93 protein-coding genes (1 of these 93 only partly in view) are annotated in these 115,343 nt (G+C 45.0%); 32 read left to right on the top strand and 61 right to left on the bottom strand.

Going from position 1 to position 115,343, the window contains the following annotated elements; all coding sequences use genetic code 11:
- The first annotated feature begins 29 nt into the window (after positions 1–29).
- The 8 genes from ST37_RS15330 (at position 30) to cydC (ending at position 9,238) form a co-directional block, all read left to right on the top strand.
- On the top strand, positions 30–452 hold the full coding sequence (locus ST37_RS15330; protein WP_084887917.1) for a hypothetical protein: 423 nt from the start codon (positions 30–32) through the stop codon (positions 450–452).
- Between the two features lie 113 nt (positions 453–565).
- The gene (locus ST37_RS15325) at positions 566–1,669 is read left to right on the top strand and encodes a phosphoribosylaminoimidazolesuccinocarboxamide synthase (RefSeq protein ID WP_084887915.1); all 1,104 of its coding nucleotides are present in this window, start codon (positions 566–568) and stop codon (positions 1,667–1,669) included.
- Positions 1,670–1,824: 155 nt separating this feature from the next.
- The gene (locus ST37_RS15320) at positions 1,825–3,516 is read left to right on the top strand and encodes an NAD-dependent malic enzyme (protein ID WP_084887913.1); all 1,692 of its coding nucleotides are present in this window, start codon (positions 1,825–1,827) and stop codon (positions 3,514–3,516) included.
- An 11-nt stretch (positions 3,517–3,527) separates the two neighbouring features.
- Positions 3,528–3,848 carry a DUF3392 domain-containing protein gene (locus tag ST37_RS15315; protein ID WP_084887911.1) on the top strand — a complete coding sequence of 107 codons (321 nt, stop codon included), beginning with the start codon at positions 3,528–3,530 and terminating at the stop codon, positions 3,846–3,848.
- 67 nt (positions 3,849–3,915) lie between these two features.
- A complete protein-coding gene (locus ST37_RS15310; protein ID WP_242426335.1) occupies positions 3,916–4,581 on the top strand; it encodes an ElyC/SanA/YdcF family protein in 666 nt (221 codons plus the stop codon).
- Positions 4,582–4,682: 101 nt separating this feature from the next.
- Positions 4,683–5,636: a thioredoxin-disulfide reductase gene (gene trxB / locus ST37_RS15305; RefSeq protein ID WP_084887907.1), complete on the top strand. Its 954-nt coding sequence runs from the start codon at positions 4,683–4,685 to the stop codon at positions 5,634–5,636.
- Between the two features lie 97 nt (positions 5,637–5,733).
- The gene (gene cydD, locus ST37_RS15300; protein ID WP_084887905.1) at positions 5,734–7,518 is read left to right on the top strand and encodes a cysteine/glutathione ABC transporter permease/ATP-binding protein CydD; all 1,785 of its coding nucleotides are present in this window, start codon (positions 5,734–5,736) and stop codon (positions 7,516–7,518) included.
- Entirely contained in the window at positions 7,511–9,238 is a 1,728-nt protein-coding gene (cydC, locus tag ST37_RS15295) for a cysteine/glutathione ABC transporter ATP-binding protein/permease CydC (RefSeq protein WP_084887903.1), read from the top strand. Before cydD ends, cydC begins: the two co-directional genes overlap by 8 nt.
- 64 nt (positions 9,239–9,302) lie before the next feature.
- On the opposite strand, the gene ST37_RS15290 is transcribed toward cydC, so the two are convergent.
- The 4 genes from ST37_RS15290 to ST37_RS15275 form a co-directional block, all read right to left on the bottom strand.
- The gene (locus tag ST37_RS15290; RefSeq protein ID WP_084887901.1) at positions 9,303–9,788 is read right to left on the bottom strand and encodes an outer membrane beta-barrel protein; all 486 of its coding nucleotides are present in this window, start codon (positions 9,786–9,788) and stop codon (positions 9,303–9,305) included.
- A gap of 153 nt (positions 9,789–9,941) precedes the next feature.
- Positions 9,942–13,862 carry an ATP-dependent RNA helicase HrpA gene (hrpA, locus tag ST37_RS15285; RefSeq protein WP_242426334.1) on the bottom strand — a complete coding sequence of 1,307 codons (3,921 nt, stop codon included), beginning with the start codon at positions 13,860–13,862 and terminating at the stop codon, positions 9,942–9,944.
- Positions 13,863–13,945: 83 nt separating this feature from the next.
- Positions 13,946–15,298, bottom strand: coding sequence for a MipA/OmpV family protein (locus ST37_RS15280; protein ID WP_242426311.1), 1,353 nt, complete (start codon positions 15,296–15,298; stop codon positions 13,946–13,948).
- Positions 15,299–15,463: 165 nt separating this feature from the next.
- On the bottom strand, positions 15,464–16,204 hold the full coding sequence (locus tag ST37_RS15275; protein ID WP_084887895.1) for a sulfite exporter TauE/SafE family protein: 741 nt from the start codon (positions 16,202–16,204) through the stop codon (positions 15,464–15,466).
- A gap of 79 nt (positions 16,205–16,283) precedes the next feature.
- Between ST37_RS15275 and ST37_RS15270 the strand changes: the two genes are divergently transcribed.
- A complete protein-coding gene (locus tag ST37_RS15270) occupies positions 16,284–16,724 on the top strand; it encodes a TerB family tellurite resistance protein (RefSeq protein WP_084887893.1) in 441 nt (146 codons plus the stop codon).
- A 16-nt stretch (positions 16,725–16,740) separates the two neighbouring features.
- Here ST37_RS15270 and ST37_RS15265 read toward each other — a convergent pair whose 3' ends face one another.
- Entirely contained in the window at positions 16,741–17,271 is a 531-nt protein-coding gene (locus ST37_RS15265) for a 3'-5' exonuclease (RefSeq protein ID WP_084887892.1), read from the bottom strand.
- Positions 17,272–17,509: 238 nt separating this feature from the next.
- Here ST37_RS15265 and ST37_RS15260 point away from each other — a divergent pair, with 238 nt between their 5' ends.
- From ST37_RS15260 to msrB, 4 genes are all read left to right on the top strand, one after another.
- Positions 17,510–18,142 carry a DUF2760 domain-containing protein gene (locus ST37_RS15260; RefSeq protein WP_084887890.1) on the top strand — a complete coding sequence of 211 codons (633 nt, stop codon included), beginning with the start codon at positions 17,510–17,512 and terminating at the stop codon, positions 18,140–18,142.
- A 1-nt stretch (position 18,143) separates the two neighbouring features.
- Positions 18,144–20,021, top strand: a complete 1,878-nt coding sequence (locus ST37_RS15255; protein WP_084887888.1) for an Hsp70 family protein — start codon at positions 18,144–18,146, stop codon at positions 20,019–20,021.
- A gap of 67 nt (positions 20,022–20,088) precedes the next feature.
- Positions 20,089–22,833: a hsp70 family protein gene (locus tag ST37_RS15250; protein WP_084887886.1), complete on the top strand. Its 2,745-nt coding sequence runs from the start codon at positions 20,089–20,091 to the stop codon at positions 22,831–22,833.
- 129 nt (positions 22,834–22,962) lie between these two features.
- Complete coding sequence (gene msrB / locus ST37_RS15245; RefSeq protein WP_084887884.1) at positions 22,963–24,084, top strand: peptide-methionine (R)-S-oxide reductase MsrB; 1,122 nt, start codon at positions 22,963–22,965, stop codon at positions 24,082–24,084.
- A gap of 127 nt (positions 24,085–24,211) precedes the next feature.
- On the opposite strand, the gene ST37_RS15240 is transcribed toward msrB, so the two are convergent.
- From ST37_RS15240 to ST37_RS15205, 8 genes are all read right to left on the bottom strand, one after another.
- A complete protein-coding gene (locus ST37_RS15240; RefSeq protein ID WP_084887882.1) occupies positions 24,212–24,685 on the bottom strand; it encodes a DUF2947 domain-containing protein in 474 nt (157 codons plus the stop codon).
- Positions 24,686–24,702: 17 nt separating this feature from the next.
- A complete protein-coding gene (locus ST37_RS15235) occupies positions 24,703–25,293 on the bottom strand; it encodes an HD domain-containing protein (protein ID WP_084887880.1) in 591 nt (196 codons plus the stop codon).
- Positions 25,293–25,856, bottom strand: a complete 564-nt coding sequence (rimJ, locus tag ST37_RS15230; RefSeq protein ID WP_084887878.1) for a ribosomal protein S5-alanine N-acetyltransferase — start codon at positions 25,854–25,856, stop codon at positions 25,293–25,295. Before rimJ ends, ST37_RS15235 begins: the two co-directional genes overlap by 1 nt.
- A complete protein-coding gene (gene tyrR / locus ST37_RS15225) occupies positions 25,846–27,396 on the bottom strand; it encodes a transcriptional regulator TyrR (RefSeq protein WP_084887876.1) in 1,551 nt (516 codons plus the stop codon). Before tyrR ends, rimJ begins: the two co-directional genes overlap by 11 nt.
- A 74-nt stretch (positions 27,397–27,470) precedes the next feature.
- Positions 27,471–28,544, bottom strand: a complete 1,074-nt coding sequence (locus tag ST37_RS15220) for a TIGR01620 family protein (RefSeq protein ID WP_084887874.1) — start codon at positions 28,542–28,544, stop codon at positions 27,471–27,473.
- A complete protein-coding gene (locus ST37_RS15215) occupies positions 28,538–29,917 on the bottom strand; it encodes a YcjX family protein (RefSeq protein ID WP_084887872.1) in 1,380 nt (459 codons plus the stop codon). Before ST37_RS15215 ends, ST37_RS15220 begins: the two co-directional genes overlap by 7 nt.
- 84 nt (positions 29,918–30,001) lie before the next feature.
- Complete coding sequence (locus tag ST37_RS15210; protein ID WP_084887870.1) at positions 30,002–30,187, bottom strand: hypothetical protein; 186 nt, start codon at positions 30,185–30,187, stop codon at positions 30,002–30,004.
- Between the two features lie 89 nt (positions 30,188–30,276).
- A complete protein-coding gene (locus ST37_RS15205) occupies positions 30,277–31,788 on the bottom strand; it encodes a fumarate hydratase (RefSeq protein WP_084887868.1) in 1,512 nt (503 codons plus the stop codon).
- Positions 31,789–31,911: 123 nt separating this feature from the next.
- On the opposite strand from ST37_RS15205, the gene pabB reads away from it, so the two are divergent.
- Positions 31,912–33,309, top strand: a complete 1,398-nt coding sequence (gene pabB, locus ST37_RS15200; RefSeq protein ID WP_084887866.1) for an aminodeoxychorismate synthase component I — start codon at positions 31,912–31,914, stop codon at positions 33,307–33,309.
- 234 nt (positions 33,310–33,543) lie between these two features.
- Here pabB and sugE read toward each other — a convergent pair whose 3' ends face one another.
- Together sugE and ST37_RS15190 are read right to left on the bottom strand one after the other, a co-directional pair.
- Positions 33,544–33,861, bottom strand: coding sequence for a quaternary ammonium compound efflux SMR transporter SugE (gene sugE / locus ST37_RS15195; protein ID WP_084887864.1), 318 nt, complete (start codon positions 33,859–33,861; stop codon positions 33,544–33,546).
- A gap of 79 nt (positions 33,862–33,940) precedes the next feature.
- Complete coding sequence (locus ST37_RS15190; protein ID WP_084887862.1) at positions 33,941–34,687, bottom strand: phosphatase; 747 nt, start codon at positions 34,685–34,687, stop codon at positions 33,941–33,943.
- Positions 34,688–34,982: 295 nt separating this feature from the next.
- Between ST37_RS15190 and recQ the strand changes: the two genes are divergently transcribed.
- From recQ to ST37_RS15170, 4 genes are all read left to right on the top strand, one after another.
- Positions 34,983–37,109, top strand: coding sequence for a DNA helicase RecQ (gene recQ, locus ST37_RS15185; RefSeq protein ID WP_242426310.1), 2,127 nt, complete (start codon positions 34,983–34,985; stop codon positions 37,107–37,109).
- A 98-nt stretch (positions 37,110–37,207) separates the two neighbouring features.
- Entirely contained in the window at positions 37,208–37,798 is a 591-nt protein-coding gene (locus ST37_RS15180; RefSeq protein ID WP_084887858.1) for a CoA pyrophosphatase, read from the top strand.
- Positions 37,799–38,006: 208 nt separating this feature from the next.
- Entirely contained in the window at positions 38,007–39,407 is a 1,401-nt protein-coding gene (asnS, locus tag ST37_RS15175; protein ID WP_084887856.1) for an asparagine--tRNA ligase, read from the top strand.
- Positions 39,408–39,599: 192 nt separating this feature from the next.
- Entirely contained in the window at positions 39,600–40,790 is a 1,191-nt protein-coding gene (locus ST37_RS15170) for an amino acid aminotransferase (protein WP_084887854.1), read from the top strand.
- 87 nt (positions 40,791–40,877) lie between these two features.
- On the opposite strand, the gene ST37_RS15165 is transcribed toward ST37_RS15170, so the two are convergent.
- From ST37_RS15165 to nrfB, 17 genes are all read right to left on the bottom strand, one after another.
- The gene (locus ST37_RS15165) at positions 40,878–41,522 is read right to left on the bottom strand and encodes a hypothetical protein (RefSeq protein ID WP_084887853.1); all 645 of its coding nucleotides are present in this window, start codon (positions 41,520–41,522) and stop codon (positions 40,878–40,880) included.
- A 99-nt stretch (positions 41,523–41,621) separates the two neighbouring features.
- Entirely contained in the window at positions 41,622–42,257 is a 636-nt protein-coding gene (locus ST37_RS15160; protein WP_084887851.1) for a response regulator transcription factor, read from the bottom strand.
- Positions 42,258–42,266: 9 nt separating this feature from the next.
- Complete coding sequence (locus tag ST37_RS15155) at positions 42,267–43,616, bottom strand: cache domain-containing protein (RefSeq protein ID WP_084887849.1); 1,350 nt, start codon at positions 43,614–43,616, stop codon at positions 42,267–42,269.
- 103 nt (positions 43,617–43,719) lie between these two features.
- On the bottom strand, positions 43,720–45,003 hold the full coding sequence (locus tag ST37_RS15150) for a TRAP transporter large permease subunit (protein WP_084887847.1): 1,284 nt from the start codon (positions 45,001–45,003) through the stop codon (positions 43,720–43,722).
- A 17-nt stretch (positions 45,004–45,020) separates the two neighbouring features.
- Positions 45,021–45,542 carry a TRAP transporter small permease subunit gene (locus ST37_RS15145; protein WP_084887844.1) on the bottom strand — a complete coding sequence of 174 codons (522 nt, stop codon included), beginning with the start codon at positions 45,540–45,542 and terminating at the stop codon, positions 45,021–45,023.
- A 54-nt stretch (positions 45,543–45,596) separates the two neighbouring features.
- A complete protein-coding gene (locus ST37_RS15140; protein WP_084887842.1) occupies positions 45,597–46,676 on the bottom strand; it encodes a TRAP transporter substrate-binding protein in 1,080 nt (359 codons plus the stop codon).
- Positions 46,677–47,050: 374 nt separating this feature from the next.
- A complete protein-coding gene (locus ST37_RS15135; RefSeq protein ID WP_084887840.1) occupies positions 47,051–47,422 on the bottom strand; it encodes a MarR family transcriptional regulator in 372 nt (123 codons plus the stop codon).
- Between the two features lie 133 nt (positions 47,423–47,555).
- Positions 47,556–48,209: an MBL fold metallo-hydrolase gene (locus ST37_RS15130; protein ID WP_084887838.1), complete on the bottom strand. Its 654-nt coding sequence runs from the start codon at positions 48,207–48,209 to the stop codon at positions 47,556–47,558.
- A gap of 65 nt (positions 48,210–48,274) precedes the next feature.
- On the bottom strand, positions 48,275–49,831 hold the full coding sequence (locus ST37_RS15125; RefSeq protein ID WP_172401010.1) for a L,D-transpeptidase family protein: 1,557 nt from the start codon (positions 49,829–49,831) through the stop codon (positions 48,275–48,277).
- A 93-nt stretch (positions 49,832–49,924) separates the two neighbouring features.
- Positions 49,925–50,527 (bottom strand): GTP cyclohydrolase II, encoded by a 603-nt coding sequence (gene ribA, locus ST37_RS15120; protein WP_084887834.1) that lies wholly within the window; start codon positions 50,525–50,527, stop codon positions 49,925–49,927.
- A 170-nt stretch (positions 50,528–50,697) separates the two neighbouring features.
- Positions 50,698–50,862, bottom strand: coding sequence for a hypothetical protein (locus tag ST37_RS20035; protein ID WP_172401009.1), 165 nt, complete (start codon positions 50,860–50,862; stop codon positions 50,698–50,700).
- A 71-nt stretch (positions 50,863–50,933) separates the two neighbouring features.
- Positions 50,934–51,395 (bottom strand): heme lyase NrfEFG subunit NrfF, encoded by a 462-nt coding sequence (gene nrfF / locus ST37_RS15115; protein WP_084887833.1) that lies wholly within the window; start codon positions 51,393–51,395, stop codon positions 50,934–50,936.
- 7 nt (positions 51,396–51,402) lie between these two features.
- The gene (locus ST37_RS15110) at positions 51,403–51,927 is read right to left on the bottom strand and encodes a DsbE family thiol:disulfide interchange protein (RefSeq protein ID WP_084887831.1); all 525 of its coding nucleotides are present in this window, start codon (positions 51,925–51,927) and stop codon (positions 51,403–51,405) included.
- Positions 51,924–53,810: a heme lyase NrfEFG subunit NrfE gene (gene nrfE, locus ST37_RS15105; RefSeq protein WP_084887829.1), complete on the bottom strand. Its 1,887-nt coding sequence runs from the start codon at positions 53,808–53,810 to the stop codon at positions 51,924–51,926. The genes ST37_RS15110 and nrfE overlap by 4 nt, the downstream gene beginning before the upstream one ends.
- A gap of 126 nt (positions 53,811–53,936) precedes the next feature.
- Positions 53,937–54,893 carry a cytochrome c nitrite reductase subunit NrfD gene (gene nrfD / locus ST37_RS15100; protein WP_084887827.1) on the bottom strand — a complete coding sequence of 319 codons (957 nt, stop codon included), beginning with the start codon at positions 54,891–54,893 and terminating at the stop codon, positions 53,937–53,939.
- Position 54,894: 1 nt separating this feature from the next.
- Positions 54,895–55,578: a cytochrome c nitrite reductase Fe-S protein gene (gene nrfC, locus ST37_RS15095; protein ID WP_084887825.1), complete on the bottom strand. Its 684-nt coding sequence runs from the start codon at positions 55,576–55,578 to the stop codon at positions 54,895–54,897.
- A 3-nt stretch (positions 55,579–55,581) separates the two neighbouring features.
- Positions 55,582–56,172 (bottom strand): cytochrome c nitrite reductase pentaheme subunit, encoded by a 591-nt coding sequence (gene nrfB / locus ST37_RS15090; RefSeq protein WP_084887823.1) that lies wholly within the window; start codon positions 56,170–56,172, stop codon positions 55,582–55,584.
- A 468-nt stretch (positions 56,173–56,640) separates the two neighbouring features.
- On the opposite strand from nrfB, the gene nrfA reads away from it, so the two are divergent.
- A complete protein-coding gene (nrfA, locus tag ST37_RS15085; protein ID WP_084887821.1) occupies positions 56,641–58,062 on the top strand; it encodes an ammonia-forming nitrite reductase cytochrome c552 subunit in 1,422 nt (473 codons plus the stop codon).
- 84 nt (positions 58,063–58,146) lie between these two features.
- Here nrfA and ST37_RS15080 read toward each other — a convergent pair whose 3' ends face one another.
- Both ST37_RS15080 and gyrA read right to left on the bottom strand, forming a co-directional pair.
- Positions 58,147–58,704 (bottom strand): hypothetical protein, encoded by a 558-nt coding sequence (locus ST37_RS15080; protein ID WP_084887819.1) that lies wholly within the window; start codon positions 58,702–58,704, stop codon positions 58,147–58,149.
- Between the two features lie 118 nt (positions 58,705–58,822).
- Entirely contained in the window at positions 58,823–61,462 is a 2,640-nt protein-coding gene (gene gyrA / locus ST37_RS15075) for a DNA topoisomerase (ATP-hydrolyzing) subunit A (RefSeq protein ID WP_084887816.1), read from the bottom strand.
- Positions 61,463–61,749: 287 nt separating this feature from the next.
- Here gyrA and ubiG point away from each other — a divergent pair, with 287 nt between their 5' ends.
- The 5 genes from ubiG to ST37_RS15050 all read left to right on the top strand — a co-directional run bounded on the left by ubiG (position 61,750) and on the right by ST37_RS15050 (position 67,658).
- Positions 61,750–62,454, top strand: coding sequence for a bifunctional 2-polyprenyl-6-hydroxyphenol methylase/3-demethylubiquinol 3-O-methyltransferase UbiG (ubiG, locus tag ST37_RS15070; protein ID WP_084887814.1), 705 nt, complete (start codon positions 61,750–61,752; stop codon positions 62,452–62,454).
- Between the two features lie 475 nt (positions 62,455–62,929).
- On the top strand, positions 62,930–65,218 hold the full coding sequence (gene nrdA, locus ST37_RS15065) for a class 1a ribonucleoside-diphosphate reductase subunit alpha (protein ID WP_084887812.1): 2,289 nt from the start codon (positions 62,930–62,932) through the stop codon (positions 65,216–65,218).
- A gap of 62 nt (positions 65,219–65,280) precedes the next feature.
- On the top strand, positions 65,281–66,414 hold the full coding sequence (gene nrdB, locus ST37_RS15060; RefSeq protein ID WP_084887810.1) for a class Ia ribonucleoside-diphosphate reductase subunit beta: 1,134 nt from the start codon (positions 65,281–65,283) through the stop codon (positions 66,412–66,414).
- Positions 66,414–66,698, top strand: coding sequence for a 2Fe-2S iron-sulfur cluster-binding protein (locus ST37_RS15055; RefSeq protein ID WP_084887808.1), 285 nt, complete (start codon positions 66,414–66,416; stop codon positions 66,696–66,698). The genes nrdB and ST37_RS15055 overlap by 1 nt, the downstream gene beginning before the upstream one ends.
- An 81-nt stretch (positions 66,699–66,779) precedes the next feature.
- The gene (locus ST37_RS15050) at positions 66,780–67,658 is read left to right on the top strand and encodes a DUF3943 domain-containing protein (RefSeq protein ID WP_084887806.1); all 879 of its coding nucleotides are present in this window, start codon (positions 66,780–66,782) and stop codon (positions 67,656–67,658) included.
- 71 nt (positions 67,659–67,729) lie between these two features.
- Here the strand turns inward: ST37_RS15050 and ST37_RS15045 are convergent, their stop codons facing one another.
- The 6 genes from ST37_RS15045 to ST37_RS15020 form a co-directional block, all read right to left on the bottom strand.
- A complete protein-coding gene (locus ST37_RS15045; protein ID WP_084887803.1) occupies positions 67,730–70,021 on the bottom strand; it encodes an acyl-CoA dehydrogenase in 2,292 nt (763 codons plus the stop codon).
- Between the two features lie 41 nt (positions 70,022–70,062).
- On the bottom strand, positions 70,063–70,689 hold the full coding sequence (locus ST37_RS15040; RefSeq protein ID WP_143698210.1) for a TetR/AcrR family transcriptional regulator: 627 nt from the start codon (positions 70,687–70,689) through the stop codon (positions 70,063–70,065).
- A gap of 378 nt (positions 70,690–71,067) precedes the next feature.
- Complete coding sequence (gene nhaA / locus ST37_RS15035; protein WP_084887801.1) at positions 71,068–72,243, bottom strand: Na+/H+ antiporter NhaA; 1,176 nt, start codon at positions 72,241–72,243, stop codon at positions 71,068–71,070.
- 174 nt (positions 72,244–72,417) lie between these two features.
- A complete protein-coding gene (locus tag ST37_RS15030) occupies positions 72,418–73,536 on the bottom strand; it encodes a lipocalin-like domain-containing protein (RefSeq protein WP_084887800.1) in 1,119 nt (372 codons plus the stop codon).
- The gene (locus ST37_RS15025) at positions 73,536–75,989 is read right to left on the bottom strand and encodes an ABC transporter permease (RefSeq protein ID WP_084887798.1); all 2,454 of its coding nucleotides are present in this window, start codon (positions 75,987–75,989) and stop codon (positions 73,536–73,538) included. The genes ST37_RS15030 and ST37_RS15025 overlap by 1 nt, the downstream gene beginning before the upstream one ends.
- Positions 75,970–76,641 carry an ABC transporter ATP-binding protein gene (locus ST37_RS15020; protein WP_084887796.1) on the bottom strand — a complete coding sequence of 224 codons (672 nt, stop codon included), beginning with the start codon at positions 76,639–76,641 and terminating at the stop codon, positions 75,970–75,972. Before ST37_RS15020 ends, ST37_RS15025 begins: the two co-directional genes overlap by 20 nt.
- A gap of 228 nt (positions 76,642–76,869) precedes the next feature.
- Between ST37_RS15020 and ST37_RS15015 the strand changes: the two genes are divergently transcribed.
- Positions 76,870–78,330, top strand: coding sequence for a DUF2867 domain-containing protein (locus tag ST37_RS15015; RefSeq protein ID WP_084887794.1), 1,461 nt, complete (start codon positions 76,870–76,872; stop codon positions 78,328–78,330).
- Positions 78,331–78,338: 8 nt separating this feature from the next.
- Here the strand turns inward: ST37_RS15015 and ST37_RS15010 are convergent, their stop codons facing one another.
- Genes ST37_RS15010 through rsuA form a run of 3 tightly spaced genes read right to left on the bottom strand, consistent with a single transcriptional unit; the run spans position 78,339 to position 80,916 of the window.
- Positions 78,339–79,016 carry a DUF2913 family protein gene (locus ST37_RS15010; RefSeq protein WP_084887792.1) on the bottom strand — a complete coding sequence of 226 codons (678 nt, stop codon included), beginning with the start codon at positions 79,014–79,016 and terminating at the stop codon, positions 78,339–78,341.
- Positions 79,016–80,206 carry a Bcr/CflA family multidrug efflux MFS transporter gene (locus ST37_RS15005; protein WP_084887789.1) on the bottom strand — a complete coding sequence of 397 codons (1,191 nt, stop codon included), beginning with the start codon at positions 80,204–80,206 and terminating at the stop codon, positions 79,016–79,018. Before ST37_RS15005 ends, ST37_RS15010 begins: the two co-directional genes overlap by 1 nt.
- Complete coding sequence (rsuA, locus tag ST37_RS15000) at positions 80,203–80,916, bottom strand: 16S rRNA pseudouridine(516) synthase RsuA (protein WP_084887787.1); 714 nt, start codon at positions 80,914–80,916, stop codon at positions 80,203–80,205. Before rsuA ends, ST37_RS15005 begins: the two co-directional genes overlap by 4 nt.
- A 151-nt stretch (positions 80,917–81,067) precedes the next feature.
- Between rsuA and ST37_RS14995 the strand changes: the two genes are divergently transcribed.
- Positions 81,068–82,804 carry a DEAD/DEAH box helicase gene (locus tag ST37_RS14995; protein WP_084887785.1) on the top strand — a complete coding sequence of 579 codons (1,737 nt, stop codon included), beginning with the start codon at positions 81,068–81,070 and terminating at the stop codon, positions 82,802–82,804.
- Between the two features lie 202 nt (positions 82,805–83,006).
- Complete coding sequence (gene rplY, locus ST37_RS14990; protein ID WP_084887783.1) at positions 83,007–83,285, top strand: 50S ribosomal protein L25; 279 nt, start codon at positions 83,007–83,009, stop codon at positions 83,283–83,285.
- A gap of 228 nt (positions 83,286–83,513) precedes the next feature.
- Here rplY and ST37_RS14985 read toward each other — a convergent pair whose 3' ends face one another.
- The 3 genes from ST37_RS14985 to ST37_RS14975 are packed head-to-tail and all read right to left on the bottom strand — an operon-like array spanning position 83,514 to position 88,690.
- Positions 83,514–86,561, bottom strand: coding sequence for an efflux RND transporter permease subunit (locus ST37_RS14985; protein ID WP_084887781.1), 3,048 nt, complete (start codon positions 86,559–86,561; stop codon positions 83,514–83,516).
- Complete coding sequence (locus tag ST37_RS14980; RefSeq protein ID WP_172401008.1) at positions 86,561–87,613, bottom strand: efflux RND transporter periplasmic adaptor subunit; 1,053 nt, start codon at positions 87,611–87,613, stop codon at positions 86,561–86,563. Before ST37_RS14980 ends, ST37_RS14985 begins: the two co-directional genes overlap by 1 nt.
- 21 nt (positions 87,614–87,634) lie before the next feature.
- Positions 87,635–88,690 (bottom strand): efflux RND transporter periplasmic adaptor subunit, encoded by a 1,056-nt coding sequence (locus ST37_RS14975; protein ID WP_143698209.1) that lies wholly within the window; start codon positions 88,688–88,690, stop codon positions 87,635–87,637.
- A 134-nt stretch (positions 88,691–88,824) separates the two neighbouring features.
- Between ST37_RS14975 and ST37_RS14970 the strand changes: the two genes are divergently transcribed.
- Positions 88,825–89,589: a TetR/AcrR family transcriptional regulator gene (locus ST37_RS14970; RefSeq protein ID WP_084887775.1), complete on the top strand. Its 765-nt coding sequence runs from the start codon at positions 88,825–88,827 to the stop codon at positions 89,587–89,589.
- 64 nt (positions 89,590–89,653) lie between these two features.
- On the opposite strand, the gene ST37_RS14965 is transcribed toward ST37_RS14970, so the two are convergent.
- Positions 89,654–89,905, bottom strand: a complete 252-nt coding sequence (locus tag ST37_RS14965; protein WP_084887773.1) for a DUF1289 domain-containing protein — start codon at positions 89,903–89,905, stop codon at positions 89,654–89,656.
- Between the two features lie 163 nt (positions 89,906–90,068).
- On the opposite strand from ST37_RS14965, the gene ST37_RS14960 reads away from it, so the two are divergent.
- The gene (locus tag ST37_RS14960) at positions 90,069–90,542 is read left to right on the top strand and encodes an META domain-containing protein (RefSeq protein ID WP_084887771.1); all 474 of its coding nucleotides are present in this window, start codon (positions 90,069–90,071) and stop codon (positions 90,540–90,542) included.
- A gap of 46 nt (positions 90,543–90,588) precedes the next feature.
- Here the strand turns inward: ST37_RS14960 and metE are convergent, their stop codons facing one another.
- Positions 90,589–92,892 carry a 5-methyltetrahydropteroyltriglutamate--homocysteine S-methyltransferase gene (gene metE, locus ST37_RS14955; RefSeq protein WP_084887769.1) on the bottom strand — a complete coding sequence of 768 codons (2,304 nt, stop codon included), beginning with the start codon at positions 92,890–92,892 and terminating at the stop codon, positions 90,589–90,591.
- A gap of 245 nt (positions 92,893–93,137) precedes the next feature.
- Here metE and ST37_RS14950 point away from each other — a divergent pair, with 245 nt between their 5' ends.
- On the top strand, positions 93,138–94,052 hold the full coding sequence (locus ST37_RS14950; RefSeq protein ID WP_084887767.1) for a LysR substrate-binding domain-containing protein: 915 nt from the start codon (positions 93,138–93,140) through the stop codon (positions 94,050–94,052).
- Positions 94,053–94,098: 46 nt separating this feature from the next.
- Here ST37_RS14950 and ST37_RS14945 read toward each other — a convergent pair whose 3' ends face one another.
- Together ST37_RS14945 and ST37_RS14940 are read right to left on the bottom strand one after the other, a co-directional pair.
- On the bottom strand, positions 94,099–94,296 hold the full coding sequence (locus tag ST37_RS14945) for a DUF4250 domain-containing protein (protein WP_084887765.1): 198 nt from the start codon (positions 94,294–94,296) through the stop codon (positions 94,099–94,101).
- Between the two features lie 85 nt (positions 94,297–94,381).
- Complete coding sequence (locus ST37_RS14940) at positions 94,382–95,095, bottom strand: hypothetical protein (protein WP_084887763.1); 714 nt, start codon at positions 95,093–95,095, stop codon at positions 94,382–94,384.
- A 715-nt stretch (positions 95,096–95,810) separates the two neighbouring features.
- Between ST37_RS14940 and ST37_RS14925 the strand changes: the two genes are divergently transcribed.
- Both ST37_RS14925 and ST37_RS14920 read left to right on the top strand, forming a co-directional pair.
- Positions 95,811–98,066 (top strand): YgiQ family radical SAM protein, encoded by a 2,256-nt coding sequence (locus ST37_RS14925; protein ID WP_084887757.1) that lies wholly within the window; start codon positions 95,811–95,813, stop codon positions 98,064–98,066.
- 138 nt (positions 98,067–98,204) lie between these two features.
- Positions 98,205–100,781, top strand: a complete 2,577-nt coding sequence (locus ST37_RS14920; RefSeq protein ID WP_084887755.1) for an HD domain-containing phosphohydrolase — start codon at positions 98,205–98,207, stop codon at positions 100,779–100,781.
- Here the strand turns inward: ST37_RS14920 and ST37_RS14915 are convergent.
- The 11 genes from ST37_RS14915 to ST37_RS14865 all read right to left on the bottom strand — a co-directional run.
- Positions 100,778–100,981, bottom strand: coding sequence for a hypothetical protein (locus ST37_RS14915; RefSeq protein ID WP_084887753.1), 204 nt, complete (start codon positions 100,979–100,981; stop codon positions 100,778–100,780). The two genes, ST37_RS14920 and ST37_RS14915, sit on opposite strands and share 4 nt — an antisense overlap.
- 137 nt (positions 100,982–101,118) lie before the next feature.
- On the bottom strand, positions 101,119–102,324 hold the full coding sequence (gene lhgO / locus ST37_RS14910; RefSeq protein WP_084887751.1) for an L-2-hydroxyglutarate oxidase: 1,206 nt from the start codon (positions 102,322–102,324) through the stop codon (positions 101,119–101,121).
- A 39-nt stretch (positions 102,325–102,363) separates the two neighbouring features.
- Entirely contained in the window at positions 102,364–103,377 is a 1,014-nt protein-coding gene (locus ST37_RS14905) for a substrate-binding domain-containing protein (RefSeq protein WP_084887750.1), read from the bottom strand.
- A 204-nt stretch (positions 103,378–103,581) separates the two neighbouring features.
- The gene (locus tag ST37_RS14900) at positions 103,582–106,659 is read right to left on the bottom strand and encodes a GH116 family glycosyl hydrolase (RefSeq protein ID WP_084887748.1); all 3,078 of its coding nucleotides are present in this window, start codon (positions 106,657–106,659) and stop codon (positions 103,582–103,584) included.
- Positions 106,660–106,787: 128 nt separating this feature from the next.
- The gene (locus ST37_RS14895) at positions 106,788–109,199 is read right to left on the bottom strand and encodes a glycosyl transferase (protein WP_084887746.1); all 2,412 of its coding nucleotides are present in this window, start codon (positions 109,197–109,199) and stop codon (positions 106,788–106,790) included.
- 110 nt (positions 109,200–109,309) lie between these two features.
- Positions 109,310–110,401 (bottom strand): sn-glycerol-3-phosphate ABC transporter ATP-binding protein UgpC, encoded by a 1,092-nt coding sequence (ugpC, locus tag ST37_RS14890; RefSeq protein ID WP_084887744.1) that lies wholly within the window; start codon positions 110,399–110,401, stop codon positions 109,310–109,312.
- Positions 110,401–111,750 (bottom strand): GH1 family beta-glucosidase, encoded by a 1,350-nt coding sequence (locus ST37_RS14885; RefSeq protein WP_084887742.1) that lies wholly within the window; start codon positions 111,748–111,750, stop codon positions 110,401–110,403. The genes ugpC and ST37_RS14885 overlap by 1 nt, the downstream gene beginning before the upstream one ends.
- 3 nt (positions 111,751–111,753) lie before the next feature.
- Positions 111,754–112,650: a carbohydrate ABC transporter permease gene (locus tag ST37_RS14880; RefSeq protein ID WP_084887740.1), complete on the bottom strand. Its 897-nt coding sequence runs from the start codon at positions 112,648–112,650 to the stop codon at positions 111,754–111,756.
- Position 112,651: 1 nt separating this feature from the next.
- Positions 112,652–113,641: a sugar ABC transporter permease gene (locus ST37_RS14875; protein WP_084887738.1), complete on the bottom strand. Its 990-nt coding sequence runs from the start codon at positions 113,639–113,641 to the stop codon at positions 112,652–112,654.
- A gap of 73 nt (positions 113,642–113,714) precedes the next feature.
- The gene (locus ST37_RS14870) at positions 113,715–114,962 is read right to left on the bottom strand and encodes an extracellular solute-binding protein (RefSeq protein ID WP_084887736.1); all 1,248 of its coding nucleotides are present in this window, start codon (positions 114,960–114,962) and stop codon (positions 113,715–113,717) included.
- Positions 114,959–115,343, bottom strand: the end of a protein-coding gene (locus tag ST37_RS14865) for a LacI family DNA-binding transcriptional regulator (protein WP_084887734.1). 659 nt of this gene lie beyond the right edge of the window; 385 of the gene's 1,044 nt are visible here — the last part of the coding sequence; its start codon lies off the right edge, out of view; it ends in the stop codon at positions 114,959–114,961. Before ST37_RS14865 ends, ST37_RS14870 begins: the two co-directional genes overlap by 4 nt.

The raw sequence follows: 115,343 nt of genomic DNA, 5'->3' as shown, positions 1-115,343 counted from the left end.
TCATACAGTATGTACATGGGGACAGTATTATGAGTTACACACAATCATCAGTCACAGAAAACACTTTTTCCGTTTCGGTTAATCCGCGTAACTCTTTTATTGCCTCTCCACCGGTCAAGTCGCAGCGCTCAGCAGATACCATCGCTAGCCAACTTGCCCTAGCCTCACGTAAAAATAAGTGGATTCTATTTACTGGCCAATGCCCAAAGCCTGACTTCAAATGGCTAAGCCAACGTAATGTTGACTGCAGCAAAGTGGTGTATCTCAAAAACTCTGCCCATAGTGAGCAGATAAAAGTGATTATGGACGGTATTTTGTCTGGAAATGCGTCCGCTATCGTGGCAACAAGCGCTATCGATTCAATTTCTCAACAACAGCTAACGCAGCTCGCTAAAGACAATCACTGTGCATTGCATTTTGTTGATGTGAGTCGCGCGCAGCAACTGCATTAATAGGCTTCGTAATAAGCACTTAAAGCAAACGTTTGCTTTATTGCTGGATCAAGAGGTGTTTTTTGGTATTATGCGCTCGTTGAAGCCGTATTACCCTAAAGGAACGCCAAAAAATGAACTTAGCTGATCAAGTTTTAGATGTTAACGATGACTTGCCTATTCGTACTGATAAACCAGTGCATAGCGGTAAGGTTCGCTCCGTTTATTGGTTAACCGAACAAGACAGTCGCCGACTGATTCAAGAAAAAGGCTATGATGTACCAGCAGACGCTCCGTTAGCGATTATGGTGATCAGCGACCGCATATCTGCATTCGATTGTATTTGGAAGGGTGAGCAAGGGCTCAAAGGGGTGCCTGGTAAAGGTGCTGCACTAAACGCAATTTCAAATCATTGGTTCGACTTGTTTAAGCAAAAAGGTCTTGCCGATAGTCATATTCTTGATGTCCCTCACCCACTCGTTTGGATTGTTCAAAAAGCCACGCCTATAAAAATAGAAGCGATATGCCGTAGTTATATAACTGGCTCTATGTGGCGCGCCTATGAGAATGGTGAAAGAGAGTTTTGTGGCATAGCACTACCAGAAGGCCTTACTAAAGACTCTCAGCTCCCAGAATACCTATTAACCCCGTCAACAAAAGGCATTTTGGAGGGCATTCCTGGTGTTCCGGCAGTCGACGATGTCAATATTACTCGCCAAAATATCGTTGATAACTTTGCAGCGTTTAATTTTAAACAAGCTCAAGACATCGATGCGTATGAGGCCCTGCTAAAAGAAGGTTTTAATGTCATTTCTGAGGCATTGGCTCCACTGGATCAGATTTTTGTCGACACCAAATTTGAATTTGGCTATGTCAAAGACGCTGCAGGCAACGACAAGTTAATTTACATGGATGAAGTCGGCACTCCAGATTCATCTCGCATCTGGGATAGTAACGCTTATCAGCAAGGGAAAATTGTAGAAAATTCAAAAGAAGGATTTAGGCAGTTTCTTCTTAATCATTTCCCAGATCCAGATATTTTGCTAAATAAAGATCGCATGGCGGAAAGAGAAGCCCTGGCAGCAGACAACCTATTGCCATTAGACGCTATGACGACTCTGTCTAAAACGTACACCGATATCGCTAAAACAATTACGGGCTCCCCTGTGCATATCAGCCAAAATCCTAAGCAAGAAATTGTCGATGTATTAAGAACGCACTACCAGTTAGTCGATTAATCTTATAATGCTCTACTACTTAAAGGCCAATCTTTCATTAGATTGGCCTTTTTGCGCTGTCCAATAGAGAAAGTTACCGTTTAACGAATTTTATCACTGAATTTAGTGTGAAAAATGAATACACTATGCACACCTAATTGCTGATTGCCTAGACCATGAAAAACGACAAACGCCCGTTATACATCCCTTTTGCAGGATCCGCTCTGTTAAGCACTCCTTTACTCAATAAAGGCAGCGCTTTTTCTGCCGACGAACGCAGTTTCTTCAATCTTGAAGGCTTGCTCCCTGAAGCAACCGAAACCATCGAAGAGCAAGTAGAGCGGGCATATCAGCAATATAAAAGTTTTGAAAATAGTATGGATAAACACATCTATTTAAGAAACATACAAGACACCAATGAGACGCTATTTTATCGTTTGGTTCAAAACCATATCAGTGAAATGATGCCCATTATTTACACTCCGACTGTAGGTGCGGCGTGTGAAAATTTCTCTAATATCTATCGCCGTGGTCGCGGTCTATTTATCTCTTACCCAAATCGCGACCGGATTGACGACTTACTTAATAATGCCGCCAACCAAAATGTGAAAGTAATTGTGGTGACCGATGGCGAGCGTATTCTGGGATTGGGAGACCAAGGCATTGGTGGTATGGGGATCCCCATAGGTAAGCTTGCACTGTATACCGCGTGTGGTGGTATCAGCCCAGCGTATACGCTACCCATTGTCTTAGATGTGGGTACCAACAACCCGCAACGTCTTGCCGATCCAATGTATATGGGCTGGCGCCATAAGCGTATCAGCGGGCACGACTATGACGAGTTTGTCGACGATTTTATGCAAGCTGTGCAACGTCGTTGGCCAGAGGCATTGGTTCAGTTTGAAGACTTTGCCCAAAAAAATGCCATGCCACTACTGAACAAGTATAAGAATCGTGTTTGCTGCTTTAACGATGATATTCAAGGTACCGCTGCAGTTACTGTTGGGTCGTTAATTGCAGCCTGTAAAGCAGCAGGCTCACAACTTCGTGACCAACGCATCACATTTGTTGGCGCGGGGTCTGCAGGTTGTGGTATAGCGGAAGCCATTGTTGCACAAATGGTCGCCGAAGGTTTAGACGAACAGAAAGCGCGCGGTCAGGTTTACATGGTTGATCGTTGGGGCTTATTGCAACAAGGTATGCCCAACCTTCTCGATTTCCAGAAAAACCTTGCTCAACCATTTAGCAATACTGAACACTGGGAACAGTCTGAGGATGCCGGTTATGGATTGTTAGAAGTGGTCACAAATGCCAAGCCAACCGTGCTGATAGGTGTATCCGGTGCACCAGGTCTATTCAGCGAAGAGATTATAAAAGCATTATATCAACATTGCTCGCAACCGATTATTTTTCCACTGTCTAACCCTACCAGTCGCGTTGAAGCGACCCCTGCTGATCTAATTGAGTGGACAGAAGGAAACGCGTTAGTCGCAACTGGTAGTCCATTTGAAGCTGTTGTTTATAAAGGTCAACGCTTCGAAATTGCTCAGTGTAACAACAGCTATATATTCCCTGGTATTGGCTTGGGCGTTTTGGCCGTTGAATCCTCACGGATCACAGACGAAATGCTCATGGAGTCGAGTCGCGCTCTTGCGAACTGCTCTCCACTCGCTCGACAAGGCCAGGGCGCGCTGCTACCACCGCTAGAAGAAATTCACACTGTCTCTAAGGCTATTGCGTTTGCTGTGGCCAAAAAAGCGATTGAACAAGGTGTTGCGCTAAAGATCTCTGATGACGCAATACGTACGGCCATTGACAACCATTTTTGGCAGCCAGTGTACCGCCGCTATAAGCGCACTGCTTATTAGGTTGTTAGTACATGGATGTAATCAATAGTTTTGCACAGCTGTTAAGACCGTACTTGTCGGAAATCGCGATTTCACTCGTTGCCTGTACGCTCGTGATAGCGGGCAACGATATCAACCGTTTTGTTCGCGGTGTAATGCGTGGCCACAATTTTGTGGTCAGAACACTCACGTTTGTATTGATTAACGCTTTTGGCTACGGCCTGCTTATTGTTCACCTATCCCCTTTTCTCGCTCGACAACTCGCGGCGCTTAATTCGAACTGGTTAGTCAGTGTTATCTGCGGAAGCTTTTTAGTGATCGGTGTTTGGGCGCAACGAAACAGACAGGTGTAACGTGATTGGTCGCACACCTCCTCGTTCACTGCTCAATTGGCTCGCTCGTACAGTCCGATCGCTACTTATCGGTGGATTGGTACTTGCTGCATTAGCGACTGGTTTTGTTGTCGGAGTTGATCAATGGATTGCTCACAAAGCTAAAAATAAAATTGTGTCGAAAGTCGTTGATGCACCGCTCGCCCCTGTCGCTCTCGTATTGGGAACCAGTAAGTACATTGGCAAGTCACTCAACCCTTACTATACCTTTCGTATTGAGTCGGCGATCGAGCTCTACCAACAAGGTAAAGTCAAAGGCTTCTTATTAAGTGGCGACAACGCTCACCGCTCGTATAATGAACCCTGGACAATGAAACGAGATTTATTGAAAGCGGGTATTCCTGAGTCAGTGATCTTTTTAGATTATGCAGGATTTAGAACACTAGACTCTATTGTGCGCGCTCAATCGATATTCGATGTAGACGAAATGATTATCGTGACTCAAACATTTCATTGCTATCGCGCACTTTATATTGCTAACCACATAAAAATCGATGCTTATTGCCTAGGAGTTAAAGCCCCGACCCCTACGCATTGGTATAACGTGAGGTTTCGAGAAATATTTGCCCGCACAAAAGCATTTTTGGACATCAATATCATTCATACTCAACCTCGTTTTTTAGGCGACAAAGAGCCTATCATCGAGTTGCTCAACAATCCTGAGCCGGAAAAAAAGGTGCCCCAACAGGATTGATTTTTGTTGTGATCGCCGCAACTTAACATTTTGACTGCTTTTACTATCTTCTGTGGCACAAAATCAATACACTGCCAAAAACGTTGTTAATTGGAGAATTCATGGCTGACGTTATCCATAATCCATTGATCATTTTAGGATCAGGCCCAGCGGGTTACACTGCTGCTGTATACGCTGCGCGCGCTAACCTATCACCACTGCTTGTGACTGGAATGCAACAAGGTGGTCAGTTAACCACGACAACTGAAGTTGAAAATTGGCCAGGCGATCCAGAAGGACTAACGGGTCCTGCTCTGATGGAACGCATGCAAAAGCACGCTGAGAAATTTGAAACCAACATTCAGTTTGATCATATCCACACTGTTGAGTTAAAAAACAGACCCTTTACCTTAGTGGGTGATAACGCTACCTATACCTGTGATGCATTGATTATTTCAACAGGCGCATCAGCAAAGTATATTGGACTGGAGTCCGAAGAAGCGTTTAAAGGTCGCGGCGTGTCTGCTTGTGCGACTTGTGATGGCTTTTTTTACCGTAACCAAAAGGTTGCTGTGATCGGTGGAGGAAATACCGCCGTAGAAGAAGCACTGTATCTGTCAAACATTGCGTCAGAAGTTCATCTGGTCCATCGTCGCGATACCTTCCGTGCAGAAAAGATCCTCATAAAACGCCTAATGGACAAAGTCAACAATGGCAACATTGTTCTGCATTTGGACCAAACACTGGAAGAAGTTGTTGGCGACGAAATGGGTGTCACTGGCATGAAGCTTAAAAATGTTCAGTCGGGATCGGTTGTTGAGCATGACGTTATGGGTGTATTTGTTGCCATTGGCCATCATCCAAATACCGAGATTTTCAATGGTCAGCTCGAGATGAAGAATGACTACATTGTTGTTCAATCTGGACTAGAAGGTAATGCGACTCAAACCAGTATTGCTGGCGTGTTCGCTGCAGGTGACGTGATGGATCATACCTATCGTCAAGCCATTACGTCAGCGGGAAGCGGCTGCATGGCCGCACTCGATGCAGAGCGCTACTTAGACAGTATTGAATAATAATGAGGGCGTCAGTTAATTCTGGCGCTCCAATCATTGACCTGTCACTTAATTATTACCTCAGCAATCTATACCACATAGATTGTATGGAATCTGCATGGACAAGCACACTCAAAAATCTCTTCGTAATTGGTTAAAGTTACAATCTAAACATGCTCAGCAATGGATGATGCTATCGATAGTAACGGGGCTTGTATCGACAGTCGCCGTTATTGCTCAAGCAGCGTTTATTGCGACTCTTTTACATTCAGCTATTATCGAAGCTACACCATTAGAGCAACTGACCTCTCCTATTATTGGTCTCATCGCTGCTCTCATTGTGCGCTCGATGGCAACCTATGTGAAAGAAATCGCTGGGTTCAAAGCCGGGGCTCATATTAGAGTGTATATCAGGCAGCTTGTGCTCGATAAAGTACGCCAACTCGGTCCTGCGTATATCCAACAGAAGCAAGCAGGCGCTTGGGCAACGCTCATTTTAGAGCAAGTGGAAGAGATGCAAGACTACTTTGCTAAGTATCTTCCCCAAATGACTTTGGCGGGCGCTGTGCCACTAATGATCCTCATTGTGGTATTCCCGCAAAACTGGGCAGCTGGCGTTATTTTCCTACTCACTGCACCTCTTGTTCCGCTTTTTATGGCGTTAGTCGGTAAGAAGGCCGCTGAAGCAAATCGGAAAAACTTTAAGGCGTTGCAACGTTTGTCAGGTCACTTTTATGACCGCCTACAAGCGTTAACTACCATACGCTTGTTTAATCAAGCTGATCAACAAGTTGAACAGCTTAACGCGGCATCAGAAGTGTTTCGAAAGCGCACCATGAGCGTGCTAAAAATTGCCTTTTTATCCTCGGCAGTTCTCGAGTTTTTTACCTCAGTATCCATCGCAATTACCGCGGTGTATTTTGGGTTTTCATTTATTGGTGAGCTCAATTTCGGTAACTATGGCTTGCCACTGACGTTATTCACTGGCTTATTCATACTCATCCTTGCCCCAGAGTTTTACCAACCACTGCGCGATCTTGGTGCTTATTATCACGCAAAGCAACAAGCCATTGGCGCTGCCGAATCACTGGTTGAGTTTCTAAATATTGCTGTTGATGAGTCACAATCGACCACTCAAGTTTCATCCACTGAGTCGTTGCAGATTGAAGCGAAAGAACTCATTGTTACCGCTCAAGATGGGACCCATTTAGTCGGACCCATTACCGTCTCGGTAGAGCAAGGAGAAAGTATTGCGCTTGTCGGGCATAGTGGTGCCGGTAAAACGAGCTTAGTCAATGCAGTACTCGGCTTTTTACCTTACAAAGGCAGTTTGAAAGTGAATGGTATTGAACTAAAAACCATTCAAGCGGCCAGTTGGCACCAATGCATCAGTTGGGTTGGTCAAAACCCAATGTTGCTTCACGGTACCTTGTTAGAAAACCTTAACTTGGGCGACCATTCCTACTCGGATCAGCAGATTCAACACGCACTGCATCAATCACACAGTGATGAATTTGTTCAAACGCTCGGTTTAAATTATCAAATAGAAGACCAGATGGGCGGCTTATCTGTAGGCCAAGCTCAACGACTTGCTCTAGCACGCGCCATTCTCCAACAAGGCCAACTGTGGATCATAGACGAGCCTACCGCGAGCTTGGACTCTACCAGTGAAGCGCTCATTTTTGATTCTCTTTCACAGGTGACACAGCATAAGACAACACTGATGATCACTCACCAACTCTCCGCGCTTTCCACTGTAGATCGCGTACTGGTAATGGAAAAGGGGCAGATTGTCGAACAAGGTTCATACGCCGAACTGGTTAAACAGGAAGGCGCATTTCATCAAATGTTAAGCGATGCTCAGTACTTGTCATTAGACGATAAGGAGAATTTAGATGGGTGATCTTAAACCTTACTTCCAGCTGTACAAGAAGCATTGGTTCCATCTAACCATTGGTTCACTGATTGGATTGCTCACGCTTCTCGCCTCTGTTGGATTGTTAACTGTATCAGGTTGGTTTCTATCTGCATCTGCGGTTGCAGGTTTAACCATTGCACGCCAAACATTTAATTACATGCTACCTGGTGCTGCGGTTAGAGGACTTGCAATTAGTCGAACTGCGGGACGTTGGGGTGAGCGTGTGATCACTCATGATGCCACCTTCAAATTGCTGACGGATCTTCGTGTTCGATTTTTCAAACGCATGATCCCACTTTTTCCACGAAAAAATGCCACTCTTCGCGACGCTGACTTACTAAATAGAATCACCGCTGATGTCGAAGCGATGGACCATATCTATTTAAGGCTGGTCAGCCCCATTGCACAGAGCCTTATCGGTATTGTATTGCTCTCACTCATTGTAGCCTGGTTTGATACAGCCTCTGGACTTTGGCTAGGCGCTACCCTTGTTGCGGTACTGGTTATTTGGCCTCCCCTCTTTTATAAACTGGGAAAGCACAACGGTGAGCAACTCACTCTAACCAAAGCGAGGCTTCGAACGACGCTGATCGATTACATAAGTGCGCACTCGGAGCTACTAATTTATGGTGGCGAAAACAAACGCTATAAGCAATTTATTGTGCAGCAAAGCAAGCTTATTGAACACCAGTTCTATCATGCTCGAATCAGTGCATTAGCGAGCTCGTTACTCATGCTAGTAAATGGTGTTACGTTACTGGGTATCCTCTATTTAGGACTAAATGGCTATCACGGGGAGCCTGCAACACCGATTACCGCTTTGATCGTGTTTGCCGCACTGTCTAGCATGGAGCTGTTAATCCCTATAGCAGGGGCGTTTCAATTTTTAGGTCAAACTCTCACTTCGGCGAAGAGATTGAATCAAATAACGGAAGCATCGCCAGAAGTGACCTTTTTGGATGATGAAGCAAAGGCTCAACCGCTGTCTTCTCGTTCGTTAGATGTTCAAATCAGCAACCTAAGTTTTCAATATTCGGAACGCCCTGTACTCCAGCAGATCAATTTAACATTGCCTGCCGGCAGCAAAACTGCGTTATTGGGCAAAACAGGCTGTGGCAAGTCAACACTAGCACAACTGCTCACTCGCAGCTGGGATTGCGATTCCGGAGAGATAGTTTTTAATGGTGTATCGCTGCGTCAAATCCCAGAAGACGTGTTAAGAGCATCGACCTCTGTAGTGAGCCAGCGTGTTGACATTCTTAATGATAGTTTGCGTAACAATCTCACTATAGCCAACAACAAAGCTAATGATGAGCAACTCGCAGACGCATTACACAAGGTAGAGCTATCGCATTTACTCGATGACACAGGCCTAGAACAGTGGCTTGGCGACGGTGGGCGCCAGTTATCTGGCGGTGAAAAGCGTCGTATTGGGCTGGCGAGGATGCTTCTTCACACTGGTAAACTGGTGATTTTAGATGAAGCAACTGAAGGACTTGATAAGTCGACAGAAAAGAAGATGCTCGATCTCATTACCGATCATTGTAAAAACAAAACGGCGTTGTTCATTACCCATAGACTATCCAACCTACATACCATGGACAATATTGTAATGATGGAGTCTGGACAGATCGTAGAGCAAGGTGACTTTAGGTACCTACTGAAGCAAAACGGTCGATTTAAGCGCCTTACCGAAGCACTCTAACTCTAAATCATACACGCAATAAAAAAGCCCCTTTCGGGGCTTTTTTGTACGTCGAGAAATCGTATTAGAAAATATGAACTGTCGCGTTCAGAGTGAAGCTGTCTACGTTACGATCACCCATGGCGAAATTCTGGTAGCCCGCACCGATTGATACCATAGAAAAAACAAAGTATTCAGCACCAACACCATACATGATGTCGTAGCCATCTTCGTCGGTAAAGCCGGCAGTACCTGCTAGGTCGTAGGTGTGAGCGCCAAGACGACCGTAAATGTGCAGTGGACCAAAGTCAATGCTTGGTTTAATGGCCAAGTACAACGACGATGAAGAATCGACATCAAAGTCAGAGAAGCCTGCGCTACCGTGATTTTGGTAACCTGCTTCAACACCAATAATTGGAAGAATGCCAGTACCAATGTGAAGGCCAGTTGTTGTTGCACTGTCGCTATCAAAACCAGCTTGACCAATGTTAGCGCCGCCGTAAAGCCATGCGTCAGCCATTGCGAACGTTGAAGTACCTACTAGAGCAAGAGCAAGAAGTGTCTTTTTCATTATATTTCCTTTTGGATATTTCCATGCGGCAATTTACATTGCCGCTCTTTGAGCTTTAAACAGTATTATGCAAATATTTGGCCATCTAACCAGAGCTTAGCATCGGCAATCAATAGTTGTCAGTCTAAGTGACTTAAAAATCGCCATATTTTACTATAACTCCGAAATAGCGTTAAAAATACGTTTGTCAGAAATCGGAAATGGCGTACCCAATTGCTGTGCAAAATAGCTCACGCGCAGTTCTTCTATCATCCAACGGATAGTTTTTGCCTCTTCAGGCACTGCCATCCCCTTTGGAATTTTGTTCAGCAATTCTTTATAAGCGGTATTGACCGACTCTATCTTTAACATGTGTAGTCTATCTTTTGTTGGATCAATAGGGAGTTTTTCTAGACGTTTCTCTAGAGCCTTCATATATCGTAGAATATCAGGCAACTTCTCCCAACCACAATCTGTCGCAAAGCCTTTGTAAATTAGCCCTTCTAATTGCGCTTTGATGTCAGAAAGTGCAAATGCCATTGAAAGATCCACTCTCCCCTTCAGTTTTTTATTGATCCCAAAAGCCATGGTTAAAATAGTTTCGACTTGCTGGGCTATTTCAACTACCGTATCGCCTAACTCGCCTCTGACCGTTTCTTTAAGACGGTCAAAAGACTCCGACTCCCAAACCAAACCTCCATGCTGTGCAATGAGTTTATCCACACCACAGGCAATACAATCATCAATCAAATCCATGACCTTTCCATACGGATTAAAGTACAGCCCCAGTTTTGACTTATTCGGTAAATTGGTATGTAAGTATTTGATTGGCGACGGGACATTAAGTAGCAACAATCGGCGTTGTCCCTGCTGCATAACCTGTTGCTGCTCTGCTTTTGTTTCAAATAGTTTGATAGAAACACTGTTCTTGTCGTCGACAATCGCTGGAAACGCTTTAACTTTAAAGCCACCACGCTTTTGTTGATACACTTCTGGTAGCTCGCCAAAACTCCATGTGTGTAAATCGCTTTGCTCAATGTCATCGTCGGCAACTTTTGACAAGGTTTGCTGAACTTTTTCTTTTAAACTCTCTTTTAACTCAAAAATATCTGTGTGTTCTTTGAGCTTTCTATTGCGATGATCGACAGCTCGATAGGTAATTCTTAAATGTTCAGGAATTTGATCTAACTTCCAGTCCTCACGAAGCACTTCTACCCCCGTCATGCGGCGCAGTTCTTTTTCCAGTGCATCTAATAACGGCATCTGCATCGGTTCGATACGCGCTAAGAATGCTTGCGCATAGTTCGGCGCAGGTACAAAATTTCGTCTTAATGTTTTTGGCAAAGACTTTATTAGCGCAATGATCAATTCTTCGCGAAGACCTGGGATTTGCCAATCAAAACCGTCTTGCGTGACCTGATTAAGAATAGGTAGCGGGATATGTACCGTTACACCATCACTGTCTTGACCAGGTTCAAACTGATAACTCAACTTAAGTTTCAAGCCACCTTGATACCAAAAATTAGGGTAGTCTAAGTCGGTAATATGAGAGGCATCACCTTTGAACAGTGCCTGCTTTTCAAAGTTAAGCAGCTCGGGTGATGATTGCTGAGTCTTTTTCCACCAGCTATCAAAGTGCTTGCCAGACACGACATCAGTCGCGATACGCTGATCGTAAAACAGATAGAGGTCTTCGTCGTCAATCAAAATGTCACGACGGCGCGATTTATGCTCAAGTTCTTCAACTTCTTTGATGAGCTTCATATTGGCTTTAAAAAACGGATGCTTATTGTCCCAGTCTCCTTCGACTAGTGCAGAGCGAATAAAGATTTCTCGAGAAACAACCGGATCTATGTTGCCATAGCTCACTAGACGTTTAGCAACAATAGGGATGCCATAAAGCGTTACTTTTTCATAGGCCATCACTTGAGCGCGTTTTTTCGACCAATGTGGCTCGCTGTGACTCCGTTTAATCAGATGCCCTGCAACGGGCTCTATCCATTCTGGTTGAATCTTGGCAACAATGCGTCCCCACAAGCGCGATGTTTCAACCAACTCTGCTGCAATTATCCATTTGGGCTGCTTTTTAAACAGTCCCGATGCAGGGAAAATATTAAAGCGAGCGTTGCGAGCACCCTGATATTCATTCTTTTCTTGGTCTTTAACACCAATGTGCGACAACAAGCCTACTAAGAGCGCAGCGTGGATTGTTTGATTGTCCGCAGGCGATTTGTTGGGTTTGTAATCGAGCTCTCCCATTACTTGGGAAACTTGAAAGTAAACGTCTTGCCATTCACGTACACGTAGGTAATTGAGATAGTCTTGTTTACACTGTTTTCTAAATTGATTACCTGAAAGCGCCTTTTGCTGCTCTTTGAGATAATTCCACAAGTTAATAAATGCGATAAAGTCAGACTCTTTGTCAGCAAAGCGTCGATGTTTATCGTCTGCTGATTGCTGTTTATCTGAAGGACGCTCACGGGGATCTTGGATCGCCAATGCCGACGTGATCACCATCATCTCGTGCAAACAGCCTAATGCTGGTGCCGCCAATACCATTCTAGCCAGTCTCGGGTCGATAGGTAAGCGAGCAAGCTGTCGACCAATTTTGGTCAGACGATGGACACCGCTATTATCACTTTTTTGCAATGCGCCTAACTCGTCCAGTAGTCTAACACCGTCAGAAATATTGCGCTTATCGGGCGCTTCAACAAACGGAAATGCTTGAATATCACCTAACCCCAAAGCCGTCATTTGTAAGATAACTGATGCGAGGTTGGTTCTTAAAATTTCTGGGTCTGTAAACTCAGGGCGGCTTAGAAAATCCTCTTCCGAGTACAAGCGAATGCAAATACCTTCGCTCACGCGTCCACAACGCCCTTTCCTCTGATTGGCGCTGGCTTGCGACACGGCCTCAATAGGTAATCGCTGCACTTTAGTGCGGTAAGAATAGCGACTAATACGGGCGGTACCGGGATCAACAACATACTTAATGCCAGGTACAGTTAAACTGGTTTCCGCAACGTTAGTACTGAGTATGATTCGTCGACCAGCATGGGATTGGAATACTCTGTTTTGTTCTGCCGATGATAACCGCGCATACAGTGGCACCACTTCTGTGTCTCTTAGTTTCAACCGATTAAGCGACTCTGCTGTATCTCTGATTTCTCGTTCGCCATTCAAAAACACGAGAATGTCGCCTTGACCTTCCAGACATAATTCTTCGACGGCGTCATTGATGCCTTCTAGCACGTCTCGCTCTGAGTCATCGTCACCATTGAGTGGGCGATATCGTGTTTCTACTGGGTAAGTTCGCCCAGACACTTCAATGATCGGTGCATTATTAAAGTGTTTTGAAAAGCGCTCCGGGTCGATTGTTGCCGAAGTAATAATGACTTTGAGGTCCGGTCTCTTAGGCAGCAGGTTGCGAAGATAGCCCAAGATAAAGTCGATGTTTAAGCTTCTTTCGTGCGCTTCATCGATAATGATAGTGTCATACTGATTCAAGAATCGATCATGTTGAATCTCGGCCAACAAAATACCATCAGTCATAAGCTTGACCTGAGTGTTGTCCGAGACTTGATCGTTAAAACGAACTTTATAGCCAACAAACTCGCCAAGCGGTGTATGCATTTCTTCTGCAATACGGTTTGCAACCGAACGAGCGGCTAAACGTCTTGGTTGAGTATGGCCAATTAAACCATACTTGCCTCGGCCAAGCTGTGCACAAATCTTTGGTAGCTGAGTGGTTTTGCCTGAACCGGTTTCGCCCGCCACAATCACAACTTGATTCTCTTCAATGGCTTTGGCAATGTCATCGCGCTTTTGACTGACGGGCAAGTCCTGAGGATAGTCAATTACAGGCTGAGCATTAAGGCGCGATTGCACCTCACTCATTGAACGTGCGATATCGAGCGCTATTTGGTCATAAACAGCATTTCGTGACTCCTCAGCCTTAATTCTTTGCGCTCCTTGGATTCGCTTGGACAAGCGAAAGCGGTCTCGGATCATACATTGAGATAGGGCTTTTCTTAGGCTTTTAGGGGAGTTTTGTTCAAATGTGGGGGATGACACGCGCGACCTTCCATCTACGATTCTATTGCGCGCGATTGTAGCATAACCACCAGCAAAAAGGCCGCTTCAAGCGGCCTTAGTCAATAGGTTTTTAAGCCAGTTGGCTAAAAATGATACTGTAAATAGACAGCGTTGTAGTTACTACCGCCTTTGAGTCGGCCGTATTGAGATGATTTTTCGAATATCGCTGAGCGGTGATGAACGTAGTAGCCCAGCCAAAGGTCATTTAGGTCTGGAGAATTAAACAGGTCACCCAAATTAACATCGAAAGAAAAATCTAGGTAATTTAATAGGTTACTCGTATTAGCATAGTCTTTCCTTTCGGTGAAGTCATACTCTTCTAAATAAGTAACGTCCTTAACATAAGACAAACCTTCCGCGACACCAACACGCCATTTAAATGGCCAGTCAATCGTGTAATAGGCTTTAATTGCGACAACATATTCTTGGGTGCTGCTTTGTTTTTCGTGACTCCAGTGCCAACCAAAACCAGGCGTTACAAAAATGTCTAATGGAAGGCCAAACAACTCATCGGTTAACGGTTGTCCATAGAACAACGTGGTTAATTGACTATCGTAAGGATCTTTCTCGACATCAAAGCGCATAATATCGCCTAAGCTCGATGGTGTTCCCCATGCGTGAGCAATTCTCCAATAAGCTTTGCTGTCTAACTCTTTTTTAGGGGGCACGTCTTTATTGTTAAAGATCCCAAATCCAAGGTAATACTCAGCCTGTGTCGAATCATTGATAAAAGAGACATTTTTCGCCTCACTATCTAAGAATCGATAATCTATTCCGGCAAGCAAGTAAAGATTGGACGCGACATGGTAGGACACATCCAAACCAATATTGTAGTCAATGCCCGATCCAATGGTTTCACCTACTTGGGCATCGTCAACAACCAGAGGCTCCAAACCGTAGTACAACGAGTTAAAGCTGGCTGTCTTGTAGCGCATTCTCAAATTGGGTTCGAAAATAAAGTTGTTATAACCGTAAGTGCCACGCGCTTCTAAGTTTGAGTGCCAATTGGTTTGTTGATCGATCATGGCATCGAGTCTAAGTGTCCAGTTCTCATCGACTGTGTAGTCAAATAACACACCGAGATCACCGGTGTCGCCACCGATGTAGTTTTGATAATCGGCTGGAATATCGATAAAGCGCATGCGAGTGATGGCAGATACGCTTAGCGGGCTTTGGTCATTGTCAAAGAGATATAAACCGGCCTCAAGCCCATTTAAGTAACCGAACTCACCTTTGTAAAAAAGCATCGGAATGAAGGTCGATACAGAATCAGCGTTAATATCATTATCGTAGAGAACGTCGGCATTTCGAAAAACAGCAGCGATGCCCCATTCTTGTTCTGGATAAGCAGTATTAGCAGCATAACTGGTTGCAGTAACAAAAGCGGTGCCAACGGACATCGCCAATAAAGAAAGTTGAGTCATGTGTTTAGTCAAGTAAGAATCCTTTCTTCGGAAATAGCCATCGCTGGGTTATAAATATTCACGGTTTACAATGACGTCGATTGCTCTGATGAGTGTAATCGCAATCCCATCATAAAAAAAGAGTAGTGTGCACTCAATCACATTAATGAGAAACACGAGTAACAAAACAAGTGGCGGCTAATAATAAAGAAACCCTTGCACGATGGCTGTGATTCCGCTTAGGGAACATAGCACCAAAGAACCATAGCGAATACTTTGTTGCGATATACGTCCTAAACACAGCAGCGCTAAACGATAGCCCAAGTAAGATGCAGGCAATAATGGTAGTGTCAGCCACACATGGGTAAGCGTGAAATGACCAACAAAAAACAATACAATCAAAGACATAATCGAGCTAAAAAGGAAGAACGCTGACAGGTTACCACGTAACCTATTGGCCTCTTGATGCTGCAATAAAAGTGCCATAGGTGGTCCCCCAATGGCCGACGACGTGCCCATAAACCCTGAGAAAAATCCCGCTATCATCATGCGAGACGGATTTGGCTCTATACGAATAGGCAATAAACTAATGCACACCGATAACAATACAAAAAATCCAAGTGCTAATGACATTAAAGAGGCAGACACGTAAACCAGTAACAACCCGCCTACGACCGATCCCGGAATGCGACCTATTATCGCCATTTTAAGTCCTCCAATAGAGATCGAACTTTTATGCTTAGAGGCATTAATTAACGACAGTCCAATTGCGACGAGGCAAATTGGCGCTGGTACGTAATGGGGATCCAGTTGAAACAGCAGTGGCGCCGCGACAATTGCCATGCCAAAGCCAATGGTTGTTTGTACAAATGACCCAGCAAATATCAGTAAAACCGCGAGGGCGACATCCAACGTGAGTATCGAACTGAATTCAAACATGTTGCTCTTAAGGCTCCAAAGGTTGTATTTTTGTAGTATGCACCCATTTAAAACTTAACCTGTTTGAATCGAGGCAACTATGATTAGAAAGATCAGTCAATTATTCCAGAAGCTAAATCCAGAGCCACTTGAAACCAGCAGCGAGTCACAGCATCAAGCAATTGCAGGGTTACTCTGTGAAGTATCGCATGCCGATAGTGTGGCGGATCTAGACGAACATCAAGCCAAAGTGAGTCTGCTGCAAAAAATCACTGAAATTTCAGAAAGTGAATCCATTGCTCTCATTGAAAAAGGGTCTCAACAGTTAAAAGATGCAGTGTCACTGTTTGAATACACCACGCAGTTGAGAGCGATGGATCCCGAACAGCGTTTTGAGCTTATCCAAGGTCTATGGGAAGTCGCCTATGCCGACGGTACCGTTGATCCGCAAGAAGAAGCTATCATTCGTCAAGTTGCAGAGCTTTTGTATGTCGACCATAGTGAGTACATTAGAGCCAAGTTACTGGTAGTGCCGCACTAGATATCAAGTGGAGCTGTTACAACATGGTGAGCGCTAGCTTTGCTAAATTGTAGGCATCGACATAACCTGAGTGCTGTCGCCCTTCCCAAGCAATACCTTGAGATTCTTGAGCCTGTTTGTGCCCTATTCGTTTGTCTTTTAGACGGTGCTGTATTCGATACAATGTGGCTAAGTTAATAAATTCATTGAACGGAAACGGAATTCCTTTCGCCTCACACTCTTTGGAAAAAATAAGGTCATCTCTACCCCAACTGGCGTAAATTTTATTTGTGCCACCGAAGTTTTTGATCATGGACTGTATAACCTGCTTTAGAGGTCTACCTTGTTTTTCAATTTTTCGCGGAGTAATTCCAGTCAGTTCAACACAAAACTGAGACACCTGATCTCGTTCTGGCTTCACATAATATTGCGCGCGTTTCACGATGGTTTGTGATGCCAAATCGATCTCCGCTAGCCCTATTTCAATTATTTCTCCGGTTGTGCCCTTGCCATCCACGTTCCAACAACACATTTCAAGGTCGAAACACACTACACGGTTATAGTTCATGCTCGTTGAGTCCTAATATTTCTTGCCACAGATTGTACCCATCCCACTGCTAAGGTCAAAGAACAAAGAACCTGCTACTCATTTAAAGCGACTAGTTTGATTACTTTTTGTCTCACCAACGATAGATTGCTGTAAAAGTGGTCGAATCAGCGGGTGTAGATGCTTGAATTAATTACACTCAACCCCATATAAAGCTACAATCTAGTCAATTATCTATTCTATAGCGAGAGCAAGTACCATGACTGTAAACCTTTCACAGATCCCTGAGGTTTTTGATCTATTACACGGCATATTGGCCGCGTTAGCCTTGACCGGCTTTCTATTGGCATTCAACAAAAAACCCCAACTTATCGAAAAAGAAATTGAAGTCGAAAAGATTGTAGAGGTTGAGAAACCAGTTGAAAAAATCGTTGAAGTTGAAGTAGAGAAAGTCGTTGAGGTAGAGAAAGTCATCGAGAAAGTGGTTGAGGTTGAATCAAACCTTACCACCACAAATCAAGATTCTGCGTTGCAGCTGCTGTCGCTAATGCAAAAAGAAGCCCGACTTATTGATTTTCTTAACGAAGACTTAACAGGCTTTAGCGATGAAGATGTAGGTGCTGCGGCGCGCGTTATCCATACGGGTGGTCAAAAACTGCTTAAAAACTATGTCGAATTGTCGCCTGTGCGCAACGAAAGCGAAGAGACAACGGTGCAAATTGAGCAAGATTTTGATCCTCAAAGCATCCGCCTTGTAGGGCAAATCATTGGTGACGGACCGTATCGTGGATTGTTGCTACATAAAGGTTGGAAAGTAGATAAGCTTTCGCTTCCAAAACTATCTAAGGACATTAACTTGTCTGTCATTGCTCCAGCAGAGGTAGAACTCTAATATGTCACAAGCGTTGTATCATGTGGGTATAGATTTAGGAACGACCCACTCCGTAATAGCTTACAAGGATAAAAGTGACCAAAACAATGGCGTGCAGTTGCTGCCCATTGCACAACTTACCGCTCCAGGGCAAGTTGAAGAGCCTCTTCAGCTCGGGTCTTTCGTTTACCAAGCTCATCATCACGAATTGGGCGAAGGATCTCGAACCCTACCTTGGACGACAGAGCCAGAAGCGTTAGTCGGTACAATTGCTCGTAATATGGGCGCCAAGAGCCCCACTCGTTTAGTTAGCTCAGCAAAGTCATGGTTGTGCCATGCCGGAGTTAATCGCCGCGATGCTATCTTACCTGCTGGCAGTCCAGAGGACGTTGAGAAAATTTCTCCTTTACGTGCGACCGAGCTGTATCTTACCCATCTTCATGATGCGTGGAACCATCGCTTTCCAAATGCGCCTATTTCTGAACAAGATGTCACTATCACTGTGCCCGCATCGTTTGATCCAGCAGCGCGTGAACTCACTGCTGAGGCGGCGCGTAGTATCGGTTTTGAACATCTCACTTTACTCGAGGAACCTCAAGCAGCTCTTTACAGCTGGCTAAATTTGGCAGCAGATAACTGGCGTGAGCAGCTAGAAACAGGCGATACTATCTTAGTCGTTGATGTTGGCGGCGGTACCACCGATCTTTCATTGGTGGCGGTTAACGATGATGACGGCAACCTCTCTCTTGAACGTATTGCGGTGGGCGAACACATCTTACTTGGCGGCGACAACATGGATCTTGCCCTCGCCTACCAAGTGAAAGCAAAACTCGCAGCGATTGGCAAAGAAATACAGCCATGGCAAATTCAGGCTATTACTCAAGCTTGTCGCGACGCGAAAGAAACATTGCTTGCAGACAACGACATAGAGTCAGTGCCTATCGTTGTCCCGAGTCGTGGTTCAAAGTTACTTGGTACTACGCTTAAGTGCGAGTTAACCCGACACGAAGTCACGCAGTTCTTAGTTGAAGGATTTTTCCCTAACGTTTCTATAGACAATCAACCGCAACAAGCCCGCCGAGGTGCTCTAACCCAAATGGGTCTGCCTTACGCACAGGATCCTGCGATTACTAAACATATTTCAGGTTTTCTTTCCAAACATGGTGAAAACGCTGAGCAAACCAATGACCCATTTGCGTCAATGATCAGTAATCCTATGTTGGGTGGGCAACCTATAGAGGCGGACGCTAGCGCAAGCTTTAGAGCGCCTACTGCCATTTTATTTAATGGTGGCGTATTAAAATCTGATCGACTGAGAACGCGCCTTCTAGAGACCATAAACCAATGGCTCACTGAAGCAAATAAACCACACTTAAAAGTACTGACTGGTACTAATTTGGATTTGGCTGTTGCTCACGGCGCGGCATACTACAGTGAAGTACGACAAGGTGATGGCGTTCGCATTCGCGGCGGTATCTCGTCGAGCTTTTACATCGGCGTTGAAAGTGCATTACCTGCCATTCCTGGAATGGCGCCACCGATGGAAGCCTATTGTATTGCGCCATTTGGTCTTGAAGAAGGCAGCGAAGCTGTCATGCCAAAAAAAGAATTTGGCCTTGTCGTGGGTGAACCGGTGCATTTCCAATTCTTTGGCTCAACCGCTCGTCAACATGACCAAGCTGGGGATTTACTTGATCACTGGGCTGACGGTGAATTGGACGAACTGCCTGAAGTGCATCTAACGTTGTCCGCAGATAATGGACGTCAACCCGGTGACATTGTCCCAGTGACACTGCGATCGTCGGTTGATGAATTAGGCACCCTGCAGTTGCAAGCTATTGCGTCAGACAATCAAGAAGCGTGGCGTGTTGATTTTGACCTGCGGGCAGAACAAGAATAACCCTTAATCAAAACGGCGCTTTAAGCGCCGTTTCATATTGATAATTTGTCTTATCTTAGGTGACCCTATGAGCCGTCCAGCTTACTTAGTGGGAATTGATCTTGGTACCACTCACTGCGTCGTGGCTTTCGCCAGTATTGATGCTAACCCCAATGAGCCGATTAACTTACTTCCCATTCCACAACTTATTGGACCTGGACAAGTAGCAGACAGACTCAGTTTGCCCTCTTTTCGGTTTCATCCGCATTCAACACAATTTAGCGCCGCTGATCTCACCCTACCATGGCAACAGCAGCCTGTGTTAGGCGATGAGCAACCTGCAATCATTGGCGAGTGGGCTCGCGAATTGGGTACGCACTCTCCATCACAACTAGTGTCTAGTGCAAAAAGTTGGCTGTCCCACGACAAAGTCGATAGACATGATTCCATTTTACCCTGGATTGCGAGCGAACAGACTCACCGCATATCACCGGTTATTGCCAGTGCGAGTTACCTCAATTATTTGCGACAAGCATGGGATCATCAACATCCCGTCCACAAGCTTGCCGAACAGAAACTAACAATCACCATTCCCGCCTCTTTTGATGAAGCGGCGCGAAAACTTACCCTAGAGGGCGCGGCACTCGCGGGATTACATAACGTTACTCTTTTAGAAGAGCCTCAAGCCGCGTGTTACGACTGGGTTGCTCGAAGTCAGCAAGACGCTGAGCAGCAGCTCAAAGAGCATGCGTCAATCTTAGTGGTGGATGTTGGCGGTGGTACTACCGACTTGAGCTTAATAGCCACCCATGACCACAATAACAATTTTGAGTTAAACAGGGTTGCAGTCGGAGAGCACTTAATGCTTGGCGGTGATAACATTGACCTTGCCATCGCTCATCTCGCTGAAAGAAGCTTAAATGACAATGCGCGTATGAATACCGCCAATTTAAGTAAGCTGGCTCAGCAAGCGCGTAAAACGAAAGAGCTGCTGCTAGGCGACAACGAACTGACTGAATCAAAAATCACCTTACTCGGTGGCGGCTCAAAGCTTATTGGGGCAAGCCGAAGTACCTCCGTAACGAAATCTGACCTTCACCAATTAGCGTTAGACGGCTTTTTCCCACTTACTGATATCAACGCGCTGCCTAGTACCAAACGAGGCGCGATCGTAGAGTTTGGTTTACCTTTTGTCTCAGATCCTGCTATATCGAAACATATCGCCCAGTTTTTAGCCCAACATAAACAGCAGGCAGGTATGCCTACTGCGGTGCTCTACAACGGTGGTTTATTCAACAGTGCTTTAGTCGCAAAACGCGTTACTGAACTTCTATCATCATGGTCAAGTCGTGACGTAACCGTATTAAAGAACCCTCACCCTGATCATAGTGTTGCTTATGGAGCCGTTGCCTTCCTACAGGCCAAACAAGGTAAGCTAGCCACCATCAAGAGTGGTGCTTCGCGCAGTTTCTACCTGCATCTTCCGAGTAAAAGTGGCCCCGGTCGCGCTTTGTGCCTGCTCAAAAAAGGGGAAATGCCAGGAACCGAGGTTAAGCTGACCGGTCGCACCTTCAATCTCACGATCAATCAGCCTGCTAGATTTCATGTACTTAGCGCCCATCAAGAGATATTAGTCAAACAGAATGAAGTTGCGCACGGTCAGATCATCGACGTCGTGAACGCACCTTTACATCCACTACCTGCACTTGTTACTACAATAAGTGACAAGACCATTGATGCCAACAACGTGGACGTCCAACTGATCACTCAGCAAACCGAGATTGGAACCATTAAACTCGAGTGTCAATCTTTGGATTCTGATCACCGATGGGAGCTAGAGTTCGATACTCGACAACATGCTAGTGAGGAATCTGTTGGTGCGCCTTCCCCTCAGCTTAAGACTGCCAATCAACTCATCAGTCAGGCTTTTAGTGGGAACCGAAAAAACTCTGACGGCAAGGAAATCAAAGCACTTACTCGCCAGCTAGAAAAACAGCTCGGCAACAAAGATGAATGGTCGTTTGATACGCTTCGCAGTATTTACGACACCTTACAGCAAGGAAGAAAAAGACGTCGCCGTAGCGATAGACACGAACAAGTTTGGCTACGACTCGCGGGGCATGCACTTAGACCAGGGTTTGGCGACGTGAATGACTCTTGGCGAATTGAACAGCTGTGGGCATTGAATCAGCATACATTGCAGTTTCCATCTACTCAGTCGTGGAATGATTGGTGGACGTTATGGCGTCGCGTCGCTGGTGGATTAAACCAAGAACAACAAGAACAATTGTTGACACAACTTGCACCCTATTTACACCCAGGTGCAGTCAGCTGTAAACAAGGACGAGAACGTGCTCACCAACATGGCTACGAATCGATGGTGCGGTTGGCCGCGTCATTGGAACAACTTGAAGCCGAGGATAAACTGCTGCTAGGAAACTGGTTCTTTAAACGAGCAACCCATCAAAAAGAACATGTTGCGACACACTGGTGGGCTGTTGCAAGGATCGGCACAAGATTTTCAATGCAACAAAGCCAACAAAAGCTTTTGCCAAAATCCACGGTTGAAGCCTGGTTAACCTCGTTGCTTGAGTTAAGTTGGGACAAAAGTGATGGCATGGCATTTTGTGCAAGCATGCTCGCCGCCAACGTCGCCGATCGCGAACTGGTGGTTAGCGAATCATTACAACAAGAAGTAATCGCGCGTTTACAACAGGTTAAAGCCCCAGCGAGTTGGATTTCTATGGTCGCTAATGTACAACAATTAGATAGCGAGTCTCAGGCTAAAGCTCTCGGTGATACGCTACCAAGTGGTTTAAAACTGGTCTCCTAAAAAGCAACTAAATCATGGTAATCAGTGATCAATCCGCGCGGTTTAGCGTAAAAATAGAGGTGACATTGAAAGAAAAATAGCAAAAATCATGTCTACGTTAATAAGCTACTCAAAAAACAGGGAACAGATATGAAGTTGTTAAAATCACCGTGGCTCATTGCCCTACTAGTATTCGCCGCATTTGGCTCGGTATTATCCGTCGCCAAGACAGCTATCGAGGTACCTGAAGATGCAGAATTGGCCACGCTTGCGGGTGGGTGCTTTTGGTGTACCGAATCAGACTTAGAGAAATTGGACGGCGTGTATGACGTCGTTTCTGGTTACGCCGGTGGTGAGAAACCGAACCCAACGTATAAGGAAGTTGCTTCAGGAAAAAGCGGCCACATTGAAGTCATACAAGTAAGCTACGACCCGTCGGTAGTCTCTTACCTAGACATTGTCGATCAATTATTTAGACACATGGATCCCACCGACAATCAAGGCTCGTTTGTGGATCGTGGCCCACAGTATCGCCCAGCTGTTTTTTATCACAACGAGCAACAGAAAGCGCAAGTAGAACAGTTTATAACTCAAGTTGACGCCTTAGGCGTGTATCAAAAGCCGCTTAAAGTGGATGTATTACCCTTGGAAGAGTTTTACGTCGCTGAGGATTACCATCAAGATTATTACAAAACCAATCCAATTCGATACAAATACTATCGCCACGCTTCTGGTCGTGACCAATACTTAGACAAAATATTTGGTAAAGATCGCGAAGAGAACCCAGTAACCTTGCTTAGCCTTATAGAAGGTCAAGCGGCTACAGACGCAATTGTGTATGCCCGTCCTAGTGATGAAGAAATTAAGCAGAAGCTGTCCAAACTGCAATGGGTTGTGACTCAAGAAGAAGGCACCGAGCGTCCTTTTGACAATGAATTTTGGGATAATAAAGCTGAAGGTATCTATGTCGATATTGTGTCGGGTGAACCGCTATTTTCGTCAACCGACAAATACAAATCAGGAACAGGGTGGCCAAGCTTTACCAAGCCTATTGACTCGCATTATGTGACCGAGCACGAAGACACCAAACTGTTTTACACCCGAGTTGAATTAAGAAGCAAATACGCAGACTCGCACCTAGGCCATGTGTTTACCGATGGGCCTGCGCCTACAGGTTTACGTTACTGTATTAATTCGGCCTCTTTAGAGTTTATCCCCAAAGATCAACTGGCCTCTCGTGGCTTTGAACGCTACCTTCCGATGTTTGAGTGAAGACAGTTGCGCCTTTGCGGGTTTAGAGCAACCGCATTAAGCTCAAATGAGAAAAGCGCCGTAAGGCGCTTTTTTTTTGCTTAAACTTGGCTGCAATAGCCACTATCACCCTCTTAACAACTCAGTGTTAAGGGCGCGCTCCCAGCTTCACTTTGCCATTATCTTGAAACCATGCTGCTTGCTTACGGCGACGAGCAATCAAGATAGGACCGTCATCGTAAAATAAAAAGTTTTTCCAATGACGTTTAAACGTTTTCCAGTTCGTCTCAATGACATTGTATTTTTCATAGCAAAAGTAGACAGTAACATCGTCCTGCCAATCTAAGTGCGCCATCAACTCTTCAGGCATCGAATCATCGTCTGAATCCCACGACTTCATCCACTCTTCTTCACTGCTCCAGTTTTCTAGATTTGACGGCCAATCTTGGCGATTTAGACGCTCCATATCTGGGCTTTCTCGAGATATGTTCTCTTTCCAAAACTGCGCAGCCTGCGCTTGCGAAAACGGTTTGATGAACGTGAGCGCGTCTTCACTCAGTGGCATAGAAGCGTGAGTGAAAATCCACTTTCTTTTATAGTCGTCAATCGATTGATATTTCATAGTAAATGCTTTTGTTTTTATTCCGGTTTTAGCCAGCCGTTTTCGACGGACGTTTCAATGATATTAAGCGCCTTAGCCCATAATGCGCGAGAGCCCTTCTCGATTCGGCCATTGATTGCGATGACTTGAGAACGACTGATGCCATGTTCTACCCAACTTTGTCCACTATTGTTAAAATTCATCAATAAAGGGATAAAACGATCCATGGCTTTGGCAAACCGAGCTTCCGCCGACTCGGCTTGCTCAAACTCATCCCAAATTGCGCGTAGTTCTGCACGTTGATCGGGCTCTAAGTAGCCAAACAGGCGATCGGCCGCCTCTAACTCTTTTTGCTGCTGGGATTGCGATGCAACCGCGTCATAAACAAAGGTATCGCCAGCGTCAATTTCAACAATATCGTGCAGCAGAAGCATTTTGATCACTGTATTGATGTTCACGGGTTCGTCCGCATGCTCTTCACATAACAGAGCCATTGTAGCGACATGCCAACTGTGTTCCGCGGTATTCTCTAGACGCCCTTGAGCGGATTTTACTTTTGTACGTCTGAGCACGGACTTTAGTTTGTCGAGTTCGAAAACCAACGCCAATTGTTTATCTAATCTATCCACTACTGTGCTTTCCATTGTTGGTTGATAAGTGACGTCAAGACATGGTCTTGCCACTGCCCATCGATAAGTAAATATTGTTTTGCTAAGCCTTCTTTTTCAAAACCAAGCGACTCTAAAACGTTAGCGCTGCGAACATTGCGAGGAATGTATGCGGCCATAATTCGGTGCAGCCCTTTTTCAGTAAACATCCATTGACAGGCTGCTTTCAACGCTCGCCTCATAATGCCGCGCCCCTGTGCACTCTGAGCTAACGAATACCCCACATTACCGGCGTGAAATGGAAACTGGGTGAGATTCGAAAATGAAATAGTCCCTAACATGACGCCTTCGCTATCAACGATGACACAGTAAAACGCAAGATCATGTTGATGCAGTTCATTCAGCTTAATGAGTTTTTGTCGCCAGCCTTGAAGCGTATAGAACGCCTCTTCCCGCTTAGGGTCCCACGGCTTTAGATGTTCTCTATTTTGCAAAAAATAGTCACTGATCCTACCGGCATCGTCTGGGACCGCTAATCGGAGTATAAAGTCAGATTCCTGATGAATACAGCCATTAGTCTTCATGCTTATTGATCTCGTAGTCTCGTAATTTGTTGGCTATTGAGGTGTGCGAAACGCCTAGACGCTTGGCTAGTTTCCGGCTGCTTGGAAACGACAGATACAAGGTTTGAATGATTTGTGCCTCATACGCTTTCATAATCGAATCTAACGAACCTTCAAGGTTCAGTTTTGCGCCTTGTTGCGACAACGCGTGTGGCTTCAAGTCGAAGGCACTTGCATCCAATAGTTGACCTTCACTCAGCGACAGCGCTCTTAATGTGGCATTTTCTAATTCGCGTATATTACCTGGCCATTGATAGTCCGCTAGCACTGCTTTTCCATCATCAGTGAGTTGGGCTTTTTCTACGCCCAAAGCTCGGCTGTGTTTCGCAATAAAATGCTCAAGCAGAGGTTCAACATCGTTTAGACGTTCTCGAAGCGGAGGAATGGTTAGGTTTAACACATTGAGCCTAAAATAGAGATCTTCTCTAAAGGCGTGATTATCAACCATACCGGCTAAGTTTTTTGCCGTCGACGCTATGACACGTACATCGACGTGCACCTCTTCTTCTTCGCCCACTCGTCGAAAAGTGCCATCTTGTAGGAAACGTACCAATTTCATTTGCAGATGAGGGCTCATCTCGCCAATTTCGTCCAAAAAGACGGTTCCACCATCGGCAAGTTCAAAAATACCTTTATGACCTTCGCTTTGGTTAAATTGGCCTGCTGCATGTCCAAACAGTTCCGTTTCGGCTACATCATCGGGCATCGATGCACAACTTAATATCAAAAACGGATGCGCCGATCTAGAGGTGGAGTCGTGGCACGCACGAGCCAACACTTCTTTGCCGGTCCCTGTTTCGCCTTGAATGAGCAGCGGTTGATTTAGTGGGGCCAGCTTTTTGGCTTGTGAGATCATCACTTTATGTTTACTTGAGCGTCCTACCAGATGCTCGAACACCCGAGCTTGCCTGCTTGGTTCGTTAACCACAGGTTGCGCCGCAATCATGCTTTTGCTGCGAATTGAAACCAACGTACTGGCATGCATCGTGTCGGTTTCATTCTCTTTAATGTATATAGGGATAGCGTCTAAATCGTAATCTAGACCATCTATGATGACAGTAAAGCTTTGCTCGGTGGCGCCTGCATCAAGCCATTTGCTGTAGCTGAATCCAGACAATAGATTTGATAACACTGACCCGGATAAACAGCCATCTCTATCTCCAAACAACAGCAGTGCCGCCTTGTTAGCTTTATCGACTTCACCTTTAGTGTTTAGCGATAAGATTGGCTGAGGCATATTATTGAGCAGAGAGAACAGCTCATGGTTTTCACGCTCACTTGGCATAAATTGGATGGTTCTAACGTCTGTCACACCTTGAATTAGGCGAATTTGAACCATGAGTTCACGAAACAACTCGAAGTCTGTTTCGGTGCAGTTAAGATAAATTTTTCCGCGTACATCAATTTCAATACCTCGAAGATCGATGTGACGCGCGACCAACAGTTCGAGTAGCTCTTGGGTTAGCCCTAAACGATCAAGGCACAACACTTCCAATTTCATGGGATTACAACACTAGGTGTCAACAATACTTGACACCTAGTGTGAGGTATCCGCTTTTCGTGGTCAAGAATTACCTATTTAAAGGTGAGTGTTTTAAGAGATTTCAGCAGATTTGCTCGCATATCCATCAATGTAAAACGTTGCGATTCTTTCCATGCGACGGGACGCAGTAAATCAACGGTTCTGATCCCTAATCGAGCCACTAACAGCCCTACCCCTACACCTTGTGCTAACCGTGTCGAGACTCGCGCTGTCATATCCATCGAGAGTATATCGACGCCAGCGTCAACCGCCACTTCGGTTGCGCCCGCGGCGGCCATAGTGACAAATACCTGTCTTAGCAAAGCGACCCTAGACCAGTACCCGAGCTCGACACTGTATAGTCTGGATAATTCATTGATCATTTTCATCGCGCGCCACGCGACAATGCCAATATCGGCAAGCGCAAATGGGCTTGCCGCGACTAAGATGGCGCACTGACTCGAATATTGGCTAACAATTGACTTTGCTTGCATGTCTTTACTTGCCAAAACCAAATTGTCGTACAGCGTAAACAGATGCTCAGCACTGTGGCTTTCGTTCTTGGCGTCTACCCATTGTTGAAATTGAGGCTGCTCAACGCTTTTATGCTTGTGTAAACTCTGAATAAACTCTTCAGCTTGTTTACGCTGATCGGCCTCGATAATCGCATCGACTTTGTCATTCATTGAAATCTGTTTTTTGAGTCTGCGTAGCTTAAACCACTCCTTACCAATAGCGCTTGCCCCCGCTAGAGCTACGGCACTACCAAAAGCTGCCCACCCCAGCCCCAACCAATCCTGCGACACAGCGGCGGTATACCAACTGTTTAGCAGTTGCCACGAACACAGACCGCCGAAGCTAATTAGTCCGAGCTTAGTCCAACGACTCACTTTTTTGGGTGTTAGTGCAGTCTCTAAGGGCGATTCAACCTCTTCTTCTGGCAATGCAACCGGCGTAAACGTCTGCTGCTGCTCAAACAGTTTTGCTCCATTTAATGATTCTGTATTGATCTCATTGGTACGCGCTTCTTCGAACACCTTCTTTGGCTTATACGAACTCGACTCGTGACGGGTCTTCATATCGGCATTATGCGAGTCATTGGATTCAGACGATGTCGGTTTTACCACAGTTTATCTCCCAATAAATATTCTAACGCTGCGTCAATTCTTATATGCCCGAGCGGTTCAAGCTTAGAGTACTGCTTAGGTGCAAACGGTGAGAACTCAAACCCCGTTTTTGCCCAATAATCAGCATGAGGCAAATTGTCTGGGACTTCACCGGGATATACGGTGACGGCATTGTAGGCCATGTCTTGCCCTCGCAGCGCTGGAGATTTTCCGTTTGAGTCTGTAACCAGTCCATACTCTGTGGCTTGAATAGAGCTTACCGACATGGTTTTTAGCTCTACATGCTCAAAGGAGGCGTATTGCCAGACAGGAGCGATCAATGTCTGCAGTAACTTATCGACATTCTTCTGCTGTTCTGGGGTGACATGGTCAATTTTGGTGGTGGCAAACAACAATTTGTCGGTTTTGGGCGAAAACAAACGATTTATAAGTGAATGTTTGCCAAACTTGAAACTTTTAATGATCTGCTCGAGGGCAAATTGCATATCTTCAAAAGCGTGTTTACCTTGATTAAGCGAACCTAATAGATCCACCAGCACAATTTGGCGGTTAAACTGTGCAAAATAGTGTTTGAAAAACGGTTTAACGATTTCTTTTTTATATTCTTCAAACCGCTGTTCAAGAACATATCGAGCCGACTTTTTAACGGTTTTGTTTGAAAATGCGCTTTTGGGAAGCGGAAAAAAGTCCAGTATTGGCGCCCCTGCATATTCACCCGGCAAAACAAAGCGCCCTGGTTGGACATAGTGGTAGCCATGATCTTTACATTGATGCAAATAATCCCTAAAGGTGTTGGCCAATTCGTTAAACACCTGGTCGTCACAAGGCCGTTCGGGTTCAAAATTGGCTACCCCGTGAATCCAGTCATTGGCTAAGGCTTGTTTGGTGTCATCGAGCCGTTGGTATTGACTGTCGCTCCATTGCTCATAGCTAAGTTCAAGTAACGGCAAATCCAACAACCACTCCCCAGGATAGTCAACAATATCCACATATAAGGTAGCTGTACTTCCCATTAATTTCTTGGTGCGCTTTTTCGGGGTGTAACGCAAGGCGAGTTTTATTGCCCCTACATCGGTAGTCGGTTTGGGCCAAACGGGTGGCTCTAGGCTTAATGAATCGATGGCGGCGTTATAGCCAAAAGTCGGCGTAAGAATGTTGGACTGTGTTACCTGCCGAGCTCCAAGCAAGCGACCTTGAGATTGTGCCGTGAGTAAAGGCATCGCTTTGTGTGTGGAACTGTATAACAATTGATTAGTAACAGACGTGATGAAAGCGGTTTTACCGGCGCGTGATAGTCCGGTCACACCCAATGAAATATGAGCGTCGACACCGCGTTGAAGTAACTGGTTAATTTCGTTTGATATTCGCTTCATACAACCCTCTAGTTTTACTCAGAGTAAGCAAATAGTATTCAAAGATCTAGCCATTTACCCAACGCGATATCATTCTGCTGGATGTTAATCTTCTTCGATCAGTTTGTAGATGACAAAAAGAGCCAACTCAAGCAGAAGTGTCAGGGCAACCGTTATAGTCACATACTTTTCGTGGAAAATAGCGATCCCTCCGAGTATCAGGTCATAGGCAATCACACCGCCAACCAAAATAGCGATGAGGATTTGTAAAGCTTGTACAAACTTTGGCATGGTTTCTCCAGATTGGTTTTTTCTTTACTTTAGGAAATAGCTCGTTGAAATGATAGGAAAAAGCGCAGAAAACTGCGCTTTTCTTATTTTTAGTCCATCTCTGCTATTTTTACTTTCCAAGTATCTGGGCCAATCTGGTGTGCGTTCGCACCCTTTGAATCCACAGCGACCGTAACCGGCATATCTTCTACTTCAAATTCGTAGATAGCTTCCATGCCGAGGTCCTCAAACGCCACAACTTTCGCTTTTTTGATCGCCTTAGACACCAAATAAGCCGCGCCACCCACTGCCATTAAGTAAGCCGCTTTGTGCTCTTTAATCGACGCAACCGTCTCAGGACCACGTTCAGCTTTACCGATCATGCCAAGGACACCCGTTTGTGTGAGCATCATATCCGTAAACTTGTCCATACGAGTCGACGTTGTTGGGCCTGCAGGGCCAACAACTTCGTCCCCTACTGCGTCAACAGGTCCAACGTAGTAGATGAACTTACCTTTGAAATCGACACCCTCAGGTAGCCCTTCTCCACTTTGCAGCATAGATTGAATTCGTTTATGCGCAGCATCTCTTCCGGTCAAGATTTTTCCTGATAACAGTAATGTCTCACCCGTTTTCCAAGTTTGGACATCATCAGCCGTAATGCTATCAAGGTTTACTCGACGAGTATTCTCGCCCGCTTCCCACGTGATCTGTGGCCAGTCTTCCAATTTTGGCGTGGGCAATTCTGCTGCACCGCTGCCATCTAATGTGAAATGCACATGGCGCGTCGCCGCACAGTTAGGGATCATGCACACAGGTTTGGATGCGGCATGGGTCGGAGCGGTTTTAATTTTTACGTCAACAACAGTGGTTAAGCCACCTAAGCCTTGTGCACCTATGCCCAGTTTGTTTACTCGATTGAAAATATCAAGTCGAAGCTCTTCTTCCGCATTCTCTGGGCCTTTATCGATAAGCTTTTGAATATCAATATGTTCCATGAGCGACTCTTTGGCCAATACCGCGGCTTTTTCAGCCGTGCCACCAATTCCTATCCCTAGCATACCTGGTGGACACCAACCTGCACCCATTGTAGGCAACGTTTTTTCAACCCATTCTGCAATGTCATCAGATGGATTTAGCATGACCATTTTGGTTTTGTTTTCAGAGCCACCACCTTTAGCCGCAATCTGAACTTCAACTTTGTCACCCGGCACCATATTAATATGCACGACTGCTGGCGTATTATCTTTGGTATTAATTCGTTTACCCGCCGGATCTTTTAGAACCGATGCTCGCAAAGGGTTATCGGGGTCGGTGTAGGCTCGACGTACGCCTTCGTCCACCATTTGTTGAACGGTGAGATCGCTATTCCATTGCACTTGCATACCAATATTCACAAAGCAGGTAACAATGCCGGTATCCTGACAAATTGGTCGGCGACCTTCTGCGGACATTCGCGAGTTAATTAAAATTTGTGCGATGGCGTCTTTGGCCGCTTGGCTTTGTTCTTTGTCATACGCTTGTTCCAGCGCCTGTACAAAATCAAGTGGGTGGTAATAGGAAATGTATTGCAGAGCATCAGCAACGCTGCTGATTAGATCTTCTTTATTTATGACCGTCATAGCGATCCTCTTTTATCGTTCTAGGCTTCCAGTGAACAAAACTTGTTCTTTCAGAACCTGTTGAGCTTCAACACGTTCAATTTATGATACTCTTGGCAGCCAAAACTGGCTATTTAGGGATTTATGTCTTTGTCACAAATTACGCAATTATTTGCTCGTTTTAGTTTCGATAGTGCGAAATTTCAAAAACTTAGTCTCGATTATCACCCCTTATTGGCCCAAGAGCTGTTTTCTAAGGTCCAGCACAAGCCCTGGTCAATGCTCCTCTCGTCGGCGGGTGCTGTTCACCCAGATAGCCGCTACGATATTGTGGTTTTTGATCCAATAGCATCAGTGTCCAGTCACGGGACACTCAACGTTATCGGTAGCTCAGACAGCTCAATCACCATTGAGGCTGCACCCTTTGACGTGTTGCGCGAGATAGAACGCTGCTTACCAAGCTGGGCAGACCTTGAGTCGAGTTTGCCATTTTGCGGCGGTATCTTAGGCCTATGGGGTTATGAACTGGGCAAAACGATAGAGCATGTCACTGCGAGCACTATAAATGATATCTCCGTACCTGATATGGCTGTTGGCGTGTTCACATGGGCTATAATCATTGACCATAAAACAAAAACAGCGTCAGCAGTGGGTTTAGACGCAAAAGCGCGTTACGCTCAACTCATTGCGTCAACTAAGCCAGACTCCAAGCCTTTTTCGTTACTCAGTTCTTGGCAATCTAATATGGACAAATCGAGCTATATCGAGCGCTTCAACAAAGTAAAACAATACATCTACGCGGGTGATTGCTATCAGATCAATTTGGCGCAGCGATTTCAAGCGGCCTATCAAGGTTGTGAATGGCGCGCTTTTCAAAAACTGGAGAACAGCAACAAAGGTCCCTTTTCTGCCTTTTTGCGTCTAGAAGATTCGGCAATTATCAGCGTTTCACCCGAGCGATTTATTCGCTTAGATGGCGATGAAATGCAAACCAAACCAATAAAAGGGACGCGGCCACGAGGCGTGACTCCCACCCAAGATAAAGACAATGCTGTCGAACTCGCAACCGCCGAGAAAGATCAGGCCGAAAACTTGATGATCGTTGATTTATTGCGAAACGACTTTGGGCGCGTGGCCACGCCAGGCTCAGTGCATGTCCCCTCGCTGTTCGATGTTGAGTCATTTCCAGCGGTTCATCACCTGGTCAGTACCGTCGAGGCAAAACTTGCGCCAAATAAGAGTGCCAGCGAGCTGCTTAAAGCGTGCTTTCCCGGTGGCTCAATAACCGGCGCCCCAAAAGTACGCGCAATGCAAATCATTGAAGAGCTCGAACCACATACTAGAAATGCGTACTGCGGAAGTATTGGCTATATCAGCAACAACAATAAAATGGACACGAATATTGCTATTCGAACATTAGTGGCGCAAAACCAAACCCTGTATGCGTGGGCGGGAGGAGGCTTGGTTGTGGATAGTCAGGCCGATGCCGAATATCAAGAAACCTTAGACAAACTGGCGAAGATCTTACCTACATTAGATTAAACAAGCATTTTTTGATTAAAAACTCGTATGCCAAACGAAGTCATTAACTGGTTAGCAAATTGCATCTAAAAGATTGCTGAGAACAAGGCAAAGATTTTGTAGAAAGTGGTTCGACCTACAAAATCTTTAACGCCGTTATCCGTGATTTTAACGAGCAAGAATGATCAGGTAATGGCTTTGGTTAGTCATAGTGAGAAATAGCACTCTAAGCGTTCATATCAAATGGTGAGCCTATTAGCTGTGAGCCAATTTGAGTCCGATAATTCCGCCAAAAATCAAACCAAGACTCACCAATTTAATGACATCGGTAGATTCATCAAACAGAACAATGCCAAACAGCGCGGTACCGATTGCACCTATCCCTACCCATATTGCGTAGGCAGTACCTACCGGAAGAGTTTTCATTGAAACGCCGAGCAATACAATACTAAAGAGTAAACAGCATACTGTCGCAATGGACGGCCCTAGTTTGGTGAAGCCTTGTGAGTACTTGAGTCCTATTGCCCACCCAATCTCTAATAAACCTGCGACGACTAAAATTATCCAATGCATAAAATTCTCTATGGATTGGGGTCGTCCCCATCAAAATTTGAGCGGTAAGGTCGTCCTTACTTCTAATAGTAATCTCAATTTAATACAGCGCGTCGAACTCGGCAATGCGTGGTTTGCCCCGCAGTGTCAAAAAATGCAAAAATTGCTGAGTCGAGGAAGTAATAACCCTTTCTTCGCGCACACCATATTTCTCTAACAAAGCAACCGCGAGTTGCAGTTGGCCTATTTGATCGTAAAAATGAGCGTCTGACCCGGTAGTAAATAATACCCCTAGTTTGGCACCCACTTCGACAATTCGGTCGCAACGCTCTTCACTGCCCTTGCGACTGTTACCAATCAGTGAAGTATTATTAATTTCTACCGCCACATTATTATGTTTGGCGCAGGATAACACTCGCTCAACATCAAATGGATAATTAGGGTTGCCTAGGTGCCCTAAAGCATCGATTCGACCACTCTCAATCGCCGAAATCAATGCCTTAGTATGGCTTGCCTCATCACATGGATGAAAAATAGGCTCATGGAAACTGCCAATCACCCAGTCTAAAAGAGGATCTGATGACAACGGGAGGTCAATCTCACCGACTTGGTTACAAATATTGGCTTCTACTCCGCGAATAATACCGACACCTTCCAAGAAACGAGGTAATATTTTTTGATTATTGAAGTACCAATAGTGAGGAGCACCTGGCATTTTGGGCGCATGATCTGTTGTACATAATAGCGACAGACCATGACGTGAGGCTGCAGAGGCATTTTCAGTCAAGGTACTGTAGGCGTGTCCTGAAGCAACGGTATGGGTATGGGTATCGACGACTATGTTCATTGATATCTCTTTAAATTCGACTACTCGATAAGTACCGAGTTGGCATCACTGTCTTTCCTGAAAATACAGACAAGTACTTAAGGTCCCACTATATCGGATTTCGTGTCCATTGACTAAGCGTCTTCATGTTTAGATGGGTTACAGAATAAGAAAAAGTACTAAATTCGGTTGGTATAAACGATATCCTGACCGCTTGACTAGCGTTTTGTATTCAATTCGTTACTATCTCTTTTCATCTATTTCTAGCGTATTGCCACAGCGTGTCGATACCCCAAATGAGTTCAAGAGAATCGGCGTGACACAATCCCCCTTAAACATATTGCAATCGGTATTTGGATATTCAGACTTTAGACATCAACAGCAAGACATTGTTGAGCAACTCATCGAAGGCAATCATGTTCTCACAATCATGCCAACGGGTGGTGGGAAGTCATTATGTTATCAAATACCCGCTCTCGCCAGAGAGGGAATAGGCATTGTCGTTTCCCCGTTGATTGCTTTAATGAAAGACCAGGTCGATGCTCTGCATCAATTAGGCATTAAAGCTGCGTTTCTAAACTCTACACAAGATCAGTACGAGCAGATGCAAGTGGAGCAATGGGTGCTCAATAATGAAATACAGCTTCTCTATGTTGCACCTGAGCGGTTATTAATGGAGCGAACTTTACAGTTGTTGGAACAAACATCAATTTCTTTGTTTGCCATTGATGAAGCGCACTGTGTGAGTCAGTGGGGTCATGATTTTCGTCCTGAGTATCAAAAGCTATCAGTGCTTCAACATCGCTTCCCATCTATACCTAGGATTGCGCTTACTGCAACAGCAGACTCTAAAACGCAACACGAAATCGCCGAGCAGCTTGGACTTGTCGACGCAAAGCACTATGTGCATAGTTTCGACAGGCCCAATATTCGATACCATGTTAATGAACCAAACAACGCAAAAGCCGATCTTTGGTCGTTTATCAATGATTCACACCCTAACGACGCGGGCGTTATCTATTGTCTGTCACGAAAAAAAGTCGAAGAAACCGCGCAGTGGTTAAACGAAAAAGGTCGCACCGCACTGCCGTACCATGCAGGTTTGTCTAATCAAGTGCGAGAAACAAATCAGCAACGATTTTTGCGAGAAGACGGCGTGATCATCGTAGCGACAATCGCGTTTGGTATGGGTATTGATAAACCGGATGTGCGGTTTGTCGCGCACTTAAGTTTACCCAAAAGCATCGAGTCGTATTACCAAGAAACCGGGCGCGCGGGCCGAGATGGCGAGCCAGCAAACGCATGGATGGCCTACGGCATGCAAGACATGGTGTTGCAAAGGCAAATGCTGGAAAACTCTGATGGCCCGCGCGAGTATAAGCAAATTCAATCTCAAAAGCTCAACGCGCTATTGGGTTATTGTGAATTGATCGACTGTCGTCGACAAACACTGTTGCGATACTTTGGGCAGCAGAGCGAACCATGCGGTAACTGTGATAACTGCCTGTCCCCACCAAGTACATGGGATGGAACAGAAGCGGCTCAAAAAGCGTTATCTGCAGTCTATCGATGTGGCCAGCGCTTTTCTGTCACTTATATCATCAACGTTCTATTGGGCAAAAAGGATCAACGAATTGAGCGCTTTGGGCATGACAGCTTATCGACGTTTGGCATTGGCACAGACCTAAGCGCCAACCAATGGAAAGGGGTTTTTCGTCAACTTATCGCAATGGATTATTTAACCGTTGAAGGTGAATTCAATAACTTAAAACTCACATCGAGTTGCCGTGAAATCCTGCGTGGCGAAAAACATGTGCAACTTAGGCAATTAAGAAAAAGCAAAAGTGGCTCTCGTGCCACCCAACCTGCGGCTAGCGACGCACTTGATGCTGCCGACATCGAGCAATTTGATAAACTCAAATCCGTAAGAGCACAGCTTGCGACTGAACAAGGCGTGCCCGCATATGTAATTTGTCACGACAAAAGCTTGCGTGAAGCCGCTAGGTCTCGCCCACTAACCAAAGAATCCTTATCTAGCGTGTCAGGCTTTGGCGAGAACAAAGTAGCGAAATATGGCGACGCCTTTATCGCGGTCATACAGGCTCGCGAGTATGAAGCACGACAGCTAAATGCAACGGAACTTCAAAGCTGCACACTGTTTAAACAAGGCAACAGCATAGACACAATTGCCTCGCAACGCTCGCTATCAAGTGCAACCATCTATGGACACTTAGTGAGCGGCGTTGAAGTCGGTCAAGTCGAACTGCATCAGCTGATGGATATTAACGAGTCAGAACTTGCTGCGGTATCTTCAAAAGCCCAACAGCTAAATTCTATAAGAGATAGGAAGCTCAAACCGCTTTTCGACGCTTTGGGCGAATCATGGAGTTACGATCAACTCAAAGCCATACTAGCGCATTTAACGTGGCAAAACAGGCCCTAGTATTGAACAGATAGGTCGATTATTCTGTATTGCATATAAAGTGAATCGGCGCGATCACCTTAAAACGCCAATTATCATTAATTTCTGAATAGATGATTATGACTAAAGACGAATTTTTGTTGCGCTTTCAAAGCCTTTCACCCACTCAGTATCAGCACCATCGGCCACTTTCTAAGGTGCGCTCTTCACCGAAACCACTGCGTGATGCCGCGGTACTTATCGGATTGGTCGAGCGAGAGCAACAGCTCCAGCTGGTGTTAACTCGTCGAGCAGACCATCTAAAACATCACCCAGGACAAGTGAGTTTTCCTGGAGGTAAAGTAGAAAAGCACGATCTCGACGTAGCGGAAACGGCTTTGCGAGAGACCCATGAAGAGTTGGGTATTCCTCCACACAAGATCAATGTTATTGGCGCACTTCCTTCACTCAATACAGTGTCTAGTTTTTCCGTTGTACCTATCGTTGCTTTTATCGATGCAAGCTATCAACCGATCATCGACGAGAACGAAGTGGCAGAGCTGTTTGAGGTTCCAGCATCATTCATACTCAGTCCAGACGCCTTGAGTAGTTACAGCGTCACACACAAAGGAGTGTCGCATACTATTTATGGCGCTTTATTTGAACAACAATTTATTTGGGGTGTAACCGCTCAAATATTGCACGCCTTACAGAGGCAACTTTCGATTTAATCGCTTTGGTGTTTTGTTTAAAGTCTGGTTTTTGATGCCATAACCAACAGATAAGGCACAAGTCCTAAAAAACCGCTATTTTTTACTGGATTGCCGGCAATTAGTGGTTGAAGCCAAATAATTGCTAGGTAAACTGTAGAGATCAATAAAAGTGCGCACTGCACTGCCTGTTTGGGCTCTTTTTATACACAATGGAGTATTACATTACATGACTTACGCGCCTGTTAAAGACGTGCTTGGTGGTAAGCTAGCTATCGACAGTGAAGTTACTGTTAAAGGCTGGATCCGCTCGCGTCGTGATTCCAAAGCTGGAATCTCATTTCTTGCCATTTACGACGGCTCATGTTTCGACCCGATTCAGGCCGTGGTCCCAAACAATTTAAGCAATTACGAGCAGGAAGTTCTTAAACTGACTACCGGCTGCTCTGTTGAAGTGACGGGTACCATTGTCGAGTCTCCAGCAAAAGGTCAGGATTTTGAGCTTGCCGCAACCGCTGTAAAAGTGGTTGGATGGGTTGAAGACGCCGATACCTACCCTATGGCAAAAACACGTCACTCTATCGAGTACTTACGTGAAGTGGCTCACTTGCGCCCTCGTACTAACGTCATTGGTGCGGTTGCTCGCGTCCGTAACTGTTTGTCACAGGCGATCCATCGCTTTTACCATGAACAAGGCTACTTCTGGGTCTCTGCCCCACTTATCACGGCATCAGATGCTGAAGGTGCAGGAGAGATGTTCCGCGTATCCACACTGGATATGGCTAACCTACCGCTGACCGATAAAGGAGACGTTGATTACAACCAAGACTTTTTCGGAAAAGAAACCTTCCTAACGGTATCGGGTCAGCTAAATGCTGAAGCCTATGCTTGTGCACTAACCAAAGTGTACACCTTTGGACCTACGTTCCGCGCAGAGAACTCAAACACCAGTCGTCACCTTGCTGAATTCTGGATGGTTGAACCTGAGCTCGCTTTCGCCGACTTAGATGACGTTGCCAAACTGGCCGAAGACATGCTGAAGTACGTATTTAAAGCCGCACTCGATGAATGCCGTGACGATCTTGAGTTTTTTGCTCAACGCATCGAAAAGCAAGCCATCACTCGTTTAGAGCAATTTGTCTCTTCGGATTTCGCGCAAGTTGATTATACCGACGCGATTCAAATCCTTCTCGATTCGGGTAAGACTTTTGAATTCCCTGTTGAGTGGGGCATAGACATGTCTTCAGAGCACGAACGCTACCTTGCTGAAGAGCACTTTAAAGCTCCTGTCATCGTGAAAAACTACCCGAAAGACATCAAAGCATTCTACATGCGTATGAACGATGACGGTAAAACCGTTGCCGCGATGGATGTACTTGCACCTGGCATTGGTGAGATCATTGGCGGTTCACAACGTGAAGAGCGTTTAGACGTACTGGATGCGCGTATGCGTTCAATGAGCATCGACCCTGAACACATGAGCTGGTACCGCGACTTGCGTCGCTACGGTACAGTGCCGCACGGAGGGTTCGGTCTAGGATTCGAGCGTTTGGTTTCTTACGTTACTGGTATGTCTAATATCCGTGATGTGATCCCATTCCCACGTGCACCACGTAGCGCGAACTTCTAATCAGTTAAATAACCAAATGATTGGCATTTTCAGTTAGGAAACATGTCAAAATAAGGTTTTAAAAGCCAACTCATACCGAGTTGGCTTTTTTGTATAACTTTTATAGAAATAGGCAATGGTTTGCTATTGTTTCATGCTGTGCAAAAAGGTATAAAGAAAGTAGTTCATTTCACACAACAGGGAATTATTGCAATGTTTGAAACCGTCGCGGCGGCCCCCGCCGATCCAATTCTGGGACTGACTGAAGAGTTTAAAAAAGACGCTCGTGCTGAAAAAATCAACCTTGGGGTTGGTATCTATAAAAATGAGCAAGGTGAAACTCCAGTCTTAACTACGGTTAAAAAAGCGGAAGCTGTCTTATTAGACAGCGAAAAAACCAAATCTTATCTTACGATCGAGGGCACTGCAGCTTACGGACTGGCGGTTCAAAAATTGCTGTTTGGCGCAGAATCAAACATTGTAACTGAAACACGTGCTAAAACAGCTCAAGCCCCTGGCGGTACTGGAGCGTTGCGTGTAGCGGGTGAGTTCATCAAGCGTCAATTGGGTGCTCCACGTATCTGGATCAGCAACCCAACTTGGGCCAACCACAACGGTGTGTTCACTGCTGCTGGTCTAGAGACCAAACAATACGGCTATTACAACGCTGAAACGAAAGACAAAAATTTCGATGCTATGGTCAGCGATCTTCAATCTGCTGAGAAAGGCGATATTGTTTTGTTGCACGGCTGCTGCCACAACCCAACGGGTATTGATCCAACAGAAGCAGAATGGCAAACACTTGCAAACTTAGTTGCTGAAAAACAGCTTATTCCCCTCTTCGACTTTGCCTACCAAGGGTTTGCAAAGGGTGTAGAAGACGATGCTAAAGGTCTTCGCATTTTCGCACAAAAATGTGACGAATTATTGGTTGCTAGTTCTTTCTCTAAAAACTTTGGTTTGTACAATGAGCGTGTTGGTGCCTTTACTTTGGTAGCGAAAGACAATGCTGTTGCGACCACCGCGTTTTCACAAGTCAAAGCTATCATTCGCTCTATTTACTCTAACCCACCAGCACACGGTGCTGCCGTTGTGACACATATCTTAAACGATGACGCTCTACGCGCGCAATGGGAACAAGAAGTCGCTGAAATGCGCGACCGAATTCAAGAGATGCGTACCCTATTTGTTGAAACACTGAAACAAGAAGGTGTAGAGGCTGACTTTAGCTTCATCGAACGACAAAATGGTATGTTCTCTTTTTCAGGCCTGAGTAAAGAACAAGTTGAACGCCTCAAAACAGAATTTGGGATTTACATTGTTGGCTCTGGACGTATTAGTGTAGCCGGTATGACCAAGTCAAACATGGGTCCATTGTGCAAAGGCATCGCTGCTGTACTCTAGTCCTGTATTAGGCTAAAAACACAAAAAGGATCCCAAGGGATCCTTTTTTATTGCTGTTATAAATCACGTAATATGCGATTGGCGTACTTAGAAACGAAACTTCGCCGTAATACCAAAGTGGTTAATATCACTGCGGGAAGCGATAATGTATTTTCCGTAACCACCAAAACTAAAGTGAGAATTAAAGTAATAGTCACCGGCTAGCTCAAAGGATGTTTCGTTTGAAATTTTTGAATCCATATACTCAACCACGAAACGACCTTCGAACGATTCCGTAAACCCGTGATAAGCACCAATGTTGATCGCTGAGGTGAAATTGGCTTCGCTTATAACTTCGTCAACATTGTCGTAATTAGATTCTAACCAAGCATAGCCTAACCGACCTTGTACAACGATATCAGTATTCTCTTCAACCAACATGCGGTAGCCAATCATGCCGGTCAAGTAATCTGCCCGTGCATCTGACTCGTCATTGTTAGTAAAACGTCCTTTATAATTAACGCCAAGTAACCAAGACTCGTTAAGCATCAGTTGGCCATTGAGGCTACTCACTGAGACTTTTGAGTTAGGAAAATCATCTGGAATGATCTCTCCGCCACCGAGTGAGACTTGAAAGAAGTTATAATTGACAGGGGTTTGATATTCTCGATAACCGCTCGAAATCACATCCGCTGCTACAACGGGTAACGGTAAAAGACATACTAAAAATAAACGTGTTGCTTTTATATCCATCCTACTTCACTTTGTTTTACATCCTAGCTGTTTGCACGAATTGTATCAGAACATCCTACACATATCTCGACACAGCTTCAGAAAAACGAGTTTAGTTGGTTATAACATTCCTCTCTCAAGCGCATACTTTGCCAAGCCAGCTGCGGTTTGTATTTTAAGTTTGTGCTTTATGTTTTGTCGGTGCGTCTCAACGGTACGGACACTAATATCTAAATTAGTCGCAATTCGTTTGTTACTTTCCCCTTGTGCAATCAGTTTTAATACCGATTCTTCACGTCGACTTAACGGGTTTGGCTCTGTCGATTCGGATTTTCTAGGCGGCTCTGAAAAAAGGGTTTCCGTCACCTTCTTGCAGAAATAAGTGCCACCGCTATAAACCGTTTTAATGGCTTGCACTAATTTGTCAGAGGATATTTCTTTTAACAAGTACCCCATCGCACCAGCTTGCATGGCTTGCATGATGTACTCTTTGTCCTCATGCATGGTTAACATAAGAATTTTTAGGTTTGGATGGCGCGATTTAAGCTCTGTCGTTGCCTCTACACCATTCATTAGCGGCATGTTGATGTCCATAAGCACCACATCCGGTGTCACATCTTCGATCACCTCAATGGCCTGTACGCCATTTGACGCAACACCGACGACCTCGAATGACGCTTCCATGTCCAATCTAAGTTTAAAGCCATCTTGAACAACTTGATGATCATCCACAATAACGATACGAATTTTTTGCATTGCTCTTCCCTATCCTACATCAAGCAAAATTGAGATTTCTGTACCAGCGTCTTTTGCACTGTCTATGTCAAAACTGCCACCCACAAACTCAACGCGCTCACGCATATTACGCAGTCCTATACCATCATTCCCTTTTAAGCTATTACGATCAAAACCGATACCATTGTCACGGACAATCACTTGGTAACTCTCTCCAAGCTGTTGGAAAAGAAACTCCACTCGAGAGGCTTTCGCATGTTTGTCGATGTTAGTTAGCGCTTCTTGGATCACTCGGTATAGCATAGTTGCTTTTTCTGGCGCCGGTTGAGTAATGTCGTCACTCAAAACACGGCTCACATCAATATTTGAATGCGAATTAAAATCGTCTAATAAAGAATTGATTGCCGCCAAAAAGCCAATATCATCAAGAGCAGATGGACGCATCGCATGAGAGATATCTCTTACTTCTTTAATGGCCGACAAAATACCATTGCGGCTGCCTTCAAGGTGTTTAACCTGCTCGAAGTCACCGCTGTCTTTTACTCGGGACATCGCGAGATCTAAATGGCATATAGACGATACCAGCATTTGGTTCACGCCGTCGTGTAATTCTCTAGACAGGTGTTTTTTCTCATCCTCTTGTAACATTACCGTCTTGTGAGCAAGCTCTTTTAAGTTCGAATCCGCTAGGCGATGCTCTCTGACGTTAATAACCAATGTCACTAGAACAATCAGCACCACAGAAATGACAAAGATGGAGGTGAGCGAGAAAAAGGTGTTATTGACGTTACTTTGAACCGAGCGTTGCATATTGGCAACGTCGGTAACGATGTCTTCGATATAAATCCCAGTACCTATCATCCAATCCCAGCGGTCTAACCAAACCGCGTAGCTCATTTTAGCGGCCACTTTTCCCGTAGATGGCCGTTGCCAGTCATAATTATGATATCCCCCACCATTTTGAGCCGCGTGTAGCAGCGAGCCAATGATGGAGTCGCCAAATTGGTCTTTGAGGTGCAGTAGGTTTCTCCCCTCTAACTCGAGGGATATTGGATGAACGAGGTTAAAGCCGTGTTGGTCGTACACGAAAAAGTAACCGTCATCACTATAACGAAGGTTACGCAGTATTTTTTTAACCTCTTGTTGTGCAATATGGTCTGGAATGGCTTCGTCAGAGATGATGTGAGAAATAGCAGCAAGGGCAATATCGGCGCTGTCCAGTAGAGCCTGTTCTCGTGACTCCAACATTTTAGTTTCAAACAGCGAAATCTCATTTTCACCCAATTGTTTCATTTGAAACACACTGATCCAAACCACGCTTACAAATACAATGCACAGTGGAACAATGGTCAATAGAAACAATTTGGTTTTTAACGGCATGGACTCTCCAAGTCATATAATGGCCTAAAACAGCAGGCTCTATTCATAGACTAAGAGAGTCCATCATGGGTTGCGAATGTGTGTGTGATTTGTAAGAACTAAATCACATACCGTAAAACCCTGGGAACACCAATAGTGTTAATAAAACAATAATTTGTATAGCGATAAATGGCATCACACCACGGTAAATGTCCCTTGTTGTCACACCGTCTGGTGCTACACCTTTTAGGTAAAACAAACTAAATCCAAATGGCGGAGTTAAGAACGACGTTTGCAGATTCATCGCGACTAGAATCGCGAACCAAGCCATGTTTATCCCCATAAGCTCGGCTACGGGCGCCACGATCGGTACGATGATAAAGCAAATTTCCACAAAATCGATAAAGAAACCAAGTACTAAAATCACCAGCATGGTCACGATCAAGAAACCCCATTTCTCACCTGGTATTGCTAACATCCACTCTTCAACAAGATAATCGCCACCAGTGTAAGTGAAGGCCATAGAGAAAGCCGTTGCGCCCAACAGGATAGCAAACACCATCGCAGTGACTTTCACTGTCTCTTTAGACGCCTCATATAACATTTTCCAGCTAAACTGTCGGTATAGCAGTGCTAAGACGATTGCACCTGCTCCACCTAACGCCGACGATTCTGTTGGTGTTGCCACACCAGCAAAAATAGATCCTAATACGATAATAATGAGTGCGAGTGGTGGAACTATGGCTTTTACCGCGTTATACACTTCGGTTTTTCTGTCAACGTTTTCTTCTGACAAAATTGGCTGTGCCGCTTCAGGATTCAGTTTTGCGTAGATTAAGATATACACAATATAGGCACCAACAAGAACCAATCCTGGCCAAATTGCCGCTTGAAATAGGTCACCAACGGGGACACCTAATACATCACCCAATAAAATGAGTACAATCGATGGCGGAATAATTTGACCTAATGTACCAGACGCACAAATGGTTCCGCAGGCAAGACCTTTATCGTAATTGTATTTCAGCATAACCGGCAACGATATCAGACCCATTGCCACCACAGAGGCGCCAACCACGCCCGTAGACGCCGCCAGCAATGCGCCAACCAATACTGTTGATATTGCTAGGCCGCCACGTACACCACCAAACAAACGCCCCATCGATTCAAGCAGTTGCTCAGCTAACCGAGTCTTCTGAAGAACCAACCCCATGAACACAAATAACGGAACAGCCATTAATACCGTGTTTTGCATGATCGACTCAATTCGATAAGGCATAAAGGCGAACATATCAAAGCCTTCAGCCCACACACCAAATATAAGTGCGATACCGCCAAACGTAAACGCCACGGGGAAGCCCAATAAGAGAGCAAACAGCGCGACAAAAAACATCACAATTCCAATCACAACGAACTCCGTTTGCGTTATTTGATAGAGGTAGATGGAGAAAGTATTTTATTCAGTGAGTGAAGCAACATGCCTAACCCACTCACAGCCATAAAAAAGAAAGATAAAGGTATCATCGCCTTTATGAGCCAACGATGAGATAGGCCACCTGGATCGCCAGATGTTTCACCTAACAAATAGGACTCTTGCGCAAAGCTGACGCCATACCAGGTGACGAGTAAACAAAAAGGTAGAAGGAAAAACAGCACACCCAGCAGGTCTATCCATGCTTGTACTTTTCGGCTTAATTTTTCGTACAGGATGTCAACTCTGACATGGCCACCCGCTTTTAGTGCGTAAGGTACACCAAGTAAAAATACAGCTGAAAATAAGTGCCATTCCATTTCTTGAAACGCTATTGAAACATCGTTAAAGGCGTAACGCATGACTACGTCATAGACTACGTTTGCTACGAGTAACAAAAACAGTGTCGCGGATATCACGCCAAGTAGGTCGCTGAGTTTATTGATCGCTCTTTCAAGGGTTTGTAGACTTCTCACAATACATTCCACTTTAAGTTGGGGGCATAGCCCCCAATAATTAACAGAGGTAGATTATTTCGCTTGGCTGTTTAGATAAGCGCGATGAGAAATATCTGTCCACGAACGTACTTGCTCTAGGTAAGCCGCTTGAGACATTTGAATCTCTTTGGCTAAAGCATCTTTTGCAGCATGCTCAGCAAGTAGTTTATCGTTAGAAGCTTTAAATGCTGCCATAACTTCTGGTGGGAAATCTTTAACTTGTACGTCTGGGTATTCACTCTTCATGCTCGCCCAGTTTTTGCCACTTTCGTGAGTCGCGTGGATGTACATGTCGTACGCAGCAGTTCTCATTGCTATACGTAGAATTTCTTGTAGATCTTCTGGCAAGCTATCAAATTTACGCTTGTTTACTAGGAACTGAAGCTCAGATCCTGGCTCATGCCAACCTGTGTAGTAGTAAGGGGCAATTTTGTGGAAGCCCATGCGCAAGTCAAGTGATGGACCTACCCACTCTAAAGCGTCGATAGTGCGACGTTCGAGTGAGGTGTACAATTCACCAGAAGCAATGTTTGTAGGTTTAGCGCCGAGGTCTGCTAGGATTTCACCAGCAAATCCTGGAATCCGCATCTTGAGTCCCTGCAAGTCATCAACACTGTTGATTTCTTTTTGGAACCAGCCCCCCATTTGGATATCACTGTTACCGCCTGGGAAAGACATAACATTATGAGGTGTATACACTTTCTCCATCAACTCCATACCACCACCGTGGTAGAACCAAGCGTATTGCTCCGCTGGTGTCATACCAAAAGGCATGGCGGTAAAGTAAAGTGTATTCGGTACTTTCCCTTTCCAGTAATACGACGCTGAGTGTCCCATGTCGTATTGACCCGATTTAACCATATCAAACACACCGAGTGGCGCTTTATGCTTGTTGGCTGAATCGATACGAATTTGTAGGCGTCCATTTGACATTTTTTCGGCCATTTCAGCCATATTCTTAGTCGCATCACCAAATATTGGGAAGTTAGGTCCCCAAGTCTCGGCAAGCTTAAGACGATATACCTTGTCTGCTGCAGTGGCGCTAAAGGCGATTGCTCCTAACGCCAAAGAGAGGGTTGATGTTTTTATCAGTGTTTTAATCAGACCACTCATGATCTCTTCCTTGTTGTTGTGTAAACGCCTTAACATTGGCGCTTACTGGTCAAAAGGAAAATACCGAGTGTTACCGATCGTAATCGGCGAGATGTAACATGATAAGACCTATGTAGTACGTAGTACTACGTAATGGAAATTTAAAGCTCAACGTAAATACATATATTTATCAATAATATAATTGGCAGTTATGCTAACAATATTCTTCAATAACTACTTAGGTAGTCACATTAGTAAAAGATTACATAAATGTGAAGCCAGGCGTGATAAATCATTACAAAAGAGTAACATTAAGGGTTTTGGTGTCGAGATTGATATCATTAAACAAAAAAAAACCGAGCAATGCTCGGCTCTTTACACACAGTGTTCCGTGACTATTTAGTCGTGTAAATCACTTTGTTTCCTGCTTGCTGATTGCGAACAACCAACTCTTGCTCGACAAGTTTTTTGAGTGCACCTGTCGCCCAAGAAGCGGCTTTAGCGTCTTCTTGACCAGCTTCTAGGCCAATCCCTTTCGGGTTAATACCTTCTGGGTTTGCGCGGACAATATCAAAGACCTGTTGCTGCTTTGCAGTAAGCTTGATTTCACTAGCCGGTGCCACTGGAGTAGACACTGGCTGTTGCTCGGGTTCAACTTTTTCATTCTTAGGAGTCGTCTTAACAACAACTTTTGGCGCAGTCGTTGCACCCGTTTTTACCCATTTTTTAAGTTTATTCTGAACCTTACGCTTGTGAGCAAGTCTCATTTTAGTCTCCATTGAGGTGTCTTACAAAAAGTGGCGCACAGTCTATAACAAAAGGCGCGTCAAATTAAGCACTTGATGGGTATTTACTCGAACTTGTCGACATATCGCGTCCAATCGACGATAAAACACTCAATTAATACAGCGGCATCTCGTCAGCGACAAACGGGTTAGAACGTCGTTCATGACCAAACGTAGACTCTGGGCCGTGACCAGGAACAAATTTCACTTCGTTCCCAAGTGGCCAAAGCTTTGACTTTATTGAATCGATTAAGGTATTAAAGTCACCTTTAGGAAAATCGGTGCGGCCAATGCTGCCGTTAAACAGCACATCCCCAACAAACGCCAATTTTGCACTCTCAGAAAAAAGCACTACATGTCCAGGAGTATGGCCAGGTGTATGGATCACTTGCAAAGTCTCATCGCCAAATGTCACTGTGTCACCCTCATTGAGCCATTGCTGAGGTTCAAACGCCTCTGTCAGTGGAAAGTTGAACATTTGACTTTGCCCAGGCAATCCCTGCAGCCAGAAATTATCGTCTTTGTGTGGGCCAATAATGTCGATGTTTAACTTTTTCGCAAGATCGGTTGCGCCGCCCACATGGTCAAGATGACCATGGGTCAACACCACAGAAACTACCTCGACCGACAACTGCTCTATTTGACGCCTGATAGCCGCTACATCGCCACCTGGATCGACAACAATGGCCTGCTGTGTTTTATCGCACCAGACAATTGAGCAATTTTGAGAAAATGATGTAACAGGTAATACGTGATATTGAAGGGCCATGACTCACCAAAAAGGATTAATTATTTTGCCGAACTATCGCAATTCAGCTAAGTAAAATCAAGCGTCTAATTCATAGCAAGGTCAAATAGTCGCGAGACATCATCATACCCATAGATATCTTTACGCATGTGAAGCTGCCCATTTTCTACCCAAGCAGACCGATAGATAAACTCGACTGGAATTCCTCGTTTCATTCTGACCTTTTTGTTACTGTCGTCACTGAATAAAGGTGACTTGGACTGACCTGACACCTCAAGCAATGTTTGAGCAAACTTATCAGCGCCTTGAACCCGAACACATCCAGAGCTAAATGCTCTTTCTGAGCGACTAAATAGTCCTTTTGCTGGCGTATCGTGTAGGTAAATAGCACGGTCATTAGGGAGTAGGAATTTGTATTGACCCAGAGCATTATGCGAGCCTGAGCTTTGAGTCATTCGGTAATTAAATGTTTCGGCATCCACTGAAGACCAGTTAATAGCGTTACTCTCGATCACTCGATCACTTCCCCAATACGGTATTATGGAGATATTTTGTTCCACCAAATACTGGTTATTTCTGGCAACCTTGGGTAGCAAGTCTTTTCGCATTATCTTGATGGGTATATTCCAGGTAGGGTTTACCACGATGGTACTGAGACTGGTCCACATTAGTGGTGTTGGCCTATCCTCTTTACCCACGATAACACGTGTTTCAAATTCGAGTTGATTGTTAGCCCAAAATTTCATTTTGTACTGCGGCAAATTAACTTGGATATAGGCCCTTTTCTGGGTTGAGAATCCACGTGAACGCTCAATGTTAAGTGCAAGAACCCTTATTTTTTGCGCCGCTGGATAATTTATCCAGTAAAGGGTCTGCTCCCCAACAATGCCGTCGGCCTTTAGTCCGTGAAGACTTTGAAACTGCTTAACCTGTTGCTGCCATTGCCAATCATAGTCGTAGTGTGTTGTCAGTTTAGCTGGCACAACAATACCGCTTGCGGACAGTTTTTGAGCCAAAAGCTGTGGATCGTTGATTTGTGTGCCTCGGCGTAGATGCTGAGTAAAACGCTTCTGTAGCCCTTGGCTGTTCGAAATCACTTTTAGTTGTTCAATGACGGGCACATTGGTCTTATAAATGGTGCTTACTGGGTGAGTCCTTCCAATAAATGCAAGCAATTGATCGTTTCTGATAGCGTCTATGACCTGATCCAATTCCCGATCAGAGATCGACGGTAATTTTCGACTAACCTGACCACCGTGAAACCACTGCTCTGCATTATTTCGTGCGTGATGGGTGTAAGACAGGTATCGAAGAAAAGCGTCTGTCGCGAGCAATTCGTATCGATAGTATTGATGATTTAGCTTTGATTCTTGCATTGATAAGTAGAGTGATGAAAACTCTCTTGAAATGCCAGCAAGATGAATAACCTCTAATCGAGCTTCGAGCTCATCCGCTAATGTTGGATCCAACCACACAAACTGGTGATGTATTTCTTCATAGAGAGATTCAATGGTCGCTGGGTAGTTCAGTGCATTAAGTTGTTCTGAGGAAGAGACCCAGCCCAGTCTTTGTAGCATACTTGATGACGCCGCAGCGCTAAAACACATCACTACAACAGTGAGCAATACCATATTCAGTTTCATGACAGCATCCTTGAACTGATTTCTTCCCTTAAGTATGGCAAACATTTATAAAAAAAATCTCGCATAACGCGAGACTTTAATTAACTCTATGAATCATTTATCAATTTTAAGACGGTGTTTACCATGACTGACTTTCGCTTGTAGATAGGCTTCATTGCCCTCTTTAATGTGTGCTAGTGTCGAAACAACCTGATCAATATTAATGTTGTGAGACCGCAGGTCATTAATTTTTTTCGGGTTGTTAGTAATCAATCGAATAGTACACACATCGAGAGCGTGCAACATTTCAGCCGCTTCATGGAATTCGCGTAAATCATCGCCAAACCCCAACTTATTATTAGCTTCGTAAGTATTGAGCCCTTGGCTTTGCAGTTCGTAAGCATCAATTTTGTTGTACAAGCCAATACCACGACCTTCCTGACGTAAATACAGAAGAATGCCGCCTTGATGTGACATCTTGTCGATCGTTTCATCCAGTTGCTCACCACAGTCGCAACGAGACGAATGAAAAACATCACCAGTCAAACATTCTGAGTGCATACGAACTAACGGGAATTCGCTTTGCTTATCGGCTTGTTTAAAAATGAGCGCTACATGCTCTTTATCACTGCTTAATCCGTTGAAAGACAGTAACTCAGCATCTATGTCACTACGTTGACCCACCTTCAATGAAACACGAGCTCGAACTTCAGCCATAGAATCTCCTAACAGCTATTAGCACCTACGCCAATAGATGACTTCACTTATTATCGCTAACTATGGGGTTATCGTATTGATAAATCAATCTCTTTAGAAATAAGTGAAGAATAAATAGCCACAAAAGCAAAAGGGCCGCTAATGCGGCCCTCATAGTAATTCATAGACGATCAGTGTGTCGCTTTAATTTTTTGACTGTTCAGTTCTAGCCACAGCTTTTCAAGCTCGCGCTTTTCTTCTTGGGTAAACAATTCGTTGGCAAATTCAGAGCACAGTACTAGGTTGCCAATATGAGCTTCAAACTCTTTTTTCCATTGTATGATAAGCGCATCCATAGCTATACCCTAACTTTTGAAAGATTCCTTCTTGATCTAAAGAAAACTATACCGAACTCAATCCTGTTAATCTAGTCGTTTTTTGTACTATTTGAGCTTTTTTTAAACAACCCATAAATGATGAACGCAAGTAAACCTAGCAATACCAGTGGAGCAAACCATAAGACCAACGTTTGATTATTGAGGCCGGGGTTATAGCGGACGAACTCACCGTATCGATTTGTCATATACTCTATAATGTCTTGTTCAGATTGCCCCTGTTTAACTTTTTGATACACCAGCAACCTCAAATCCATTGCCATCGGCGAATTAGACTCAACAAGGTTTTGATTTTGGCATTGCGGACAACGCAATGATTTTGCCAAGCTAACGGCTCTTTTTTGTTGCTCTAAATTATCGAACTCAAACAATTCTACTTGTGCAATTCGATCTTTATTGTCTGAGACAAACAGCTCACTTCCATGACTGTAAACACTGCCAATAAGTAAGAGGAAGGCGAAAACGACCAACTGCCATCGTTGTATGAGTCTCAATGTTTCACTACTCCATTAGTAACGGTTTGAAGTATCGGTTCCATTTCGCGTCATCTAAAGCGCCACGAAAACGAGTTAAAATAATACCTGAGCCATCAATCAAAAAGGTTTCTGGAGTACCAACAACACCGAATTCCATGGCAACGTCCCCTAATGGATCAAACACCACTTGTGAAAAAGGATTGCCCCTATCGCGCAGCACTTGCCTAGCAGAAGTGGCAGTATCCCGGTAATTGATACCTATGATATTTATGTCCTGGGTATTGCTCAGTTCGAGTAAATACGCGTGCTCTAGCATACAAATAGAACACCAAGAAGCCCAAATATTGACCAACGTATATTCCCCTAGTTCATCTTGTATGCGCACGGTATTTCCGTCAAAGTCTATCCCGGTAACCTCAGCAATCGACTGTCCACGCATAGGGTCTTGTTCGACGATATGATGGCTGGACTCACTTTCCAGTGCAATATAGGCTGACATAAGCACAACCACACCAAGAAGAGCCAGTAATAGAATGGTCAGTTTTTTCACGTCTGCTCCCTAATTTGACTAGGCACGGTAATCGCGCGGTATAGGCGTAAAATGGCGGCAATGACCAGCATAATTGCGGCAATCCACACGAAGCTCATACCCGCTTTATATTGAAACTTTATGATGTAACTGCCGTCAGCTAGTTTGTTTCCGAGGCTTAAGTAAAGATCGCCGTGCCATAGCGAGGCAATAGCTGGTTCACTCATATTCATGACTCTGACTTGGTAATGCCTTTTTTGTGGTGTTAATTCATATACACTGTTGCTGTTAACATTGTCCACGATTGAAAATCGCCCTTCCAAAGCCGTGTAATTAGGTCCGACCAACCAGCGTTTCTCATCAAATGAAAGCGTATAATCAATGAGATCTGTGCTCTCGCCTACGCTGACTTTACGGCTTACCTGATAGGAATGACCCTCGTAAACAATTGAGCCCGCGACTAACATCAATATTGCCATATGCGCAATATACGATACCCAGTGCGTTCTTATTGTTAATTTTAAGGTCATTAATGAAGCTGCGCAGAAGGTCAACGGCAATAACAGTATTGATGCATAACTCGTGAAACCAAATGCGGAATAACTAAGCACTAAACCACAAATATACAACAACGCGCAAATTAAACCCTTGCGCTTATAAGCCATGCCGGAGACTAAATGTACACATAACGCGATAAGACCCACAGCGCAGATTATTGAGAACATTGTATTAAAATACGGTGCTCCTACTGAAATCGAACCTAAGCCGAGGATCTGAAATATCATCGGGTAAAATGTGCCAAGCAACACGACCATGGTGGCTAATACCAAAAGTCCAACACTGGTCAGCAGAAATAATCGTAACGGTGTCCAACGCACACTATGTGAGGTTGTAAGCCGTTCGGCATTAAGGACCAGGGGTATAGCTCCCATTAATAGCACTAATACGCTTAGACCAATCAACACGACCCCTTTACTTGGATCAACAGCAAAGGCATGAACTGACGTTAACACGCCGGACCGTACAATAAAGGTACCAAGAAGGCTTAAGCTAAAAGTGACGAAACACAATGCTAGCGCAACAACCGGAAAGGCTACGTGGCGTTTAACGACAGACAGCGAATGAATCAGCGCTGTGGCTGTAAGCCAGGGTAATAAAGACGCGTTTTCGACCGGGTCCCAAAACCACCACCCTCCCCATCCAAGTTCGTAATAAGCCCACCAAGCCCCCAAAGCGATACCGCCCGTTAAAAAAGCCCATGACACCAAAGACCAAATGCGGATAAGAGAAAACCATGATGTTGAGATTTGACCATTCCACACAGCAATACACGCCGCTGCAAACGGAGCGCTAAAGCCGACATACCCTACATACAACAATGGCGGGTGGATAATGAGCGCCACATCTTGCAACATGGGATTCAGATCTCTTCCCTCAGACACCCACATTGACTGCAATTCAAACGGGTTAGAAAACGCCAATACGAATACACTTAGCACTCCACCAATGCTCATCATCAGCAACAGCGTTTGCTTTAAGTAATCTGTGTTGTCCGTCGAATGGGTGCTAATAATCGTCGCCCAAAAGTGGACTACCCATACCCAAAATAGCATTGAGCCTTCATGCCCGCCCCAAACCGCTGCTAAGCGAAAAAACCAAGGTAATTGAGAGTTAGAGTGAGCGGCGACATAGGAATTAGTGAAATCATTACTGTAGAAACTCCATGCCAACATTGCCATCGACGCAGTCACAGCCAAAAAGGACGACCACACTAAATACTGGATAGTGCGAGCTGACCAATGGGTGTTGGGCGAAGTAATATACACCGCTATCAACTGCACGCTGGCAAGTAATGATAGCGAGAAACCAAAACACAGTAACAGTAAGCCAAGGTGAGACAGCATGTTAAATTCTACAGTGAGAAATTAGGAGAAAGTTAGGGTAACAGTTAACCACAATGGCGGCTAATTGATTGTATATATGAAAGTAATGAACGTGAACTCTGTGCTCACGTTCATTATATTGCGCGATTAAACAATCGTCATTTGTCCTGCATAGAGCACAAAGGTACGTAACATCAGTACACCGATTAAACTCATGCTGGTGACGAGAACAATAAACACCGGTTTGTGACGAGTATGAGCACCAACAAAGTAGTTAAGAGCCAATGGCCCTATCATGCCAAATGCGACCACACCCCACCAAAACCATTTCGCCCAAAAACCACCTCCAATTGCATTCCAAGCTGCCAACTCTGCAGAGCCGCCACTGAAAATAAGGCCGGTAAAAAAGGTAACGATGACGAAAAGTTCAAACAGGACGACTGGACGCTCAAAACTGTGCACCCAGGCAACGCTTTTTCCTGTCGCAGGCTCTTTAAACCATTGAGTGCCAAATAACATGCATGCCGCAGCGCCTGAAGAGAGCGATGAGAACAAGAACAGTATCGGCAATACTGGATTATTAAGCATTGGATAGGTTTTTAATGCGGATAGCAAGAACCCTGTATACGCGGCGAGCATTATTGCTAAGAGCCCCAAAAACAGTTCGATACCATTTTCAAACTTTTTAAACCAATCGATTATTCCAGCCGCAAAATGTAACGGCTTAGGCATATACTTCATGATGGTATCTTTAAAAATAATGGCTATCCAAATAAACAGAATTACCATATAAACTTGGAACAAGATCACCCCCATCGACATCACTGACGTTGGGTTGTAATAGATCATTATTTTCCAAAATGATAAGGGTTTCGTTAAATGAAAGACCAATATCAATAGACCCGAAATAATACCAAATGGCGCAAGCCAAGCGGTTGCTTTCAATATGCCATTGTCAGCAGGGTCGCCTTCGATCACTTTACGTTTAAGATATATGGATATCATGACGGCGCCTGCCGACATACCCGCTAAAAATAAGTAAATAGCGATTATCCAATCCCACACTAAGGAGTCGAAGTTAAAAGCGGCTTCAAAACTTGTCATCTTAAATTTCCCCCTTGTCATGCGGGACTTTATACAGCTTCGGCTTAGTACCTAAATCGACTTTGTCACGGTACACCGTCTTATTGTTAAGGACCTTATTGATGTCACTGTCTGGATCGTTAAGATCACCAAAAGTGAGTGCTTTAGTCGGGCACTTTTCGACACAAGCAGGTAGTTTTCCCTGTGCTAGATTGGTATCGCGACAAAAATTACACTTATCCGCAGATTTTGTTTCAGGGTTAAAAAATCGAACTTGATATGGACAGGCTGCTAGGCAATAGCCACAACCGACACATTTATCATTATCAACGTCTACGATGCCCGTGGCGGCATCGGTATAAGCGGCGCCTGTTGGACAAACATACACACAAGGCGCATTGTCGCAATGCTGACATGAAGTTCGGTTGAATTGGTAGTCGGTATTAGGGTACTCACCCTTTGGATCGGAGCGAGTGATTTCGAGTCGAGATACACCTTCTGGGACGTTATTCACTTCTCGACAGGCGTCGGTACAAGCGGTACAGCCGATACAGGCAGTTTCGTCAAAAACCATTCCGTAACGCTTTTTGCCATCTTCCATTTCATAGGCTAGCGACTTAGTACTTACCGTCGCCGTTCCCGCCACACCAGTAGTCACAATGACAGCACCGGCGCCAGCAATGAAGTTTCGTCTTGAGCAGCTCATACTCTACTCCTTGATGTCATGGGTACGATTAAAGTCAGCATGACAAGCAACACACATCTCGATAAGTTGTTTACGTTCGTAGTTTAGAACACCTTGATCATGGCCATGAACTGCGTGGCAGTTTGTGCAGGTCAAATTCTTAGCGTGTACATCATGAGTCCAGTTTGCTTTTTGCAAACGCTCAGGCGTATGACAGTCGGTACACTGTTGGTTTGCCTTTAAGATCTCATCATGGGAAAGAGTGGTGGTTTTTGTTCCTTGGCGAGATTGAGCCGGCTCAAAAGTCGTCACTTGATCTGCGTTGACTCTATGTTCAGGGCCAATGTTGCCGTGGCAATCAGTACAGGTAACGTTTTTACCCTTCTTTTCTAAAAAGCCTTCTCCATGAGACTGTCTAATCGTGTCCTGAGCGTCTTTATGACACTGAATACACTTATAGTCGGGATCTCGTTGCAGCTCGACAACATGTCGAGAAGAGTCAGCTTCTGTGCCAACGACTCCTTCATCTGCTATCGAGGAAAAAGAAAAACCAAAGAGACAAAGTACTAGAATGGAACGTAGCAGTGTCACCATGGTCAATTTAAAATTGTCCATATTTCATTCCTTGTGCCAGACAGTGTTTTCTGTTCAAAGTAAAACACCTGGATATAACAAGTGCTTGAAGCATTTAATGCCTCAAGTGAAATCGACTCACATTTTAAAATTAACCACAACGCTAACAGGGTAAAGTGTAACTCGATATTTCCAGTTGGCGATATTTTGATGCCTATTTAGTGACCCGTTTCACTATTTCCCCTTCAATTGATAAGGGTTATCAATTAGCTGTTAAATCAGGTGCTTAGCCCTTAATGGGAAATATTATACCCCTTTAGAGGTAGTTTATTTTAAACACGATCTGCATCACTCATCAAAATTGATTTGGCGCAATTTTAACCAAATGTTAATTGGCTAATAGTGCAATAACTACTTACACTTAGCCGTAATACGAAACATCTTCGATTCAACATTTGAAATCTAACCTCACAACGCTAGGTATCAAAATTAAAATACGGAGATAGCATCGTGAATAAGCAATGGATAAAACATTCCGCTGCGGTATTGGGTTTAATAATGGGAGCCACCCTTGGCTCTTCGTTGGTGTACGCCGCTGACGACAAGTTTGATGATCCCCGCAACGAGACATTTGAAGCCAACCACCCTGATCAATTCCATACTTGGAAAGCGACGTCGGAAAGCAGTGAGCTAGAAGATGCGTTAGAAGGCGATCCAAACATGGTCATCATGTGGGCAGGATATGGCTTTGCAAAAGACTATAACAAAGCGCGTGGTCACTATTACGCACTCGACGATGTACGCCAGACACTTCGTACTGGTGGTCCAACTGACGAGAATACAGGTCCAATGCCTATGGCGTGCTGGAGCTGTAAAAGCCCAGACGTTGGTAGAGTGATTGCCGAACGCGGTGAAGACGGTTACTTTGAAGGTAAATGGGCACGTTTGGGTGCTCAAATTGCCAACCCAATCGGTTGTTCTGATTGTCACGACACCAGCACAGAAGAGTTTAAGAACGGTGAACCCGCACTTAAACTAACTAAACCGTATGTCGAACGTGCAATGACCGCTATCGGTAAACCATTTGAAGATATGAACCGCCTAGATCAACAAGCGGCAGTTTGTGGTCAATGTCACGTAGAATACTACTTTACCGGTCCAAACAAGAGCGTGAAGTTCCCATGGGATATGGGTACAAACGTCGACGAAATGGAACAGTACTATGATGCGCTAGGCTTTAAAGATTGGACGCACGGCGTGTCTAAAGCTCCAATGTTAAAAGCACAGCACCCTGAGTATGAAACATGGCGAGATGGTATACACGGTAAAAACAATGTCGTGTGCACTGACTGCCATATGCCTAAAGTAACGAAAGAAGATGGCACTGTTTACACTGACCATAAAATTGGCAATCCGTTTGACCAATTTGAAGATACCTGTGCGAACTGTCACACCCAAAGCAAAGACACGCTACAAGGCATAGTTTCAACACGCAAGGCTCAGGTGCTAAACATGAAGTTAACGGCCGAAAAACATATCGTTGCCGCACACTTTGAAGCGAAAGCGGCTTGGGATGCTGGCGCTACAGAGTCTGAGATGGACGATATTTTACAAGATATCCGTCATGCTCAATGGCGTTGGGACTACGCCATCGCATCACACGGCGTACATATGCATGCACCTGAAGTGGCGTTAGAAGTATTAGGTACTGCCGTTGACCATGCATCTGATGCACGTACTAAGCTGGCTCGCCTACTTGCGACCAAAGGTATAACAGATCCAATTGCACTACCGGATATATCGAGTAAAGAGAAAGCACAACAGGCATTGGGTATGCCAATGGATAAATTAAACGCTGAAAAACAGCACTTCTTAGAAACTCTCGTCCCTCAATGGGAAGAAGAAGCTAAAAAGCGCGAAACAACATACTAATCTCCTAACCTCACGACTAAGCGGCCACTTAAAAGTGGCCGCTTTTTTATTTGTATACATACTGTGACTGGTGAATAGGGGCGGCTAATGTTTTAACAATTCAGCTTGATGGATCAAACTAATAAGTCTTTCACGATCAACGCCCAATCGGTCAGACTCGATGATCTGCTCCCAGTAGTTTATAGCCTTATCATATTCAAAGTTCACAAACGCATCTGACGCTAATAGGGTCAATGCGCTTTCATTGTCACGGTCAATAGACAAAGATTGGTCAAGCGCTTGTTGCACCTCAGCGGTGATGCGCTGTTTGTTAATATAATACAGCGCAGTTGCACCACCTGCCCATGCATCTGCGTTATCGGGAAGCAAACGTCGACTGTAATCAAAACAGGTTAACGCCGACTCGAGCTCGCCGCTAAACAGATAGAATTTGCCCAACTCCAACCAGGCCAATCCATCATTAGGGTTATCACGCAGCGCATCTTGAAGCTCAAGCATAGGATCGCTTGACGGTTCCATTGCGTGTTGGGCCATTTCATTGATGGTGGGTGTTACTGGAACTGGCGTTTTTAGATACCACCAGCTTCCAAAAGTAACCGCAACGACCACACCGCAGCTTAGATATAACGATCGATGAATCATTGTGTGTTCCACTATATTTGCATAAACCACTACCAGGAGCTAACGTCCTGGTAGTGACTCACCGTTTTAAACCGAATAAAAAGCCGGGCAATGCCCGGCTTAAATCGTTGTACGTGCTTTACTCTTGGTCTTGAGTTGGCTCGTCTTTATTCTCGTCTTCTGATGAGCTTGTCTGCTCTGTAGCTTCAGCGACTACTTCGCCTTCTTCGCCTTCTTCAAGAAGAGGCTCTTCCTCTATCTCGTCAATGCGTTGAAGCGCTACGACATTTTCATCTTCAGCCGTTCTGATTAATGTAACACCTTGAGTATTACGTCCAACCTGACTGACTTCTGCGACACGAGTACGAACCAGTGTTCCTGCATCGGTGATCATCATGAACTCATCACCGTCTTCAGTTTGCACTGCCCCTACTACACTTCCGTTACGCTCAGAGACTTTAATTGATACAACGCCCTGCGTTGCACGGCTCTTCGCTGGGTATTCCTCAAGTACAGTACGTTTACCGTAGCCGTTTTGAGTCACAGTAAGAATGTCGCCTTGGTTGTGCGGAACAATCAAAGAGACCACTTGATCGTCATTGATTAACTTAATACCACGTACACCAGCCGCAGTACGACCCATGCCACGCACTTGTGTTTCGTTAAAGCGAACCACCTTACCAGATTTAGAGAACAACATAATATCGTTCTCGCCATTGGTAATGTCTACACCAATAAGCGAATCTTCATCACGTAGGTTCACGGCGATCAAGCCGTTAGAACGAACATTAGCAAACTGATCCAGTGATGTTTTCTTCACTGTACCGTCACCGGTTGCCATAAAGATAAATTTGTCGTTACTAAACTCAGATACAGGCAAGATTGCTGTAATACGTTCTCCGTCTTCCAACGGCAGAATGTTTACAATTGGCTTACCACGAGCAGTACGGCTTGCCTGAGGCAATTGGTACACTTTTAGACGGTAAGTTTTACCACGAGTAGAGAAACACAGGATATTGTCATGAGTATTTGCGACCAACAAACGCTCAATGTAATCTTCATCCTTCATCTTAGTGGCGCTCTTACCTTTACCACCGCGACGTTGAGCTTCGTAATCACTCAAGATTTGATACTTAACGTAGCCTTCGTGTGACAGTGTCACTACAACATCTTCTTGAGCAATCAGCTCTTCCATATCAATGTCGTGGATCGCAGCGGTAATTTCTGAACGACGCTCATCACCAAATGAATCACGGATTAAATGCAGTTCTTCGCAAATCACTTCCATTAGGCGTTCAGTATTCGCCAGGATGTGCATCAACTCTGCAATTTCGTCGAGAAGTGCTTTGTACTCATCGAGGATTTTTTCGTGTTCTAGACCGGTCAATTTTTGTAGACGAAGATCCAAAATCGCTTGCGCTTGTTGCTCAGTTAAGAAGTACTGACCATCACGAATACCGTATTGCTCTTCCAACCATTCTGGACGTGCAGCATCAGTTCCAGCTCTCTCGAGCATTGACGCGACATTGCCTAAGTCCCAACCTCTAGCGATCAGGCCTTGTTTTGCTTCTGCGGGAGTCGGAGCTTGACGAATCAACTCGATGATTTCGTCTATGTTGGCTAACGCCAATGCCAAACTCTCAAGAATGTGCGCGCGATCGCGTGCTTTACGAAGCTCAAAAATAGTACGGCGAGTAACCACTTCACGGCGGTGATCAACAAAGCGGTGAATCATCTCTTTAAGGTTGAACAGTTTTGGCTGGCCATTATCTAGGGCAACCATGTTCACACCGAAAGTAGTTTGTAATTGAGTGAGTGAGTAAAGGTTATTCAGTACGACTTCACCAACTGCATCACGCTTACACTCAATAACAATGCGCATACCGTCTTTATCAGACTCATCACGCAGTGCACTGATGCCTTCTACTTTCTTATCTTTAACCAGCTCGGCGATTTTTTCGATCAGACGAGCTTTGTTTACCTGATAAGGTATCTCACTGACAATAATGGTCTCTTTGCCATTTTTCTCAGCTTCGATGTCTGCTTTGGCTCGCATGTAAACTTTACCGCGACCCGTTTTATAAGCGTCAATAATCCCTTTACGACCGCTAATTAATGCGGCCGTTGGGAAATCAGGACCTGGAATGTACTCCATAAGCTCATCGATAGTGATCTCTTCATTATCAATGAAAGCTAAACATCCGTTAATCACCTCAGTAAGGTTGTGAGGTGGGATGTTTGTTGCCATACCTACCGCGATGCCAGAAGAGCCATTGACTAATAGGTTAGGTACTCGTGTAGGCATTACCGCAGGAATTTGTTCGCTGCCGTCGTAGTTAGGTACGTAATCAACGGTTTCTTTGTCAAGGTCAGCCAACAGTTCGTGAGCGATTTTCGACATACGAACTTCGGTATAACGCATTGCCGCGGCAGAGTCACCGTCGATAGAACCAAAGTTACCTTGTCCATCCGCAAGCATATATCGTAACGAGAATGGCTGTGCCATACGAACTATAGTGTCGTATACCGCACTGTCACCGTGTGGGTGATATTTACCAATTACGTCGCCAACAACACGCGCCGATTTCTTGTATGGTTTATTCCAATCATTGCCAAGTACATTCATCGCAAACAAAACGCGACGGTGCACCGGCTTTAAGCCGTCACGCACATCAGGAAGTGCACGACCCACGATGACTGACATCGCGTAGTCGAGATAAGAGCCGCGAAGCTCATCCTCAATGTTTACGGGCGTGATCTCTTTTGCTAATTCGCTCATGGAGCCGCTATCCCTCTATATTACTTTTCGTTATTGCATCGACTCGACGCAACACGTGCAAGACCCGAAAATATACCATACATAACTTAAAGCCTGAATTACTTTCCCGGGCTGTTTTTAAGGTTGTGACATAGGTTGCGCGTTAATTGTTCATTTTTGGCGCCCTATTTGCTAGGTGATTGAAAAATAACCACTCTAACTCACCAAACTTAAAATCTATCGTATCACGCATCCCTTTTGCAATTTATTCGGTATACTTGCTCAAAATCATCAAATGGACTGTATGTGTGACTCAAAACGTTGACCTAGCTGAAATCAAAAAATTTGAAGACATGGCTTCTCGCTGGTGGGACCTAGAAGGTGACTTTAAGCCCTTGCATCAAATCAACCCGTTGCGGTTGGGTTACGTCATCGAGCATAGCAGCGGTCTATTTGGTAAAACCATTCTAGATGTGGGATGTGGCGGCGGTATTCTTGCCGAAAGCATGGCTCACCAAGGCGCAGTCGTTACCGGTTTAGATATGGGCGCTGAACCGCTTGAAGTAGCGAGATTGCATGCCTTAGAAACGGGCGCAAAACTTGAGTACGTACAACAAACTGTCGAGTCTCACGCTGAACAAAACCCAGAAAAGTATGATGTGGTGACTTGCATGGAAATGTTAGAACACGTCCCCGACCCCGCATCCGTGATACGTGCTTGTTATGCATTGGTTAAACCTGGGGGTAAAGTGTTCTTTTCAACGCTCAACCGAAATATAAAGTCCTACCTATTTGCCATTGTCGGTGCAGAGCAGCTGCTAAAGCTGGTACCTAAGGGTACTCATCACCACGAAAAATTTATCAAACCCGCTGAACTGCTCAAAATGGTCGATCAAGCTGACCTTATCCCACTAGGTATAACCGGACTCCATTACAACCCATTGACCGACAATTACTGGTTGGGGAAAAATGTGGACGTCAACTATATTGTCCATACTCAAAAACAGCGGTAAATCCCCAGATTTCAATCTAAAAATGACTTTAGTGATGTCGATGGCATCACTAAGGCTTATTCATTAGTTTATGCCAGTTTTAATGTACAAAACCGTGCACTCGATCTTCAAAAGATCCTCAAGAGTCGATCTCGCTATAATTTAAATAAATCAACATATTTATTTGAATTGGCGTTCATATTTCCCCCATCATTCAAAGGGGAGTTTTCACATGTCTTGTGATAGCTAAATTGTTGCGTGAGTGGTTGCTAACATATTTTTTTAAATCACTGCTTATACCCATATTGATGAGAAATTCAAGACTTGATCATTATCAATAAACTCTCTATCTTGTAGCACCAGCACAGAGTTATAACTATATCTTGTGTTTACTAACTAACCAATTAGTTAGACATGGATCACTAAGTCGGGTTATTTGAAGTCTTAAAACTAATAAAACGCGGCTTTACTTACCAAGTTATGGATACAGAGCAAAATGAACCAACAACTTACCGTCACTAAACGGAATGGACGTCAAGAAAACATTGATCTCGACAAAATCCACAAAGTGATTACTTGGGCCGCAGAAGGCCTAGAAAACGTTTCTGTTTCGCAGGTAGAACTCAATTCTCACATCCAGTTCTATGATGGCATTTCAACCTCAGATATTCACGAAACCATCATCAAAGCAGCTGCAGATCTTATCTCCGAAGAGACGCCCGATTACCAATACCTAGCAGCACGTCTTGCGGTGTTCCATTTGCGTAAAAAAGCGTATGGCCGCTACGAGCCGCCTAAGCTTTATCAGCACGTGGCACGCTTGGTCGATATGGGTAAATACGACAGCCATATTTTGGAAGATTATTCTCAAGCAGAACTTGAAGAGCTTGGTGAGTACATCGATCACAAACGCGATTTGGACTTTTCCTACGCCGCTGTAAAACAGCTGGAAGGTAAATACTTTGTTCAAAACCGCGTTTCCGGTGAAATCTACGAAAGTGCGCAGTTCTTATACATCCTAGTGTCTGCTTGCCTTTTCGCGAATTATCCGCGCGACACTCGTTTAAGTTACGTTAAGCGTTTTTATGACGCGACCTCAACGTTTAAGATTTCACTACCAACACCAATTATGTCTGGTGTTCGTACTCCGACACGTCAATTTAGCTCGTGTGTATTGATCGAATGTGGTGACAGCCTAGATTCTATCAACGCAACCTCAAGCTCGATTGTACGTTATGTCTCGCAACGCGCTGGTATTGGTATCAATGCTGGTCGTATTCGCGCACTAGGATCTGAAATTCGTGGCGGGGAAGCATTCCACACCGGTTGTATTCCTTTCTATAAGTATTTCCAAACCGCTGTGAAGTGTTGTTCTCAAGGTGGCGTTCGTGGTGGTGCAGCCACGGTGTTCTACCCACTTTGGCACGGTGAAGTACAGTCGTTACTGGTACTAAAAAACAACCGAGGCGTAGAAGAAAACCGTGTTCGTCATATGGACTACGGGGTTCAACTCAATAAACTCATGTACAGCCGATTGGTAGAAGGCGGAGACATTACTCTGTTTTCTCCGTCTGATGTACCTGGGCTCTACGATGCCTTCTTTGAAGATCAAGACGAATTTGAACGCTTGTACGTGAAGTACGAAAACGATGCCAGCATTCGCCAAGAAAAAATCAAAGCGGTAGACTTGTTTTCATTATTGATGCAAGAGCGTGCGTCGACAGGCCGTATCTACATTCAAAACGTCGACCACTGTAATACCCACAGTCCGTTTGACGCTAAAGTAGCGCCTGTTCGTCAATCTAACCTCTGTTTAGAAATTGCGTTACCAACAAAGCCACTCAACAATGTAGAAGATGACGAAGGTGAAATCGCCCTATGTACATTGTCAGCCTTCAACCTTGGTGCAATCAATGAGCTTGATGATTTTGAAGAGCTTGCAGACCTGGTAGTGCGCGCTTTGGATGCACTACTCGATTATCAAGACTACCCATTACCTGCTGCGTACAAATCGACCATGAATCGCCGTACGCTTGGTGTTGGCGTAATTAACTACGCTTACTACCTAGCCAAAAATGGGGTGAAATATTCTGATGGCAGTGCAAATGGACTCACTCACCGTACTTTTGAAGCGATTCAATACTACTTGCTGAAAGCGTCCGTTGGGCTCGCGAAAGAGCAAGGTGCGTGTCCGCTATTTAACGAGACAAATTACGCGAAAGGTCTGCTGCCGATAGATACCTACAAAGCTGATCTAGACAAGATCTGTGATGAACCATTGCATTTCGATTGGGATGCACTGCGTGACGAAATCATGACGCACGGTCTACGTAACTCTACGTTAACCGCGTTGATGCCGTCTGAAACGTCTTCACAAATCTCTAATGCGACCAACGGCATTGAGCCACCACGTGGCTACGTCTCGGTCAAAGCGTCAAAAGATGGCATTCTTAAGCAAGTTGTTCCTGAATTTCGCAAGTACAAAGAGAACTATGAGTTGCTTTGGACCATTCCATCGAACAACGGTTACCTACACCTAGTCGGTATTATGCAAAAGTTCGTAGACCAAGCGATTTCAGCTAACACCAACTACGATCCTAACGTTCACGACAGCGGCAAAGTGCCAATGAAATTGCTGCTTCGCGATCTGTTGACGGCGTATAAATTTGGCGTTAAAACGCTTTACTACCATAACACTCGTGATGGTGCCAAAGACGAACAGCAAAACGGCGGTGTCGTGGTAGAGCAAGACGACGACTGTGCAGGCGGCGGTTGTAAGATCTAACGTCTAACCGTAAAACGAATTAACAAAGGGGCGTTTACGCCCCTCATTGCAAAGAGGTTAAAATGGCTTACAGTACATTTACCCAAAAGAAAAATGACCAACTAAAAGAGCCTATGTTTTTCGGCCAATCGGTTAACGTAGCTCGTTATGACCAACAGAAGTTTGAGATTTTCGAAAAACTCATCGAAAAACAATTGAGTTTCTTTTGGCGTCCGGAAGAAGTTGATGTATCGAGCGATCGTATCGACTACAACAATCTCCCTGAGCATGAAAAACACATTTTCATCAGCAACCTTAAATATCAAACTCTGTTAGATTCCATTCAAGGTCGCAGTCCTAACGTTGCCTTACTGCCGCTGGTTTCGTTGCCAGAGCTAGAAACGTGGATTGAAACCTGGTCGTTTTCAGAGACGATTCACTCTCGCTCATACACACACATCATTCGTAACATTGTTAAAGACCCTGCTGTGGTGTTTGACGATATTGTTGAAAACGAGCACATCGTAAAACGCGCCAAAGACATCTCACATTACTACGATGATCTCATCGCAATGACTGGCGATTACCACCGTCTTGGCGAAGGTACACATCAAATTAACGGCGAAACCGTTAACGTAAGTTTGTACGAGCTTAAGAAACAGCTCTACAAATGTTTGATGTCTGTGAATGCTCTGGAAGCGATTCGCTTTTATGTCTCGTTTGCGTGTTCGTTTGCCTTTGCTGAACGTGAGTTGATGGAAGGGAATGCTAAAATCATTAAATTGATTGCACGTGATGAAGCGCTACACCTCAACGGAACTCAGCATATGGTTAATCTGCTGCGTAACGGTCAAGACGACTTCACTTTTATGCAGATTGCCGAAGAGTGTAAGCAAGACTGTTTTGACCTTTTCAAAGAAGCGGCCGAACAAGAAAAAGAGTGGGCTGAATACTTATTTAAGGATGGCTCCATGATTGGCTTAAACAAAGACATTCTTTGCCAATATGTGGAATACATTACCAATGTTCGGATGCAGGCTGTCGGTCTTGACGCAGCGTATCCAGACGCGACAAGCAACCCTATCCCATGGATTAACGCTTGGCTATCATCGGACAATGTACAGGTTGCACCACAAGAAGCAGAAATCAGCTCTTACCTTGTTGGTCAGATCGACAACGAAGTATCGGCTACCGATTTCGAGGACTTCGAGCTGTAATGCATTTAGTGACTCTGAACAAGCTGACTCAAATTCGCGCCGAAGACGATCAAACGCTTCTCGAAGCGATGGAGAGCAGCAATTTGATTCCGGAGTACAACTGTCGCGACGGGCACTGTGGTGTCTGTCGCTGTACACTCGATGAAGGCGACGTCGAATATATAGGCTTTGCTATGGCCTATTTAGCACCCAAACAAATCTTACCTTGTATCTGCAAAGCAAAGTCTGCGGTAAAAATCAGTTCAGTAAATTATCAATTACGCATCAAAACCGAAACAAATTGAAAGATTTACGTGAGATAGGTTTTAAAACTGCAAATAATAAGCGATAATCTTCCAACGTATTGTCTCCAAGGAAAGTAAGTTTTGCGCAGTAAATATTTGGCAGCAGCGTTATTAACCTCTGTTTCAACGACTGCTTCAGCGTTTGAAGATTTTTCACTTACGTCCGACCTCAATAACAGCTGTCTAAATAACATCAGTTATTGTTCCGAACCATTGGCATTTAATAAATCCACCGTTTCAGCCGATCACTATTTGCGCTTTGATGAACCAGACCTGCCTATTCACTTCACCCTCCAATCAGAAAAAGATTGGGATTACCTCGCAGAGCAAACTTATACCATTCTTGGTTTGAGTATTGTCACTGTGGGTATTATGACTCTGTTACCCGAAAGTATCACCAAGTGGGATGAAGAATCCAGAGATCTTAGTAACCTTGGTAATAAATGGAAAGAAAATGTCAAAGCGGGCCCAGTTTGGGATAGAGATGAACACTTCCTCAACTATGTAATGCACCCCTATTTTGGTGGCGTGTATTATACGTCAGCTCGTCACGCAGGCTTTAACGAGTTTGAATCTTTCCTCTACTCCGCGGCAATGTCTGGACTATTCTGGGAGTACGGTGTAGAAGCGTTTGCCGAAGTACCTTCTTGGCAAGATCTCTTTATTACACCCATGTTTGGCGCCGTTGTGGGCGAGTTGATGTTACAAGGCGAACAACACATTTTAGCCAACGATGGTGAAGTATGGGGCTCTAGTGGGTTTGGTAGTTTCACCTTGTTCTTCTTAAACCCTGTTGGTCATATTCACTATTGGGTAACCGATGCTTGGGGCGCAGACGCCGAAGGTAAGTTGACGTTTAATCAATGGTTTGACGATCCAAATGCAACAAGTTTTGCTATCGACTCCGGTGCTTCTTACGATCCAACATTTGTAGGCTATCAACTGAGTTTGAAGTTTTAATTCTATATTCTATATTGCGCACAAAAAAGCCAGGCGTTGCCTGGCTTTTTTCATTGGCAGCTTACCGTTGCTTAAGCTGCATCATCGACTTTTTTGCTGCTAGCAGGACTTTGAGGCCCATTAGTCAGCGTTTGTGAAAAGTCATGACTGAAGTGGTCTACCTGAATCGCTTGGTAGCGCAGTTCATCGGCTTGTTTAATTTTATCCACTTCTTGCTCGGTAAAGATACCTTGCTCTAACGCTGCATCCAATTTCTCGTACAACGGTAGTGCCTTGGATATCTTTTTCTCTTTGATAGCTTTAAACAGCTTTTTCTCAAGATCTTTAATACCGTACATCGCTTCAAACGCCAGCTCCATTAAGCCTACCGAGTCGTCAGTGGTATTTTCAAAGTAGCAAAGATGGGTTAAACGATCGCGCTGCTCACCCGGTACCATCATCAATTGCGCCACTTCCAAAGTCACTTTGTCATCAGGCGCAGTAAAGTGGTTACCCAATGGGAACACAACGGCTTTGAGACCTAGTCCAGCAACTTTGCTTGGAAAATTGCGGTACGCTTCTTCTAACGATTTAGCGCCCTGATGCATACAGTGTTGCAATGCGTATTCAACATACGGCAAGTCTTGCTTAAGCGAGCCATCGTCTTTGAATTTTTTAAGCACGGCAGACGCAAGATATAGGTAGCTCAGTCCATCACCAAGACGCGCAGAAATCACCTCTTTGCGTTTTAGCTCACCACCGAGTGTTAACATAGCCGTATCCGCAGAAAAAGCTAATGCGCGACTTAGACGAGTTAGGTGCTGGTAATAGCGCCCTAGCGGACCACTTGGTTTACCAACAAAGTGTGACCCAGTTAGCGCCGAGCCTAATGCACCTAACTTGTTGCCCAACGCGTGTTGAATGTGTTTAAACAAAACTGCATCAAATTCTTTCGCACCTTCTTGGGCATCAGGATTGGCCGCAGCTTCCATCTCTTTAAGCACGTAAGGATGACAACGCGTGGCTCCTTGCCCAAAAATCATCAGGTTACGAGTTAAGATGTTTGCACCTTCAACGGTAATTGCAACAGGTATACCCGCATAATGATGGCCAAGGTAGTTCATTGGTCCAACCTGGATCGCTCGACCAGAATGAATGTCCATACAATCATTCAATAAAGTACGTGCCATTTCGGTCATATGATACTTAGCGATCGCTGTCACGATGCCTGGTTTTTCGCCCATATCCAGCGAGGTGGTGGTTAAGGTACGTGACGCTTCTAGCAGATACCCTAGTCCACCGATACGTCCCATCGCTTCTGCAACACCTTCAAACTTACCGATTGACATGCCAAACTGTCTTCGTACATACGCATAAGCACCGGTAGTACGAGCGGTTAGATGTCCTACTGCCGTACCTAGTGCGGGCAAAGAGATACCGCGTCCCGCAGACAAACATTCAACCAGCATACGCCAACCTTTACCAGCGTACTCTTGTCCACCAATAATCCAGTCAATCGGTATAAAGACATCGTTGCCTCGTGTTGGACCATTCATGAATGCTAGACCGAGTGGATCATGACGCTCGCCGATTTCAACGCCTTGGTGATCTGCAGGAATCAGTGCACAGGTGATCCCAAGATCGGGTTTGTCACCAATTAGCCCTTCCGGGTCTTTAAGTTTAAACGCTAAACCTAGCACAGTAGCGACTGGAGCAAGGGTAATGTAGCGTTTGTTCCATGTCAGACGAATGCCTAACGTTTCTTTTCCTTCAAACTCTTGAGTACATACGATGCCTTGATCAGGAATTGCACCAGCATCCGAACCAGCTTCAGGTCCAGTTAGTGCAAAACAAGGTATGTCGGTGCCGTCGGCTAAACGTGGCAACCAGTAGTCTTTTTGCTCTTGAGTACCGTAGTGGCTTAACAACTCACCTGGACCTAATGAGTTCGGGACCATTACGCTAACCGCGGCACTTAGACTGCGCGTAGCAATTTTGGTTACAATGGTCGAGTTAGCTAATGAAGAAAACTCTAGTCCACCGAACTTCTTAGAAATGATCAACGAAAAAAAACGCTCTTTGCGCATGAAGTCCCACACTTCCTTCGGTAGGTCTCTATCCTCGGCCACAATTTTGTGGTCATCAAGCATAGAGAGCAAGGTCTCAACCTTGTTGTCCATAAACGCTTGTTCTTCAGCCGTTAGCTGAGGCTTCGGATAGTTGTGTAGAGTGGACCAGTTTGGTTTACCACTAAATAATTCACCATCCCACCATACACTGCCCGCTTCCATCGCTTCTTTCTCGGTACTAGAAAGCGGTGGTAGCACTTTTTTGAACAGTTTAAAGGCTGGGTCACTTATCCATTTTTGTCTTAGCGAACTCATACTTTCATCCTTTTCTTTCACATCTATCTTATAATATTAATTTAGTTATTAGCACTTACGCCTGCGGCCAGAAAAGGGATCAACTGATTAATGATCACTTCTGAATCTGCGGCCCTACCGAAATCGCTAAACGCAATCTCCATTAGAGCTTGGCTACTGGCCATGGTAAAAACACATGTTCCTAACACAAAGTGCAACCGCCAAAACAGTTGCTCGCGCGTTAGGTCTGGGCTTGCGCGGTGCACTGCAGTAATAAACTGCTGCAATACGTCATCGTAGTGATTAGTAATAAACCATCTAAGGTGGCCCTGAACATCAGAGTAACCTCGACCCACTAGCAACATAAAACGACTCGCGCCATTGTCGCGAACCGCATTAAGATTCATTAGTGGCTTTTTGATGGCTTCGAAAACTGCTTGCATGTCGTGATGAGGTTGTTGCTCAAGTTCGGTTAGCGCTCGCCCCAATGCGGGCATAAATGCTTCTAGATACTGATTAAGCACAGCTCTAATCAAACTCTTTTTGTCACCAAAATGGTAATTAACAGAAGCGAGATTGACATCGGCTTTACTGGTAATAGCGCGCAATGAAGTGTCGTTAAACCCTTGCTCTGCAAACAACCCTTCCGCCACTTGAACAATCTTCTCTTTTGTATTCACTTTATGCACGTTTCAATCACTCGTATTAAACACCTGTTTGAATACTACCCCAACAACATCACATTAACAAGAGCGCAACAAAACACACAGATCACATCAATGTCATAAAAAAAGAATTAATTTTGAACCTTTGTTGACCAACTGGGTCTTATTTACTGAAGACGGTAGATACTAAGTTGAGTGTGACTTCTATCTGTATTTTTTTCTGCCGTTGCGATGCTGCTAATTTTTCATTAACTCCTATGTTTGTATGGCTCATTCAAATTTGAATGAGCTTTTTTTTGTCCCTTGTACAGCTAGAAACCCTAGCGCTCGAGACATACCTTGACCGACAGACATAAAAAAACCGCTCAGGAGAGCGGTTTTTATTGGAGCTATTCTTTGTACTTAATTGTTTGTCACTTGCTCAACATCAGCGTCAGCAGCAACTTTCGGTAGGGATTTGCTCAGTAACGTATAACCTAGTAGAGCAGACAAGGTTGACCCCATCAAGATGCCCAAGCGCGAGAATGTATCAAATCCAAGTGATGGGTCAGTAAAGGCCAGTGACGAGATGAAAATCGACATTGTGAAGCCAATACCACACAGCACTGATACCGCGAAGATATGGTTAAAACGAACACCCGTTGGTAATTTCGCCCAGCCCAGTTTAACGGCTGCAAAACTAAACGTGAAGATACCAAGTGGTTTACCTACAAGAAGACCTAGTGCAATACCCATTGGTAGTGGCGTTGCTAAGCTTGATAGCGACACACCTTCCAACGAAATACCTGCGTTAGCAAAGGCAAATATCGGTAGGATTAAGAACGCAACATATGGGTGTAGTGCGTGTTCCAACTTCTTAAGTGGAGACTTGCCGTCTTGGCCTTTAAGTGGAATCGCAAAACCAAGTACTACACCAGCCAAGGTTGCGTGAACACCAGACTTAAGAACCGCGAACCACAGGACTGCGCCTACTAGAAGGTACCAACGAGTCTGCGAAACGCGCTTGTGGTGCATCCAGAACAACAGAGCGGTCATTGCAAAACCTACGGCTAATGCCATTGCTGAAAGGTCGCTACTGTAAAACAGAGCAATGATGACTATAACACCAAGATCATCAATGATGGCTAGCGCAAGTAAGAAGACTTTGAGGCTAACAGGAACACGTTTACCAAGTAGCGCCATAATACCCAGAGCAAAGGCAATATCGGTGGCAGCAGGAATAGCCCAACCGTTTAACGCTGCAGCGTCACCCATGTTAAACAACACGTAAACCAGGGCAGGAGCAACCATACCACCGACTGCGGCTATCGCTGGGAAAATTGCGGTTTCGCGAGTCTTAAGCGCGCCTTCCATCAACTCACGTTTTACTTCCAGACCAATCAGTAGAAAGAATACGGCCATCAAGCCATCGTTGATCCAGTGTGATACAGACATGCCTGCAACGTAGCTATGCAGTACAGCATCGTAAGTGCCATATAGGGGAGAATTGGCGATTACCATTGCAATGGCAGCTGCGATTACTAGAAGGATCCCGCCAGCGGATTCCATTTTGAAGAAGTCTTTAATGACGTCACTCATCACTATTACCTTAATTAATTGTGTCGATACTCATATAAAAGCATAACGCATTTCTATAAGTCCTTTTGTATGACTTAAGTGTAAGCAGCATTTGCGACTTAATAAACTCGGTAGTTACTGAAATAAACATCGGGAAAACCGAGGTATTAGAGCATGTAGACGTAAAACTACGAACTAATACCCCATAAGGTGCATATACCCGCCCCCTTGATGAGAACCTGTCACTTTGACAGCTCCTGACCAGTATGGCACTAGAGACGGCAGCCATTGTGTATAATTTAAGGCGTCTACCACGATATCCATTTGCTGAGATTCAATGGTAATTGCCCACGTCACGGGTATTTTTTTGCCAACATTTTGATAAGAGTATTTAATCGGACGGATTTTGATGTCGTCGTCACCTAATTTAATCATTCTTCCCGATTTATCAACAAGCACACCATATACATACGGAAGTTGCTCATTAATTCTAGACAAGGTAATAGATAGGTTTCTGCCATCTTGTAATCGAACACCAAAACGATCCCAGCCCAGTAGCTTGCTCTCGAGCAAATTAGAGCCCCACTCTTTAGAAAACCATCCCGTACCGCTCACTTCAATCTTCTTGCCATCAACACCGATTGTGCCGGTAACATTTAAAAATGGTGCGCCAAACTCATAACTGGCGACAGGCAAGAGATCGTGCTTAGGTCGATAGCCCTGATCACCTTCAAGGACATATGGGCCCACTGAGAACGAATTTAAATCTAGCGAAAATGTGTTGGTATCAATAGTTAGCTTTCCAGGCAACGGGTAACGCGTCAGAGCCTTCCACTGCCAGCTATCAATCCAAAAAAGGAAAGGTTTTGTTTCAATACCGACTTGTCCTATCCCACCACGCGCAATACGCTGCTCAAATAGATTGATTTCCCGAGTCGACAACGCAGCATTGGATACGTATACCTGCGGCTGTTTCCACCCTTTACCTCGATGCTCATCTAATGCGATGCGAAATACGTCCCACGAAGCCCAATACTCATTTCCCTCTCGGTCATGTAACAAAGCAAAGTACGTACTGGATTCGTGCTGATAATCTAGATGGAAATTAAAATCGTCCGGTAACTTAACTGCCTTACCGGGCAATACTGGTTCGAAAACCCTAAACACGTCTATCTCTCGATTCACGAAGGTGTTAGAGCTTTCACTGCTTTGTTGGGCAACAAATGTATAACGAGCCGCAAAGGCAATTAAGAACACCGCAATAGCCATTACAGTGGCAAACGCCGTTTTCTTGGTCGTCGTAGTAATTCCCATTACAATGCGTCTCTAAGCGATTTCATTGGCGAGCGTATGATTACCTGCCAAATTGGAAAGATTCCAGCCACCACCAAAGCAAGCATCGTTACTGCGATGGTTTTCGCGTATTCCCACGGTATTACATGTACTTGCATCGTCCATCCAAAAGCAAATTTTAATATCAACTCCACGACATTGTTGGCTAGAGCCAGCCCTAACGGTAGAGCGATGAGAGTAGAAATCAAACCAAACATCAGTAACTGCAATCCGCCTATGGTTAATAATTCTGCCGTCGAGATACCAAAACAACGCATTAAGATGGTATTACGTTGACGGGATATTTCGCCCGCTAAGGTAGATAAAAATATCCCAAATACGGCGATCACCAAGGTAATGTGGCCTAATGAGTCGGCAATACCAAAGGTACGATCAAACAGCGCCATGGCACGTGCATGCAATATTTCATTTTCAACAATTCGCTCTGCAGGTAACCGGTATTTTTGAACCAACTTCTCGACTAACTCACCACGTTCAGATTTGTCATAGAGATCTATCCCAAGCGCGATACTACCATTCGTCTTTAATGTCGCCTTCCAACTGGTATGCGATACAAGCACTTGGTCATAGGGGTTACCATAATCGTAGTACACGCCTGTGACCAACCAGTCTGGCCCAAGTGGCGCAGGAAGCGGTATTTTCTGGCCGATCCTAATTTTGTTTTTAAGGGCCATAGATTCGCTGATCATCACAGAGCGGCTCGAGTGCAACATCTCCCAAAACATTGGCATGGTCACTTTTACCGACAAGCCATTAAGTTCTTCAAGACTCGAACCAATACTGACAACATCCAACGTCCCTTTTGGCGTTGGGATTTCAGTTTCCCATCGATGCCACACACCTTTTACTTCGGGTTGACGAAGTAGCCACCTAGAGACAATATCTGCACTCTCTTTTGAAGGAGAAACGTAAATGTCCGCAGCCAAACGCTGTTCAAGCCATTTGTGAGTAGTCGCTCTAAAACTGCCTACCACGGTTTCTACACCAATATTTGCAGTCATAGCTAAGGTAAACGCCATCATGGCCAAACCTCGATAGCTCATGCTTGCTGCAGCATCAGCAAAAAACAGTCTCACTTTCATGCTTTTGAGTCTAAATGAGAGCTGGTTAAGCACTTCAAATACGACAAACGGCATAAACAGAGCGACCCCTACCAGCATCAAAGCAATGATGACAAACCCTGAGAAAATGGTTTGTGGAGCCTGATAAATGCCCAGCGCAATGGTGCAAAGAACCGCAGCAATGAGTGCTTGCCAAGAAAACTCTTTACCGGCAAAACGAACCAGCGACAATCGCGCGGTCAATCGAATAGGTTGAGAGCGTAGCAGGCGAATCAAAGGCCAAAAGCACGATAGTGCTGCACCACAAATCACCATCAATAAACTATAACGACTCCAGCTCCAGCTCCAATTCAGGTTTAAGTCCACATTAGCATTATATAGCGCACCTAGACTGCTCGATACTGCAGGTAACAGCTGATTCGCCAGCAACAATCCAAACGCGTTACCAAGGACCCAGCTGATTAACACGAGCAGAACTAACTCTATGGTTAATGCAATAATTAACTGCCAACCTGCCACGCCAGCTTGTCTTAAAATACCGACAATAGGCTGCCTTTGGATCAAAGAAAGCGACATCGCTTGATAAAATATGAAGAGGCCTACCAAAAATGACAGCATACCCAATGCCGTCAAATTCAGATGGAACGCCTGCGTTAGAGCGATTAATTCAGATTGGTCACTCTTTTTCAACTTCATGCCAGGGGGCAAAGATTCGGCTAAAGCATTAAGTTTTGCTTGAGGGATCTCGCTGCAGCCAATAAAGGACAGTCCTGAACTCTGACGAATTTCCCGAATATAAGCGAGATCCGCCAGCAAATTAGGCCCTTTAACGAACTCGTCTTTATCTAAAACTACCGGTCCTATTGAGTTGCCATTCATTAAAGGAATGACATCTCCGTTTTCCCAACCCATAAAGTCCAAAAATGCTTGGCTTGCTAAGACAGGATGAGGATGCTCTAGCAATGCCAGCAATGTTAGCTGGTCAAGCGAGTCACTGGAGTTTAATTGAATCAGTGAAAGCGGATCCGTGCCGACAATAGTCACGTCGGCGCCATCTTCGGTGCGCACCCGATAAAACTCGAAGGGTGCGCATTGACTGTAACCTTGGCGTCGTAAATGGACGTAGAAGGCTTGTGGGATTTTGTTCGCTATGTTTTGCGGAACGATACGGTATGGCAATGGATTAGCAAAAAGCCGGCCACCTGTTTCATAGCTACGTTGAGCATGCTGATTAATGGCCAGCACGCCTACCAATATCGAAACGCCCAGCGTCAACCCTAGCCAAACCATTAAGATTTGTAGTGGATGTCGCCGGTAATGACCAAGTAGTGCTTTAACTACGGGCCATATCATTCAATACTCCTCCTTGAAGGCGAATGGTTCGTTCCATGTATTCAGCCACTTTATTACTGTGTGTGACCAACAATAATGTACACCCTAGATCGCGGGTAAGTTTGGTCAGTAGTCGCATTACTGCTTCGGCGTTTCGTTCATCGAGACTTCCCGTAGGCTCATCCGCAAGCAGTAACTTTGGTTCCATATACAAAGCACGAGCGATAGCCGCTCGCTGCTGCTGCCCACCCGACAGCTCTTCTGGGTAACGCCCGAGTAACGGCAACAAGTCTAGCGCAGACATAATCGTTCGCCACAAGCCATCGTCGTTGTCATGGCCTTTTAACTGGCGACAAAAACGAACGTTATCGGCCACATTTAACGTTGGGATCAGATTATACTGTTGAAAGACGTTGCCAATATTATTACGTCTAAATTTGGCACGGTTGTTCTCTTTGTAACGATGCATGGCAAAATCATCAAACCAGATCTCACCTTTATCTACCTTATCCAAACCAGCAATTAGATTGAGTAGCGTACTCTTTCCAGAGCCGCTTTCTCCCATAAGGGCTATTTGTTCACCTTGCTCTAGGATCAGTTCAGCGCCCTGAAGCACAGGGTGAAATTCTTCTCCATCAACGAAACCTTTACTCAGGTTTTTAAGTGTGAGCATGCAAAAGATGTCCTTAAGTTAAGCGACCATGAAATCTACTACATTATGTGGTCTAAAAAAAGCATTCGTTAACAAATTGATTACACACGTACTATTTGTCATGGTGTTATGCTAGAACCAGTCAATTGGGCTACCCTTTTAACTGTGCTGCACGAATCACATCAATACTACTGTGTATTTCGACTATCACATTGAACTTTATCAATAATAAGAGCCACAGAGGTAAAATTGAATCAAAACATACTAGTGATTGGTGCAAACGGTTATATTGGCAGCAATTTAGTGCCACATTTACTTAACCAAGGCCATAAGGTTGTTGCATGCAGTCGACAAACCGATCTTCTTACACAGCGACTTGATGCTCACCGCAACTTGACGATCCGCCCATTAGATTTAGCCAATCAAGCGCAAATCCAAGCCGCACTCTCTGAGCCTTTTGATGTTGTCTATTTCTTGGTTCATGGTATGGCGCAAGGCGTTGATTTTCTTGAGTTTGAGCTAGAGTGGGCCTCGAATCTAACTCAGCAACTTTCGCCAGAACTGGTAGGTCGAATTATCTACCTTAGTTCGCTGATGCCGAAAAATACCGATAGCCAACACCTTATTGCGCGTAAGAAAACGGGCGAACGACTTCGAGAAGGCCCCGTTCCTGTAATAGAAGTGCGTTCGGGAGTTGTCGTTGGTGCAGGTTCTGCTGCCTTTGAAATTATGCGCGATATCGTTTGTCACCTCCCCTACATCGTCGCGCCAAAGTGGGTTGAAAAGCAGTCCAATCCGATAGCGTTGGACGATTTATTGTTTTATTTAACCGAACTGATAGCTCTACCGTTAAACCAAGAACGTGACCCTGTTATCGATGTTTCAGGTCCAGACGTTTTGTCGTACGCCGAACAATTTTCGATCATCGCTAAACACGCTAATGTTAAACACAAATTATGGCGCTTTTCATCTCTGTCGCCAAAGTTTGCAAGCCTTTGGTTACGCGTTTTAACGTCCGTCCCTCACACCATTGGCCAAGCCCTTCTGGAAGGCCTAAAACACGACTTTGTGGGTAATAACCAGAGAATTGAACAGCTCTATCCACGTCAATTGACCTCGTTTGATGACGCTGTCGCTGCAACTCTGCGTAGCGAAGGTGAATTTGTGAAAAGCAAAGTGTGGGGGTTTGATGAAGCCGCGCTCAAGCGGTGGCAGCCAGGTTATGGGTACTACCCAAAAGTGGCGGGCGCCAGTATTGTTACTGACTGTACGCCAACCCAATTATGGGATGTGATCATGGGGCTTGGCAGCCCTAAACAAGGTTATTTCTACGCTAACGGTCTGTGGCGTCTACGCGAGTGGTTGGATTTTTTTGTTGGGGGCGGTAAACCCATAAGGCGTCGGCCTCAAGGCCGCGAATTACAACTAGGCGATCACATAGATTCATGGAAAGTTATTCGTATTGAGCCTAATCGATTTGTCTCTTTACTGTTTGGAATGAAAGGCCCAGGTTTAGGAAGGCTCGAGTTTACTGTTAAACAAGTTGAGCAAGACCAAGCCTTAAAATGCAAATTAAGCGTTAAGGCTTGGTGGCACCCCCAAGGATTTTGGGGGCTTATCTATTGGTACGCAATGTTCCCAGCTCATCTATTTATATTTAGAGGTATGGTCCGAGCGATTGTGCGTAAAGCTCAAAAGCGTTCCGCCTAAGACTCGTTTTACACTGGTGTTGGAAACGCATTTGGAATTTCAGGGCGCGTTTTTCCACAATTTTCAGGAAACACCCAGTACAGGCCGTGGTATTTGATCACCGACTTGTAATCACTTTGCTTATGCACCAACAATCCTACTTCCATTGCGGTTTCTATAAACTGCTGATGGTCCCCTCTAACAAACACTCTAATCGGTTTGTGAAGTCGCTCAGCCTCAGAACCATCAATAGCTTCAAACCACTCTTCGCACTCTTTAGCGCACATCACGACCGAACTTTTTCCCTCAGTAAACACCTGGTTTTTGCCACTGATTACAAATTCGTTGGTCCAGCTCCAACCGGCCTCTTCCAAGCGATCCAACAATTGATTAATGTGTAAATCCGTAACAGGCTGCAACTCTTCCATCGACGGTAATAATTGCTGGTAAAACGACTGTAAGCGAAGAAATTCCGTATACAGAGCACTGCTATTGCCACTGCTTCGCGCCATTTTTTGCCAACCAATCAAGTCCTTCGCGACGCAGCTGTCATAGCGCTGCTTTTTGATACTATTAGTGATCCATCGCGCCAGATAATTGGTATTGCTCACTGGGGTATTGGCCACTTTCTTAGTCTCATGGGCTACCGCTAGCTCAGCAAGCGCATCATCTAGCACGCTGCGGATCTGTTGAACATAGACACTCATTAAGCTTTTCTCCCCAAAATAAAATAAAACACCACAGACAACATAGAACAAAACGCCATGGTAACCAGCATTGGCCAACTTTGCTCACTTGGCATTAGGGTGATAGCAAAGCCAACTAAACCACCAACGCCAAACCTCAATGTTCCTGCCAGCGATGATGCGGTTCCCGCAATACTCGGATACTCTTCGAGTAAAAGCGCCATCGTATTACTGCCTATAGTCGACATAACACCGACAAAAAGCATTACACTAGGGACAATCACCCATAGCCCTAAATCAAACACCCAGGCAGACAATAGTCCGAGACCGGCGATTGACTGAATGGTAAGCCCTAAACGAATCATGTAGTGCGAGCCTTTTTGCTTCACAATTCGGCCATTTAATGTCGTCATCAAAATCAATGTCACTACATTAAGTCCAAACAGGTAACCAAAGTGTTCTGGTGCGACACCATAAATATCGATATAGACGAATGAGCCCGCAGTTAAAAATGCAAACATCCCCGAAAATGAGAACGCACCGCACAACACTAATCCTAGAACGACTTTATTAGTAAGAAGTCTTGCGTAGTTTTGTAACGTAGACTTTAAGCGTAATGGTTGCCTCTTTTCTACCGGTAAGGTTTCTGGTATGTATTTTAGGATAGCGATCATGATGAGTATGGAATACACCACCAACACGCCAAAGATAAATCTCCAGCCTAAAAACACCGACAAATAGCCACCAATTAATGGTGCCGCTAACGGCGCAACGGTCATCACCAGCGTAATAAAAGACATGGTTCGAGCAAAATCTTCTCGCTGAAACATATCCCGCACTACCGCTTGGATCACAACAGCGGCAGCAGCGCCTGCAAAGCCTTGTATTGCACGAACAGCGATTAAAGTATCTATGTTAGGTGCGAAGGTACATCCAATCGCGGCCAGCCCAAATGCTGCCACCCCTGCTACCAGCACAGGTTTTCGTCCATAACTGTCTGCCAATGGCCCATGCAGCAGTTGCCCTAACGCAAACCCTACCGTGTAGATAGTAAGCGTCACTTGAACACGGTTTGCTTCGGTACCTAACCCATCAGCAATCGCGGGCATAGCCGGTAGGTATAGGTCAATCGCCAGTGGCGTTATTGCACTGATCGCACCGAGTAAAATAAAGAGGAAAAGACTCAGCTTTGGGGCTTGAACTTGGTTCATTCATGTTCCTTTGATGAAGGCCATACGGAAAGGATTTCTTGTTCGGTGAGATCTCTGTATTCGCCTGGCTCTAAGTTTGGGTCAAGAGTGATCGCACCGATCGACTCTCGATGTAACCCTTCTACTTTATTTCCGAGCGCGGCAAACATGCGCTTAACTTGATGGTATTTCCCTTCTGAAATGGTTAAGCGAGCGGTATGTAAGTCAATTTGTTCCATCACACCGGGTTTTGTCGGCTCTTTTTCATTTCGAAGCAATATCCCCTGCTCTATCTCAGCGGCATAGTGTGATTGGATAGGGTCGGCAAGCTCTACTAGGTAGGTTTTTGAACACTTGTGTTTTGGTGAGGTGATTCGATGGGACCATTGTCCGTCATCGGTGATCAGCACTAATCCTGTGGTATCCACATCCAAGCGACCAGCAAAATGCAAATCGTCATAACGAACCTCGTCTAGCAATACAAACGCCGTATGATTAAACCCGTCTTCATGCGAGCATACAAAGCCTTCGGGCTTGTAGAGCATAATATAGCGAGGTCCCTTGAGGGCTAATTCTCGTTCCTGCCAGCACACTGAATCTTGATCAGAGACTTTAACTGAGCCGCTTTTCACTGTTTTTTGATTTAGTTCTATGGCACCTGACTTGAGAAGTTTGGTCGCTTCTTTGCGAGTGACTCCTAAACAGTCACAAAGAAATTTGTCTAACCGCATTACTGCTACACCTATTATTACTTTGAGAGGATGGACGATGCTTGAAGGCACCCATGCAAATGTTGCTTGCAGAAGGAGTGGACTAAGAAATCGAACGAAGGCACTATTATACGAGTATTCGTCTTAATTGTGTGACAAATTTTACCTTCAGATGTACAAACTTCGTAATTATCAATCCGATGCCGTTAAAGCCGTTGTTCACTATTTCCGTCGTCATCACTCACCAGCGGTAATTGTTCTTCCGACGGGAGCTGGAAAGAGCTTAGTGATCGCTGAGTTGGCACGAATTGCTCGCGGTAAAGTTCTCGTTCTGACACACGTCAAAGAACTCGTCGAGCAAAATCACGCCAAGTACGAAAGTTACGGCGTCACTGCATCCATTTTTTCGGCAGGCTTAGGGCGAAAGGAACACCAGCAGCAAGTCGTCTTTGCGTCTGTACAATCGGTGGTAAACAGTTTAGAGCAGTTTAGCCAACCTTTTTCGCTAGTAGTCATCGATGAATGCCATCGAGTATCCGACAACAAAAAATCCAGTTATCAAAAAGTGCTTAGTCACCTGCAATCTATCAACCCCACTATTCGTATATTAGGTCTTACGGCAACACCATATCGCTTGGGATTGGGATGGATTTACCAATACCACACAAAGGGAATGGTGAGAACAGACACAGAGCGGTACTTTAGAGATTGTATTTACGAGCTCCCAATACAATATTTACTTGATGAATCCTTTTTAACCCCAGCCAGAATATTGGATGCGCCGACGCTAAGCTACGATTTTTCAACACTTAAACCAACGAGCATGGGAAGATTTAAAGAGTCAGAACTCGATCAGGTGCTAGACGCCAGTCGTCGAGTCACTCCACAAATCGTCCAACAAATATTAAGTGTTGCCAAAGACAAGCATGGGGTCATGATTTTTGCCGCGACAGTACGACATGCTCAAGAGGTACTAACGCTGTTACCTGATCAAGAATCAGCGATTGTCATTGGTGATACGCCGACCAAAGAACGAGACGACATCATCACGCGCTTTAAACAACGAGATATAAAGTATCTTGTCAATGTGTCTGTACTCACCACTGGATTTGACGCCCCTCATGTGGATCTCATTGCGATACTAAGGCCAACAGAGTCTGTAAGTCTCTACCAACAAATTATCGGGCGCGGGTTACGACTTTGCGACGGGAAACAAGAATGCCTGATACTCGAATATGCGGGCAATACCTTTGATTTGTATCAGCCAGAGGTTGGCGAACCTAAACCAGACTCAGACAGTGAAATCGTCACTATCCCCTGTCCAGCGTGTGGTTTCAATAATAACTTTTGGGGTAAATTAGATAGCAACGGATACTTATTAGAGCACTTTGGCCGAAAGTGCCGAGGCTACTTTGAAGATGATGATGGCCACCGAGAGCATTGCGACTACCGATTTAAGGCCAAGTATTGCAACCAATGCGGAGCAGGCAACGATATCGCGGCTCGAATATGTCATGAGTGCGACGCCGTTTTAGTGGATCCCGATAAAAAGCTTAAAGACGCTCTCAATCTAAAAAATCACTTAGTGTTTGCCTGTCACGATATGACGATGGAAACGCGCAAGGACAAGAACAATAAAAACTATTTAAAAGTTGATTATGTCAGTGAAGAAGGAGCACGCGTCAGTGAGCAATGGTTTTTAACCAGCAAAGCTCAAAAACAGCGCTTTGCAAAACAGTTTGTACGCCCACACCTTGCTGATAAACATAACCCTTATAACGCTCTAACGCCAACTGCAGCGGTCGACAATCAGCATCGTTTTCGTTTACCCTCATTTATTATTGCGGCAAAACAGGGGCGCTTTTGGACGTTAAAAGAGAAGATTTTTGACGATGAGCTTTCCGGTTAGTAATGCCCATTATGGAACAGCGAAATATCGATGCGAAAGCCGGTGAACATCTTGCCTCAAACGAATCATGATGATAGACTCCGCGCTCGCTTTAGCTGTTTGTCCATTCATTTAGTATGAAACAAACACTAGCGAACTAGCCACAAGTAAGGTCGCATTACATTGTGGGACTTAATTAATCATCAATTTCGAGAGTTATACTATGAAATTTGAAGCAGTAGTACGTACTGAACTAGGTAAAGGTGCGAGCCGCCGCCTACGTCACGCTGGTAAATTCCCAGCAGTTATCTATGGTGGTGAAGCAGAAGCAGTTGCAATCGCTCTAAACCACGATGAAGTTTTGAACCAAATGGACAAGCCTGAGTTCTACGAGTCAATCACTCTAGTGGTAGACGGCGCAGAAGTTAAGGTTAAGCCACAAGACGTTCAACGTCACGCGTTCAAGCCAAAAGTTGAGCACATGGACTTCATCCGTATCTAATTCCCTACCAAGGAATTAGCAGGATAATCCAACCTTTTGCATATACGACTATTGGATTTACCACCCGATAATCGAAAAAGAATTTGAAACCCCGAGGCCTTACCAGCCTCGGGGTTTTGTTTTATTTGGGCTTTAGTCACGCCGCAGTGATGCAGGTATTAGAGCTCAATTAAAAAGGCTAACATTACTGTTAGCCTTTAGAACTATGGTTGCTAGTGTTGGTTCAACCTAAGCTTTTACGTTATAGAATGTTGCATAAAGCAATGGAACAACAATGAGCGTCAACACGGTAGCAAAGCCTAAACCTGCCATAATTGTGACTGCAAGAGAACCAAAGAACGGATCGACAATCAGCGGTAACATCCCCAATATCGTCGTTACAGCGGCCATACTAACCGGCAATACCCTACTGGTCGCACTGTCCAACACCGCGTCATATGGCGCTTTACCACTCGATAAATCCATGTTGATTTGATCCATCAGTACAATACCATTTTTCAAAATCATGCCGCTTAAGCTCAGCAAGCCCAATAAAGCCGTGAACGAAAATGGCATAGAAGTCCCTAGCAGACCAAACGACACGCCAATAATAGCAAGTGGTACTGTTAACCAAATGACCAGTGGCTGTCTTACCGAGTTAAATAGAAGCATGGTGATAATAAACATAATGGCGTATCCAAGTGGCATTGCACTTGCCAAAGCCTCACGAGCGTCATTCTGCGATTCGTATTCACCACCCCACTGCAGTTCGTAGCCAATTGGCATAGGATACGCTTCCACTGCAGGTCGAATACGATCAAACAGCACCGCAGGGGTTTCGAGGCTCAATATGTCGTGGTCTGCCAGTACGGTAATTTCACGTTTTCTATCGCGGCGCATGATCAACGGCTCTTCCCATTGCAACGTTATGTCGTCCATCACTTGAGTTAATGGAACATAGCTCTGCATTGTAGGGCTCCATATTTTAAGCAGCTCCAGAGTATTTACATCCAGACGTTCAGCTTCAGGCAGTCTAACTACAATTGGCAGTTGTTTGGTGCCGTCTCTAAAGCTCCCCATAGTGCTCCCGCCAAACGCCATGTTTAACGTTTTGGAGAAATCTTGCTTAGAGACGCCTAATCGACGCGCTTTCGATTCGTTAAACTGGGGAACAAGCGTTTTAGTGCGCTCTTGCCAGTTGTTCTTAACGTTTCGCGCTCCAGGATCCGCCGCAATGATCTTTTCAATGTCTGTCGCGATGGAGCGCAACGTGTGTGTATCGGGACCCACAATACGCGCTTCAATTTTTGACGCCGGTGATGGCCCAAATTCGCCTACTTGAATACGGAAGTTTGCCAACGGGAATTCCGCAGGAAGCTGGTGATAGAATCGTTCTACCAAAACAAACAAAGAATCTAAATCGTTAGCTCTTACCAAAAGTTGTGCATAAGACTCGTAGGACTTTTCTGAGTTGTACGTCAGCATGTAACGCTGTAGACCCTGACCAATGGTCGTTGCAACATAATCAACTTCTTGTTGCTGACGAACAAAAGCTTCAATGTCTGATGCTTGAGCCGAAGTTTCTCGAATATCTGTCCCCTGCGGCATCCAAACATTCACAAAGAAAATGGGCGTATTAGAGATTGGGAAAAACTGTTGCTTAACCTCTTTAAAACCGACTACTGCAGAGCCCATCAACGCGATCAACATAATGATGGATAGCCAACGAAATCTTAACGCCAACACTAAACTCTTGCGAAACAGAGTAAAGACGAACCCTTGGTATGGCTCTTTAGTTTCGCCATCATCAGAGTTAGCCTCTTTCAAAAACAGTTCTGCCAAAAACGGGGTAATGGTGAGTGCCGTTACCCAGCTTAAGAACAGTGAATACAGGAGTACCCAAAACAGCGACCCCATAAACTCACCAGTTGCATCTTGGGACAATCCAATAGGAGCAAAAGCGGTAATGGCAATAACTGTGGCACCTAATAACGGCCATTGAGTCTGCTTTACTATCGCAATAGCGGCGTCCTTTTTGTTTAGGCCGCGCTTCATGCCGGATTGTATCCCTTCGACAACGACAATGGCGTTGTCCACCAACATACCTAAAGCGATGATCAATGCACCCAATGAGATTCGGTGAAGCTCAATGCCATGGTTGTCCATGAGTATAAAGGTACCCATCACTGTGAGCAGCAGTACCAAACCAATAATTAAACCGCTTCGCCACCCCATAACAAACAGCAATACGACAATGACAATACCAACAGCTTGCGCGAGGCTAACTAGAAAGCCGTTCACCGATTGTTCGACTTCTGCTCCTTGGTCATAAAACGTGTCCAATTGCATGCCCAGAGGCGTGTCAGACTCTAGTTCCGCTAAGCGCGCTTCAATACGCTTCCCTACCTCGACAACATTCACCTCAGCCGCGTAAGAAATACCAATATTAAGCGCAGGAAGACCATTATAAAGCAGTTGATGCGATGGTTTTTCCGCAATACCTCGGCTCAGTGTGGCCACATCTTTAAGGCGGATCAACTTGCCCGTGTCACGACCATGGATCACCAGTTCGCCCAGTTCTTCGATGGAGGTCAGTGTACCTGTAGGACGAATGGTAAGAGACTCCCCTGAAATCATGACAGCACCGGCGGACTGGACAGCATTTTGCTGCGTCAGCAGGCTTAAAACGGAGTTCAGATCGATATTGAATGTCGAGAGACGCTCAGTAGATACCTCAACAAAGATCTGCTCATTTTGAGCGCCGGAAATATTGACTTTACCGACCCCATCAACAAGCTCTAGTTCGCGGACTAAATAGTCGGCAAAGCGCTTCAATTCAATATAATCGTAGGTCTTACCTGTTAGCATCAGTGACAGACCATATACATCCCCAAAATCATCATAGACTGTTAAACTTTGCAAACCAGAAGGTAAACTTGGCTCTAAGTCATTAATTTTACGACGCATTTCATCCCAAATCTGCGGCAATTCATCGGGTCCATATTGCATGCCCATACTGACCATGATCTGAGTCTTGCCTTTGCTCGAATTTGACGTCACCTTATCCACGTAAGGAAGCTGACGGATCGCTTTTTCGAGCGGGTATGTGAGTTCTTCTTCAACTTCTAACGCTGTTGCTCCTGGGTAGAGACCTATAACCATGGCATCTTTCACGGTAAATGCAGGATCTTCGAGGCGACCTAGATTCTGAAATGACAGCGCCCCACCAACCAATAAAACAACAATAAACAGCCAGCTGATAACACGCTTGTTTATAAAAAATTGAGCCATATTCATTATTGATGAATCCCTTCCACAATGTGTAATTCTCTGCCTTGATCGAGTTTTAGCAGACTTGTAGCTATAAGCGTGTCACCAAGCTCGACACCGCTATTGATAACCGCGCCATTTCGATTGACCAGTCCCACTTGAACGGGTTGTTTCACCGCTAGGTCTTGCTCCAGTTTCCACACCACAAATTGCTCGGCTGCATCGCCCGCGACAAGCAAATTAATGGGAACACGTACCGCAATTTTGGATTTTGCCAATTCGCCATTCGCATCCACTTTGAGGGTTGCCGATGTACCTGGTAAAACCGGTGGATCCAGCTGTGGCAATTCAAACTGAGCGACGTAACTGTTAGCGGTTTCCAAAGGCTCACCACTGTGAGACTTCAATGTTGCTCGATGAGCCCCAGGATGCGACGAGAATTCAACTTCAGCAATTAATTCATCGGACGGTTGGTCTTGTAACCAAGTGACAAAGCTATCCGGTACGGTGGTAGCTACGAGTATTTTTGAGCCGTCATACAAAGACGCGATGAGATCACCAGGTTGAATCACTTGATAACGCTTTACTGGAACCTCTGCTACCAGTCCTGAGAACGGTGATTTAAGTTCAGTAAATGTAAGCTGCCTTTTAGCCAACTCTAATGAGATTTTTGCCAATGTGTAATTGGCGGTAAGTTCTTCGTATTCGGCTGCCGAAATCATGCCTTTTTGTTTTAGTTGCTCTGAACGCAGTAGCTGATTTTGAGCAAGTTCAAACTTTGCTTCGGCATCTTTTACTTGCTGTTTTTGCTTTACGTCGTCTAGCGTTGCTATAACGTCGCCTTTTTCAACATGTTGCCCCGCTTTCACCAGCAACTGTTCAATCTTTCCGGCTTGTCTAAAAGAGAGTTTGGTTAGGTCATAAGGCGTCGCCGCACCTTGAAATTGACTCTGTTTTACGCTTACCGCCTGGTCAACTGTATAGGTTGATACGACCAACGGCGCAGACTGAATTTGTTCTGAGGTAGGGTTACATCCCACACTCAATAAGGGCAAAAGTATCACCGCTAGTTTTTTCATTGAATGATTCCGTATCATTAATTATATGCCTCGCTCTCTCACCCAAGGGCGTACTTGCTGTCCGTCTTTAAGCGAGTTGACTCCTGTGGTCACGAAGTACTCTCCATCATTGATTCCAGATAACGTATTGTGTACATGATCGATGGTGACTTGACGCTTACTTACTTCATTACTGGCAGGGTTATATATCCAAACCCACCCGCTCGTCTGCTCGTCAGTCGCTGTCACTTCTATCCAACTCGATGACGGTATGGTTGTAGAAAAACTCACACCTTCCTCTGCAACTTCAACCGTGCCAGTCATCCCCGGCAGTAATGCTAGTGTCTCACTTGATTCAAGAGAGGCTGTAATTTGAAAAGTATTGGTGTCTTGGTCTGGGCGAATAAAGGATTCTGTCACAGTCGCCATGAGCGGTTGATTTGGCTTTGAGTCAAGTCGGAATATCAGTCCAAAATCCGCTTCCAATGTCGATTGTGCCGTCGTTACTGGAACATCAAACCGCACTTCGTAGGCTTGAGTATCCACAAGGGTAACCACGGGTTGTTGCGCGCCAACAACTTCGTGAGCCAGCACATGCTTTATCGACACCATGCCATCAAAGGGCGATTTTAGTACCGAGTAGTTAAGCTCAGTTTGTGCTTGATCTCGTTCAGCTTGTGCAATCTCAAACTGAGTGACACTTTGGTCATAGCGGTCACGGCTAATCAGGCTTTGTGAATACAGGCTCTCCGAGCGTTGATGTTGTGCGCGAGCAAGATCGAGCTCAGCTTGCTTTGCAGCAAGGGCAAGTTCGTAATCTTTTTTATCCAGGGTCGCTATAACATCACCCTTAGCAACTTGCTCTCCCATTTCCACATCAAGTTGAGTCACCTCACCAGCCACACGAAATGACATGACGGTCCGATTTGCGGCGACGACTTCACCCAAAAAGCGATGTTGGTTAGTGCCAATTTTCTCTTGATACTGGTTCATTTTAACTGGCTTTATTGTCGGTGATAGGGACTCTTTCGACTCCACTTCACAGCCAAGCAACAACATCGTTGATATCAATGCGAACGCTATTTTAGAGGTCTTCACTATTCAATCCGTTATTTATTACACACTCGTGCAGTATATTGAATATTTGAAGTTTGACAATATATTTTACAAACGTACAATAAAATTATTCGGCAGAGCGAAATGTAGGAATTATCAGTGTTGGAAGGCAAATAATGGCAGCGAAGAAACAAGGTCGTCGAACCGCTGAACAAGCAAAAATCACTAAGATCAAGATAATGACCACGGCTACCATTCTGTTTTGTGATCATGGCTACCAGCAAGTTTCGCTTAGGGATATTAGTGAGAAAGCCGGTGTTTCTCACAGTTTAATCAGACATTACTTTGGCGCTAAGCATCAGATTTGGGAGGAAATTTTGTACGCCTCTCACAATTATATGACTCGCTACATGATAGAACTGCAAAAAGTGACCCACCACGACAGCGACTCAAACATCTCACTGTATCGTTTTCTTGTGTGTTTGATGGCGTTTGTCATGAAACGTCCTCGACTTTTTCAACTGATCTTCGCTTGTACGCAAATGACCGACCCAGTAAAAATGCAATCAGAAGAGGAGCAGCAGCGAAATCATGATCACTTGGATCTCATTTTTAATGCCTACGAAATCTATCAAGACGAAAACCTAACTTACTCGCAAGAAAAGCTCACAATATTAAAATGGAATTTTTTGAATTTTGCCTCCACCCCAATTTTGCTTAAGCCACTAATGTTTAAGATTTTGGGTTCTGACCATGATCACGGATTACTCACCCATTGGAGATTGTACGAAAACCAGATGAGCAAGGAGTTGAACGTGGATGACTCAGATCGAATACGAGCTGACTCAATCAATGATGTGGTTAATGAGTTTGATATTCTAGACAGTGATGTTGCAGAGTTCTTAAAAGAGTATTTTGCAAAAAATGGGATGCAGTGTTAGTAAGCGGACCTTACTAATTTGCGGCCAGTGCCATAACGAACAAGGTCAACAGTTGCTTTTGAAGTTAAAATAACGGCTGTTGCGGTGATGGCGAGGTTACATCGGATTGAACGGACTTTTGAGACTGTTTACGCCGAGCACGAACATAGCGTTGGCGGCACAGCTTGATGACATGCTGCTTCTGGGCGTCTGAGTAAGAATTCCACTGAAAACGCTCGTCACGCTTGCGCATACAGCCCTTACAATAGCCGCTATCATTCATACTGCATATGCCAACGCAGGGGCTTGCAACACCGATAAAATCAAGCTGTTCCATTGCTTTCTCCGTATATGATACGTTGCCGCTAAACCGATTGTACTGCTGTACATCATTATCACTATACACAGCTCAGTAGAAAAAATAAAAGCCAGTAGTCCCTCACTTTACCCTGACAATTGCGTTATATTGTTGTTTATACTCAATATCGTAATCAATCAACATGGATTTCATTATGCGTAAAACTTTAACCGTAGCCGCTATTGTCGGTCTGCTTGCCGCCTGCGGCGCAACCTCGAGTGAACAATCGGATGCAGCGATGAACGACGCTACCACGGTGCTCTCTGCAGCGCAGCTACAACATCATAATTGGGAGCTTGTCTCTGTAAATGGTGAAGCGATTACAGTATTAGAAGGCTTTTCGGTACCGAACCTAGAAATTGGTGAGAAACTTACCGCTAACGGCAACGCCGGTTGTAACAACTTCTTTGGCCAGGTAGAACTTGAAGGCAATTCACTGAGAATTGCACAAATGGCGTCTACCATGAAAATGTGTCCTGAAGAGGTTATGACCTATGAAATGGCGATGTCACAAGGGCTAAGTGACTGGAATGACGTCACCCTAACCAAACAAACCTTAACCCTAGAAAACGATATCAACACCTTAGAATTTACGTTAAAAGATTGGGTGCACTAAAACCCAATTGATTGCCGCACAGCCTTCAAGGCTGTGCGGACTATTACTACGCAAACTCTCTGCGCAGTTTCTTCGCTACATTCACCATATTTTTCAGTGACTTTTCGGTCTCATCCCAACCTCTTGTTTTAAGACCACAATCTGGGTTTATCCAGAGTCGCTCTTTTGGAATCTGAGTAGACGCTCGCTTAACCAATTGCTCCATCCATTGCTCCGATGGAATATTGGGTGAGTGAATATCGTAGACACCCGGTCCAATTTCATTTGGATAGTCAAACGCTTCAAACGCATCCAGCAACTCCATATTCGATCTCGACGTCTCAATGGTGATCACATCGGCATCTAAGTGAGCGACTGAATCAATAATCTGGTTAAAATCGCTATAACACATATGAGTATGGATTTGTGTTTCTGGTAACGCACTTGATGCAGAAACCTTAAATGCGTCCACTGCCCACTCCAAATAATGCTGTTGATCAGCAAGGCGCAGCGGTAGCCCCTCTCTTAGTGCGGGCTCGTCAATTTGAATGATATTGATGCCAGCATCTTGTAAGTCAGACACTTCTTCTTTTAACGCAATCGCCAGTTGCTGGGTGATAGTTTGACGAGTGATGTCTTCTCGAGGAAAAGTCCAACACATTAGTGTCACAGGGCCTGTTAGCATCCCCTTCATTGGCTTAGTTGTCAGCGACTGAGCATAGCGCGTCCAATCAACAGTCATTGGTTCTACCCTTTCAATGTCTTCAACCACTATTGCCGGTTTAACACATCGAGAACCATAGCTTTGGACCCAACCGTACTGCGTAGTTTGGAAACCATTCAACTGCTCGGCAAAATACTCAGCCATGTCATTTCGTTCAGGTTCACCGTGGACCAACACATCTAAGTCTAACGATTCCTGACGCTCAACGACTGCTTTTATTTCAGATTGGATTTGCTTGCGATAAGCATCGAATGTAAGCGCTCCCGTTTTAAACTGACTGCGCAGACGGCGAATATCTCCCGTCTGAGGAAAAGAGCCGATGGTTGTTGTTGGAAAGAGCGGCAAGTTAAGGGCATTTCGCTGCGCTACTTGGCGTTCTGGAAATGGTAAAAGCCGATCGCTAGACTGCTCTTTTAAACGTTGTAGCTTCTGTTGGACCTGTGGTTTATGGACATTGATTGAGTTTTTTCGTTGATGAATCGGTCGACTATATGCGAGCACCCTTTCCGCATACTCGCTTGGGTTGGAAAGCGCCTTGGTTACCTGGCAAACCTCCGATACCTTTTGTTTAGCAAACGCAAACCATGATTTGGTGTCAGCAGGTAGCTGCGTTTCTAATTCTAAATTTAGTGGCGAATGCAATAAAGAGCAGCTACTTCCTATCCAAATCTGTCGAGCCGACGTAGCATTCCCATTCAACGAATTAGACAGGTTTTCTAGCCAATAGTGGGTGTCGCATTTCCACACATTTCGCCCATTCACCACACCTAATGAGATTACCCAATCGTTAGGTAACACCGACAGTGCCTCGATAAGCTGGGCTTCATTTGCCACTAGGTCTAAATGCACACCATCAACCCTTAACGTATTAATTGTGGCTAGCTTATCGTCAATTCGGTCAAAATAACTGCTGAGTAGCAGTTTTACGGTTCCACCAAGCTCATCATACGTAGGTTTGAAGACTTGTAACCACTGAGAAGGTAAATCCAAACTCAATATTGGCTCATCAATTTGTAACCACTCAATGCCTAAATCCGCCAATCGCTGGATGACTTGTTGATAGACGGCCACCAATTTTGGTAGCAAAGTGAGGCGATCAAAGCTATCGACCTCTTTGCCCAAATATAAGTAGCTAATCGGTCCGAGTAATACAGGCTTAACACTGTGTCCAAGCGCTAACGCTTCTTCAATTTCATCAAACAATTGAGACGAGCTTATAGCAAATTTATCATCAGCTGAAAACTCTGGGGTGATGTAATGGTAATTAGTATTAAACCACTTGGTCATGTCCGATGCCGCAGCACCACAGCAGCCTGAGTTCGATTGCCCTCTTGCAACTTTAAACAGAGTATCCAAGCTAATATCGCTGTCACCGCGATGACGTTTTGGAAGGTGTCCTATCAACGCGCTGGTCGATAAAACATGATCGTACCAAGCAAAGTCGCCAACTGTTACAAAGCTTAGCTGTGATTGGGTTGCCCAGTTTTGCTGGCGTATGGTTTTGCCGACGTCTCGAAGTTGCTGCTCGGTAAATTCGCCTTTCCAATATTTTTCTAACGCAAATTTTAACTCGCGCTGCTCTCCAACTCTTGGGTAGCCTAAAACGTGACTTTTGAAAGAATGATTAAGGGTGTTTGCTTGGCTCATGATTGCGGTCCTTTGGGTGTTTGCTCCGATGTCATTTACAGTAAGTGGCCTTGTCATCATCGACAAACGACAAACTTTCATCAGCAACTTGAAAGTTTTTCATGTTATTTGGACGTCTAGACGTTTACTTTGAGGAGAAAGTTAGGCAAGGTAATACAGATGTAATGAGCGTCAAGCCTAAGTAAGGCCGCCAAACCTGAGTCGAATTAGCCTGAGTCGCATGAGACAGTGGTAAAAGGAAAACCATGATTGAATTAAAGCACCTTAGAACCATTGTATCTTTAAGAGATACGGGGTCGTTAACTGCGACAGCAACCTCTTTGCACTTAACTCAATCGGCCCTATCTCATCAAATAAAGGACTTAGAGACCCGTTTAGGTGCGCAGCTATTTTTACGAAAAACACGTCCGGTAAAATTTACTCCTGAAGGCCATATTATTTTGAAACTGGCAGACCAAGTGTTGCCACAAATCGCTAAAGCCGAAGGAGAGCTCGCCAGTCACAAAGAAGACGCCAATGGCAGACTGCATATGGCCATCGAGTGTCACTCTTGTTTCCAGTGGCTAATGCCAGCAATAAAAGAATATCAAGTCGCTTGGCCAAGCGTGAGTTTGGATTTTTCATCCGGATTCGGTTTCGAGCCATTGCCTGCTTTGCTTAATGGGGAGCTCGACTTGGTCGTCACCTCGGACGTTGCCCCTCGAGCCGATGTCCACTACGAATCTATGTTTGATTTTGAAATGCGTTTGGTCACTGCGACTACACACCCACTCGCGCAAAAGTCTATTATCGAGCCAAGCGATTTAGTGTCACAGACAATGATCAGCTACCCAGTACAAAAGCAACGTCTAGACGTGTATAAGCACTTTTTGGCACCCGCTCAATGCGAACCTGAGAAATGGAAACAAGCAGACAACACCTTAATGCTGATTCAAATGGTGTCTGCTGGACTAGGCGTTGCCGCTCTTCCCAACTGGGCAATCAGCGAGTTCTCTCGCCAAGGCTTGATCGAGTCAATCCCATTGGGTGATCAAGGACTTTGGCGCCGCCTATTTGTCGCTGTAAGACATGCCGATAGAGATAAGCGATACTTACAATCATTCTTCTCAACCGCCAAACAGCAGTGCCAGCAACACCTTGATGGTGTGAAGATGGTCTAAACAAAAAAGCCGCCTGATTAGGGCGGCTTTCAATGCTAAATAGTCATTAAAGCTGAGACTTAAACTGATTGGTCAACGGATCGTAGCTAAACCCTACATCAGCTAACTTATTGTTCAGTGATTCCATATCAATTTCATACATCGTGGCAAGCTCTTCCACGCTGTGACATTCGAGTCTTAATTTTTCATTGACGATACCTATTAAGATATTGCCATCCCATTTATTGACGTTACTGAGATCCATACCTAGCGCTCCCTATGACTGCAAACACCCTAAACTCATTTTAAGCATAGTCCGATTTGCAAGGGTTAGCGGTTCAAAAACGTGATTAAGGTAAAAGATACATAAAAATCAGATGGGAAGAAGAGAGCCCTGCGACCGACATCCATAGCGCACTTTTACGGATCTCAACACGCTTTAGCAAATGCCAGTTCCATATTGTTAACGCAATAAGCAGTGTACTTATGGCAACCAACAATGGGCCTAAGATAGATTCGGCAGATTGCATACCGTTCACTAAACCAGTAGACACCAGTCCAAGCCATAGTAATAAATAAGCAAAACTCATGACAACAGCGCCAATGGGCAGAATGCGGTGAAACGCTTGTAGTCGAGTTCTTGCCAGCAACAGCAGTAAGTGTGCAACACTGGCGCCTAACAGTAGCGTCATCACTAAATAGAAGCCAAATCCAACCACACTTTCCCATAAATAGGTTTGGCTTAACTGCTGGTTAAACGCCAAACACCCTACTAGACTTGCCCACACAGCAGCAATCACTAACGCCGCTCGCGGCCCCAGCAACCGTGTTTTTTTAGTTTGAACTTGGCTACAAAACCAGCCTAACAATAAGGCACTAGGTATGAGCCAAATATTAGTGACACAAGTAATGGCGAACAACCCACATAAAATTGCTATTGAGCGATGTAATCGGCCTCGTTGACCAGGGCAAATATCACCTTTATACAAAATGACGATAATGAGCCAAAGTGCACCAACAATTGCAGGGACCAACCACACTGCGTTTACTACTTCTATCGACAAAACCTAATTCCTATTACTTCAATCTCAACGTCAATAACGACGTATCCTAAATGCCTGTACCAACCGTTAAATAAAAGGCCGTATCAACTTCACTAACCGCAATGTCAACACCAGCTTGAGTGCCAGTTCGTCTGGACATTAAATAATGAAAACCTGTGCCTATTGCCGGAGTCGGGTTACTCCAAAAACCCGACGCTGTGTCACTATACACACCCACCCAACCAAATAGTAGAGCTATCCAACGAGGGTAACCCTCGCAGATCAGCATAGAGTTTTAATATTCTAGGAAATAATCGACGGTCAGACGTCAATACGTTGTATTCTGCCGCAGCAATAAAAGTGAACGACTTAGAAAGTTTGTCTCTACGCTACTAACGTCTCAAAGTCATAATCGCTGCCAATTGATTCGTCAAACCATAAGTAATCCAGATTGGTGTAATACCCCTGACGAGGTTATTGTCATATTCACCATTAAAACCAAGCGCTGACGCAGTGAACTCTTTGCAGAAGCCAAGATCAGGTATCCCCGCTCCGTTCGAACCGAGTCCAAATTCGGCATAACTAAAAAACTGTTGCACACCTAAAAACATTGATTAACGAACAACACCGACCAACAAAGGTTTAAATTCACCTCTCACCAACTGCTACACTATTCTTACAAGACAAATCACTCAGGCATCGCTATAATTCCCGGCTCGATTTGGTGAGGTAATAAATGAACAGTCCCGTAACTCCTATCTATGAGCACAAAAAATATTGGGCCGAATGCTTTGGCACGGCGCCATTTTTGCCAACCTCTCGCAAAGAGATGGATGCGCTAGGATGGGACAGTTGTGACATTATTATCGTCACAGGCGATGCTTATGTTGATCACCCAAGCTTTGGCATGGCGATTATTGGTCGCCTGCTTGAGGCGCAAGGCTTTCGAGTCGGCATAATTTCACAACCAGAGTGGCAAAATAAAAACGCCTTTATGTCACTGGGCAAGCCTAACCTGTTTTTTGGCATCACTGCCGGCAACATGGATTCAATGATCAACCGTTACACATCCGATCGTAAACTGCGCCATGACGATGCGTACACCCCAAATAATGAAGGTGGAAAACGCCCAGATAGAGCGGTGCTTGTGTATTCGCAGCGATGTCGTGAAGCATTTAAAGGGGTACCGATCGTACTAGGTGGTATTGAAGCCAGCTTACGCCGTGTCGCGCATTACGATTATTGGTCCGATAAAGTTAGACGCTCGGTTTTGCTTGACGCTAAAGCTGATATTTTACTGTTTGGTAATGCCGAACGAGCACTGGTCGAAGTTGCCCACCGCTTAGCCGCCGGTGACGATGTAAAAACCATGACCAACATTCGAGGCACTGCAGTCAACTTGCCCGCAGTTCCTGAGCACTTTGCTGTAGTCGACTCTTCGCGTATAGAAAAACCAAGCAAAGCTGTATGGAAGCCACAAAACCCTTATCAGGTTGAGGAGCAGTGTGAAACAAAAGCCACTGAGCCCGATGAGGCAAAGCCAATATACGTGCGTCCAAGTCGCCACGACTCAGAAACAACTGCCGTGCGCTTACCTGCATTCGAAAAGCTGAAAAACGACCGTATATTATACGCACACGCCAGTCGCGTGTTGCACCTCGAGACCAACCCTTACTCAGGCCGTGCTTTAATTCAAAAACACGGTGATCGCGAATTGTGGGTGAATCAAGCGCCGATTCCGCTGTCGACAGAAGAGATGGATTACGTGTTTGATCTGCCTTATGCGCGCGTACCTCACCCTATGTATGGCAAAGCAAAGATCCCTGCCTACGATATGATTAAGACCTCAGTGAACATCATGCGCGGCTGTTTTGGCGGCTGTTCGTTTTGTTCTATCACCGAGCACGAAGGACGGATCATTCAAAACCGTTCTCAAGAGTCTATCATTGGCGAGCTTGAAAAAATTCGTGACAAGGTGCCTGGTTTTACCGGTACTATCTCCGATCTAGGTGGCCCAACCGCCAACATGTATCGCCTTGGATGCAGCGATCCCAAAGCGGAAGTGAATTGTCGCCGCCCCTCGTGTGTGTTCCCTGGGATTTGTAACAAGCTTAATACCGATCACCGACATACCATTGATCTCTATCGCGCCGCTCGCCAAGTCAAAGGCGTTAAAAAGGTGCTTATCGCCTCTGGTGTCCGCTACGATTTAGCCATTGAGTCTCCTGAGTATGTCAAAGAGTTGGTAACACATCACGTCGGTGGATACCTAAAAATTGCGCCAGAACATACAGAGAAAAACCCACTCGATTTGATGATGAAACCGGGAATGGGAACCTACGATCGTTTCAAAGACATGTTCCAAAAGTACAGTGAGCAGGCAGGGAAAAAACAATATTTGATCCCTTACTTCATTTCAGCGCACCCGGGTACTGAAGACGAAGACATGTTGAACTTAGCCCTGTGGCTCAAGTCCAACAACTTTGAATGCGATCAGGTGCAAAACTTCTACCCATCGCCAATGTGTAATGCAACTGCGATGTATTACTCAGAGACTAACCCGCTCAAGCGCGTTAAATATAAAAAACGTATTGATGTCCCCGTCGCTAAAGGGGAGAGACAGCGTAGACTCCATAAAGCGTTGCTTCGTTATCACGATCCCGATAATTGGCCAATCATAAGAGAAGCTCTTGTTTCTATGGGTAAAAAGCACCTGATTGGTGATAAGCCAAGCTGTTTGGTTCCTGCAGAAGACATCGACTCTAAAACCCCAGCGCAGCGACGAAAAAGTGGGCGTCATGGAGCGAACCGTTTCGCAACCAAGCATACTAAGTCGCAGCCAGGCTTTGACAAAATGCACCCCAAAAAGGGTGGAGAGTCAAAAGCAAATAAACCAGGCGCGAGTAAACCTCATGGCAAGTCAGTCGCTAGAGGTGGTAAGCCAGTTGCGAAAGGTGGTAAACCGTCTCACAAACCTAAAGGCAAGCGCTAATTGTGAAAAGAGCACCGCCAAGGCGGTGCTTTTTTGTATCTAAACATCAATAATTATTGCTAATTATCAGCGTGTTATGTTCTATTTCACACCACAGTAGTCTATGCTTCAGGTATCTGAGTTTGTCTGACTGCCAAAATGAAAAAAGTTCCTTTCCATATCTACATTATTTCTACATTAACACTACTGATGGTAGTAACAGCAATTATTGTAGGCAATCAACTCCAAAGCAAACTCAGCGCGATGAGTAAAACCTACATTGATGAGGTCGCTTACTTACAAAGCGAAGTCATGCACCGTACCTATCAACAAATTGATATTAATATAAGAGATATTGTTTACCTGCTTGAAAATCAACGAAAGTACGATGGGGCGCCTTCACGTCTAGATGATTTGACACTTAATACCCGATCCATCATTAAGCGAGCATTTCAGTCAAACGCGACATTTCTGTCTTTAACACTGATGAAAGATGACGAATCATTACTTCGTGTTGAATATGATCACGACGCACATCAACTTATAGAAGTAGAGCCAAAAGCAATTAACTTAAATGTAAAGTCGGTTCATGATTCTTTGCATCAGAGTTATGGAAGAGCCGCCGAGGGCGATGAAGGGTTTTATTTTGAGCCAAACTTTAGAATAGCACCGCCGTATAAAATGGTTATCCAGTTATCGACAAATCGATTTTTTGACTCTATTCGAGATTTTTTAGAAGACAAGCAAGACGTCGGTTTTTACTTAGTCGATAAATACAACGGTAACAATATCTCTTCATTTCAAGCTAATGGGATTATGAATGATGAGCAAATATTCTCACTCATCCAAGAGCGTCCGGCTAAAGTTACCTATAACGATTTGCAGTATAGAATAATCTATTACGAGAAAGGAATGTCGCAGTTTCTGATGTTTACTGCGGTCCCAGACAGAGTGATCTCAAAACAATTCTCCCCTATCGTGAATGAACTAGGCACTCAATTGTTGCTGAGTTTTTTAATGATGCTGATGAGTATGTATATTCTTTCTCGGTTTTCAACGGTTAAGATTAATCAAATCACTGACATCGCCAATAAAATAGCGCGCTTTGATTTCTCAGCTAAGCAGTACCCTAAGTCCCACATTTCAGAAACCAGCCAGCTAAGCGAATCCATAGAACAGCTAGAGTCCACTATCCAGCAACTGCTATCGTTGATCGTTAATGTTGCCTCAGCAAACTCGCTTAATCCGTTATATACAACACTGCACGAGGCCGTTGTGCCTGCGTATGGAAGCAGTGTTTCCCTGTTCTATGTGAATGAAGAGCAATGTATCGATGCCGACACGATGCAGGAGCGAGTGCTAGAAGAAATTGTTAACTACCCTGTCAAAACATCTAACTCGGATAGCACAACGACTTATAGGTACGATCTCACTGACGAAAGTGGGCATACCATTGGGGTGCTGTTTATACGATCCCACAAAAACCAACTCTTTAGTAACGAACTCCAAGCTTTCATCGAGCAATTGTCCAATCTAGCAGCAATATCGCTCAGCAAATACCAATTGCTCAAACAGCAAAAAAACTTATTGGCTTCATTTACTAAAACCATAGCTTCAGCAATCGATGCCAAGTCTCCTCATACGGGTGGACACTGCCAACGTGTTCCTGAGCTCACAATGGCGATGGTAGAAGCGGCACAGACCGACAACGATTTATGGAAAAATTTCAATCTAACCGAGGAAGAGCTGGAAGAGATCTATTTAGCTGCTTGGTTGCACGACTGTGGCAAGCTCACCACGCAAGATCACGTGATTGATAAATCCACTAAGCTGGATATGTTTAGCAATCGTATTCACGAAATTAGAACCCGATTTGAAGTGTTAAAGCGAGATGTAGAAATCAAAGCGCTCGCTAGTCATGTAGATAGTAAAACGCTAGAAATGGTTAAGCAGCAGTGCCAACCAGAACACGATACATTGACTCAAGAGTTCGAATTTGTTGCCAAGCTCAATTTAGGCGAGGCCTTTGTATCAGAACACGATCTCGCTGCCCTCCAACGAATATCAAACCGGACTTACGTAAGAACATTAGATGCAAGTATTGGCTTGTCGTGGGAAGAAAGACAACGTTCCACGCCAAAAGACAGCTTGGTTGGAATACACGAGAATGTAATTGCTGATAAGCACAACCACATTATCGACCGAGATTTGTCACACCAAGATGACCAACGCTTCACACTTAAAGCACCCAAACACAAGTACAATTTTGGCGAGGTTTACAACCTGTCGATAACCCGTGGCACGCTAACACCAGAAGAACGCTTCTTGATCAACGACCACATCATCCAAACCATCAAATTACTTGAAGAGTTGCCCTACCCTAATTACCTCGCGAGTATTCCACTAATTGCTGGTGGGCATCATGAGAAAATGTCTGGCGATGGATACCCGCTGTCCATTGAGGCAGAACACCTACCAGTTAGCGCAAGAATGCTGGCCATTGCCGATATTTTTGAGGCGCTCACCGCAAAAGATAGACCGTACAAGACACCAAAAACATTATCACAAGCACTGTCTATACTAGCCAAAATGGCCAAAGACAGACACATCGATGCGGATCTACTGACACTGTTTATCAGTCAGGAAATCTATATGGCGTATGCATTGAAACATTTAAATCCTGAGCAAATAGACTCGGTAGATCACCAGAGTCTATTTGCAGTATATCAAGGTTAATGAACTGAAGCGTTTTCGGTATTCCCGAAGCTCGATTGTGAATAGATTTGGGCTAAGGACTTGGGCCCTTTTGCTGCCCCACCTTTGGTCGATTGATGTTTAATTGCTTGCTCGTGTTCGGCGGCAGATTTAAGAAATGCAGGATCTTGCATGGCTTTTTTGCGCGCCTGATTTACTCGTTCAATCACGTCATTTAGCATTGTTCACCTCCACACTATTGCTGTCTATACATACAGTTATAGTGTGGCGAAAAACGTTTGTCAAACAATTTACTGTTTTTTCATACAGTAGTTTTACATGCAGTACTTGTATTTAAACACTGTACCATCATCAGAACTTATAAAGTGCTATACTTTTCAGTAACTTGCTGAACTATGTATTCACCAATTGGCATTGCTGACGTGGCCGCGGGAGATGGCGCGTTGCAGACGTGTAGACTCCGACGAGACGCTTCAAACAAAAAGTCATGCACTAAAGTTCCATCGGATTTAACCGCTTGAGCACGTATTCCCGCTGGGTACGTCGATAGTTTTGAAGGAGTAATTTGATTGCAATATTTTTGAACCAGTTTGGTGTACTCACTCTTAAACAGCGAATTTTTAAACTCTGTCGCACCCTGCATCCAATGTTTGCTCGCGACCTTCCAAAAGCCAGGAAAGCGCAGTAATTCGGCGGTATCCTGAACGCTAAAATTGCAGCGGCCATACCCTTCTCGCTTCCAACCTTGTACAGCATTTGGGCCTACTGTCACCGTGCCATCCACCATCGGGGTGATATGGACACCAAGAAAAGGAAGCTCTGGATCAGGAATGGGGTAAACGAGATGATTGAATGTAAGCGATGGATCGTCGAGACGATAGTATTCGCCGCGGTATGGCACAATTTGAAAGTCTTTTCCTAGTCCCAGCATTTTAGCCAAACGATCCGCCATTAACCCCCCGCAGCAGATGACGTAACTTGCCTCGATTGACTGTGTATTGGTGTCCAGGGTGATACTGTCCTGTGACTCGTGCATAGCGGTTACAGGAGATTGATAGAGGATACTACCACCCAACTGTTCAAACTCATCGGCCATTGACTGACACAGCGCAACGTAATCAACGATGCCGGTGTCTTTAACAAACAATGCGCCAATGCCATTGACGTTAGGCTCTCGTGCGAGTAATTGCTGTTTGTCGAGAAGCTCCACCTTAATCCCTAATTCGGCGGCGCGCTCTTCAAGGGCAAGCATCCTTTCGAGTTCTAGTGCATTGGTTGCAACCAATAGCTTACCAATTTGTTTATAAGGCAGTTTTTTTTGCTGACAAAATGCGACGGTTTTCAATAATCCTTGCTTGCAAAACTTCGCCTTTAAGCTCCCCGGTTGATAGTAAATACCCGCGTGAATAACACCGCTATTATGGCCCGTTTGATGTTGGGCTAATTGGGTTTCTTTCTCTAGTAATGCAATGCGTTTATTTGGGTACGCTTGTTGAAGCTGCCACGCCGTGGATACCCCAACAATTCCGCCACCTACAATCACAAAATCAAATTGTTTGTCCATTGAACCTTCCCTGTTCTAGCTCACTGCTCATTCTCAGCGTTAACGATATAACGATTTTGTCGATTGTCTAACTATGAGGTCAATCGGAGGTAACCGTTCGTCAAGGCGATCACCCGAAAGATGATTCAGTATTGTGTTGGCGCAAAGCTCGCCTAACTCTTCGACCGGTTGCCTTAACGTAGTCAGTGCCGGAGTGAAGTACTGGGACGTAGGCAAGTCATCAAACCCAATCACAGACACATCTTCAGGCACTCGAATATCTCGGTCATGCAAAGCCTTGATCGCGCCGTAGGCAGTAAGATCGTTTGCCGCAAAGATAGCGGAAAAGTGAATGTTGCTGTCAATCAGTTTTAGTGTTTGCTCATACCCCTGCTCGCAACTAAAGTCCCCCTCTTTGACCAGTTTTGGATTGATTTCAATATCGGCCTCAGACAACGCACGCTTATAACCTTGATAGCGAGCCCCCGAGTCTGGTTGGCTGTGCAAGCCCTTTATATGCGCAATGTTAACATGGCCTTGCTGCATCAAGTGAAGCGTCGCCATATAGCCACCTAGCTCGTTATCGAGCTGCAATGAGTGCACATTAGGTGCTTCAATGTCATAACCTAATGTGACCATAGGTATCGATTGAGCCATGCGCACGATTTTTTGTTTTTCGAGGTTTCCGGTGACCACAATGATCCCGTCAACGTTGCTCCTAAGCAGATAATCGAGTGCGTGCTCTTCCAAAGAACTTCGCCAGTGACCTGAGGCGATTACCAACGAATACCCTTGCGCGATCAGTGTTTTTTCCATGTCATTGAGAATACGACTGGTGAATGGACTATCGGGATGTTGAACAAGCACACCAATGGTCATTGAGCGTCGTGCAGTATTCACCTGCATTTGGTATTTGGGTTTGTATCCACTATCGATAATGGCTTGTTCAATTTTTTGCGCCTTGTCATCGGAGACAAAACTGGAGCGATTTAAGAAACGAGAAACAGTGCTAACGGAGACACCCGCTAATTTTGCAACATCATAAACACTTGCTGAAGTTTTTGTTCGGGCCATAGTATTTTCAAGGTCGGAGTCATAGGTATTACTATATGACTGTTAAGCGTTATTGCTAAGTACAATGCGGCAAAACTGTGTATAAAAACATAGTTTTGTTTCCAATTAGTGGACGTTGTACTGTTCACAATTCATTTGTGATCACCAAGAAAAAAGTCAGCCTCGATAGGGCTGACTTTTTGGTCATTTTAAAGACGATTCTCCCTAGTATAGGTACGAGAAAATCATTCCCGGTCTAAAGTAACGGCCTGCGGTGTACTTTAATCCGGTGCTTAACAACCAAGGGTGAAGTTTGGTTATTGAGGCAGCGTCAATGTCTTTGTTAACCAGCTCAAAGAACTCAGAGCGATCTTTAGTGATCGATGGGTGCACTCGGCCATCGCTTAGTAAGCAGCCACTGGTTTTTAGTGCAGTAAGCCATTCACAAGCTTTGGGTAAGGCCAAATCGAACTGAGCCGCCAAGTCTTCTGCATTGACTGCAACTGAGCAGTTAAAGCCTTCTGGCGCTGCAAACGGAATTTTCGCCAATTCATACAGTGCGTCATACACCGTGTTCATCAACGCTTCGGCTTGCTCGGTTTTTCCTGCAAGGCGAAGTGCGGTAGCAACACTAAACTGAACACCAATCCAAACATCTTGTGCTTGGAACGCATCATGTGGCGCGCCATCGGCCAAAACCATGTTAGCAACACCCAGTTTTGGACTGTTTGCTTCGTAGTTACGCGCCAAAATATAGTCAAGGCTGCGTTCGATGCGAGATGCATCAAAAATGCCTTCTAAGCCAATCAGCTTCAAATAACTGTCGGCAAGCAACGCATCACCAAAGCTATTGTCTGAATCAGCGACCAACTGATCAAAAGCCTCCGTAAACGCCTGCGGCGCGATGTGTTTCAGCTGCTTTTTCTTCACTTGGCGTTGTTCTAACTTAGACAATGGACTGTCAGCGTCAACACTGTCGAGGTATTGGTTTAACGCCACCATGTCGCTAAGTGGGGAGCCTGTCATTGCTATACCCAAAGCTTCTAACGCTTGGTACTCAACGCCTGTTAGATGCTTTGCCTGAATCGGCGTGACAAAGAAGTGATAGTAACCTTGCTTTTCGTCCCATAGTCCCTGCTCGAGTGTCACTAAAGCAGCGTCAGACTGTGCTCGCCAATCCGCAGACAACTCAAAATGCCCAAGCATTGAAGCCATTTCTGACGCCGCCTTCAATCCTGCTACCCACAAACTGCCACAGTAAATAGACACGCCATGTGATGACAAATTATCAAAGGTATCATCGGTGCCGCGAGTGAGAGGTAACGTATCCCCCTCTTCGATTAGGTTACCGAGGTAATCCAAGCTTGCACCAATCGCTTCCCAGCAGGCTTTCACGATCTCTATATCACCGCTACGCTGATAGTGACGATACACCATCAAAATGTATTTCGGCGCGAGATCCTTCCACTCTTTCACATTGTGCCATGTATACGCATCTGGCTGAATGTCAAAAGGGCTACCCAAGTCATGAATAACGGCACCCGTGATTGCGCGAACACCTTCGTATTTCGCGTCAACCAACTCCGCGTGTGGCTTATCTTCGTACTCCCAAAAACGACGTGTTGTATCGTCAGCGGCAAGTATTGCATTGGCAAACTCTTTCATCACCGAACCATCTAGCTCTGGCAATAAATAGAGCAATGAGAACGACCCGTAAAAGTATACGTCAAGGGAGTTAAAGAATGGGTAATCAACACACTCTTTCACCAAAAACTTGTCTTTTGCATCCCATACCGTTGACTCAGCTAAGAAAGACAATGTGTTCATCGCCATTGTCGCATGCTTAACCGCCGCACTGTCGCTCATGGACTGCTTAGCCTTTACTAGGTAGTCTGATTGCTGGTCAACAATGCGCTTTTCAATGCTCTCTAATTGCGGCAACCACTCGTTTAAAATGGTGTTTGCGGTGTTTTCATTTGAGTAAAACTGGGTATAAGCTTTCTCTGATTCCCAGCCGTTAAGCGATATTTTTTTATGGTCGTGAAGCTGCGCAAAACGCACGTCCACAGACTCGCCTGGTTTTAGTTCCACTTGCACAGTGACAAGACTGGCTAGCGCCTCGCGCTTGGTATAAATACCGTAGTCGAAATGATCGTTAGTGCGACCCGTTTCAAGCGCGGCTTTAACTACTTTATCGCGCTTGGTGGTGTAGACATTACGCTTTGTAGTCACCGTTACTTTGCCAGATTCAACCAGCGAGCGGTCGACCTGAACACCGTAAATGACTTCACCTTCGATGTCAGCTGCATACCCCGATTGGCTGCTTTGACTTACGCCATTAAACAGCTGATCATCATGGGTAAACTGGACATTTTCATGGTGTTGACTGATTGGATTTTGAGTAAGCGAACACGCGGAATCTTGAATGCCGTCACGGCCTTTTCGGTACGTCGAGCCAATAAGGTTGTTCAGTGGTTGAACCAAAGTAACGAGTTGCGTGTCACTGCCCTGGTTACTCAGGCTAAAGTGGTTCCAGTGCATTGGCAATGAGCACAGCACTTTGTCGTCTTTAACCACAGGAGACACCACTTTACGGCTGACCGCAATATCACCAAACGACTGATAGTCGAAATGCGCCATCGGGTACAGCGCTTTGTAGTCGATCTGTTCGCCGGGCACTGCATTGACTTCACCGCGAGTCGCTTCTCCAGCGGTCAGTGCCAAGCTTTGTGCTGACGTGTTAATCAATAAGCCATTAAAGAAATCTACCAGCACTAACAGCTGCGTCTCTAACGAGCGTTCGTCTGCTTCAATAGCGCTACGTGTCTTTGAATTGAGTTCGATGTTCCAACGTTGGAAATTGTCGCGGTTGTCCGCGTAAAACGACCCACTGATTGCAGCTTGCTTAATGCTCTCTAACGCCGTCGAAGCCTCGGTGAGATCCAACGTTTTGCCATTGAATAACGCTGGGTAAAACTTTAAAAAAATGCTGACTTCATCCATCTTTCCAAGCGCAATATTATCTAAAGATAACGGCGCCATCACTGAGCAGTAAAAATCGTTAAAGTGAATGTCTTCTTCACTGCAATCAATGAAAATGCCTGGAATAGAGCTAAAATTCGGCGTTTGACCCTGAGGGGTCAGAGTAAAGGTACTGCCAATGCCACCGATAGCCATTCCAGTATTTGCCGGAGTTGTCGAGATTGGCGTGTACCAAGGTTGAATAAACTCAACGGCATCGCCTTTGCGACACAATTGTGCTGCACTGCCGTGGTAAGTTGTGTAGGGAATACTGTTTATCATAATTATGCCTTAGATATTGCCTCGTGGAGAAGCAAAATGTGTGTCGGTAAAAGGCTCGTGCTGCTCAAAGAGCGACCACTGACACGTGCTTTGAAAACAAGGGGAGGACTCATCCTCCCCTATAGCGCTTAACCTAAGATCACATCAATTTGATGATCACCAGAGGTGAAAATTGGCGCTTTATTGCCATCGACAAGTTCACCATTCACGCGCATCTCTTTCACACCTTTGCTGACACCATCAGGATTGGTGACATGGATGTGGTAAGTTGCACCGCGGAACTGACGTCTCACTTTAAACTCTGGCCACTCACTTGGGATACAAGGATCAACCGTTAAACCATCTACTTCTGGACGAACGCCTAGAATCCATTGAGTACCAGCAACATACGTCCATGACGACGTACCCGACAACCAAGCATTACGGCCCAAACCAAATTGAGGATGCTCATCACCCAAAATGTTTTGTGGGTAACAGTAGGGTTCTGATTCGAACACGTCTAAGCTGTCGTTTTTCGACGCTGGGTTAATTTGACGATAGTACTCGTAAGCACGCTCACCATTGCCCATTTTCGCTTCAGCAATCATCACCCAAGGGTTTGAATGAAGGAAGATACCTCCATTTTCTTTCGCACCCGGTGGATAGGTCGATACGCCACCCAGTTTCGGATCAAAGCCATTGTAGCCTGGCGTTGATAGCTTAATACCGTTGGCTGTATTAAGACGAGTGTTTACTGAATCCAGCGCTTGTTGAGCACGCTCTGGTGTTGCAAAGCCAGAAATAACGGGCCAGCTTTGACCGTTAGTATAGATTTGGCCTTGCTCGTTAGTGTGAGAGCCAATTGGCGCACCGTTTTCATCGAAGTAGCGGACGTACCACTCACCATCCCAACCGCACTCATTGACGGTGGCTTTCATTTCGTCGTACTGGCCGCGAAGCTTCGCTGCCAACTCAACATCACCGCGTAAATCACACAGATCAAGCATGTCTAAAATAGCTTTACCGTACATGCTAGCGACCATCATTGACTCAGCGCCAGTTGGTAAGTTTACCGTATCGTTCCAGTCAGCAAAGCCAAGCAGTGGCAAGCCGTGTTTGCCTTTGTTGCCGTAAGTGAAGGCGATAGAACGTTGTAAGTGTTCCCAAACGGTCGCACTTTCTACTGGATTGCCTTGTTTATCTTTTTGGTAGAACGGAATGACTTTGTTTAAGAATTCTGCGTTGCCGGTTTCTTTAACATATTGAGTTACTGCGTAGACAATCCACAAGTGGTCGTCACCGTAGTAATCCGGACGATCTTCTTCTTCACGAGAGTCACCTGCGTTAGCTTCCATCGTTGATGGGAAGAACTGGTGCATCGCCGAGCCATTTTGATTTTGAACCGAAAGCAGACGCTCAATAAACTCGCGTGCTTCCTCTGGCATATGCGTAATCACGCCCAACGTGTCTTGTGAAGAGTCACGGAAGCCAATACCACGTGCGCCGTAGCCCAGCTGATACAGCGATAGGTAACGCGACCAGTTTTTAGTGGTATGACATTGACGTGGGTTATGCACGTTCAACATTGAGTTCATTGCAGGATCTGGGGTTTCTACTTCAACCGTGTTGAGGTAATCAGTCCAAAACTCACCAAGCTCGTTAAAAGCAGCATCAACCGTCGCATGGTCACGGTATTTTTCCAGCATTGGGATCGCCGCTTCCACCGTTTCAGCTTGCGACAGCTGCACAACGGTACGCTCTGTTTGATTGCTATTTAGCCAGCCAAGACGCAAGTTTAATGCGCCAATATTATCGCCACGCAAACACTCGGTGTTACCCAGTTCAGCCATTTCGATGGCTTCAGGTTTCGCCCAGCTGCCGTAGCCCATTTTACCCAAGAACTGCTGACGATCGCCGTCAAACGACGTTGCAACGCGATCAGCGGTCATGAGGTTTACTGAGAAGTCACGCTTCATGAACGCATACTGCTCTAAAATGGTATGACCTTGCGCTTGTTTGTGCGCTTTTAGAGTCATGGTTTGCGGAACCCAATCCGCGTTTAGTAGTTGCTTAAGGGCATCAAAGTGAGTGAACTCGTACACGGGGATCACATCTACGTGCAGGTTCTTATCTGAAATATTGGTGATCTTAATGTCTTGTAAAAGCACAGGATCGTTTTTAGGCACGAAAAATGTTGTCTCGCAGCGCACGCCATAGGCTTCTGCTACAATGGTGGTGTAAGACAAACCGGTGTGGTTTTCAAACTTATCCAAAGGCTTAAGTGTTGGCGTGTAAAACGGTGAAAAAATCTCTTCGTTGCCATTTTCATCACGCACTTTAAGGTACAGAGTAGACCCTTTAAAGTCTGAGTTTGGAAGCTGAGCGACGTATTTCGTAATACGATTAAGTGCTGGATCGCCCTTACAAAGCAATACTCCGCCGTTGCTGTCTACAATGCCACCAAAATCCAAAGTACCCACGTAGTTACACCATTTAATGGGTGTGACAGGTGTCGTTGCTACGTACTCTTTGTTGGTGTCGTCAAAATAACCAAATTTCATGTTAGTCCCTTACCTCCCCTTCTGGGAGGCGATAAAAGTCTAGGTAAGTACAGCACTCTTCGCTCACAACGTTCATACTCGGTGAACTAGAGTGCCCAGTAGTATGCAGATTAGTTTGCTAGTGAGTTTTCACTTAAGGCGTCAAACAAATGCAATGAATCAAGATCGAGATACAGCGTGACTTCATCTGCGGCAACTTCTGTCGCCTGAGTTTCAACCATCAGAGGTTGACCCGCGATTTCAGTCTTAAGCAAGATGCTTGCGCCTAGTAGTTCTTTGTCTTTGATCTTCACAGGGAGCGGGAATACACGGTCGTGATCGACCAATTCTGCACGCAAGTGGATGTCAGTTGGGCGAACACCGCAGTGCAGCGCAACATTTTTAGATGCGTGAGCTTTAAAGCGCTCTGGAAGTGGAATGCGCGTCTCGCCGATTTCGATAAAGAACTCACCATTCTCATCCACCATTTTTGCGTCCAACATGTTCATTGATGGGTTACCAATGAACTGAGCAACAAATTTGTTTGCAGGGCGTTGGAAAACGTCCGTTGGCGTACCAACCTGAGCCACGTAACCATCTTTGAGGATAACAATGCGATCCGCTAACGTCATCGCTTCGATCTGGTCGTGCGTTACGTAGATAGTGGTGGTTTTGAGTTCGCGGTGAAGCTGCTTAATCTCTTCACGCATGGTGCCACGAAGTTTTGCATCTAGGTTAGACAGGGGCTCATCAAACAAGAATACTTTTGGTGTACGAACCATTGCGCGGCCCATAGCCACACGTTGACGTTGACCACCAGACAGCTCTTTAGGTTTACGGTCTAGTAGTGGATCAAGTTCGAGCATTTTAGCTGCAGCGCGCACTTCACGGTCGATGTCAGGCTTTTTCATGCCTTTAAGCTTAAGTGCAAACGCGATGTTTTCGTGCACGGTCATGTGTGGGTACAGTGCGTAGCTTTGGAATACCATCGCCAAGTCACGGTCTTTTGCGTCAATCTTATTCATTAGCTTGCCGCCAACGTAGATTTCGCCCGAGGTGATGCTTTCTAGACCCGCAAGCATACGCAACGTGGTGGATTTACCGCAGCCCGATGGACCAAGGAATACCACGAACTCACCGTCTTCAACGGTAAAATCAAAGTGCTTTACAACTTCTACATCATCAAATGATTTTTTGATGTTCTTAAATTCAACTTTAGCCATTATTTATTCCCCGCAGCACGCTCAACTAGCATAGCTTGGTATGCCTTAGCGCTCTGTTTAAGTGTTCTTGTTTGTGTTGTGTAGTCGACGTGGACAATGCCAAATCGTTGCTCGTAACCAAAGGCCCATTCAAAATTGTCCATTAGGCTCCAAGCAAAATATCCGTCTATCTGCACGCCAGCTTCAATAGCGTCATGCGTGGCTTTTAGGTGGGTCTGAAAGTAGTTAACGCGTTGTGTGTCAGCAACTTCACCATCCGTTACAGAGTCGTCACCAGCGGCGCCATTTTCTGTAATGTAAATCGGAGGCAGGTTTTCATAACGCTGTTTCATCGCGACCAACAAATCGGTCAGACCTTGTGGGTAAACTTCCCAACCAATGTGCGTTTTTTCCACCTCATCCAGATCCACTTTCTCAACAACATTGTGTTCGTTTAAACGAACCACATTGCGCGAGTAATAGTTCACACCAAGATAATCGATAGGCGCGGAAATGATTGCCATGTCGCCCTCTAAAATCATTGGCATGTCGTGTGGGTAACGCTCTTTTACGATTGCTGGGTACTCACCTTTCAAAACTGGGTCGACAAACCAGTGGTAACTTTCGGCTTCAGACAGCTCTACTGCAAACTGATCTTTCTCACTCTCAGCGTACGCAGGCCATGCGTTTACCACTAGACCGTGCATCGAGTTAGGTGCGTTCTTACGCAGTATTTGCATCGCCAAACCATGCGCGAGCATAGTGTGGTGCGAAGCCAAAAAGCCTTCTTTGTTGCCTTTAATGCCAGGGGCATGGATGCCAAAGCGGTAACCTAAAAATGCCGATACCGCTGGCTCATTCAAGGTACTGTAGACATCAATTTCGTCACCAAAGTATTGGCTTACAATGTCCGCGTAATGTGCAAACTTGTAGGCGGTTTCACGATTTAGCCAGCCACCTTTGTCTTCAAGGTATTGTGGGAGATCCCAATGGTACAGTGTCACGTAAACCCTCATTCCAAGTGCGTGGCACTCATCAATGATGTTCTCGTAAAACTTAAGTCCTTCAGGGTTCACTTCGCCGTCGCGCGGCACAATGCGTGACCAGGCGATGGACAGTCGGTATGCATCGACGCCGAGCTCTGCAATCATTGCGACATCTTGCTTCCACAGATGATAGTGATCACACGCTACTGCCCCATTGTCACCGTTGTCGACTTTGCCCGGTACATTACAAAACGTGTCCCAGATAGAAGGCGTACGACCGCCCTCTTCTGCGCCACCTTCAATTTGGTATGACGACGTCGCCACACCAAAGACAAAGTCAGACTTCAGCATGCGTGAGTTGATAGGTAACTCATACTTTGCCATGAATTACCCCTTCACCGCGCCAGAGGTTAGACCGCTGATCATCTGCTTAGACGCAAATAGATAGGTCACAACTAGTGGCAAAATGGAGATAGTGGTACCGAGCATTACCGCGCCCCAAGGGGTGTTTGGAATACCTTGCACACTTCGTAGTGCCTGTGTAATTACGTAGTTCTCTGGTGTCGTTAATACAACAAGGGGTTGCATGAAGCTGTTCCAGAAGAATACGAACTGTACGATAGCCAGTGTCGCAAGTGCTGGTTTAAGCAGCGGCAGAACCACACTAAAGTAGGTTCTAAACTCGCCAGCACCGTCCAGTTTTGCCGCTTCTAGCAGCTCTTTAGGAATAGAGGCAACCACGTGCTGACGCATAAGGAAGATACCAAATGGTGTCGTTGTGAACGGTAGCCATACCGCCATGTGGTTATCCATCAGTCCCAAGAACTTCACAATCATAAAGTAAGGGATGAGGCTCAATACCGGTGGGATCATCATCGAACCCACGAGCATACCAAACAGGACGTTTTTGCCTTTGAATTTAAAGACCGCAAACGCATAGCCACCCATACTACAAAACAGCAATGAAATAGTGGTGCCTAAAAATGCAATGTAAATCGAGTTAAACATCGCTTGCCAAAACGGCATGATCTCTTGAAGTCTTGCATAGTTGATCATCAAGCTATCGCCAATGGCAAAGCTGATACCGGTGCTAAAGATTTCGCTACGATCACGAGTGGACAACAGTGCAGACCAGAAGAACGGGAACACCGTTACAAAGGCTGACACTATCAGTACGATGGCTAAAAGGACCATCAATACTTTGGTTGTGATTTCAATGGTTCTATCGCTAGGCTTCAATGCAGCCCAAGTCGATGACCCTGGTGCAACAGTTTGAGTAGACATATTAATTCCCTTGTAAGCCTTTTTTACCGAAGAATAAGAATTGGACGAGTGTACAGCAGGCAATCAGAGCAAATAGCAGCCAAGAAATTGCAGATGCAGTACCCATTTCTAGCCATTCCCAACCGACTTTATAAAGGTACATAGAGATGGTTAAACCAGCTTGTCCTGTACCACCTGTACCACGAGTCAATACAAAAGGTTCTTCAAACAGTTGCAAGTTACCAATGATGGTCATGGTGACGGCAAAGAAAATGAACGGACGAATCATCGGCAGTGAGATAGACCAGAAACGTCGGAACGCATTAGCACCATCCATACGGGCTGCTTCCAAGATTTCTTTAGGAATCGTCATAAGCCCAGTGGTGTAAAGAACAATGTTAAAGCCGGTGTATTTCCAGAAAACCACAATCGCAATAGACGGCTTGATCATTGTCGCGTCGTCTAACCAGCGAATTGGTTGAAATTCAAGTACCCACGCGAACGCCCAACCCAATAGCGGGTTTTCAGCAAGTGCGATCAACGTTTGGTTGATGATGCCTGAGCTTGGAGAGTACATGTTGAAGAAGATAAGCGACGCGGCAACGGTCGAGGTGATGTACGGCAAGAAGTAAGCCGAGGTCAACCAATGACGAAGTTTAGGCCCCATCGAAACAAGAATGTAAGCAACTGGAATCGCCACAAGGTGCTGTGCAATACCCGATGTCAGTGCTAACCAAATGGTGTTGCGAAGTGAACGCCACAACCACGGGTCGGTTAATGCAAGGTGATAGTTTTCTGTACCCACATAGTTCATGGCCCCTAAGCCTTCAACGGGGTTCCACTCGTGAAAGGATAGAAAGACAGAGAACAGTAACGGGAATATCCCGAAGATAGAGAAAATAACTAGGAAAGGTAACAGGAAACCATACGGTGTAAGCGCTTTCAAATTGAACCGAGAAAAAAAACTCTCTTGTTCATTGGTTTCACTCGCCTTGTCAGAAACGTGGCTCATGGTAACGACCTCTTAAATGCGGGAGGCGAAAATCGCCTCCCAATTAAGTGTAAAGATTAATAGTGAGTTTTTATTACATGTTGCGAGTGCGGCGCTTGATTAGACGCTCCGCATCAGCAAGTGCAGTTTTGATGTCTTTACCTTCATCAAGTACTTCCATCAAAGCATTCTCAAGAATGATTGAACGTGCAACGTGGTCGCCTTTTGCTGGAGCAACTGGCTTGATGTTTTGAGCCACTTCTGCAAACAGTACGCGAGCTTCTTGTCCGCCTAGGAAATCCACTTTCTCATTGAACATTGGGTCATCGTAAGTTGACACGTTCGCAGGGAATGCAGCGATAGTTTCAAACGCTTCAAGTTGAACATCACGTTTGGTTGTCATGTACTCAATAAGTTTCCAAGCTTCGTCTTGGTTTTCGGCTTGAGTAGGAATAGATAGGAATGAACCACCCCAGCTACCGTAGATACCATCTGGAAGGTTAGATACGTTCCAGTTACCTGCTGTTTCAGGTGCCATCCAGTTTTGTAGGTGACCTAGTAGCCATGCGCCAGACAGCTGTGTGGCCAGAGTACCGTTACGGAAACCTTCATACCACTCGTTAGACCATGCTAGGATGCGGCCATCAAGCTCTTTGTCACGGATACGTTTTGCTGTTTCAAATGCGTGAACGAAACGCTCAGAGGTAACAACTGGGTTGCCTTCCGCATCAAAGTACAGACCTTCACCTTCTGGAACAGTAGTAAAGATGATTGCTTGAGCAACGTCAGCTGCAGAAGCGATTAGCTGTACATTCTGCTTCTTAAGAACTTCACCCGCTGCAATGTAAGAATCCCAATCTTTGATCACTTCATTGATGTCTAGACCTGCTTTTTCAAACACGTCTGTACGGTAGTACATAACGCCTGGGCCAAGGTCTACGGGGATAGCGTATACGTCGCCGTCGCCGCCTTTACCTTGCGTCCAAGCGTAAGGTGCGAATGTCTCAGAGTACTTATCTGCGCCGTATTTCTCAGAAAGGTTTACAAGACCACCAGACGCTACGAAAGGACCGATTTTTTCTACGTCCACTACGATAACATCACCTGCGCCAGAACCTGTTGCTAGGTTAGTCGTCAGTTTAGTGTGGTGATCTCCGTGGTTGTTCATCAAGTAATCCACTTTGATGCCTGTTTCTTTTTCAAAATCAGGAAGGATCACTTTTAGGCTGCTATCAAAATCTGGAAAACCGTCGAAACGGATCTGGCTGTCTGCCGCTGAAACAGCTGTGGCACCAAGGGCCGAAGCTACTGCAACTGATAGAGCTAAGGTTTTGAAGTTCATATTATTTCCTTATTAAAATCGTAGGGTTTTTTCTCTAGGTCCTTAACCGAATTCCGCGCTACTAAGGTAGGTGATAGCGTGAAATTCACGTTTCGTACACTCTGTTTGAGTTTTGCCAGTGTCAAATTCACGGCTTCCACTCCAGTTTGTTCAATCGGAAAGTGAATGGTTGTTAATGCCGGCGATAAATAGCGCGAGAAATTAACGTTATCAAATCCCACCACAGAGATATCCTGTGGAATGTCCAAACCGTGTTCTTTCATACACTCCATTGCACCAACGGCCATATGGTCATTCGATGCGAACACAGCGCTAAAATTACAGTGTCCTTGCTCTCGACGTAGCAAGAGCTTTTCCATTGCTTTAAAACCGCTTTTTTCG

It is taken from the genome of Vibrio sp. qd031, from assembly GCF_002100145.1.
Taxonomy (GTDB): Bacteria; Pseudomonadota; Gammaproteobacteria; order Enterobacterales; family Vibrionaceae; genus Vibrio.
This window is presented reverse-complemented; position numbering and strand designations above follow the sequence as displayed.

Bases quoted from the DNA above. Each gene is read 5' to 3' on its own strand.
- ST37_RS15330 (WP_084887917.1), top strand. From the start codon at position 30: ATGAGTTACACACAATCATCAGTCACAGAAAACACTTTTTCCGTTTCG.
- ST37_RS15325 (WP_084887915.1), top strand. From the start codon at position 566: ATGAACTTAGCTGATCAAGTTTTAGATGTTAACGATGACTTGCCTATT.
- ST37_RS15320 (WP_084887913.1), top strand. From the start codon at position 1,825: ATGAAAAACGACAAACGCCCGTTATACATCCCTTTTGCAGGATCCGCT.
- ST37_RS15315 (WP_084887911.1), top strand. From the start codon at position 3,528: ATGGATGTAATCAATAGTTTTGCACAGCTGTTAAGACCGTACTTGTCG.
- trxB (WP_084887907.1), top strand. From the start codon at position 4,683: ATGGCTGACGTTATCCATAATCCATTGATCATTTTAGGATCAGGCCCA.
- cydD (WP_084887905.1), top strand. From the start codon at position 5,734: ATGGACAAGCACACTCAAAAATCTCTTCGTAATTGGTTAAAGTTACAA.
- cydC (WP_084887903.1), top strand. From the start codon at position 7,511: ATGGGTGATCTTAAACCTTACTTCCAGCTGTACAAGAAGCATTGGTTC.
- ST37_RS15290 (WP_084887901.1), bottom strand. From the start codon at position 9,788: ATGAAAAAGACACTTCTTGCTCTTGCTCTAGTAGGTACTTCAACGTTC.
- ST37_RS15275 (WP_084887895.1), bottom strand. From the start codon at position 16,204: ATGTTTGAATTCAGTTCGATACTCACGTTGGATGTCGCCCTCGCGGTT.
- ST37_RS15270 (WP_084887893.1), top strand. From the start codon at position 16,284: ATGATTAGAAAGATCAGTCAATTATTCCAGAAGCTAAATCCAGAGCCA.
- ST37_RS15265 (WP_084887892.1), bottom strand. From the start codon at position 17,271: ATGAACTATAACCGTGTAGTGTGTTTCGACCTTGAAATGTGTTGTTGG.
- ST37_RS15260 (WP_084887890.1), top strand. From the start codon at position 17,510: ATGACTGTAAACCTTTCACAGATCCCTGAGGTTTTTGATCTATTACAC.
- ST37_RS15255 (WP_084887888.1), top strand. From the start codon at position 18,144: ATGTCACAAGCGTTGTATCATGTGGGTATAGATTTAGGAACGACCCAC.
- ST37_RS15250 (WP_084887886.1), top strand. From the start codon at position 20,089: ATGAGCCGTCCAGCTTACTTAGTGGGAATTGATCTTGGTACCACTCAC.
- msrB (WP_084887884.1), top strand. From the start codon at position 22,963: ATGAAGTTGTTAAAATCACCGTGGCTCATTGCCCTACTAGTATTCGCC.
- ST37_RS15240 (WP_084887882.1), bottom strand. From the start codon at position 24,685: ATGAAATATCAATCGATTGACGACTATAAAAGAAAGTGGATTTTCACT.
- rimJ (WP_084887878.1), bottom strand. From the start codon at position 25,856: ATGAAGACTAATGGCTGTATTCATCAGGAATCTGACTTTATACTCCGA.
- tyrR (WP_084887876.1), bottom strand. From the start codon at position 27,396: ATGAAATTGGAAGTGTTGTGCCTTGATCGTTTAGGGCTAACCCAAGAG.
- ST37_RS15215 (WP_084887872.1), bottom strand. From the start codon at position 29,917: ATGAAGCGAATATCAAACGAAATTAACCAGTTACTTCAACGCGGTGTC.
- ST37_RS15210 (WP_084887870.1), bottom strand. From the start codon at position 30,187: ATGCCAAAGTTTGTACAAGCTTTACAAATCCTCATCGCTATTTTGGTT.
- ST37_RS15205 (WP_084887868.1), bottom strand. From the start codon at position 31,788: ATGACGGTCATAAATAAAGAAGATCTAATCAGCAGCGTTGCTGATGCT.
- pabB (WP_084887866.1), top strand. From the start codon at position 31,912: ATGTCTTTGTCACAAATTACGCAATTATTTGCTCGTTTTAGTTTCGAT.
- sugE (WP_084887864.1), bottom strand. From the start codon at position 33,861: ATGCATTGGATAATTTTAGTCGTCGCAGGTTTATTAGAGATTGGGTGG.
- ST37_RS15190 (WP_084887862.1), bottom strand. From the start codon at position 34,687: ATGAACATAGTCGTCGATACCCATACCCATACCGTTGCTTCAGGACAC.
- ST37_RS15180 (WP_084887858.1), top strand. From the start codon at position 37,208: ATGACTAAAGACGAATTTTTGTTGCGCTTTCAAAGCCTTTCACCCACT.
- asnS (WP_084887856.1), top strand. From the start codon at position 38,007: ATGACTTACGCGCCTGTTAAAGACGTGCTTGGTGGTAAGCTAGCTATC.
- ST37_RS15170 (WP_084887854.1), top strand. From the start codon at position 39,600: ATGTTTGAAACCGTCGCGGCGGCCCCCGCCGATCCAATTCTGGGACTG.
- ST37_RS15165 (WP_084887853.1), bottom strand. From the start codon at position 41,522: ATGGATATAAAAGCAACACGTTTATTTTTAGTATGTCTTTTACCGTTA.
- ST37_RS15160 (WP_084887851.1), bottom strand. From the start codon at position 42,257: ATGCAAAAAATTCGTATCGTTATTGTGGATGATCATCAAGTTGTTCAA.
- ST37_RS15155 (WP_084887849.1), bottom strand. From the start codon at position 43,616: ATGCCGTTAAAAACCAAATTGTTTCTATTGACCATTGTTCCACTGTGC.
- ST37_RS15140 (WP_084887842.1), bottom strand. From the start codon at position 46,676: ATGAGTGGTCTGATTAAAACACTGATAAAAACATCAACCCTCTCTTTG.
- ST37_RS15135 (WP_084887840.1), bottom strand. From the start codon at position 47,422: ATGAGACTTGCTCACAAGCGTAAGGTTCAGAATAAACTTAAAAAATGG.
- ST37_RS15130 (WP_084887838.1), bottom strand. From the start codon at position 48,209: ATGGCCCTTCAATATCACGTATTACCTGTTACATCATTTTCTCAAAAT.
- ST37_RS15125 (WP_172401010.1), bottom strand. From the start codon at position 49,831: ATGAAACTGAATATGGTATTGCTCACTGTTGTAGTGATGTGTTTTAGC.
- ribA (WP_084887834.1), bottom strand. From the start codon at position 50,527: ATGGCTGAAGTTCGAGCTCGTGTTTCATTGAAGGTGGGTCAACGTAGT.
- ST37_RS20035 (WP_172401009.1), bottom strand. From the start codon at position 50,862: ATGGATGCGCTTATCATACAATGGAAAAAAGAGTTTGAAGCTCATATT.
- nrfE (WP_084887829.1), bottom strand. From the start codon at position 53,810: ATGCTGTCTCACCTTGGCTTACTGTTACTGTGTTTTGGTTTCTCGCTA.
- nrfD (WP_084887827.1), bottom strand. From the start codon at position 54,893: ATGACAAGTTTTGAAGCCGCTTTTAACTTCGACTCCTTAGTGTGGGAT.
- nrfC (WP_084887825.1), bottom strand. From the start codon at position 55,578: ATGAGCTGCTCAAGACGAAACTTCATTGCTGGCGCCGGTGCTGTCATT.
- nrfB (WP_084887823.1), bottom strand. From the start codon at position 56,172: ATGGACAATTTTAAATTGACCATGGTGACACTGCTACGTTCCATTCTA.
- ST37_RS15080 (WP_084887819.1), bottom strand. From the start codon at position 58,704: ATGATTCATCGATCGTTATATCTAAGCTGCGGTGTGGTCGTTGCGGTT.
- gyrA (WP_084887816.1), bottom strand. From the start codon at position 61,462: ATGAGCGAATTAGCAAAAGAGATCACGCCCGTAAACATTGAGGATGAG.
- nrdA (WP_084887812.1), top strand. From the start codon at position 62,930: ATGAACCAACAACTTACCGTCACTAAACGGAATGGACGTCAAGAAAAC.
- nrdB (WP_084887810.1), top strand. From the start codon at position 65,281: ATGGCTTACAGTACATTTACCCAAAAGAAAAATGACCAACTAAAAGAG.
- ST37_RS15055 (WP_084887808.1), top strand. From the start codon at position 66,414: ATGCATTTAGTGACTCTGAACAAGCTGACTCAAATTCGCGCCGAAGAC.
- ST37_RS15045 (WP_084887803.1), bottom strand. From the start codon at position 70,021: ATGAGTTCGCTAAGACAAAAATGGATAAGTGACCCAGCCTTTAAACTG.
- nhaA (WP_084887801.1), bottom strand. From the start codon at position 72,243: ATGAGTGACGTCATTAAAGACTTCTTCAAAATGGAATCCGCTGGCGGG.
- ST37_RS15030 (WP_084887800.1), bottom strand. From the start codon at position 73,536: ATGGGAATTACTACGACGACCAAGAAAACGGCGTTTGCCACTGTAATG.
- ST37_RS15025 (WP_084887798.1), bottom strand. From the start codon at position 75,989: ATGATATGGCCCGTAGTTAAAGCACTACTTGGTCATTACCGGCGACAT.
- ST37_RS15020 (WP_084887796.1), bottom strand. From the start codon at position 76,641: ATGCTCACACTTAAAAACCTGAGTAAAGGTTTCGTTGATGGAGAAGAA.
- ST37_RS15010 (WP_084887792.1), bottom strand. From the start codon at position 79,016: ATGAGTGTCTATGTTCAACAGATCCGCAGCGTGCTAGATGATGCGCTT.
- ST37_RS15005 (WP_084887789.1), bottom strand. From the start codon at position 80,206: ATGAACCAAGTTCAAGCCCCAAAGCTGAGTCTTTTCCTCTTTATTTTA.
- rsuA (WP_084887787.1), bottom strand. From the start codon at position 80,916: ATGCGGTTAGACAAATTTCTTTGTGACTGTTTAGGAGTCACTCGCAAA.
- ST37_RS14995 (WP_084887785.1), top strand. From the start codon at position 81,068: ATGTACAAACTTCGTAATTATCAATCCGATGCCGTTAAAGCCGTTGTT.
- rplY (WP_084887783.1), top strand. From the start codon at position 83,007: ATGAAATTTGAAGCAGTAGTACGTACTGAACTAGGTAAAGGTGCGAGC.
- ST37_RS14985 (WP_084887781.1), bottom strand. From the start codon at position 86,561: ATGAATATGGCTCAATTTTTTATAAACAAGCGTGTTATCAGCTGGCTG.
- ST37_RS14980 (WP_172401008.1), bottom strand. From the start codon at position 87,613: ATGAAAAAACTAGCGGTGATACTTTTGCCCTTATTGAGTGTGGGATGT.
- ST37_RS14970 (WP_084887775.1), top strand. From the start codon at position 88,825: ATGGCAGCGAAGAAACAAGGTCGTCGAACCGCTGAACAAGCAAAAATC.
- ST37_RS14965 (WP_084887773.1), bottom strand. From the start codon at position 89,905: ATGGAACAGCTTGATTTTATCGGTGTTGCAAGCCCCTGCGTTGGCATA.
- ST37_RS14960 (WP_084887771.1), top strand. From the start codon at position 90,069: ATGGATTTCATTATGCGTAAAACTTTAACCGTAGCCGCTATTGTCGGT.
- metE (WP_084887769.1), bottom strand. From the start codon at position 92,892: ATGAGCCAAGCAAACACCCTTAATCATTCTTTCAAAAGTCACGTTTTA.
- ST37_RS14950 (WP_084887767.1), top strand. From the start codon at position 93,138: ATGATTGAATTAAAGCACCTTAGAACCATTGTATCTTTAAGAGATACG.
- ST37_RS14945 (WP_084887765.1), bottom strand. From the start codon at position 94,296: ATGGATCTCAGTAACGTCAATAAATGGGATGGCAATATCTTAATAGGT.
- ST37_RS14925 (WP_084887757.1), top strand. From the start codon at position 95,811: ATGAACAGTCCCGTAACTCCTATCTATGAGCACAAAAAATATTGGGCC.
- ST37_RS14920 (WP_084887755.1), top strand. From the start codon at position 98,205: ATGAAAAAAGTTCCTTTCCATATCTACATTATTTCTACATTAACACTA.
- ST37_RS14915 (WP_084887753.1), bottom strand. From the start codon at position 100,981: ATGCTAAATGACGTGATTGAACGAGTAAATCAGGCGCGCAAAAAAGCC.
- lhgO (WP_084887751.1), bottom strand. From the start codon at position 102,324: ATGGACAAACAATTTGATTTTGTGATTGTAGGTGGCGGAATTGTTGGG.
- ST37_RS14905 (WP_084887750.1), bottom strand. From the start codon at position 103,377: ATGGCCCGAACAAAAACTTCAGCAAGTGTTTATGATGTTGCAAAATTA.
- ST37_RS14900 (WP_084887748.1), bottom strand. From the start codon at position 106,659: ATGATAAACAGTATTCCCTACACAACTTACCACGGCAGTGCAGCACAA.
- ST37_RS14895 (WP_084887746.1), bottom strand. From the start codon at position 109,199: ATGAAATTTGGTTATTTTGACGACACCAACAAAGAGTACGTAGCAACG.
- ugpC (WP_084887744.1), bottom strand. From the start codon at position 110,401: ATGGCTAAAGTTGAATTTAAGAACATCAAAAAATCATTTGATGATGTA.
- ST37_RS14885 (WP_084887742.1), bottom strand. From the start codon at position 111,750: ATGGCAAAGTATGAGTTACCTATCAACTCACGCATGCTGAAGTCTGAC.
- ST37_RS14880 (WP_084887740.1), bottom strand. From the start codon at position 112,650: ATGTCTACTCAAACTGTTGCACCAGGGTCATCGACTTGGGCTGCATTG.
- ST37_RS14875 (WP_084887738.1), bottom strand. From the start codon at position 113,641: ATGAGCCACGTTTCTGACAAGGCGAGTGAAACCAATGAACAAGAGAGT.
- ST37_RS14870 (WP_084887736.1), bottom strand. From the start codon at position 114,962: ATGAACTTCAAAACCTTAGCTCTATCAGTTGCAGTAGCTTCGGCCCTT.